Raw genomic sequence first — 112,854 nt, forward strand, 5'->3', positions numbered from 1 at the left:
GGTGCACGTCCCGGCGGGGGTGGGGGTCAGTGGATGATGCCCGTCCGCAGGGCGACGGCGACCATTCCGGCGCGGTCTCCGGTGCCGAGCTTGCGGGCGATGCGGGCGAGGTGGGACTTGACGGTCAGGGCGGAGAGGCCCATCGAGACGCCGATGGCCTTGTTGGACTGGCCTTCGGCGACCAGGCGGAGCACCTCCACCTCACGTCCGGACAGTTCGCGGTAGCGGCCCGGGTGGCTCGGGGATCCGGGCGGCCGGCGGTGCATACGGGCCGCGTTGGCGCCGATGGGGGCGACGCCGGGGCGGCCGGGGTGGCCGATGTTGGTTCGGGTGCCGGTGACGACGTATCCCTTCACGCCGCCCGCGAGGGCGTTGCGAACGGCACCGATGTCGTCGGCGGCGGAGAGGGCGAGACCGTTCGGCCAGCCTGCGGCACGGGTCTCGGAGAGCAGGGTCAGCCCGGAACCGTCGGGCAGGTGGACGTCGGCAATGCAGATGTCGCGCGGGTTGCCGACGCGGGGACGTGCCTCCGCGATGGACGACGCCTCGATGACGTCACGTACTCCGAGGGCCCACAGATGGCGGGTGACGGTGGAACGGACGCGCGGGTCGGCCACGACGACCATGGCCGTCGGCTTGTTCGGGCGGTAGGCGACCAGGCTTGCGGGCTGCTCAAGGAGAACGGACACCAGGCCTCCTGGGGGGAGTGGCGGGACGGGGCCGGCTCGGGGGGTGAAGCCGGGGCGAACCGTGCTTGAAGGGTCATTGACCTCTTCGGCAGCAGACCCGTCCTCCTTTAGAGGAAGATCACGATTTGGTGAGTAACAATTCGGGCAAATAGGACGCGCGATCGATTGTACGAAAAGAGAGTCGGCGTGTGTGCGAAATGGGTGACGCGGTGTTACGAAACCTGCGGCCCGCGCCGCTGCGGCAGCGTCACCACCGCCGCGTCCGTCGGGTCCGACGGCGGCAGCCCCGCGATCTGGCAGAGCAGATCACCCCAGGCCATCAGGTGCGACGCCGCGTCCGGCACGCCGCCGCGCCCCTCGCGCGGCGTCCACGAGGCCCGGATCTCGATCTGCGTCGCCGGACGGCGCGCGGAGAGCGCACCGAAGTAGTGCGATCCGGCGCGTGTCACCGTCCCTCCGGCTTCCCCGTACGACAATCCGCGCGCGTCCAGCGCTCCGGTCAGCCAGGACCAGCACACCTCCGGCAGCAGTGGATCGGCGGCCATCTCCGGCTCCAGCTCCGCCCGCACCAGCGTCACCAGCCGGAAGGCGCCCTTCCAGGCGTCGTGGCCCGCCGGATCGTGCAGCAGGACGAGCCGGCCGTCCGCGAGATCGTCCTCGCCGTCGACCACCGCCGCCTCCAAGGCGTACGCGTGCGGCGCCAGGCGCTGCGGCGGCCGCGTGGTCTCCACCTCCAGCTCCGGCCGCAGCCGGGCGGAGCGCAGCGCGTCGACCGCCGACCGGAACGCGGGCGGGACGGGAGGACCCTCCGCACCGCCCTCGCCGTCAGCGCCATCGGAATGATCGGAAAACTGTCCCTGAGCCGGAGCCATGCCGGGAAGAGTAGGCGGAACGCGGGCCTCGCGCGGGGACAGACACCCGTGCGGCGCCGGGCTCCTTCGCCATGCGTGCGAAGATTTGGTGCGTGAGTGCCAACACCAGCCCCACGGGCCAGCAGACCACGACCGCCGCCAGCAACGACGCCACCCGCGATTCGGCGTTCCTCAAGGCCTGCCGGCGCGAATCCGTGCCGCACACGCCGGTCTGGTTCATGCGGCAGGCGGGGCGCTCGCTGCCCGAGTACCTGAAGGTCCGCGAGGGCATCGCGATGCTCGACTCCTGCATGATGCCGGAGCTGGTCACCGAGATCACGCTCCAGCCGGTACGCCGCCACAAGGTCGACGCCGCGATCTACTTCAGCGACATCGTGGTGCCGCTCAAGGCCATCGGCATCGACCTCGACATCAAGCCCGGCGTCGGCCCCGTCATCGCCGAGCCGATCCGCACCCGCGCCGACCTGGCCCGGCTGCGCGACCTGACCCCCGAGGACGTCCCGTACGTCACCGAGGCCATCGGCATGCTCACCGCCGAGCTCGGCGCCACCCCGCTCATCGGCTTCGCCGGCGCCCCGTTCACGCTGGCCAGCTACCTCGTCGAAGGCGGCCCCTCCCGCAACCACGAGCGCACCAAGGCCATGATGTACGGCGACCCGCAGCTCTGGGCCGACCTCGTGGACCGGCTCGCGGAGATCACCGGCGCCTTCCTCAAGGTCCAGATCGAGGCCGGTGCCTCCGCCGTCCAGCTCTTCGACTCCTGGGTCGGCGCGCTGGCCCCCGCCGACTACCGCCGCGCGGTGCTCCCGGCCTCCGCGAAGGTCTTCGACGCCGTCGCCCCGTACGGCGTGCCCCGCATCCACTTCGGCGTCGGCACCGGCGAGCTGCTCGGGCTGATGGGCGAGGCCGGTGCGGACGTCGTCGGCGTCGACTGGCGCGTCCCGCTGGACGAGGCCGCCCGCCGGGTCGGCCCCGGCAAGGCGCTCCAGGGCAACCTGGACCCGGCCGTGCTCTTCGCGCCGACCCCGGCGGTCGAGGCCAAGACCCGCGAGGTGCTGGACCAGGCCGCCGGTCTGGAGGGCCACATCTTCAACCTGGGCCACGGCGTGATGCCGTCGATGGACCCGGGCGCGCTCACCCGGCTCGTGGAGTACGTCCACGAGCAGACCGCGCGCTGACTTCCGGGCGCCCGGGGCGCGAGAAGCCGGTTCAGCTTCCCGCGCCCCGCACCGCCGCGACCGTCTTGCGGGCCGCCACCAGCACCGGGTCCCACACCGGTGAGAACGGCGGTGCGTAGCCGAGGTCCAGCGCGGTCATCTGCTCCACCGTCATCCCGGCAGTCAGCGCCACCGCCGCCACGTCCACGCGCTTCGCCGAACCCTCACGGCCGACGATCTGCACGCCGAGCAGCCGGCCCGTACGCAGCTCCGCGATCATCTTCACCGTCATCGGCTTCGCACCCGGGTAGTAGCCCGCCCGCTGCGTCGACTCGATGGTCGCCGTGACATAGCGCAGCCCGACCGCCCGCGCGTCCTTCTCCCTCAGCCCGGTCCTGGCGATCTCCAGATCGCAGACCTTGCTCACCGCCGTACCGACCACACCCGGGAACGTGCCGTAGCCGCCGCCGACGTTGGAACCGATGACCTGGCCGTGCTTGTTGGCGTGCGTGCCGAGCGCGACGTGGCGGGAGCGGCCCGCCACCAGGTCCAGGACCTCCACGCAGTCGCCGCCCGCCCAGATGTTCTCGTGGCCCACCGCCCGCATCGCCAGGTCGGTCAGGATCCCGCCGTGCGCGCCCACCACGAGACCCGCCTCCCGGGCCAGCTCCGCCTCCGGTTCGACACCGATGCCGAGGACGACCACGTCCGCCGGATAGGTCCGCTCCTCGGTCGCCACCTCGCTGACGCGTCCGTCCGGGCCCGTGAGGATCTCGGTGACCGAGGCGCCGTTGACCGTGGTGATGCCGAGCCCGTCCATCGCCTCGTGGACGAGCTCGCCCATGTCCGGGTCGAGCGTCGCCATCGGCTGCCTGCCGCGGTTGAGGACGGTCACCTCGAAGCCGCGCTTCAGCATCGCCTCGGCCATCTCGACGCCGATGTAGCCCGCGCCGACCACGACCGCCCGCCGCCTCCGGCCGGAGTCCAGCGCGTCCAGCGAGTCCAGCAGCGCCTGCCCGTCGCCCAGGGTCTGCACCCCGTGCACACCCGGCGCGTCGATGCCGGGCAGCTCCGGGCGGACCGGACGGGCCCCGGTGGCGATCACCAGCTTGTCGAACCCCGTCCAGTACGCGTCCCCGCTCTCCCGGTCCACCGCCCGCACCCGCTGCCCGGCCACGTCGATCTCGGTGGCCTCGGTGCGCATCCGCAGATCGATGTCCCGCTCGCGGTGCTCCTCGGGCGTACGGGCGATGAGGTCGTCCCGGTGCTCGACGTCCCCGCTCACCCAGTACGGGATGCCGCACGCGGAGTACGAGGTGAACGCTCCGCGCTCGAACGCGACGATCTCCAGCTCGTCCGGCTTCTTGAGCCTGCGGGCCTGCGACGCGGCGGACATGCCCGCCGCGTCGCCGCCGATGACCACGAGTCGCTCCGCTGCCATTCCGGGTCCCTTTCGCCGTGTCAGGGAGCCCAGGCTACGGCGCCGGGGCCTCAGGGTGCCGGTGTGGTCTCCGGCTCCGGCTTCGCCGCCTCCGGGACCGTACGGCCGGTCCGCCGGGCGCGCAGCACCCGCCACACCAGGAGCAGCAGCGCGGCCGTCACCAGGAACGGCGCCGACGCGCCGATCGCCACCGCGATCCACCGGAACATCGTCACGAACGCGTCCCAGCCGCCGCCCAGCGCGTCCAGGAACCCCGGGTCGTCGTCCTTCCCGCCCTGGCGCGGCGCGTCCGGCTCGCTCAGGTCCAGCGTGATCGTCGCCAGCGTGGTGCGGTCCTTCAGGCTGGACTGCTGGGCCAGCAGCGACTCCAGATCGGCCTGACGGCTGCTCAGCTCGCCTTCGAGCGTGACGACATCGGTGATCCTCTCCGCCTGGTCCATCAGCTCCCGGACCCGCTTCACGCTGGCGCGCTGCGTGGCGATCCGGCTCTCCACGTCGACGACCTGGTCGGTGACGTCCTTCGCGTTCGAGGAGCGGGAGAGCAGCTTTCCGGCGCCGGCGAGCTTGCCGAGCACCTCCTGGTAGCTGTCCTGCGGCACCCGCAGCACGAGGTGCGAGAACTCGTGCTCGTCGTCGACCCGCTCGGTGGTCTCGGTCGCCACCAGGCCGCCGCTCGCCTCCACCGTGCTCCGCGCGGCGGCGGCCGCCTTCGGCGCGCTCTTCACCTCCACGGAGAGCTCGGCGGTCCGGATGACATACGTGCCCGCGGCTCCCGGCTTCGGCGCCTTCTGCTGCCGCTCGCCGCTCTTCGCCGCCTCCGGAGCCGCGGAGGCCGCCGCGTCGCCCGGCGCGTACTGCTCGCCCACGACCCCCTTCCCCGCGCTCGCCCTCAGGTCGCTCGACCCGCCGCTCTCGTCGGACGCGCCCTCGCCGGCGGCCCCGCAGCCGCCGACGAGCAGCACCGCGCCGAGAGCGCCGGCTGCCAGAGCGGCACGGGGACGGGAGCGGCGGTGGCGGAAGCGGTGGTCGATATCGCTGTTCATAACAGGTCCCCCCAGGACGCGTGTTGATACTGCCGGTTCGACGTGGGACCTCCCGGACCGGTTTCCGGCCGCGGGTTTCGAAGTGGTCACGGTCAGAAGCCGGCGGGCGTTTGAGAGAGTGGACCCATGCAGCGTTCACATCAGGATGCGGACCCGCCCGCGCGCCATGTCGTCGTCATCGGCGGCGGCATCGCCGGACTGGCCGCCGCCCACCGCCTGGTCGCCACCGGCCTGCGGGTCACGCTCCTGGAGGCGACGGACCGGCTCGGCGGCAAGCTCATGACCGGCGAGGTCGCGGGCGTCCAGGTCGACCTCGGCGCCGAGTCGATGCTGGCCCGCCGTCCCGAGGCGGTCGAGCTGGCCGGTGCGGTCGGCCTCTCCGGCCGCCTCCAGCCGCCCGCCACCGCCACCGCCTCCCTCTGGACCCGCGACGCGCTGCGCCCGATGCCCAAGGGCCACGTCATGGGCGTCCCCGGCGACCCGGCCGCTCTCGACGGCGTGCTCACGCCGGAAGGCCTGACCCGGATCGCCGAGGAGCGCGACCTGACCCCGACGCCCGTCGGCGACGACGTGGCGGTCGGCGCGTACGTGGCCGACCGGCTCGGCCGCGAGGTCGTGGACCGGCTGGTGGAGCCGCTCCTCGGCGGCGTCTACGCGGGCGACGCCTACCGGATCTCGATGCGCGCCGCCGTACCGCAGCTCTTCGAAGCGGTGAAGGAGGGCGGCCCGCTGCTGGAGGCCGTCCGCCGCATCCAGGAGCGCGCGGCGGCCCGGCAGCAGACCGGGCCGGTCTTCCAAGGCATCGCGGGCGGCATCGGCACCTTGCCGGACGCCGTGGCCGAAGCCGTACGGGCCGCAGGCGGCCAGATCCTCACGGAGACCCCGGTCCTCGGCCTGACCCGTACGGACACCGGCTGGTCGGTCCGCACCGACGCCGGCGTGATCACCGCCGACGCCGTCGTCCTGGCCGCTCCGGCCTGGTCCGCCTCCGCGCTGCTCGCCGCCGAGTCGCCGGCCGCCTCCGCCGAGCTGGCCGGTGTCGAGTACGCCTCGATGGCACTGGTCACGATGGCCTTCCGCCGTACCGACATCGCGGCGTACGAGGCCCTGCGCGGCCGCTCCGGCTTCCTCGTACCGCCGGTCGACGGCCGCACCATCAAGGCCTCCACCTTCTCCAGCAACAAATGGCAGTGGGTCGCCGACGCCGCTCCCGACCTCTTCGTGCTCCGCACCTCGGTCGGCCGGTACGGCGAGGAGGACCACCTGCACCGCGAGGACGGCGAACTCGTCGCCGTATCCCTGCGCGACCTCCGGGCGGCCACCGGACTCACCGCGCGCCCGGTCGACAGCGAGGTCACCCGCTGGATCGGCGGCCTGCCGCAGTACCCGGTCGGCCACCACACCCGCGTCGCCCGCATCCGCGACGAGGTGGCGAAGCTGCCGGCGTTGCGGGTCTGCGGCGCGGTCTACGACGGCGTCGGCATCCCGGCCTGCATCGCGAGCGCACAGCGCGCGGCCGACGAGATCGCCGGAGAGATCATGAAGGAGATCATCGCCACGCCGACCCTGGTTCAGGGCAGCGGGAGCGAGGCGGGACAATAGCCGTATGAGTGCTCCTGAGACTGTGACATCCAGCAAGAGTCCGAACGCCGGAAAGAAGGCCAAGGACCTCAACGAGGTCATCCGCTACACCCTCTGGTCGGTCTTCAAACTCCGCGACGTGCTCCCGCTGGACCGCGCGGGATACGCCGACGAGGTCCAGGAGCTGTTCGACCAGCTCGCGGCCAAGGACGTCACCGTGCGCGGCACCTACGACCTCTCCGGTCTCCGCGCCGACGCGGACCTCATGATCTGGTGGCACGCGGAGACCGCGGACCAGCTCCAGGACGCGTACAACCTCTTCCGCCGCACCAAGCTCGGCCGCGCTCTGGAACCGGTCTGGTCGAACATGGCCCTGCACCGGCCCGCCGAGTTCAACAAGTCGCACATCCCGGCGTTCCTCGCCGACGAGACCCCGCGCGACTACATCAGCGTCTATCCCTTCGTACGGTCCTACGACTGGTACCTGCTGCCCGACGAGGACCGTCGCCGCATGCTCGCGGACCACGGCAAGATGGCCCGCGGCTACCCGGACGTCCGCGCCAACACCGTCGCCTCGTTCTCGCTCGGCGACTACGAGTGGATCCTCGCCTTCGAGGCGGACGAGCTGTACCGCATCGTCGACCTGATGCGCCACCTGCGCGCCTCCGAGGCACGGCTCCACGTGCGCGAGGAGATCCCGTTCTACACGGGCCGCAGGAAGGACATCGCAGACCTGGTGGCCGGGCTCGCATAGCCAGCGAGTTCCCGCACCACCCCAACCCGGAAGATCAGAAGACGGGCACCGGGCACCGACCGTGCCGCCCGCCGTTCCAGCGACACCGGGTTCGGCTCGAGGGCCCTGCCGGAGTGCGCTCCGGCAGGGCCCTTCCGCTCTCCTGGTCCAGTTTTTTTAGTCCAGCGAGACCGCGTTCGGCTCCGCGCGCGGCGCGCACTCCGCGTCGCCCGCCGGCACCGCGCCCGTCAGCAGATAACGCCGCATGTGCTCGTCCACGCAGGCGTTCCCGGCCCCGCCGACGCCATGCGTCCCCGCGTCCCGCTCGGTCACCAGCACCGCGCCGCGCAGCCGCCGCTGAAGCTCCAGCGCTCCCTTGTACGGCGTCGCCGCGTCGCGCTCCGCCGCCAGGATCAGCACCGGCGGCAGCTCGCCCCACGCGGTGGAGACGTCCAGCGGCCGCTGCCGAGGCGCGGGCCAGAAGGCGCACGGCAGGTTGGTGAAGGCGTTGTTCCAGGTCTGGAACGGCGCGACGGTGGCGAGGTCGGTGTGGTCGCGGTCCCAGACCTCCCACTCCTCGGGCCACGGCGCGTCGTTGCACTCGACGGCGGTGTAGACGGCGCGCTCGTTCTCGTCGTCCTTCGCGGTGATCGCGCGCGGCGACATCTGGGTGACCAGCGGTTCCGGGTTGCCTCGGACGTACTCGGAGAGCGCGGTGGCCCGCATCGCCCAGTAGTCGTCGTAGTACCCGGCCTGGAGGAACGCCGCCTGGAACTGCCCCGGCCCCACCTTCCCGCCCGCCGGTTCGCTAGCCAGCGCGGTGCGCACCTCGTCGTAACGACGCTGTACGGCCTCCGGCGTGGTGCCGAGCCCGTAGACGTCGTCGTGCCTGGCGACCCAGCGCCGGAAGTCCAGCCAGCGCGACTCGAAGGCCAGTGACTGGTCGAGGTTGGAGCGGTACCAGATCTTCTCCGGGTCCGGATCGACCGCCGAATCGAAGACCATACGGCGTACGCGTGAAGGAAAGAGGGTCGCGTACAGGGAACCGATGTACGTGCCGTACGAGGCGCCCATGAAGGTCAGCCGTTCGTCACCGAGAGCGGCCCGCAGCACCTCCAGGTCGCGCGCGTTGTTGAGCGAGGTGTAGTGGCCCAGCGCCTCGCCCGCGTTCTTCTCGCACCCGCGCGCGTACGCCCGCGCCTGCGCGACGCGCTTCTCCTTGTACGCGGTGGTGGGGTCGGCCGGGGAGTCGGTGGGGCTCTGTGCGAAGGCCGCCGGGTCCTGGCAGGAGAGCGGGGCGGAGGCGCCGACGCCACGCGGTGCGTAGCCGACCATGTCGTACGCCTCGGCGACCTCCTCCCACTCGGACATCTCGCCCATCAGCGGAAAGGTGATGCTGGAGGCGCCGGGCCCGCCCGGGTTGTAGACGAACGAGCCCTGCCGGCCGGCCGCCGGGCCGGTGGCCGTCGTGCGGCTGACGGTGAGCGCGATGGTGCGGCCGTCCGGGCGGGCGTAGTCCAGCGGGACTCGTACGGTGCCGCACTTCAGGTACTCCGGCAGCATCTCCTCCTCCGGACACGCCTTGAAGGAGATCCCGGCCGCCGCCGCGCGGGCCGCCGCCACCGCCGTACCGCGCTCCTCGGCGGAGGGAGGCCCTGGGCCGTCCGAGGCGGTGGCGGGAGCGGCGGTCAGCGCGGACAGCACCAGGGAGCCGATCGTTGCGTACAGCGGTACTGCTCTCACGGCGGGGCCTCTCTGCGGATGCGGAGAGGGGATGGTGAGGGGCGAGGTGGCCGAAGTCCAGGACCGGGCCGGCGTGTTGCGGGAAACGACCCGGTTGCGCCGGCCGTGTGACGGTAAGTCAGGAGCTGCTGCCGCAGCTGGAGCCGCCCGAACTCCCGCCGCAGCTGGAACCGCCGGAGCTGCCGCCGCAACTCGATCCCGAGCCGCCGCAGCCGGATCCGCCGCCACAGCCCGAGCCGCCGCTGGATCCGCCGCAACTCCCGTGACCCGGGCCCGCGTCGGCGCACCACACCGTCGTCGCGGCGAAGCCCGAGGCCGCTGCCGTACTGCCGGCGTACGCCGACGACCGGGACCGCCGGGTCTGCGCGTGCAGCCGGGCCGCCGCGAGCAGTTGGGCCTGGAGCACCGGGTCCGGCAGCGCGCGCAGGCCCTGGGTGGCGACGAGCTGAGGCGCCGTCACCTGGTAGGCGTGGGCGGCCCGGAACGCCTGGGCGGCCTGGTGGCCGGGCCGGGTGATCCGGTGGGCGGCGGCCGAGGCCACCACGAGTCCGCTGATCCCGCCGAGCGCGATCGCGGGCAGCATCTTGAAGACGAACGGGAACGGCATGTCGAACTGCGATTCCAGCGCCATGTACTGGAGGACCGTGGCCAGGACGGAGAGCGGCAGCGCCACGAAGCAGCTGATCCCCTGGACGAGCCCCCACCGCCGCACGGAACGGCTCGCGGCAGGCGGCACCAGCAGCCCGCGTGCCGCCAGCCCGTCTCCGATCTCCTGCACCGCCGGATGGCGCATGACCGCTTCCCGTACCGCGTGCAGCGCACCGCTCGGAGCGGCGAAAAGCTCCTGCAGCACGGCCCGTTCCACCGGGTCGTCCGCCTGCGGACGCTGTACGGAGATGATGCCGGGCCCGCCGATGAGCACGCGCCCGTCCGCGTACAGCGCGGTCAGCGCGGTGTCCACGACCCTGGCCGGACCGCCGCCGAGGAACGCCGCCTCGTAGAGGTCGTGGACGGCGGGCGAAGGGCCGGCCGACGGGCGGCGGGACCGGGAGGCGGTCACCTTCGCGACGAGGAGCACGGTGGAGACGGCGACCGCGAGGGTCATCAGCAGCGCGAGCGTGTTCATGGCGGTCACGTCCCTCACTTCCCTACGAGGACGGCACGCGCCGCCCGGACGAGGCGAGTGGCCCGGCCGGTCGGCCGCAGCCCCGAGCGGTCCTCCCACCAGTGCGTCAGCCGCCGCTGTGCCACCGGGTCGGCGAGGCCGCCCGAGATCAGGATCCGCTCCACGAAGTCCAGGGCGTCGCGCCGGTATCCGCCGCTCATGGGATGCGACCTGGCGTACGCGACGAAGGCGGCGCGGTAACCGTCACCGAGGATCTCCGGCAGCTCGGGCGCCACCTTGGCGACGACATCGGCGCGCTTGGCGGCCAGCGCCCGGCCCTGCACGCGCATCCGCCGGTGGTCGAAGCCCTCGGGCGCCGGAGTGCCGGCGACGAGCGCGGAGAGCAGTGCGGTCTGCGCGACGGCGGTACGGTCGCGGGATCCGGGAGGTACGGGGACGGCGGGAGCGGTCGTGGTCGTCCGGGGCCGTCGTGTGTCGCCGGCCTTCCGCAGCGTGGACCGGATCGTCTCCAGCTCGGCCGCCAGCTCCGCGCCGGGCGGGAAGGCGTCGTCGCGCTCCAGCAGCACGCCCGGCGGGTCGACCCGGGAGCGCAGTTCGGCCAGCACGTCCAGGACCGGAGCGGTCACCGGATGGGCGTGCGTGTCGTGCCAGACGCCGTCCTTCTCGATCCCGCCGGCCACATGCACGTACGCGATGGCCTCGACCGGCAGCTCGTCCAGCGCCTTCGCCGGGTCCTCGCCGAGGTTCACGTGGTTGGTGTGCAGGTTGGCCACGTCGATCAGCAGCCGCACTCCGGTCCGCTCGACCAGCTCGGCCAGGAACTGTCCCTCGGTCAGCTCCTCGTCCGGCCAGGAGATCAGCGCCGCGATGTTCTCCAGAGCCAGCGGCACGGGCAGCGAGTCCTGCGCGATCCGCACGTTCTCGCAGAGCACCTGCAGCGCGTCCCAGGTGCGCGGCACCGGCAGCAGGTGGCCCGCCTCCAGCCGCGGAGAGGCGGTCAGCGGCCCTCCGGCCCGTACGAACGCGATGTGCTCGGTCACCAGCGGCGTACCGAGCAGCTCGGCGCGCGCCGCGAGCCCCGCGAGCCGCTCGGCGTCCGGGCGGTCCGCGCCGCCCAGGCCGAGCGAGACGCCGTGCGGTACGACGGTCACGCCCCGCTCCCTCAGCCGCACCAGGGAGTCCGGTAGGTGGTCGGCGCAGAGATTCTCCGCCACCGCCTCGACCCAGTCGATCCCCGTGAGCGCCTCCACCTCGGCCGCGATCTCCGGCCGCCAGCCGATCCCGATACCCAGCTTCATGGTGTCCCCCTCCTCCGCTCTGTCCCGGGGTGATGGCCCAGGCGAGCGGCGTCGAACCCGAAGAGAGGGACGTTCAGAGGATGATTTGAGGTTCCGGCCCCAGGAAGCGCTTCACGGCATCGGCGGCATCGTCGGTGGCACCGGGCGTGAGGTGAACGACTGGTCGCCGGTCGGCGTCACCGGCACCGGAGCCAGCGGCACCTGTCCGCCCTGCGGCATCGGCGGGCCCGACGGGCTGGCCGTGGAACCGCCGGCCGCCTCACGCGCCAGGGCGTCGAAGTCGACGAAGCCGGTGGCCTCCAGCATGGTGATGTGGTCCAGCACGGTCTGGTTCGCGTCACTGGCGAGCTGCCGGATCAAGGTGTTGCGGGTGGTGTGCCGGACCTGGCCTATCAGCCCGAAGACCTTGCCGTGCGCGGCCCGCAGGATGTTGGCGAACTTCCGCTCGTACTCGTCGCCGCTCGCCGCCGTCAGCTCCCGCAGCCACTCCTGCTGCTGCTCGGTCGGCTGGTTCGGCAGCTCCACACCGAGCTTGGCGGCCACGTCCCGGGCCCGCCGGTCGAGATCGGTGTGGCCGACGACCAGATGGTCCCCGGCGGCCTTGGTCGCCTCGCTCGGCGCGCGCTCGATCGCCTGCTGTCCGGCGGGCAGCTCCCACAGCCCGGCGAGGCGCACCTTGACCAGGAAGTCCCGGTCGGTCGCGGAGAGCGGGCCCCACTGGGTGGCGACGCTGGAGGCGTTCAGGTTCGCCTCGCCGGTGCCCGAACGGTCCGCGTAGGACCAGACGGGGAAGGCGAGCGCGCCCACTGTGGCGACCAGTGCCGCGATGATGAGGGCCGTTCCGTTGATGCGTCGCAACAAGGTGTCTCCCGGGACGAGGCGTGACAGCGTCGATCAGGCGTCGGACCACCGCCAACCGACTCGCGGTGCAGGCTACTTGGTGGTAACGCCGGTGGGTCGGTATCGGGAGATACGTCGGTGGGCGCGGAAACATTCAGCCGCGGGCGGCCCGTTTCCGGCCGTGCCGGGTGCCGAGCTGGTCGGCCAGGTCGGCCAGGCCGTCGGCGTACAGGTCGAACCGGTCCGAGGCGGTGGGCGGGTCGCCGACGGGCCGGGCGACATAGGCGGTACGCAGCCCGATCCGCTGCGCCCCGCGCAGGTCCCAGGCGTGGGCGGCGACCATCAGCAGCCGCTCCGGCGGCAGCCCGGAGACGGTGACGGCCAGCCGGTAGACCTCCGGGTCGGGCTTGTAGGCCCGGGCGTCCTCGGCGGAGAGGGCCTGGTGCCAGCGGAGTCCGGCGTGGGCGTTGATCCCTAGCAGTGCGGTCCGGCTCGCGTTGGAGAGACCGAGGAGCGGAAAGTGCTCGGCGAGCCGGGCGAGACCGGCCACGCTGTCGGGCCACGGCGGAAGCCGGCGGGCCGACCGGGCCAGCGCCGCCACGGCCGCCGGGTCCTCGACTCCGGCCGCCTCGGCGACGAGCGCGGCGGCCTCCCGGTCGAGCGCGTCACTGGCGAGGTAGGGCCGCTCCCCGTCGAGGACGCGGCGCTGCTCGCGCTCGATGTGCCGCTGCCACAGCAGCAGGAGCGGCTCGGTGCCGGCCTCCTCGAGCGACGGGCCGAGCCGGCGGATCCCGGCGCGGAGCCCGGCGGGTTCGTCGACGAGCGTGCCGAGGACGTCGAAGACGAGAGCGTCGATCTCCACTGCTGCCATGGCCGGGGTCTCCTGCTCTCAGAGGTGGTGGGCGCTCACCGGCGGGTGCGTACGCCCGGGAGCGGGCAGAACCGCAGCCCGCCTTCCGCCACGACCGTAGGCCCGGGAGCGATCTCGGTGAACCCCGCGTCGCGCACCACCGGCAGGCCGCCGGCCGTCAGCTCACGCCACCGCTCCGGCGTCGCGGTGGCCACGGAGAGCGGGAAGCCGGCCTCGCGCCACGCCTTGCGCTCGGTGTCGGACAGCTCCCACCAGGCGAGCTGGGCGCCGTGGCCGACCTGGGCCATCGTCTTGCCCGCCGACATCTCCAGCTCCGGGTTGAGCCAGAGCACCGGGGCCTTTGGATCGGGAGCGGTGGGCGGCTCGGGGTCGTCCAGGTCGGTGCCGGAGACCTGGAGCTTGGCCAGCTCCTTGGGCCAGCCGTCGAGCGGGATCGGCGGGTACACCCGTACCTCCGCGTTGCCGCCGGTCACCGTGATCCCGGGCAGCGCGGCCGCCTTGCGCCACTCCGCGCCGCGCGCCCGGCGCACCACCTTGCGGATCCGCGCGTCCTCCCAGTCCCGCATCGCCCCGGCCCACTCGCCCTCGCCGGTGGACCGCTCGTCGGCCAGGATCGTGAGCACCGCGCGGGCGGCGGTGCGCAGGGCGTCCATCCGGACGGGCGGATCGGTCTTCTCCAGGTGCACCACGAGCGGGAGCACGTACTGCGGGGCCTCGTCCCGGTCGGTGGGACCGTGGTGGAAGGGGCTCGGGGAGACGGGGCTCTGGGAGGTGTCGTCGCTGCTCACCGTGCCAGTCTGCCAGGCGGCGAGTGTCACCTCCTTGGCTTGACGGGCCGGCCCGGGTGAGGATGCTCGGCATGAAGAGCGATCTCTTTTCCAGCGAGTACCTGGCCCAGCCGGCCACCGCCCCCGGCATGACCCTGCAGAGCTCCAAGTCGATCAAGTACGCCGTCAACGGGGAGATGCACGCCCGACAGGGCTCGATGATCGCCTTCCGCGGCAACCTCCAGTTCGAGCGCAAAGGCCAGGGCATCGGCGGCATGCTCAAGCGCGCGGTCACCGGCGAGGGCCTCGCACTGATGGCCGTACGCGGTCAGGGCGAGGCGTGGTTCGCGCACGAGGCCGCCAACTGTTTCATCGTGGAGATGGACCAGGGCGACCAGCTCACCATCAACGGCCGCAACGTCCTCTGTTTCGACGCCACCCTCTCGTACGAGATCAAGACGGTGAAGGGCGCCGGGATGGTCGGCGGCGGCCTCTTCAACAGCGTCTTCTCCGGCTACGGCAAGATCGGCCTGATGTGCGAGGGCACGCCGATCGTGATCCCGGTGACGGCCGCCCAGCCGGTGTACGTGGACACGGACGCGGTCGTCGGCTGGAGCCAGCAGCTCACGACCACCCTGCACCGCTCCCAGAGCGTCGGCTCGATGGTGCGCGGCGGCTCGGGCGAGGCCGTGCAGCTGATGCTCCAGGGCGAGGGCTTCGTCATCGTGCGGCCCAGCGAGGCCAGGCCCGAGAAGACGGCCAACTGACAGCCCGGTTACGTACGCTCATGGCCATGGACGACGCCGCGTACTGCGAAACTCCCGCACCTCCGACCACGGAACCGGAAGCGGGCCCGCCGTTCGCGGAGTGCGTGCTCTGCCGCGAACCGACCGAGCACCCGGAGTCCACCAAGGGCGCCACGCTCTGCCCGGTCTGCACCTGGCAGGAGGCGGGGCGCTCGGCCTGCTCGGGCTAGTGGTGTCCCGGCGCCGGAAGCCGCCGGCGTCGGGGCGCCGCCGCGGCACCACCTCTCCATGGTCCGGGCGAGGCCGATCCCGCCCGGACCGTCGTATCCGGCCAGGACAGCACCGGATAGCGCCAAGTCCCGGCAACCTGGGTGTGCTGCTGGCCCCGACCGCTATCGGGCAAGGGCTCCTGGACATCGTGACTCAGCTGGTCACCGGCGTCTCCGACTCCAGCCGATGAGTGCCCCTCGCCGCACTCCGGCCCGCCGTGTCGCCACCCGGCCGCGTCGGAGGCAACCGTCGCGCAAGCGGCAGCAACGGCACCCGGCGGCAGTCCTGGTCCCTGCCGTCCTCGTCCTGTGGGTCATCGGCCGGCTGCTCGACCGGGTCGCCGCGAACCGGTGGGTCGTGGTCGTCGCTCTTGTTCTCGCTCTGGCAGGCGGTGTCCTGTGGTACCGCCACCGTGCCGTCCAGCTCAGCCGGGAGCGGGAGAGCGCGCGGGCCCTGCGCTATCCGGTGGAGCAGCCGGACCTTCTGCACCACCGCGCGTTCGAGCACGCCGTACGCGACCTGATGTTCCGGGACGGCTGCACCGACGCCGTCCAGGTCGGCGGCGCCGGGGACCACGGGGCCGACGTCAAGGCCACCGACCCGTACGGGCGTCGCTGGGTCATCCAGTGCAAGCACCGCAAGGCCGGTCCCGCCGGAGCCCCGGTGGGAACCCCGGATCTGCATGTACTCAACGGCACCGGTCGGCCCGTGCACCGCGGTGACGTCGTCGTCCTGGTCACCGACGGGTGGTTCTCCCGGCCCGCTCCGGAGTTCGCGCGGACCCAGCGGCTCCACCTGGTCGACCGCGCCACGCTGACCGCCTGGGCCGGTGGCGGCCGACTTCTCCGGGAACTTCTGCGGGCCGTGCCGCCGCCGCGCAGCCCCGGTCCGCCGTCCTGAACCGGCGGCCGTCCAAGTCCCGCGTCCGGCGCGCCACTTCGAGGCTCCGGCCCCACCTCACTCCGGCCAGCTCGACCCCTTGATGGCCTCCACGAAGTCGCCGCGTTCGAAGCCCGGCACGTAGTGCGCCAGCACATCTGCCTTGACGTTGCCGAACGTCGTCTCCGGGCGGTCCTTGACGCCCTCGGTGAACGCGGTGAGGATCCCGTTCTTGAAGTCCGGGCGCGGATGGGCCGCGACCACGGCCGCGCGCCGCTCGTCGGTGACGGCGTCGTAGCCGATGCCGAGGACGTCCAGCTCCACGCCACGGGTCACGGTCGGCCGGATCGCCGGTGATGCCGTGCGCGGTCAGGAAGCGGCGGGCCTCGTCCGCGCCGTCGCTCTCGAAGCGCTGGTCCGTACGGCGGAACCTCTCGGTCAGGCCCAGGTCGTGGAACATCGCGCCCACGTAGAGGAGTTCGGAGTCGAAGTCCAGGCCCTGTTCCCGGCCGCGCAGCGCTCCGAAGAGGAAGACCCGCCGGGAGTGGTCGAACACCAGCGGCGTGGCGGCCTCGCGCACCAGCTCGGTCGCCTCGCGCGCCAGTGCGCTGTCCGGGATCGTCACGCCCGCGATCGTCTCGCTCATGATGTGTGTCCTTCCACGGAGGCGGAGTCCTTCATCAGCTCCGACACCTTCACGAACCGGTAGCCCCGCTTCCGCAGCTCCGGAACGATTCTGCCGATCGCCTCCGCGGTGACCGGCGCCGCGCTGCGCGTGCAGTGCAGCACCACCAGCGATCCGGGCCGCACTCCGTCCAGCACCTGCGCGGCCACCGCGCCCGCGTCCGTCGCGAACGCGTCGCCGCTCACCACGTCCCACTGCACCGCCGTCACGTTCGCCGGGGTCAGCGCTTGGAGGGCCGCGTCGTCGTAGCAGCCGCCGGGGAAGCGGAAGTACGGCACCACGTTCCGTACACCGGCCTGGCGGAACGCCGAGAAGGCGCGCTCCACGTCGTCGGCCATGGCCTCCTTCGCGACCACCGGCAGGCCGTAGCAGTCGCGCGTGAAGGCGTGGTGGCTGTACGAGTGGTTGGCGACCTCGAACAGGTCGTCCGTGCCGATTCCCTGCGCCTGCGCCGGGTACTCCTCCGCCCAGCGTCCGGTCATGAACACGGTCGACGGCACCTTCAGCCGCCGCAGCAGCGCGATCAGCTCCGGGTTGTCGAAGCGCTCACCCGCCTTCGCCCGGGGCCCCTGATCGGCCGTCATGTCCGCGTCGAAGGTGAGCGCCACGACCTTCTCGGCGGCCCCGCCCGTGGCCGACCGTCGCTCGAAGACCGGCGTGCGTCCGGCCGGGCCCGGGGCCATCGTGGGCGGCTTCTTCGGTGGCGGGGACGGGGAAGGCGAAGGGGAAGCGGGAGCCGTGGCGGTCGGTGTGGGGGAGGCCGTGGGTGCGGAGGCGGTGGGTGCGGAGGTGGCGCCTCCGCACCCGGCCAGCGCACCGCCGAGCACCAGTCCCGCGACCGTCACAGCCGTCATCGTCCGTTTCCGTGCAGTAGTGATCACTCACGGAAAGTATCTGAAATTATGCTTATACGGGTTATAGCGGCACTCCGGTGCGGCGCCGACGGCGTGACCCTTACCGCCGGGGCCCCATCACCGCCAAGGCCCCGTCACCGCGAACGTCGTCCCCGGCGTGTAGCAGTTCACGTACATCGTCGAACAGTCCGGCGAGAACGTGACGCCCGCGAACTCGCCCCACTCCGGCTCCTCCGGCGTCCCGATGTTCTGCCGCCCGCGCGCCATCGTGTAGACCTCGCCCCGCCGCGTCACCCCGAGCACATGCTGCGCGCCGCCGCCGTCCTCGCAGACCATCAGCCCGCCGTCGGCCGCCAGGCAGATGTTGTCCGGGGACTCGCCGGGGAGCTGGATGTCGGTGTCCGGGCCGAAGACCACGACCAGGGTGAGCCGGCGCTTCTTGGGCTCGTACCGCCAGACCTGGCCGTAGTGGTCACCCGCCGAGCCCTCGTTGCTGCGGGCGAAGCTGGAGACGAAGTAGACGGACGAGCCGCCCCAGTAACAGCCCTCCAGCTTCTGCGCGTGCGTGATGCCCTTGCGGCCGAAGTCCTGGAGCCGGATCGGCGTCCCGGCCGCCAGCGGATCCGGTACGGGCACCCATTCGACCCGGTCGAAGCTCGCCCCGGTCTCCTGGACCACGGAGAGGTCCGGCAGCCCCGGCACCCGCATCGCCTCCAGTGCCCCGCCCGCCCGCAGCGAGCCGGTGCCGCCGAGCGGCTTCTCGGGAAGGAAGCGGTAGAAGAGGCCGAACGGCCTGTCGAACGCGTCCTCCGTCTCGTACACGATCCCGGTCTTCGGGTCGACCGCGATCGCCTCGTGCTGGAAGCGGCCCATCGCGGTCAGCGGGACGGCCCCGGTGCGGCGCGGGTCGGCGCCGTCCACCTCGAAGATGAAGCCGTGGTCCTTGGTGTACCCGTTGGTCCCGGCCTTGTCCTCGGTCTCCTCGCAGGTCAGCCAGGTGCGCCAAGGCGTCGGCCCGCCCGCGCAGTTCACCGCCGTACCGGCGATGGCGACCCGTTCGCCAAGCACCTTGTTCCGGCCGTCCAGCTCCAGGGACGTACAGCCGCCTTTGGCCGCCGGGTCGTAGGTCAGGCCGTCGACGGTCGGGACGCCGATCTTCGCCGTGTGGCGGTTCTCGTGGTTGCGGACCAGGTGGACGCGGCCGTGGCGGCCGGCGAGGGCGGTCATGCCGTCGTGGTTGCTCGGCACCTCGCCCTCGCCGGAGCGCAGCGGGTCGCCCTCCCGGGACAGCACCCGGTAGCGGAAACCTTTCGGCAGGTCGAGCAGGCCGTCCGGGTCGGGGACGAGAGGGCCGTAACCGTCGTGGCCGCGGGCGGCTGCCGTGCCCGCGAAGAGTTCGGAGAAGGCCCCGGTGAAGGCGATCGCGGCCGCTGCGCCGCTGCCGGCCAGGACCTGTCGTCGTGTCGTGGTGTTCCGGGGTGCGGTCGCTGCGGTCGCTGTGTTCCGGGTTTCGGATGACATGAGGCAACTCCCTGTTGGCGGACAGGTGACGTGACCCGCATGTGTGTAGCACGCACGGAGGCGCGGGGGAACCATGCGCGCCCCCGCGCCTCCTGCCGCTGCTGGGACGGCCCGCCGAGCGGGCCGCCGAAGCGCCGGCCGGTGCGCGTGGGCTCCGGCCGACCGCTCGGCTGGTGCTCGTATGCTCCGGCCGGCCGCGCGGCAGGTCAGGCCAGCGAGGCCGACAGTGTGATCGTCGTACCCGACAGCGCCTGGCTGACCGGGCAGTTCACCTTGGCGTCCTCGGCCGCCTTCACGAAGCCCGCCTCGTCGAGACCCGGGACCTCGCCCTGGACGGTGATGTGGATGCCGGTGATGCCGGTGCCGGGCTGGAAGGTCACCTCGGCCTTCGTCTCCAGCTTGGTGGGCGGGGTGCCGGCCCCGGCGAGACCGTGCGAGAGCGCCATGGAGAAGCAGCTGGAGTGCGCGGCCGCGATGAGCTCCTCGGGGCTCGTCTTGCCGTTCGGCTGCTCCGAGCGGGCCGGCCAGGAGACGTCGTACTCACCGATGCCGGAGGAGTCGAACGCGACGACCCCTTTGCCCTCGATCAGGTTGCCTTCCCAGACCGTGTGCGCCTGACGCGTGGTAGCCATGCTGGATCCTTTCGAACGGTGTGCGCGGTTGTACGGGAGCCGTACGCGGTTGTACGCGAACGGAGTTACGGGTACGCCGCCGAACGGGCACCCGGTGTCACCCCCGAACCTACTGCGCCACCAGGCCCTTCGCGTCACGTGCCAGTGCCGTCAGCCGCGAGATCGCCCGGAAGTATTTCTTCCGGTACCCGCCGTTCAGCATCTCGTCGCTGAACAACCGGTCGAACGGCAGCCCGGAGGCCAGCACCGGCACCTCGCGGTCGTACAGCCGGTCGGCCAGCACCACCAGCCGCAGCGCCGTCGACTGGTCCGGCACCGCGCTCACTCCGGTCAGGCAGACCGCACCGAGCTCGTCGGTCAGCGCTCCGTACCGGCTCGGGTGCACCTTCGCCAGGTGCTCCAGCAGACTCGGGAAGTCGTCCAGCGACGCGCCCGCCGTGGCGTACGCGGCGCGGGTCACCTGCTCGTCGCTGTACGGCGGCGGGGCCTCGGGCAGTCCGCGGTGCCGGTAGTCCTCACCGTCGATGCGCAGCGGCCGGAAGTGCGCGGACAGGCCCTGGATCTCGCGCAGGAAGTCGGCGGCGGCGAACCGGCCCTCGCCGAGCTTGCCCGGCAGCGTGTTCGAGGTCGCGGCCAGCGCCACGCCGTGCTCCACCAGTCGGCTGAGCAGTGAGGAGACCAGCACGGTGTCGCCCGGGTCGTCCAGCTCGAACTCGTCGATGCAGAGCAGCCGGTGTCCGCTCAGCGTCCGCACGGTCTGCTGGAAACCCAGCGCGCCGACCAGGTTCGTCAGCTCCACGAACGTACCGAACGCCTTCAGCGATGACTCGGCGGGCGTGGCGTGCCAGAGGGAGGCGAGCAGGTGGGTCTTGCCGACGCCGTACCCGCCGTCGAGATACACCCCGCGCGGCCCGGTCGGCGCGGCCGGCTTCTTGCTCCCGAACCACTTGCGGCGCCCGGACCCCGTCGCGTGCGACCCGCCGAGCCCGGCGGCGAAGCCGGACAGCACGGTCACGGCCTCGCTCTGGCCGGGCTGGTTCGGGTCGGGTACGTAGGTGTCGAAGCGCACCGAATCGAAGCGCGGCGGCGGCACCATCTCCGCGACCAGACGGTCGGCGGGGACGTGCGGCTCGCGGGCGCACAGGGACAGCGGGGCCGTTTCGGCAAGGGGGCTCTGCCCCGGAAACGCGGTGGAGGACGACACAACTCTCCACCCTAAGGCCCGTGCCAGACTGCAACCCATGCGAAGCCTGTTCCCTGTGACGGACCTGACAACGAGCACCTCGGGAGACGAGGTCCCGTCCGGGCCGCTCACCGACCGCGAGGACCGCGAACCCGGTCGCGATGGCCGCGCCGACCGCGAGTGGAGCCTCGACGAGCTGGCCGAGGCGTACGCGTACCCCGCCGACCTCCCCGCCGGGACCTCCTGGCTGCGTGCCAACATGGTCTCCACGCTCGACGGCGCCGCTCAGCACGACGGCCGCTCGCAGCCCATCTCCTGCGCCGCCGACATGCGGATCTTCGGCACGCTGAGGGCCCTGGCCGATGTGGTGATCGCCGGAGCCGAGACCGTACGTCTGGAGGGGTACCGTCCGGCCCGCGCCCGGGAGGCGTTCGCGGCGCGGCGGGCGGCGGCCGGGCAGGGGCCCGCGCCGGCCATCGCGGTGGTGAGCGGTTCGCTGGACCTGGACTTCGCGCTGCCGCTGTTCACCGAGCCGCTGGTCCCGACCCTCGTGGTGACCGGCGCCGGCGCTCCCGCCGACCGGATCGCCGCGGCCCGGAAGGCGGGCGCGGAGGTGGTGATCGCCGGCGAGGGCACCCGGGTGGACCCGGCGCGGGCGGTGCGCGAGCTGGCGGAGCGGGGGCTGCGGCGGCAGCTGACGGAGGGCGGGCCGCGGCTGCTCGGCCAGTTCGTGGCGGCGGGTGCGCTGGACGAGCTCTGCCTGACGCTCTCGCCGATGCTCACGGCCGGCGACGCGCAGCGGATCGCCGGAGGTCCCGGGGTCGCCGTGCCGGAACGTTTCGCCTTGGCATCGTTGCTGGAGGAGGACGGATTCCTCTTCGGTCGCTACCGACGGTAAGGAGCCTGGTGGCCGGCGTAGGCGCGCGGGGTCACCGGTGCGGGGACACTTAGCGGAATTACCAGTTCCGGTTAGCTTCGGCTGGGCACACTTACCTCTGCAGTCCCCGTGGGACCACGGGGAAGGATGGTTTCAGCAAACGACCGCCGACGGCCGAGCCGGCTGTCGGCGAGACGCAGAAGCGGAAGGGCGCCTGTCGTGTTCACAAGCGTTTTGATGATCGAGAAGCCGCTCACTCCCGAGGACGTGGACTTCGTCACCACCCTCCACGGCGAGGAGCGGATCTCGTTCGTCGTTCTGTTGCAGCCGCGCGGCGACCAGGCCGATGTCCTGCTGCGCGCGATCGACGACGTGGCGATGGGGGAGCTCAAGGACGCCGTCCGCGAGGGTGAGGAACCGGAGGGCAAGGAGGCCCGCGAGCCCGCCGAGATCGGCCTGGAGTACTCGCTACGGGCGCTGCGCGAGGCCGGCGCCGACGCGGTCGGACAGGTGATCGAGGACCACCCGCTGGACAAGCTGAAGACCGTGGTCGAGGACGCGGGCGCCGACGAGGTCATCGTCCTGACCGCACCGCACTACGTGGAGGAGTTCTTCCACCGCGACTGGGCCTCCCGCGCCCGGCACAAGGTCGGCGTCCCGGTGCTCAAGCTCTTCGCGCACAGCGAATAGGCTGAAGCGCGCGGCCGTCCGGAGGGCAACCCGGAACCGCGTAGAACTCTCTCACCAACGGAGGAACAGATGGCACCCGGCATTCCCGCCGCCATGGAACGACCGCACTTCATCGGCATCGGCGGCGCCGGAATGTCGGGCATCGCGAAGATCCTCGCCCAGCGCGGCGCGAAGGTGGCGGGCAGCGACGCCAAGGAGTCCGCCACCGCCGAGTCGCTGCGGGCGCTGGGCGTGACCGTGCACATCGGGCACGCGGCCGGGCACCTGGCCGACGACGCCTCCTGCGTGGTCGTCTCCAGCGCCATCCGCGCCGACAACCCGGAGCTGCTCCGGGCGAACGAGCTGGCCGTCCCGGTGGTCCACCGCTCCGACGCACTGGCCTCCCTGATGAACGGCCTGCGCGCCATCGCGGTCGCCGGTACGCACGGCAAGACGACCACCACCTCCATGCTGGCCGTCGCCCTCTCCTCGCTGAGCCTGGCCCCTTCGTACGCCATCGGCGGCGACCTGGAGGGCCCCGGCACCAACGCCACGCACGGCGAAGGCGACATCTTCGTCGCGGAGGCGGACGAGAGCGACCGCAGCTTCCAGAAGTACGACCCCGAGGTCGCGATCGTCCTCAACGTGGAGCTGGACCACCACGCGAACTACGCCTCGATGGACGAGATCTACGACTCCTTCGAGACGTTCGTCGGCAAGGTCGTCCCCGGCGGCACGCTGGTCATCTCCGCCGACCAGCCCGGCGCGGTCGAGCTGACCCGCCGGGTCCGCGACCTCGCCGACCTCAAGGTCGTCACCTACGGCTCCGCCGAGGACGCCGACGTACGCGTCCACAAGGTCACTCCGCGCGGCCTGACCAGCGAGGTCACCGTCCTCCTGAACGGCAGGTTCCTCACCTTCACCGTCTCCGTGCCGGGCAGCCACTACGCCCACAACGCGGTCGCCGCCCTCGCCGCCGGCGTCGCCCTCGGCATCCCGGCGCACAACCTCGCCTCCGCGCTCGGCAGCTACACCGGCGTGAAGCGCCGCCTCCAGCTCAAGGGCGAGGCGGCGGGCGTGCAGGTCATCGACTCGTACGCGCACCACCCGACCGAGATGACCGCCGACCTGGAGGCCATGCGCGGCGCCGCCGCCGACGCCCGCATCCTGGTCGTCTTCCAGCCGCACCTGTTCTCCCGTACGCAGGAGCTGGGCACGGAGATGGGCCAGGCCCTCGCGCTGGCCGACGCCTCCGTGGTCCTGGACATCTACCCGGCCCGCGAGGACCCGATCCCGGGCGTCACCAGCGCTCTGATCATCGACGCGGCGAAGGCGGCGGGCGCGGAGGTCACCGCCGTCCACGACCAGGCGGACGTCCCCGCCGCCGTCGCGGGAATGGCCAAGCCCGGTGATCTCGTTCTCACCATGGGAGCGGGCGATGTCACCGACCTCGGCCCGCGCATCCTGGACCACCTGTCGAGCGCCCGGTAGCCGACCGGCCACCGAGCGGGCGACGATTCTGCCGAGCTGAGGAGCGAGCCGTGCCGTACGACGTCGAGAAGCCGGACGAGCAGTGGCGGGCGGAGCTGAGCCCTGCCGAATACCAGGTGCTGCGCCAGGCCGGCACCGAACCCGCCTTCCGTGGTGAGTACACCGACACCAGGACGGCGGGCGTCTACTCCTGCCGGGCCTGCGGCGCGGAGCTGTTCCGCTCCGACACCAAGTTCGAGTCGCACTGCGGCTGGCCGTCCTTCTACGACCCTAAGGACACGGACGCGGTCGAGCTGATCGAGGACCGCGCCCATGGCATGGTCCGCACCGAGGTCCGCTGCGCCCGCTGCGGCTCGCACCTGGGCCACGTCTTCGAGGGCGAGGGCTACCCGACCCCGACGGACCAGCGCTACTGCATCAACTCGATCTCGCTGACGCTGGCGCCGGACGAGAGCTGAGCCGGACGCCGGCAGAGCGCCTGATGCCCGCACGGGAAGATCCGTGCGGGCATCTTCCGCGTACGCCTCCCGGCGCCGCTCCGGCCGTCCGCCGAAGCGCCGGTGTCACCGGCGTCCGCGCAGCCGTCCGAACAGGCTGCGGGCCTGGGCGCGCTTGCGTGGGTCGGCCGCGGCGCGCCGGGCCGACTCGATGGTCCGCCGGCCTTGAGGGCTGCGGGTGAACTGGGTGAGGCGAGCGATCAGGCGGGACATGGTTCCTCCTTGAGTGGCCTGTCCCTCGCCTACCCCGCAAACGCCCGACCGCACGCCCACGGTGACGGCGCGTTCACCGAGGAGCGCCTCACTCCTGGCGGGGATCCTCGGCCGCCTCGGAGCGCAGCAGCGGGTGGATGACGCCGGGGAAGACGGTCGCCTGCACGACCTCCTCGGCCGACCCGCCCTGTACGACGGTCTCCGCGACGCCCCAGGGCCGCCCGGCCAGGTGGACGGTCAGCGTGTACGAGGAGGAGCAGCCGGTGCACTCGTAGCGGTCGGCCCAGGTCTCGACCTCGGTGGTGGAGCCGGGGTAGCGCTTCACATGACGGTGGCGGGCGTGGCAGTGGCCGCAGGTCTCGCCGGGCTCGCAGGTCCCGCCGCACGGACAGGGCACGTCGAAGGAGTCGGCGGGCGTCCAGCGCTGCACGAGGACGGCGTCGCGGGTGGCGCCCATGTCCTTCATGGCCTTGAGGTTGCGGGCGGCGACGTTGTACGACTCGCCGGTGGCGGCCATCCGGTCGCGGATGACGTCCTTGCGTCCACGGTTGGTCGTCATGTCGGCCTCTCCTCCTGGGGTTCACGCAGCCCGCCAGGAGGCCCATGAGTCAAAATCAGTACCTCCAATACGTTACCCGCCCGGCATCGGCGGTCCGAACGGCCGGGCCCCGCGCCCGAAATTCGCGGGCCCTTCGGCCCGGGCACCGGCAGGATGCCTCCGTGAACCCTGTTCTGCACGGTCTCGCCGCCAACCCGTCGCTGCCGTCCGAGGCGGTCGACCGGCTGATCGCGCTCGCGGACGCCGACCTCGCCGACATCCTCGCCTGCCGTGCGGATCTCGGCCGGGACCGAGCGGTCGCGCTGGTGGCCCGCGTCGGAGACAGCGCGGTGCGGCTCGCGTACGAGGGCCAGCTGAGCGCCGCCGACATCGATCCCGCAACGCACCCGCAGGCCGCCCTGGCCCTGCTCGACCGACGAGCCGGCCGCCCGGAGTGGGCGCGCCTCTTCGCAGCGGATCCGGACGGGGAGCGGAGGGCGAGGCTGGCCGCCTGCCCCGGGCTTCCGCCCGATGTGGTGGAGCGGCTCGCCGCGGACCCGGACGTCCACGTGGTCGCCGAGCTGGCGTGGTGGGCCACTCCGGAAGTGGCCGCCAGGCTCGCCGGGCACCCCCACGCCGAGGTCCGACGTGCGGTGGCGGCGAACGAGGCGACGCCTGCGGGCACGCTCGCGGCGCTGATCACCGGCGAAGGGCTGCCTCCCGCGCTCCACTGCCTGGTCTGCGACCGCGAGGACATTCCGTTCACGCACGGTCCGCAGTGCCCGAGGCTCGACTGCGATCTGCTCCCGGGCGCCTCGTGCGACGGCTCCCACGAGTCCGTCACCCACGACATGGAGCTGGCGGCCCTTCGGAACCCGGCCACGCCGACCGAGGCCGCCGTGCACCTCGCCGAACACTCCTCCTCACTGCTGCGCCGGGCCCTGGCAGCCCGTCCGGACCTGCCGCCGGCGGTGTGCCGACGGCTCGCCGCGGACCCTGTTCCCGGTGTACGGGCCGACCTCGCCGCGAACCCCGCGATCGACGACGACCTGATCCGCGTACTGGCCCATGACTGCGACCCCGACGTGCGCCGCGGCCTCGCGTACAACCCCCGCGTTCCCCTGGATGTGCTCACGCACCTGGCCGGCACGACGAGGACCGGCGAAACCCTGCCGCCGAGGATCGTCACCGCCTCCGCCACCGAGACCGAGGAACTGGCCCGGTCGCCCCACCCGGCCGTACGGATGCTCGTGGCCCGGCGGCGCGACCTTCCGGCCGGTGTACGCGACGCGTTGGCGGCCGACCCCGATGCGAAAGTGGTCAAGTCCATCGCACCGCACCCGGGCCTCTCCGCAGCACGCTTGCGCTCCATGGCCGACCGGCACGGCATCCGCGTCCTCGCCAAGGTCGCCGCCAACCCGGACGCGCCGCCGGAGCTGCTGGAGGAACTGGCCCTGCACGATCCGCCGACGCAGAAGGCACTCCGCGAGATCGCCCGGCACCGCCGTGCGACGGCTCCAGCGTTGCTCGCCTGCCTGGAGAACCGACGAGCGAGGTCCGTCGCGGCTCGGCACCCTGCCCTCCCGCCACCGGTCATCGCGGGCCTGCTCGACGACTCCGACCCGCAGGTGGCAGAAGCGGCAGCCGCCAATCCGTCGTTGCCGCCGCACGTGATGCTGGAGCTGGTGCCGCGGAGGCACGTGCTCGGTTGAGGACGGGCTCGGCCGGGGGGCGCCTGGGCCTGCGCCAGGAGCAGGGTGCCATCGAGGACGCCGACTTTCCGCACGTCCTCGCCCAGGTGCGCGCCGCCGTCCCCGAAGCCGACCTGCCCGCCGTCATCGGAGCCGCCTTCGGGCTGCGCCTTGACGACCGCTGACCGGTGGGGTCAGCCGACCCCACCTGCTGCGCCTCTCGTCTCCTCCGTCAGAGCACCGCACCCCCGGCCAAGGTGCCTCACTGAAATTGCGTATCCGAACTCGCTTGTCTCGTACGGCCGTTAGCCTGTCCGGCGACCCTGCGGTCCGTCCCTCCGGACCACTGAGCGCCATTCACCATCCCAGCGAACGAAGGCACTCCATTGCTCCTGAGACGAAGAGCGACCTCCAAGATCGCCCTGGGCGTCGCCGCGTTACTCGTCCCCACACTCCTCGGCACCACAGCCGCAGCCACGGCTGCGCCCGCGGCCGGTCCCGGTTCGTCGGTGGCCGCCCCGGCCACCTCCTCCTTGACCTGGAAGGGCTGTGGCGGTGACATCCCCGCCACCGTCGAGTGCGCGACCCTCAAGGTGCCCCTCGACCACCGCGAGCCGGGCGGCAAGAAGATCGATGTGTCGCTGTCGCGGATCAAGGCCGCCGACCCGGCCGAGCGCCGCGGTGTCCTGCTCTTCAACCCGGGCGGCCCCAGCGGTTCCGGGCTCTTCTATCCCCTGGCGCTCAGCGGTCTTCTGCCGCAGTCCGTGAAGGACCGGTACGACCTGATCGGTTTCGACCCGCGCGGGGTCGGCGCCAGCAGTCCGCTCGCCTGTGGCACGACCACCGCCGACGAACGGCTGACGTACCGGCCCTACAAGGAAGCGACGTTCGCCAAGGACGTCGCCTGGGCGCGCGACATCGCGGACCGGTGCCGGGACCGCAACGAGGAAACGCTCCGGCACATCACCACCCGCAACACGGCGCGCGACATGGACACCATCCGCGCGGCCCTCGGGGAACGGAGAATCTCCTACTTCGGCCTGTCGTACGGGACCTATCTCGGTTCTGTGTACACCCAGTTGTTCCCCCAGCGGGTCGACCGGTTCGTCCTGGACAGCGCGGTCGACCCGAAGCGGGTCTGGAGGAGCATGGGGCAGTCCTGGGCGGAACAGGCCGAGACCGCGTTCGACCGGTGGACGGACTGGACCGCTCGTCATGCGGCACGGTACGGACTCGGTGACACGCCCGCCGAGGTCGAGAGGCTGTTCTGGGACATCGTGGCGCGCGCCGACCGGGAGCCCCTCGATCTCGGCGGGACCAGGTTCGACGGTGCCGAGGTCCGCGAGTACATCCGCTGGGAGATCATTCACCCGTCCGTCGCCGCCAGGACCCTGGGGCTGCTGCGGGACGCCGCCGCGGGCAAGCCCGTCCCGGCCTTCCCGACCTTCGTGCCGACCGACAACGAGCTGGCGAGTTACCTCGCGATCGTGTGCGGTGACACCCGCTGGCCCACCGCGCCGGCCGTCTACCGAGCCGACTCCCGGCGCGACAGCGTCCGCTACCCCCTGTACGGCGACTCCGTCTCGAACATCTTCCCGTGCGCCTACTGGGACCGTCCGATCGAAGCGGCCACCACGATCGACAACAAGGTCCCCGCGCTCATCGTCCAGAACGAATGGGACCCGCAGACCCCTCTGGCCACCGCACTCGGCCTGCGCCGGGCGCTGAAGGGCTCCCGGCTCGTCACCGTGGACGAGGGCCAGGGCCACGGCGTGTACGCGCTCGGCATCAGCGCATGCGCCGACGATGTCGCCACGCGGTATCTGACCACCGGCCGGCTTCCGGCCCGGGACGTCACCTGCGCGGCCGACCCGCTCTCCGCGGCCGACTCCCGTTCCACCTCGCCGAGCCCCGCCACGGCACCGGCCCGCCTCCCCTTCTCCGGCCGCTGAGCCCCGGCAGACGTATCTCCTGGTAGAAGCAACCGAAGATCTTGTCGCGGGGCTGTCCGGCCGAAGCCGGACAGCCCCGTCTTCGTCAGCCGACCGCCCGCGACCTCATGGAACTTCAGCAGAGGGCCACACGCTGTCACCCGGGGGAGTGGCTCGCGAGCGTAACGCCTTGTCAGGACACCTGTGTCGGCTGCCTTCCTGACACGATCGGTGCCGATTCCTGTCCGGGCGGATCACGCGAACCTGTCGGTTGTGGGCAGCTCGCCGAAACGGGGTCCGCGCCGCTGCCTTCGTCAGGGAAGCACGTTCGCACAGCCATCCGAAAGGCGACCATGACGTCATCGAGCACCTCTGTACCGGCCAACACCACTGGCCCCGGCGGCACCACCCTCGTCTACGGCAAGGACGCCGGGGCACAGTCCGGCCACACCCTGCGGGTCTACGCCGATCTACGCTGCCCTTTCTGCAAGCGCCTGGAGCGAGGTCTCGGCCCGGTCATGGAGAAGCTGGCCGAGGAGGGCCGCGTCACCCTCGAGTACCAGTTCGCCACGTTCATCGACGACGGAACCGGTGGCACCGGGTCGCTGTGCGCACTGAGTGCCGTGGGAGCGGCGTCCGACGTGGGAGCGGCGACTGCCCAGCGCTACATCCGCTCCTTGTTCGCCTCCCAACCCGCCGAGGACGACGATGCCTTCGCCGACACCGGCGTCCTGCTGCGCCTGGCCGAGGAGGTCGACGGACTGCGCGGTCCCGACTTCGACCGCAAGGTGACCGAGGGCTTCTACATCCCCTGGGCCCGCCGTGTCTCGACGGCCTTCGAGACCAGTGGTGTCACCGGCACACCCACCGTGCTCCTCGACGGCCGACCCGTCACCGTCATCAACCCCATGGGCTACGCGGTGACCCCCGAGGCGTTCCTCGCCGAGCTGGACCTGGACTGACGCATCTGCCGGGTTCCGTACTCGGCCTGCCCGCGTTTGCCGGATCCTTCCGTAGGACAGGACTGTCCTGCGCAACGTGTGCGACGTCCGGCTGCAGCCATACCCAGGGCGGATATGGGTCAGTGAGCCGCTGCTTCGTGCCGCTCCGGTGCCTTGCTGGTTCACCAGTCCACCCTTGGAAGGATCCCCGTATGAGAAACAGAACGCGCATATGGTTCAGCGCGGCTCTGGCGATGCTGATGACGTCGTTCGCGTTACCGCCGGCGGTCGCGCAGGCGGCGGCCTCCGGAAGCCGTTGTTCCGGCGGTTACGTGGCCCTGACCTTCGACGACGGTCCGACGGACCTCACGGCCGAGTATCTGAAGGCGCTGCGGGATGCCGGACGCGTCAGGGCGACGTTCCTCGTGACCGGCACACTGGCCGACGGGCAGCGCGCCGGGACACGGCGGATCGTCGCCGAGGGCCATCAGGTCGGCAACCACTCCTACACCCACGCCAATCTCGTGGAGCTCGACGCGACCAGCGCATTCGCTGAGCTACGCGACACCAGCCGCGTCGTCCGAACCCAGACGGGGCGTGCGCCCACGCTGTTCCGGCCGCCCTTCGGGAGCACCGACGCACGGACCCGCCGGGATGCGGCCCGACTGGGGATGATCGAGGTGATCTGGACGGCCGACACCGTCGACTGGAGCGGTATTCCCACCGAAACGATCGTGGCGAACGCGCTCACTGTGAAGCCGGGCGGCATCATCTTGATGCACGACGGTCTGCAGACGACTCTCGCGGCCATCCCGAAGATCATCCAAGGGCTCGCCGGGCGGGGCTTGTGCGCGGGTCGGATCGTGTACTCACCCACACCGGTCCAGGCGTGGCCGGGCCTGACCTTCCATGCCAAGGCAGCGCCCTGGCGTTGACGTGCCCGATCGGGGGCGGTGCCGCGCACAGCGCCCGCCCTCGCCGGCGCCCAAGGGCGGTGGTGGGGGGCGGCGGGTGACCGCCGTGCCCTCCACGAGCCGCCCGGGGGCGCGGGATGCTGATCGTGGACGCGCCGGCGGACCGCTGGGCGGTCATCGACCGTGAGCCGCCGCCGGGCAGGACGGTCCGCGCGGAGCCGGACCTGCCGCACTGACCGCCGGCGCGCCCGGCGGCGGTGCGGTCAGTGGTCGGAGTAGCTGAAGTCGCCCATGGTCCAGGCGCTGACGTCCTCGATCGCCACGCGGTACATCCCGCCCGTCTCCGGGATCCCCACCGAGCCCTGGAGGATGCGCGCCACATGGAAGTGCAGATGCGTGGGCCGCCCCTCCTCGCGCGAGGTGGCGGTGAAGGCGGCGGAGAACTCGCCCAGCTGGGCCGAGTCCGCCAGGACCTCCGACACCCGCTGTCGCCAGACGGCCTCGGGGGCCAGCCGGCCGGTGATGACGGCACCCCCGGCGACGACGGTCAGTGACATCTGGTTGCTGCTTCCGGACTCCACGAGGGCGGCCACATCGACGAGCAACGCGTCAGGCTTCGACATGAAACCCGATTCTAGTCGGCGGCTTCGGCCGCCGGCCCTGCGGTGCGGTCGGTTTCGCGGTGCGGGGGTCGCACCGGTGCGTCCATGCGTCGGTGATGTCCAGCACAGCAGCGGTTCAGGTGGTGCACGCCTCTTCGAGGGTCGGGTAGATCCGCAGGTACTTGTCGACGCCGGCGAGGTCGAACACCCGGGCCACCTTGGAGGAAGGCGCGAGGATCCGTAGGTCGGCGCGCTGATGGACGGCGAGGACCATCCTCAGGAAGGACGAGTCGGCGAAGGTGATGCCGCTGGCGTCGAGGATTACCAGGCCGTGCACGGCGATCACCGTCTCGATCTCCGCGAGCAGCGGCGTCACGTTGTCCATGTCGAACTCTCCGAGCGGAGAGAGCACCGGCAACGGACCAGAGCTGTCAGATAGCGGCTCACGGGTCGTCATGAGGAGGAGTATCTCAAGCCTTCACAGGCCCCGGACAGCGGCCTCGGCATAAGAGCTTCCAGACGGGCGGTTTCTTCCACGGCGCGCCGACACGGTCCTGCGTGTGTCCACCCGACCATCCAGGACGGTCTCTCCGCCGCCTGACCCTGCCGGAGCAGGAGCCGCCTGCTCACCCACACCGGAGGGAAGTCTGAAAGTATGCGTGCCAGGTACGCACAGACGGCGCGGACCGGACAGAAACGGATCGCGTTGCAGGCGACCGGGGGAACCGAGGAGTGCCGGGTGACGTCCGAGTCGGCCGAGGAGAGGCACATGTGAGCGACATCGACGTCATGCGGGGCAGTGCCTCGTACGAGATGGTTTCGGGCGAGATCGCCCGGGTCCGTGACTTCGTGCGGGAGTTCCTCACGAGTGCGCAGACCGTTCGCGGCTGGGCCGTCTCCGCACGGGCGATGGACGTAGCGCAGCTGGTGGTCAGCGAGCTGGCCACGAACGTCTGCAAGTACGCACCGGGGCCGTGCCGGGTGGACCTGGAAACGGACGGCGCCACGCTGAGCATCGTGATGTGGGACTCCGGCGCGGTCCTCCCGGTGGCCTCAGCCGCCGACCCCACACGCATCGGCCAGCACGGCCTGGAACTCGTCCTCATGGTCTGCCGGAGCTTCGAGGTGCGCCGCGAAACCGTGGGTAAGAGCCTCCGCGCGCGGATAGCCCTCTCCGACAGCCGGGACGACGCTTCCTTCAGCCGGACCGCCGGGTAGTCCCTCCGCCGCCTTCCTCGCGGCCCGGGGCATTCAGCTGGATTCGGTGGCGGTCAGGACGAGGATGGCCTGGTCGTCATCGATGCCGTGGCCACCGGTGAAGGCGTGCACGGCGTGCGTGACGGCGTCGATCAGGTGTTGGGCGGCGGGTCTGGCCGGTGCCTCCGCCACGGCGTCGGCGAGGCGTTGGTCGCCGAAGAGTTCGTTGTCGTGGCGGCGGGCTTCGGTGATGCCGTCGGTGTAGAGCACCAGGCTCTCGTTCGGGCGCAGACGCAGGTTGCGTGCGGTGAGGTGGGTCTGGGGCCCGATGCCCAGCAGGACGCCGGGCGCGTCGACCGCTCGGACGGTGCCATGGTCGTCCAGGTGGAGAGGGAGGGTGTGGCCGGCGCGGACGAGTTCGACGTCGAGGCCGTGCTCGGTAGGGGTGAGCCGGCCGTAGACGAGGGTGACGAATCCGGTGCCGTGTCCGGCGGGCCGGTTGCACAGGGCCTGGTTGACAGCTTCGACGACCTCTTGGGGACCGGGCACGAGGGGGGCGACGGCGCGGGCGGTGTGGCGTACCAGGGCGGTGGTGGTGGCGGCGATGGCGCCGCGGCCGCAGACGTCGCCGAGCAGGAACGCCCATCGGCCGTCGGGCAGGGGGAAGACGTCGTAGAAGTCGCCGCCGATGTCGAGTCCCTCGCCGGCGGGATGGTAGTAGGTGGCCACCTCGGCCCCGGGCACGCAGGGCAGTTCGGGCAGGAGGAGCCCTGCCTGCAGATCGCGGGCGAGGACGGCGCGGTGGGTGTACTGGCGGGCGTTGCGCGCGGCCAGGGCGGCGCGTCCGGTGAGCTCCCGGGCCAGGGCGACGGTGTGTCCGTCGAAGGTGTACCCGCCGGTGGACAGGAGCGTCACGGCGCCGAAGGCTCTGTCCCGGTCGAGCAGGGGGATGCACAGATAGCCGGTGACGCCCAGATCGTGCCAGGGGCCGGGGCCGGTAGGGGTCCGCCGGGCCACTTCGGTCACGCCGGAGGCCAGGACGCGCGCGACGGCGTCGTCGGCGCCGTCGTAGACAGGGATGTGGGCGGCGAGCAGATCCTGCTGCCACCGAGTGGGGGCGGCGGTGGCCACCCGGCGTACCCGTCCGCCCTCGATGACATCGACCGCGCACAGCGGTGCCAGGCGCGGGCTGCAAGCTTCGGCCAGGCGGTTGAGAGTCTGGGCGACGTCCAGGTCGGTACTCAGGAGGGTGCTGGCGTTCAGGAGGAAGGCCAGGTCGTCGCGGGCCGTCTTCTCGCGAGCCTCGGCCGCCTGGTACGCCTGTTCGGCCTGGTGGCGTTCGATGGCCAGGGCGGCGGTGCCGGCGAAGACCCGGGCGAGTGCGAGGTCGGCCTCCTGCGCGATGCGCGGGACGCGGTGATACATCGCGAAGGTGCCCAGCAGCGAACCGTCGCGGGCCAGGATCGGGGTGGACCAGCAGGCGGCCACACCGGCCTTGTCGGCCAGGTCGCGAAAGTCGTCCCAGAACGGGTCGGTGGCGATATCGGTGACGATCACCGGCCGGCGGCGGTGAGCGGCGGTGCCGCAGGAGCCGACGCCCTCGCCTGTGGCGATACCGTCGATGGCCTGGTTGTAGAAGTCGGGCAGGCTCGGTGCGGCGCCGTGGCGCAGGTGCCGGCCGTCGGCGTCGGCGAGCAGTACCGACACCAGCACTTCCTCAGGAGTGAGATCCTCGATCGCCCGCGCCATGCCTTCGAGCACCTCGGAGAGAGGGGCCTGGCGGGCGATCTGCTCCAGCAGGGCCCGGTGCTCGGCTGTCAGCCGCTGCGCCTGTTTGACCTGGGTGGTCTCCAACCCGATCATCCGCACGCCCATGACGTTGCCGCCGGTGTCCAGACGGGGCTCGTAGGTGAAGTCGAAGAACCCCTCGCGGGCATCCGCTCCCTCGCCCAGCATCACGCGGACGTCCCGGCCGGTGTAGGCCTCACCTGTGCGGTAGACACGGTCCAGCAGAGCGATGAAGCCCTGCTCGACCAGTTCCGGCATGAGCCGTCCCAGCGGCACGCCGGTACGGGTGCGCTCGATTCCGCCGATCGCCGTGAAGAACGCCGGGTTCGCCGCCTCCAGCAGGTGAGCCGGCCCGGCCATGGAGGCGAACAGGACCATCGACTGCCCGAACAGCGACCGCAGATCGTCGTCCACGCCGCTGGATGCGGCGTTACGTGCCGGCGGTACCGCGGGTGCCTGGGCAGGCGGGTGCGCCCGCTGGTCCGGTGCGCCCGTCATCTGCCGTGCTCCGTGCCGGTCCGTGCCGCGCTGTCGGCGCCGGACGCAACGGCTCCGGGAACATGCCTGTGGGCGTTCAGGGCCTCCTCGGCGTCGGTGTGCAGACAGAAGACCTGGTTCAGCCCGGTCAGTTCGAACAGGCGGTTGAGATTGTCGGTCACGGAAGCCAGGCACAGAACCCCGTCCTGCGCGGACATCTGGTGATAAAGCTTCAGCAGGGCGCTGATGCCGGTGGAGTCGCAATAGGTCAGGTGGGCGCAGTCGACCACCACGGCCCCTGTCTCCCCGCCTGTGCCCAGTTCTTCCTCGCCGGCCTCGTACAGCTGCACCACGCTGTGGAAGTCGAGATCCCCGCGCAGAGTGAACACCACTCCTCGTGTGTCCCGCCTGACGTCTACCGCGAACACTTCGGTTTCCTCCACATGGTTCTCAGTGACGCCCATGATATGGGCCGGTCTTCGCCGGTCGGGACGGTGTGGTCCTCAGTGGTGTGTGGTCAGGTCGGTCAGTCCGGAGATGCTCAGGACGGGGGCCAGGAGCGGGCCGGCGATGAGTTCGAGGCGGTCGGCGTGCGGGAACAGGACGCTCAGGCCGGCGCTGTCGAGGTACTCGACGTCGCTCAGGTCCAGGACGAGGCGGCCGGGTGCGTCGTCGAGCGCGGCGGCCAGGCTCTGGGTGTTGCTCATGTCGATCTCACCGACCGCGGTCAGCACGGTCGTGCCATCCGGCCGCCGACTGGCCGTGAGGGTCAGGGGCGTAGTCATCAGGCGATCCTCGCGTGCATGTCGACGGTGGTCCCGGCCGGTCCTTGGGTGACGGTGACCTGCTGCATCAGGGCACGCATCAGTCCCATACCGCGGCCGCGGTGGGCGTTGCGTTCGGGCTGGGGAACTTTCCACCGGCCGGTGTCGGCGATGGTCAGGTGCAGGTTGTCGACGAAGGCCTCGGCCCGGAAGTAGACGGTGTCGCCGGGGGCGTCGCGGTGTCCGTGCTCGATGGCGTTGGCACAGGCCTCGCCCGCTGCCACCAGGACGTTCTGCGCGGTGCCCGGCGGCAGGTCGCACTGGTCGAGCCAGCCGCGCAGAGCTTTCCGGACGGGAGCGAGCTGGCCTGATTCCGCTGGGAAGGACATCTCCAGCGGAGCCGGGTGACGGTAGAGCAGCAGGGCGACGTCGTCGTCGTAGCCGCCGTCGGGAGCCAGACGGGACATCACGGCGCTGGCGAGATCGTCGACCGCGGTGTCCCGGCCGTCCTGAAGGGCCTCGCCGGCCCGGTCGATGCCCGCGCTGAGCGGACGGCGTCGGCGTTCGACCAGTCCGTCGGTGTACAGCAGCAAGGTGGAACGGGCGGAGATGGTGCAGCTGCCCTCGGGCCGCGACCTGCCTGGCCGTACGGCCAGGGGCAGGGAACGTCCGTCTTCGAGAAGCTTGGTGGTGCCGTCGGGCCGGACGAGGATGCCGGGGGGATGTCCCGCGCTGGAGTAGGTGAGTTGCCCGGTTCGGGTGTCGAGAACTCCGCAGAACACGGTGGTGCACATCGCGCCGGGGACACCGGCGGCGAACTGGTCCAGGGCCATGAGCGCCTGGGCGGGGCCGGCATCCTGCAGCAGCAGGGCGCGGCAGGCACTGCGCAGCTGCCCCATGACGGAGGCGGCCTCCAGGCCGCGGCCGACGCAGTCCCCGACGACGATGCCGATGCGACCGTCGGGCAGGGCGACGGTGTCGTACCAGTCGCCGCCGACCTCCAGAGGACGGGTGGCGGGCTCGTAGCGTACGGCGAAGCCGTCCGGGAGCCGGGACGGGCCGAGGATGGCTCGCTGCAGCGCGATGGCGGTCTCGCGCTGCTGGTCGATCTGGTGGGCGCGGGCCAGGCCCTGGGCCAGGTGGCCGGCCAGCAGGGACAGCAGGAGCTGGTCCTCGCCGGTGAAGGGACGCGGCTCGCCCAGGGCGATCCACAAGGCCAGGGTGCCTTGCGGGTGTTCCAGGACGACGGTGGCCTCGCCCTGGCCCGGAACGGCGGTGAGCGCGGGCTGTTCACGCAGGCCGGTGAGCATCCGGCGGCGTTCGACGGGCAGGTCCTGCCAGACGAGGCCGGTGTCGGTGCAGGTGAGGGCGGGCTCGTCACCGGGACCGAAGACCACGGCCGTCACCTGTTCGGCACGCCACAGCTTCTTCAGTTCCTCGAGAGAGCCATCGAGGGCCTCGGCCAGGCTGGGGGCCTGGGACAGACGCGTGCTCAGAGCGGCCAGGGCGGTTTCGCGCTGGATGGCGTAGTGCTCGGCGCTCACGTCGCGGAAGGTTCCGACGATCACCGTGCGGCCGGTGTCGGGGTCCTGGACCTGGTTGAACGTGGCCGTCACCCACAGGCGATGTCCGTCGCGGTGGGTGACGGGAATGGTGTAGCTACCGCGTTCCTGGCCGGTCAGCGTGGTGAATGCCTCGGCAACCTGGCGGTGGGCGTCGGGGTCGGTGGCGGCATCCGGCCACCACGGGTGTACCGGCTGGTACGGCAGGTCTTCGGGGCCGTACCCGAGGATGCCGGTGAAGGAGGTGTTGATCTCGATGACCGCGCCGTCCTCGTCACAGACGAAGAACGCCTCCTGCAGTGAGTCGATCAGAGCGGTGCGCCACCGGGCGTGGTGGTTGCGCAGCCGGGCCAGTTTCACGTTGGCCTCGACGCGGGCCAGGAGTTCGGCGGCGGCGAACGGTTTGACGAGGTAGTCGTCCGCGCCCGCCTGCAGACCCTCGATGGACGCCTCCTGCCCGGCACGGGCGGACAGCAGCACCACCGGCACCGAGGCGGTACGCGAGTCGGCGCGCAGCGCTCGCACCAGGGACAGGCCGTTCAGGCGGGGCATCATGACGTCGCTGACCACGAGATCGGGGGCGTCCGCGCGAATGGCTTCGAGGGCCTGCTGTCCGTCGTCGACCGCGTGGACCTGGTATCCGGCGCCGCGCAGCAGCCGACCGAGGTACTCGCGCATGTCGGCGTTGTCGTCGGCGATCAGTACCCGCGCCTGAGCCGACAGGCGGGCCGCAGGCGCCTCGCCGGCAGCCTGCGGCACTCGGTGCGGTTCGCCGACCGCCACACCGGTCTGCCCGCTCGGCAGCCAGCGCAGGGCCTCCTGGACGAAGGGGTCGGCGGTGCCGGGAGAGGTGTCGTCGCCGGCTTCGGTGCGGACGGCGTCGGCGGGCAGGTGGGCAGAGCCGAAAGGCAGACGGATGGTGAAGCTGGTGCCCTCGCCCTCGGCGGAGACGGCCGTGATGACACCGCCGTGCAGGCCGACCAGTTCCTTCACCAGCGCCAGGCCGATGCCGCTGCCCTCGTTGGAGCGGGAGCGGGCGTTCTCGATACGGTGGAACCGCTCGAACAGCCGGGGCATCTCCTCGGCTGCCACACCGATCCCGGTGTCCGTGATCCGCACCACGGCCTCGTCGTCCTGGACGCCCACGCCGACCCGGATCGAGCCGTCGAAGGTGAACTTCAGCGCGTTGCTGAGAAGGTTGAGGACCACCTTCTCCCACATGCCGCGATCGATGTACACCGGCTCAGGCAGCGGTTCGCACTCGACACGGAAGTCCAGGCCGGCGTTCTCGACGGCGGAACGGAACACACTGGCCAGCGCGCCGGTGACCGTGGCCAGGTCGACCGGCTCGTAGCTCGCCTGCATCCGACCCGCCTCGATGCGGGAGAAGTCCAGCAGCGTGTTGACCAGCTTGCCCAGCCGCAGACCGTTGCGGTGTACGGCCTCCAGCTCCTCGCGCACGCGCGGCTCCGCGTCGGCGAGCTGCTCCCGCAGCTCCTGGACCGGCCCCATGATCAAGGTCAGAGGGGTGCGGAACTCGTGGCTGATGTTGGAGAAGAACGTCGTCTTGGCCCGGTCCAGCTCAGCGAGCTCCTCGGCACGGCGCTGCTGTGCCTGATAGCTGCGGGCGCTGGCGACCCCGGCGGCCATGTGTCCGGCGACCAGCTCCAAGAAGCCCTGGTAGTCCTCGTCCAGGGCACGGAAACGGTTCAGACCCGCCACCATGAATCCGTACGGCGCTCCACCCTGCTGCAGCAGGGGCACGACCAGTGCCTGGGCCGGTGCCTTCTCCCAGGCACCGGTGGGCAGGTCCGTGAACGGCTCGCCGTCCAGAGGCACCAGCACGGACTCGCCCCGAGCCGGGGTGTCGGCGGGCCAGCACGCGGCGGAGTCCGCGGGAAGGATGTCCGCCGCGGCCGGATGAGCGGCCGCAAGGCCGGTCACCGAGGCGCGACGGGCACTGCCGTCGTCCTGGAACAGATAGGTCAGGGTGAAGGGCAGATCGTGCGGGTTACGGCTCAGCTGCTCTCCGGCGAAGTCGAGCATCTCCTGCTCGGTGCGGATGACGCTGGGGTCGGAGCCCAGGTCGCGCAGGGTCGCCATCCGGCGATCGCCGATGACCCGCTTGGTGTCCTCGCTGACCACGCACAGCATGCCGACGACAGCGCCGCCGTCATCGCGCAGGGGACTGTAGGAGAAGGTGTGGTAGCTCTCCTCGGTGTAGCCGGAGCGCTCCACGAACAGCAGCAGACCCTCGTCCCAGGTGGCCTCACCGCTGTTCAGGACGGTGTCGATCCGAGGGGCGATGTCGTCCCAGATCTCCGACCACACCGTGGCGGAGGGCCGGCCCAGCGCCCAGGGGTACTTCTGGCCGAGGGTGTCGCGCCGGTAGGCCTCGTTGCAGAAGAACGTCAGCTCCGGTCCCCACGCCATCCACATGGCGAACTTCGACGACAACAGAATGCTCACGGCCGTCCGCAGACTCTGCGGCCAGTCCTGCGGCTCTCCCAGCGGCGTCGCCGACCAGTCCACCCGGGCCAGTTCCCGGCCGATGTTCCGGTCGGCCGTGAACACCTCGTCCATGGCAGCCGAGGGAATGGTGAGCTCACCGTCCTCCGAGCGCGTCACAGCAGACACCCCTTCACTTGCCTCAACCTCTTCATGCGAAGTACCGCCCGAGGCCGCTCCACAGCGCCGCCGACCGGCAAACACCCCAACCTTCTACCCCGCGGGGAACACCCGGCGCTCTCCCACCGCCCGAAGATTCGCCGGCGCATTACGTAGGATAAGACAACCGCGTCCGGTGCGGATGCCACGGCAGGCAGCACCTGGCGGAGGCCCGCACGGCGGCGGCGCGGTTCGCAGAGTGGAACGTACGCACGTACGATTCGCGTGCGGCCGAGATCGACGGTCCGGGTCAGCCCCGCCGCACACGCCCCGCGATCCGCCGTCCCAGGCGGCCCAGTGCGCGTGACCGGTTCCAGTCGCGGAAGGCGTTCGCCCGGCCGCTGCTGCCTGTGCGGCCCACCGTCTCCTCCACCTCCGCCACGGCCTCCGCCGTCATCCCGCGTACCGCCGGGCGCAGTACCTCTTCCAGGAGAGCGGTGGCCGTGGTCGCCCAGGTGGTGCCCGCGTGCGGGTGGGCGGTCCAGTTGGTGAAGCAGTCGGCCGCGTAGGCGGGGTGGGTGCGCAGTCGCGCGCGGGTCGGCTCGGCGCGGGCCGCGTGGTCGTAGGCGGCGATCAGGTCGGCGTCGTCGCTCCGGACGAAGGCGTACAGCTCCGCGCCCGGCCGGTCCGGGGCCAGCAGGCGTTCGACCAGAGCGGCGAACGCCCTTTCCTGGACCGCCGGTTCGAGCGGTGCGGCGCGGTCGCGCAGTGTGCGGACCTGCTCCGTCCACCCGGGCTCCGGTGCGCCCGAGCGCAGGTCGCGGCAGAGTTCGAGGAGCTGGAGCGCGGCCCGCTCCCGGCCGCCGGTCTCCTGCGGGAAGGCCCGCAGCAGGTCGTGCGCCAGCGCGGTCGCGTCCTCCGTGTCCGCCGGGGCGCCGAGCGCCGCGTCCACCAGGCGGGCCCACGTCCCGGCCGCCCGGTGCGCGTCCGAGGTCGCCGCCTCCAGGAGCAGCCGGGCCTCCTCGACCGTCGGCGCCCGGTCCTCCCAGACCAGGCCCACCGCCGTACGCAGCACCAACGGCTCGGCGAACGGCGAGAGGCCGGCCGCCCGCAGCACCCGGTGCCAGATCGCCGCACGGTCCCGGCCGAGCGTCGTCATCGCCCTCGGCGCCTCCGCGCACATCCGCAGGTGCGGCAGCGCCTGCGTCCCGGTGAACGGCAGCGCCACCCGCTCCAGGAACCGGGTCACCGCCGCCGGGTCGTCGGGCGCGATCCGGTCCAGCGCGCCGAGCAACGCCGTCCGTACGTCGAACTGCTCGTCCAGCAGCTCCAGAAGGGCCGGAGCGAAGGCAGGTGTTCCTTCGGAACCGTCCGCCTCCGTCAGGCTCGTCCGGGCCAGCCGGTCGACGACCTCCGGCAGCACCTGTGTACCGTCCACGTCCAACAGCCGTGCGACGCGCAGCAGTTGTACGGCGCGTGCCACCGGCCTCGCTCCGCCCGCACCGCTCTCCAGCTCCGCCAGGATCTCCGGGCCGAGCACGTCCGCGATCGCCTCGCCGTCCGGGCCAGTGAACGCGTCCCGGCGTGGCAGCTCCAGCGAACCGTTGCCGCCCCGCACCGCCTCCGTCACCAGCATCGCGGCGAGCGGTGTCGTGACCGAGGCCGGGCACCGGCCGTCCAAGGCACCGAACAGCCGTCCCACCGCGTCGAATTCGGAGCCCGTACGGTCATCGATCCCCGGCGACGTCAGCGCCTCCACCAGCTGGCCGATCCGCTTCGCGTCCAGCGCGTAGGGCCGCTCCGCCGCCCAACCGGCCGCCGCCGCACGCTCATCGGGACCCAGAGACACTCCGGCGCACAGTGCGATCACGGCCAACGGGCCGGCGGCGAACGGGTCTCCGGGCAGCTCGCGCGCCTCCTGGAACAGCTCCGGCGCCCGGCTCCGCCACACCCGGGCCGCCGTGCGCGCCCACGCGTCCGGCGTGGCGTCCACCGGCGGCCGGTCCGCGCACACATGGACCCGCAGCCCGGCCTCCCGCGCCGCCGCCGCGTCCTCGGGCGGCGCGCCCACCACCCGCAGCGGCGAACTCCCCGGCCGCCGCGTGTACGTGGTGAACGTCAGCCGCTCCACGCTCTCCTTCGGCAGCGTCACCGCCGCCAGCCCCAGCCAGCGCGCAACGTCCGCGCTCTGCCGCTCCACCAGCACCACCGGCCCGCCGGATGCCGGAGCCTCCTCCTCGCCGGCTCGGCGCAGATCGGCGAGGACGGCCGCCAGCCACGGGCCGCGCGACACGGCGAAGTCGTCGAGCCCTTCCCGTACCGGCGCGGGACCCGGCGGCACCATGGAGAGCGGGTCGGGCTGCGCGCCGCCGACCGGTGTCGTGGCGGCCCAATGCGGCGACCGCCACGCCTCCACCGGCAGCCGGTCGCCCGGCAGCGGGACGCCCGGAGGCAGGTGCACCGCGTGCGTGTGGAACCGGACCGGTGCCGTGCCGTCGCCGCGCGCCGGAGCCGTACGGCCGACCACGCGGCTGCCGTCGGACAGCACCGCGTACGTGAACGCCTGCGGGAGCGAGCGGAGTTCGGGGTCCGTGGGCCGGTGCGAGGTGCCGTCGGGGAGCGTGTATCCGACCAGCGGTTCCAGCTCGGCGAGCAGCGCCGCCGACACTCCCGACCCGACGGCCGTGAACCGGCCCGCCGTCTCCTCGTCCCCCGGCGCGGCGGATATGTGGTGCACCTGTGCAAGGCTCAATTGTCGGCCCTCTTCGTCCTGCCGCCCGGGTCCCCGCTCCACCCACACGCGACCGGGTCGGGGGAGGAGTCCACGGCCGCGGTGGCGACGTTATCAAGGACGGAGGCGGTGTCCCTACGCTGCGTCAGGTGCCGGCCTCAGGGTCGATCCGCGACGTGCGGGAGGCCGTTGTGTAGAAGACTGTGCGGGGTGCGCCGGACCGGGCGCTCCGGAAGGGGGAAGCGATGCGGCATGTGCCGAATCTGCCGATGTACGACAAGGACGCGACCACCAGACTGCTCTGCTCGTCGGTCCATCTGGACGACGCGTTCGCCCGGTACGCGCACCAGGAGCTCTCCGGCGACCGCCTCACCGCGATGGGCCTGCCGCTCGGCGTGAACCTGCTGGCGCTCGCCCGCCACGCGCACCGCGCGACCGCACGGACGGACCTGCGCGACCGCAGGCTGGCCTGGCTCTGCGCGGTGTGGTGGCTCGCCGTGCTCACCGTGATCGGCGGCCTGGTGGCCGGCGCACCCGGCCTGGCGGAAGCGGCCGTCGCCGTCCTGCTGCTCGTCCTCGGGTGCACCTGGTGGCTGGTGCACCGGGCCGAGACCCAGGCGCGCACCGACGCCCTCGAAGCGCGTTACAACACCGCGCGCCCGCAGGATCTCGCGCCCGAGGTCGCCGACGAGGTCGAAGCGCGGCTGCGCGGGCTGCGGCGGCCGAACATGGTGCCGTACACCCAGAGCGCCGAGCGGCACAATCCCTTCGTCGGCAGCGGCGACAAGATCAAGGAGACGGTCTGGCAGCCGATCGACATCAGCCGCCCCGCCGACGCGCCCGGCGGCGGCAAGGCGACCTTGGTCCCCTTCGACGCCGTCGACCTCCACACTTACCTGGCAAGGGAGTTGGGCAACCTCGCCGGTCTCGAAGGACTCCGGGCGCAGAACCGCCTCTACGTGCTCGGCCGCCAAGTCGTCTACCTCGGCGACGACGTGCTGCCCGACCGGCTGCGGCCACCCAACAGCGAGATCCCGCCGCCGTTCGTCAAGGCCGGGCTGCTCAAGCCCGGCGCGGGCATGCGGACCTACCTCAGCCTGGAGCGGGTCGGCGAAGGCGGCCGGGTCATCGTCTCCATGCACCTGCGCGCCCGGCTCCAGCACCCCAGCCTCTCCTGGGAGGTCGCGGCCTACTGCATCCCTCCGTTGCACGCCCGCTACTACGGCGCCGACTACATCCCACGCGGCGGATGGGAACGCTGGTGGAGCCTGGTCCGGTTCGCCACCTCGCACACCTGGTCCGGCCTGACCGGCGCACCGGGACGGATCGGGCGCCGCAACGCCGAGCGCAAGCGGCGCGCCCGCGAACTGGAGAAGGCGCGCAAGGAGATCACCAAGAAGCACGCGCTGTACGACTACGGCACCACCGACAGCCTGCGCGAACGGGTCGCCTCCTGGGATCAGTTGGGCCACTCCGAGCGCACCGACTCGCAGGACTTCCTGCACCGGCTCCAGCAGGGCGTGCTCATCGCCACCGAGCGGTTCCTGAAGGCGCACAACGTGGACACCAGTTCCTTCGACCAGGCCCAGCAGGTCATCAACACCCAGACGTACAACATCTCCGGCGACATCACCGGACCCGCCAACATCGGCAACAACGGACAGATCTCCGCCGCCTACGGCCAGGGCTCTCAGGCCCCGGCGGCCACGGGCCCCACCCCCTGAGCCCGCACCCACCGATCACCAGGAGAGGCATGAGCACGTACAACTTCCACGGCGACATCTCCGGCCCGAGCAACTTCGGCGACCACGGAAAGATCGAGGTCACCTACGGCACGCCTCCGGCCGAGGCGCTGAAGCTGGCCGCCGACCTCGTCCAGCTCGTCCGCCAGGAGGCGGCGCGGCCGGAGCTCGCCGCTCAGGCGGAGATCGTGCGCGGCGAGCTGGTCCGGGCCGGCGAGGAGGGCCGGCCCGCCGACCAGGGCCGGATCCGGCAGGCGCTGGAGACGCTGACGGTCGGACTCGCGGCGGGCAGTGGCGGGATCGCGCTGGCGCAGGAGATCGGGCGGCTGGTCGGACTCTGAGCGGTGGTGGGCTCGCCTCGGTAGCCTGCGCACATGATCAGCTCAGCCGCGTGTTCCGGTGATGCCCACGCTCCCGCCGACGCCGAGGTGGCCGTCGCCGCGGCGCGGGCCGGCGCTCTCGTCGTCCGTTCTCTGTACGGCCGGCGGCTCGACCGCGTCGACAAAGGCGCCGGAGACTTCGCCACCGCCGCCGATGTGGAGGCCGAGCAGGCGATCCTCGGCGTCCTCCAGGCCGCCCGTCCCGGTGACGCGGTGCTGGGTGAGGAGGGCGGACAGCAGGGCGCCGGCCCTGACGGGGCCGTACGCCAGTGGCTCGTCGACCCGCTGTGCGGCACGCTCAACTACGCCGTCGGCAACCTGCTGGTGGCCGTCAACGTGGCGCTGCGCGACGGTGCGGCGGCGGTGGCCGACCCGTTCGGCGGCGAGGTCTTCTTCACCGACGGCGAGAGCGCCCTCGTACGGCGGGACGGAACCGACGACGTCCCGCTGACACCGACCTCCGCCACCCGGCTGGTGGACGTCAACCTGGATCCGCCGTTCCCGAGCGCGCCGGCGTTCCGGGCCGTGGACCTGCTGGCCCACTCCGGCTTCGCCGAACACTTCCGGCCGCGCGTCGTCTCCACCACGCTGGCCCTCGCCTGGGTCGCGGCCGGGAAGCGCGCCGCGTACGTCACCGACGGCGGTGACCTCTCCGGGAGCGTGCACTTCGCCGCCGGTATCGCGCTGTGCCGGGCGGCGGGGTGCGTGGTCACCGGGATCGACGGCGCTCCGGTCGGCGAGGGCCACGGGCTGGTGGCCGCCGCCGACGCGGAGACGCACGGGCTGCTGATGTCGATGGTCCGCGCCGGATGAAGTCCGGTCGCTCCGTGGCTACTTGGCGTGCACCGCCGCCTGCGCGCCGCCGAGATCCAGCCGCAGGCCCGCGCGGAGCGGAACCGTCTGGCCCGGTGCGATCTCCTGCGAGGTGCCGTCGGAGCGCGTCCCGGTCCAGCTCGTCGACGACCGGTTCGCCAGCCCGAACTTGCCCGGCCTGCTCGGATGTTCGGTCAGCTCGGCCACGAGCGTGGCATCGCTGTAGTCGTGGCGTGAGGGCTCCGGCGCCAGGTGGTGTTCGTGCACCCGCGCGGCCCGGCCCAGCCGGACGTGGCGCTCGGAGCGTGGCAGCGGCGTGAGGATGGTCAGGCGGGGCGGCAGGATCAGAGCGCTGCCGCAGGACCAGCACGTACCCGCCGTGGTCGCGGCGGGCTGCGTCATGTTCTGGCGGCCGCAGTCGGCGCAGTTGACGACGGCGTCCAGGACCGACCGCAGCGCGTCCCGCCACTGCGACTCACGTACCCGCGCGGTGGGTTGGTGGAGGCCCACGGTGAAGTTGTGCGTGAACAGGTCCTGGAGCGCCAAAGGCGCCACCGCCCAGGTCTGCAGGACGGTGGACTGCTCCACCGGATCGGGAGCGTTCGCCGGGTCGGCCGGATCGAAGACGAACAGCGGCTGCTTCCCGTACAGCCGCTTCTCCGCCGCCTCGTCCAGGCAGTGGATCTCCAACTCCCGCTTGCCCTTCAGTGGATGATGGTTCATCAGGAGCATGAAGAGCAGCACGGAGAGCGAGTGCAGATCCGTCTGCGTGCCGGGCCTCGCTCCGGCGTCGCCGCGCACCAGCTCCGGCGCCATGAACTCCATGGTTCCCGAGATGCCGGTGCTGTCGCCCTCGACCACGGCGTTGTCGTTGTCGCAGACCAGGACGTCACCACTGGCCGGGTCGAAGAAGATGTTGCCCCAGGAGATGTCCCGGTAGGCGATCCCGCGCGAGTGGAGCGCCTGGTAGGCCTCCACCGTGTAGAGCGCGGCGGTCAGCAGGGCGCGCGGCGTGGTGTGCAGCCTGCGGCGGAAGAGGTCGGGCAGCCCCTTGAACCGGTCCGGCCGCAGGTCCATCAGATAGCCGAACGCGCCGGTGCCCGACGGCACGTACGCCGTCGGCCACAGGAAGCGGTCGTCGTCGAAGTCCCGGGCCACCAACTCCCGTACGATCGCGTCCTGCTCGGGCGTCGCACAGGACGGGTAGTACCACTTCAGGGCGCGGTCGCCGGACGCGGTCGCCACCCGGTACACCTCCCCCTGGCCACCGGCGCCGAGCATGTCGATGACGCGGACGGACTCGCCGTCGTCAGCGGTGAGGAGCGTTCCTCCGTCGAGCATGCCGGTCATGCATCACTCCGTGGTTCGTCTGCCGCGGGACCGTGGTCCGCCGCGTCGGGTTCGGGCCGCCGGGCGGCGACCAGGGTCGTGTCGTCGCCGGAGTAGCGGGCCGCCTCGGCCAGCCACCCGGGCAGGGCGTCGCGTACGTCGTCGGGGCCGCCGGCCTTCGCGAGCCGCTGGTCGAGACCGGTCATGAACTGCGCGAACCCCTCGTCGGAGGCGAAGCTCTTGGAGAGGCCGTCGGTGGACAGGGCCACCAGCCGCGGAGTGCGCTCCCGCGCGGCGACCGGCGCCCAGTGCACCCGGATCATCTTCCAGGCGTGCCGGCTGCAGAGCGACTCCGTCTCGTCGCCGAGATCCGCCTCCACCGGGGCCAGCGGCAGCGCGACCGCCCCGTCGGCCCCGATCACCGTCAGCTCTCCGTCGCCGAGCTGCCAGGCCGCGAACACCTGCGGCGTGAGCACCGCACCGACCAGCGTCGCCCCGTACAGCAGCAGCTTCTGGCCCTTGTGCGGCGGCTCGGCGGCCGGGTTCGCCGTCTCCGGATGGCGGTCCCAGTGGGAGAGCACGCTCTCCTGCCAGGCGGCCACCAGCTGCCGCGGCAGCTCGTTGCGCGCGTAGTTCATCAGCCAGCTCAGGCTGTGCGTGCCGTCCGGGCCCTCGGAGCGCGCCAGTTCGGCGAACGTGCGGGCCTGAGCGGCGAACAGGTCGACCGCGCACCGCGCACCGATATGGCTGCGGGCGTGCGCCGCCGAGCCATGGCCGTCCGCCACCGCGAGGATCAGCGGATCGCCCGCGGAGCCGGATCCTTCGGTGACGTACCAGTCCTGGTTGATCTGCTTGTTGACTCCCCGCACGCTGTGTTCGAGCGTCTCCCACAGCGGGCGCTCAGGTGCGCTCACCAGACGTCGTCATCGTCGTCGTCCAACTGCGGTGGTGCGTAAGGCGGTTGCTTCAGTGTGGTGTCGGAAGGCGCTGCCACCGGCTGCGAGGCGGCCTTGACCGCGGCCGTCGAGGCCCAGCGGATCGCCGCCGCCAGCTGCTTCGGGCTGTTGGCGTCCAGCGGCTGCAACTCCGGGTTGCCCAGGAACTCCTGGAGCACACCGCGGTCCGCGTCCGCACCGATCGCGATGGCCACCCGCACCGCCTTCTTGCCCCACGGCGTGGCGTCCAGCGCCCGCAGGCCCGTCTTCCAGTCGTCCGTCGGCACGCCGTCGGAGACCAGCGCCAGCACCGGCTTCAGCGCCCGCTGCGGCATCGGCGGAGTCTGGAACTCCCGGGAGACCACCTCCAGCGCCTCGCCCAGGTTGGTCATGCCGTCGACCTGGACGTCCTGCCAGGTGAAGTCGTCCACCGGCACCGGGTCCTTGTGGTGCCAGCGCGCCTCCGTGGAGAACGTCACCGTACGCAACAGGAGTTGGGCCGCCGGGTTGTCGTGGGCCACCGACCGCATCTCCGGAATCGCCTCCCGGATCGCATAGTTGAGCTGTCCGATCTTCTCGCCCTGCATGGAGTAGGAGCAGTCCAGCAGCCAGATGAAGTGGACCGGCCGGTTCGCCATGGGACCGCCGGGAATGTCACTCACTCGAAGCCCTCCTTGTCATGGTGTGTGATCCGTCGTGCTGTTGCGGGGGAAACGGGGCCGTCACTCGCCCAGCCATCCGGTCACCTGCTCGCGCAGGAACTCCAGCCCCCAGGCCAGCAGCCCGCCGAGGACCAGGACGGAGGCGATGACGAACAGCGTGAGGAGCAGCCGACGTCCTCGCGTGACGTTCGGTGTGACGACCGGCATGGGCGTGGACCGTCCCTCTCTTCTCGGACGTGAACGACCTTAACGACCACGTCAGGCTCCGTCAGCGGGTTGAACGATCTTGTACGGGAGCATCGCGCGGGCCTGGCACGGACGCGGCAGGCGGGCCGGCCGCAGGGTCCTCCGAGAGCAGCTTGCCGACCCGCAGGCCTGTACGGGCCAGTATCCACAACACCGGTTCCGCCGACCGCCGTTGCTCGCTCACCAGCGGGCCCGTCCCGGTGGCCGCGTAGGCGCTGAGCGCCCAGTACCGCCGGGTCCGGAAGCGGTGGCCCAAATCCCGTACCAACGGGTCCAGACCGATCGTGGCCAGCCACGGGCCGACACCCGTGTCGGGGACCCGCAGGTGTTCGATCCGGTCCAGCACGTCCCGCTTGGTGACCACCACCGCCAGCGGCAGCCGGCCGCGCCGACGCCTTCCGGCCAGCGCCGACAGCTCGCCCGTGAACGTCTGGTACGTCTGCCAGGGGCCCGGCTCCGCCGGTCCGGCCTCACGCGCCAGTTCCTCATCGGCGGCCGGCAGAGACCGGCGCACCTGAGGATCGGCCAGGACGTCGACGACCAGGACCACGCCGTCCGCGTGGGCCAGATACTCCTGGCGGCGCGTGGAGTCCACGTCGTAGAAGGACTCGCCCATCGGGTCGTAGAGGTACAGCAGCCGGTGTCTGCGGCGGTGGCTGATCCGCAGCATCAGGGCCCGGGGCTGGCCGCCCTGGGTCTTGCGCACCCAACCACCGTGCTTGAGCTGCCCGTCGAGGTCCACCACATCCCGCCGGTCGTCGTCCGTCGCGAACTCGACCTTCAGCGGACTGTGCCCGGTGCTCGCGTGCAGTCCGGTGACGGCGGCTGCCATCAGCATCGTCTTGCCGGACGAGGTCCCGCCGATCACCGGCACGTGCACGATCCTCAGACGCCCGATCCCGGCCGGGAGCGACCGGTCGCAGTGCGGGCACTCGACGGCGAGCCGGTCGCGTCCGGCCAGCGAGACGGCGGTGATCCGGCGGCCGCACGAGCAGAGGTGCCACAGCGCGCCGAACCGGCCCGGCCGCAGCTCCCGATGGGCCGCACCGCACCCAGGGCAGCGGTGCACGGCGAGCGGGAAGGCCCGGTAGCAGCCCGGATACGGGCACTTCATCCGGACCCGCCGCACCAGCGCCACGCTCCGGTCCGCACCGCGCAACGCGCCGACCCCGGCCACCGCCACCAGCCACACCAGGCCCACCAGCAGCCACATCACCAGGTGCACCAGCACCATCACCGCCGAGGCGAGCAGCGCCCCGGTGATCGCGCCGAGCGCGGTGCCCGTGGCTAGGAGGCGGACGACGAAGCGGGCGATCCAGTGGTCGAAGCGGTAGCCGGTGGACGGCTGCTGCCCGGTGAACATGCGCCGGGCGGTGACCGCCATCCACCGGCCCAGCAGCCGGTGCCGTACGGCCGAGGCGGCGGCCCGGGTGGAGGTGGAGGTGTCCACCCACATCAGCTGCGACCAGTACGCGCGCTGCGCGGGCTCGGAGCCGACGGACGGGATCCGGCGGTCGGGCGTGCCGGGCGTCCGGGGACGGAGCGCCTGCGTGGAGGCGCCGAGCGCCAGAGCGAGGAACTCCCAGAACGCGCGGAACAGGCAGACCGCTGCCCAGACGGCGATCGTCAGCCAGACGACGGCGGTGATCAGCCAGCCCATCAGGCGCCTCCGTCCCGGGAGCCCCGGCGGCGGGGAGCCGCCTTGCCCGTCCGGCCCTCCCTCCCGCCGAACCGCAGCCCCAGCCGGCCCAGCGCTCCCGGCCGGTTCCAGGCGCGGAAGTCCTCCGCATGCCGTGCGCCCCGCTGGGACAGGGCCGCTTCGACGGCGGCCAGATCCTCGGCGCTCAGCGCCCGAGCCGCCGGCCGCAGCACTCCGTCCAGCAGCGCACCCCGCACCTCGCTCCAGGCGCCGCCCGCCTGCGGGTGCCGGTTCCAGTCGACGAAGCGGGCCGCGAAGTAGTGCGGGTCGCACTGGAGTTGGTCCCGTACGGAGTCCTCCTGCGCGGCCCGTTCGTAGGCCGCGCAGAGGTCCGCGTCGCCGCTGCGGATCAGGTCGTCCAGCTCGCGGCCCGCGCCGGGGCCGGTCAGCAGCCGGCGCGCGAGCCTGCCGCCGACGTGTTCCAGGACCGGCGGGTTCACCGGGTCGGCGGTGCTCCGCAGGCCGAGGATCCGGTCCACCCAGCCCGGCGGCGCACCGCCCGCCCGCAGGTCCCTGGCGAACTCCAGCAGCAGCAGCGCCGCCCGGTCGTGGGGCCGCAGCTCCTTGGCGAAGGCGGCGAGGAGTTCGTGCGCCAGCTCGTCCGCCTGCGGGTCTCCGGGCGGGCCGTTGAACGCGGCCGTGACGAGGAAGGGCCAGGTCTCCGCCGCGCGGTGCACGTCGGGCCCGGTCTCGGCCAGGACGTACCGGGCCTCCTGCGGCGTCGGCGCGGTGGAACCCCACACCAGGCGGAAGGCGATGCGCAGGAGCGGCGGATGCGCGAAGACGGAGACCCGCGCCGCCTCCAGCACGGCCCGGAGCTCACCGTTCCGGTCGCCGCCGCCGGACCGGCCACGGGCCTTCCAGCCGCACATCCGCAGATACGGCAGCGCCTCCACGCTCTCCAGAGCCACCGGCGCACGCTCCAGCAGGACGGTGACGGAGGCAGGACCGGCCGCCGCCGCCGTGTCGAGCTCCCGCAACAAGGCGGTGTGCAGGTCGGGCCGGTCCGTCAGGGTCTCGTGGAGCTCACCTCCGTACGCGGACGGATCGGCCAGCAGCGCGGACGCCAGCCGGTGGGCGAGCGGCGGAACGAGGTCGGCGCACTCCACCGCGAGGAGACCGGCCACCCGCAGCAGCCGCAGCGGACGCGCGAAGCCGTCCGACGCGTCCGCGATCCCGGCCCGCAGCTCCGGACCCAGCTCCGCCGCCAGCTGCCGGGCCACCGCGTCGGTGAGGGCTCCGCGCTCCGGCGGACGTACCGGCTCGGGCGAGCGGACGGCGGCCGTGAGCAGACGGGCGGCGAGCGGCGCGGCCGTCTCCGGCCGCAGACCCGCGCCGACCCGGGCGAACAGGTCGGCCAGAGCGGCGGTCTCGGCCACCGGTACCGCCTCCCGCCGGCTTGCCGCCAGCGTCTGTACGAGCCCGTCCAGCTCGCGTTCCTCCAGCTCGGCCGGGTGTTCGCACGCCCACCGGGCCGCCGCCGTGCGGTGCGGCGACGGCAGGTCGATCCCGGCGCACAGCGCGAGCGCCGATACGGGTCCCGCCGTGAACGGTTCGCCAGGCAGCCGGTGCGCGTGCGGGAAGAGTTCGACGGCACCGGCCGACCAGATCCGCGCGGCGGCCACCGCCCACGGGCTCGGCTCCGGCCCGTCGGCGGCGGGCGGGACGGTGCAGTCGTGGACCCGGTAGCGGCGCCCGGAACCGGCCAGTCCGTGCGCGTCGTCCGGCAGAACGCCGATGATCCGCTGCCCGGCGAGGTGCGGGCGCCGGGTGTAGGTGGTGAACGTCAGCCGGTGGGCGGCCGGCCGGGGCAGCACCGTGCTCGCCAGGACCACCCAGCGGGCCACATCGGCGCTGTCCGGCTCCACGAGGACGATCTGCGGGGCCGTGTCGTCCTCGGCCTGACGCTGGAGATCGGTGAACACGGCGGCCAGCCACGGCTCCCGGGACGCGGCGAAGGCGATCAGACCGTCCCGGTCCAGCCCGCTGGAGGGCGGCAGCGCGGCCAACGCCGCCGGTGCGCCTTCCGCAGGCGTGGCCGTGGCCCACACGGGCGACTCCCAGGCGCTGACGGGCAGGGCTCCGTCCGGCAGCTGCCGGCCCGGCGCCAGGTGCACGGCATGCGCGTGGAAGTTGCCCCAGCGGCCGCTGTAGTCGGCGCCCGTGTAGACCGTACGGGCCAGCAGCCGGCTGCCGTCGGACAGCTCGCTGTAGCTGAACGACCGGGGAAAAGCTTCGAGTTCGGCCGCCGAGGGACGCGAAGGCGCGTTCCGTGGCGGCTCGTAGCCGATGAGCTGCTCGGCCTCCCGGAGCACCGACTGCGGCAGCCCCGGCGTGAGCGCCGTGAAGCGGAAGCCCGAGCCGTCCGGACCGGGCGGCGCCGAGGTGTAGTGCAGCTGTCCCAGGCTCATGCGTCGGCCTTCCCCGTACGGTCCCGGCTCTCCCGTTGGCTCTTGCGCACCGGGATCAGGCCGCGCCGGCCCAGCAGCCAGAGCAGCGGATCCTCCACGCGGACCGGCTGCGGGCCCGACTTCGGTGCGTCGGCCGGTGCGTCGGCGGGTGGCGGTGCGCCGAGGGCCGAGAGGCCGAAGTACGACAGCTCGGCGAAGTCGTTCTCCAGCTGACGGCAGAGCACTCCGGAATCCCAGTCGCTCAGCAGAGACCTCAACTCCTCGTGTACGGCGAGCCGGTCGTCGTCATCGTGTTCGCCGCCCAAGTGGCCGGCGTTGCGCAGCAGCGGCGAGTGCGAGCCGAGCAGCGGCCGCAGCGCGTCCGTCTTCGTCACGGCGACGGCCATCGGCGTGGTGACCCGGCCTCGCGACACGCTCCGTCCGTGGGAGCGGAGTTGAGCGGCGAGGTCGGAGGCGATCTGCTGCGGCGACGTCTCGACCGCGGGCAGCGGCGGCCCGTCCGCCGACGCGCTGCGGTCGCGCACCGAACCCATCTGGAGCGGATCGACGAGCAGGATGATCCCGTCGGCGGCCGCCAGGTACTGCGTGTAACGGGCCATCGCCTCCGCGCTCTTGAGGTCCTCGCCCGCCGCGTCGAAGAAGACCAGCGTGGTGTGCCTGCTGCCCTTCGCGTACCGGCCACGGCGCGGCACGCTCAGCCGGTAGAGCAGCGGATCGTTGAAGCCCATCGCCGCCGGACGCGTCGTGTCCGGCAGCCGCAGCCGCTCGTACAGATCCTCCTCCATCTCCCGGTCCCGGCGCTGTGTCTCGGCCCCCATCGCCGGCAACGAGATGGTGAACTCCCGGCCGACCCGGCCGCGCAGTTCGTTGACGAGCACCGACACGTAGGTGCTCTTGCCGGACGCCTTGGCGCCGACCAGCGCGATGATGCGGCTGTCCTGGTCGCAGTACTCACTGGGGAAGTCGTTGTGGCAGCCGCGGCAGACCCGTACCGCCGTCGCCACTCCGCACTTGGGGCACGGCTGGCGGGCGGAGGTGCCGCGCAGGGTCGCCAGCGTGCGCGGCGCGAAGAAGACCGGGCCGCGCAGCCGCCGCGACGGCGGCAGGCTCGGACCCATGAAGTCCGCCCATACGTCGTCCGGTTCGGCATCGCACGGAGTGCCGCCGCGCACTCCGGTGGCCATCATCAGACAGCGGTAGGGCAGACGCGCGGCGGGTGCGCGGTCGAAGCAGTAGGGGCAGATGACGGTCGTCATGTCAGCGCACCACCAGGTTCGTCGGAGAGGGTTCGTCGAGGCGTACGTCGGCGGCCCCTTCGCCGAGGAGGAAACCGCGCAGGACGTAAGGAGGTCGGAGGCCCGGCGGTACGGGCAGCTCGACCGGGTCGCCGGGGCGCAGCGTGCCGCCGTCGAGCCGGAGCAGGGTCGTCCCGTCGGTGGGTGTGCGCGGCCGGATCGGGTCACGGCCCTTGCCGGTACGGCCGACGAGCACGAACTCCGGCAGATCCGCCGGGACTTCACCCGGACACGAGAGGCTGACCCGCAGCAGCGCGGGCCCTCGGCGCAGCGCCCGGCGAGGACCGGGGACGATGCGGTAGCTGACGGCGATGTCCGCCGGGCCCCGGGTCGCGCCGCCCGGCGGAGGAACGACCACCGCGTCCGGCGTCCGAGGCGCGGCGGAGAGGGTGAGCGAGTACGCGGACGGCGCCACGTCCACGTACAGCCCCTCCCGGACATACGTGCTGCGGGTCACCCGGTGCACGGTGCTCCGGCCGTCCTGCTCCACCGTGGCCGCCACCTCGCCCGCCTCCGCCGGCCAGTCGAACGTCACCCGCGCCCGGCCTCCGGCCACCCGCTCCACCCGCGCTCCGGCCACCGGCGGCGGACACTCCACGACCAGCCCCGGACCCGCCACCGCGCGCAGGCCGAGCACGGCCAGAGCGGACACCCGCGTGACCGAGCCCGGAGGCGGCACCAGACCGCCGTCCGCCGCGGGCTCCCAGTCCAGCGGCGCCGGCCAGGGCCGCGCCGGGTCGTAGGTCAGCTCTTCGCCTGGTTCCGGCGGGTCGGCGGGCCAGGAGACCAGGCGTACGTCCGCGTCCCGGCCACCGCTCCAGGCGAACCGCACGGACCCCTGTACGGCCGTCGCGTCGAGCCGCTCCACGGGCGCGGGCCAAGGATCGACGGAGACGTGATGCTCCGCGCCCGCCGACTCGACGACGGTCCCGTCCGGCGACCGGTATCGGCAGTGGACCCGCACCACATACGCGCCGACGTCCAGCCCGGTCGCCGTCAGCCCACTCGTACGCACCTCGACCCCGTCCACCGGCCCGTCCGGCCCCTCCAGCCGGACCCGGACGTCCAGCGCACCCGACGGCTCCATCCACGCGGCGTCGATCCGGCCCCGGCCGCTGGTGGAGCGCAGCCCGGACACGTCCGGCGCGACGAGCAGCACGTCCGAGACCTCGGGCGGTCCGTCGATCCTGCCGTCCCGCAGCGGGAAAGCGGCATAGCGGACCTCCTGGCCGAACGGCGGATGCCGGTCCACCCAGCCGCCCGCCGGCGAGGCGTCCGCGATCTCGGTGATCCCGGTCGGACCGCCCGGCACCCGGGTCAGCCGCAGGACCCGCCGGTCGGCCGACGCGTCGGTGGCCGGGTGCGCGGGGGAGAGGGACACGGTCTCGGGGGCCGGGCGGACCCCCAGTACGTCACCGGGGCCCGCGCTTCCGTCGTCCGCCGGGCGCACCCGCACGAGGCCGAGCACGGCGCGCGGACAGTCGGCGGCCAACCGGGCGGCCGTGAGGAAACCGGCCTGGGCCGCGCGGGCGTCACCGGACCGCTCGGCCTCCCGCGCCGCGTCGAGCGCCCGGTCCGCCTCCTTCACCCGTGACGCGATGTCCGCCAGCCGACCGCGCAGCAGCGTGTCACCGCCGCCGTCCACCGGCAGCCGGGCCGCAAGACGCGCGGCCCGCCGCACCTTGCCGCTGCTCCAGGCGTCCTCCAACCCTTCGGCCGCACCGCGCTGTCGGCCGTCCAGCCGGTGGCGGCCGGCCGCCGCGCGGACGAGGACGCGCGCCTCCTGCGGGCAGATCCCGAGGCCGACGGCGGTCGCGGGCTCGGAGCCCTGCGGATGGGCCTGGAGGAGTTCGGTGAGCTGGTAGAGGAGGACGCGGCGCAGTGCGGCGGGGTCCTGGAGCTGGACGGCCTCCAGCTGAGCGAGGAGCGGCCCGTACGCTCCACCGCGTACGCCGCTCAGCTCACGGATCCGACCCGCCCCGAGGTGCTGCCAGCGACGCGGCGCGCGCTCCTCGAAGACCCCGTCGAGCACCCGCAGCGCCCGCCCGCGCTCGGCGAGAGCGTCGCCGATGTGCCGTAAGCCCAGGGCCTGTTGCCGGTCGGCCAGCGCCCGGTACTCCGGGACGAGCGGCGAGAGCGGCAGCCCGCGCAGAGCACGCCGCTGCCCGAGGTTGTGCCCGAACTCCAGCCCCACCGTGCGCCCCCGTGCTCACCGCTCATGCTCCCGCCACGACCCATCCCAGCAGATCCGGGCGCTGAGCGGTGCCGTTTCCCGTATCTGGAGGCGGGACGGGAAGCGGCGACGGGACGGCAGCCCGATGGCCGCCGTCCCGCCGAGGTGATCGCCGCCGTTACGTCAGCGGCTCCACCCACACATTCCGGTACTTGATCTTGCTGCCGTGGTCCTGGAGCTTGATCGCCCCGGCCGTGGCCGCCTCGGCCGCTCCGCCGCCGGTCGGGCCGTCGACCGCCACGTCGTCGTGGACGGTGACGCCGTTCCAGACGACGCTGATGCGGGCGTCCTCGGTCTTGGTGCCGGAGGAGTCGAAGCGGGCCGCACGGAAGGTGATGTCGTACGTCTGCCAGGTCTCCGGCGCGGTGGCCGCGTTCACGTCCGGCGCCCTCCTCGTGTAGATCGCGCCGGCCTCGTTGTCGGCGAGCGTGTCGTCACCGTACGAGTCCAGGATCTGCACCTCGTACCGCTCCTGGAGGTAGACCCCGCTGTTGGCGCGGTCCTGGCCGGTCACGTCCGGCGGGAGGTTCGGCAGCCAGAACTCCACATGGACGCGGAAGTCCTCGAAACCCTGCTTCGTGCGGAGATCACCGTCCTTGACCTCCATCTCCCCACCGCTCACCGGCCATTGAGGTGTCCGGCCGTCCGGATGCTGCCAGGCCGCCTGCGTCGTGCCGTCGAAGAGCGGGATCCGGGCGCCCTTCGGATGGACGGCGATCATGTCGAGGTTCACATGGCCGGTGTCGCCGCTGTCGTAGGAGTACGTGATGGTGTTGCGGCCCTGGTCCAGCTCCAGTTGCTCGTTCTTCGTCGCCCAGGTCTTCCAGTCGGTGGTGGACGCGAGGCTCGTCCGGCGGACCTTCGTGCCGTTGACGTGGAGGCTGATCGTCTTGGTGCCGGGGGCCGGGTTGGGTCCGTTGGAGTAGCGCAGCCCGACGTCGTACGTCCCCGCCTTCTCCGCCGTCACGTCGAAGGTGACCGCCGCGCCCTGGTTGCCGAAGTTGTCGACGAAGCCGCCGCCGGAGTAGCCCGCGTGCTCGGTGTCGACGCCCGTTCCGCCGGTGAGGGCCGCCTCCTCCGCCTCGTACAGCGTGGGCGGAGGCTGGTCGCCGGGAAGGGAGTTGAGCGTGTACCAGGCCTCCGTGGACCACAGCTCCGTGCCGCTCTCGGAGGAGAAGGGGCGCGGCGAGCGGATGTGGACGACGCGGTTCGCCTTGAGGCCCGGGAGGGCGAGCGTGACCTTCTTGCGGTCCTCGGAGAGCGTCGCCGAGCCGACCTGGAGGGTCTCCTCGTCGATCTTGGGACCGCCGTAGGCCGGAGTGGGCGCGTACGTCCACTGCTCGGCCTGGTAGCTCTCGGCGAGCTTCGCCGCGGTCTCCTCCGAGAGCGGCTCGGTGTACTCCAGCTCGAACCCGCCCGGCTTCGCCCGCATCGCCAGGATGTCGAACGCCTTGTCACCGCTGGGCGAGAGCTTCTGCAGGCCGTAGTTGAGCTTGCCTTCCTGGCCCCAGTTGCCGCCGGCGCCGAGCCCGCCGGCGTAGATCGCGCCGTCCGGGCCCATGCTGATCCGGTTGACGCCGGCCTCCAGGCCCTGAGTGAAGCGGAAGACCGCGCCCTGGTACTCGCCGTCGACCTTCTCCAGGTAGGCGCGCTGGATACCGCCGTACGTCACGTCCCCGAACAGCATCTGTCCGGCGAACCGGCCCTCGGTCAACTGCAGAGGCGTGGAAGGAGAGTTGGCTATCTCGTTCTGCGGCAGCCACAGCACCGGCTTGGTGACCGGCTTCGTGTCGAAGGGACCGGACGGGTTGGTGTAGTGGTTGAAGAAGCGGTCCTGCTTCACGTGGACGAGCTTCGACGAAGGCAGCCAGCCGCCCTGGTTGTCCAGGACGAACAGGTCGTCCTCCGGACCCCAGCCGATGCCGTTGGGCGTCCGCAGACCACCGGCGATGTAGTCGACCTTGCCGGTCTCCTTGTTCACCTTGATGGTCGTGCCGCGGTTCTCCGCCGGCTGCGGGTCGGTCGTCGCGCCGCCGTAGTCGATCGCCACGGAGAGGTTGAGATAGAAGTGGCCGTCCCGGTGGAGCAGGCCGAAGGCGAACTCGTGGAAGTTGCCGCCGTACGGCCAGGTGGCCACGGTCCGCCGCTCGTCGGTGACGTCGTCGCCGTCGGTGTCGGACAGCTCGGTCAGCTCGTGCTTCTGCGAGACGTAGAGCTTTCCGTCGACGGCCTTGATGCCCATGGGCTCCTTGAGCCCCTCGGCCACCTTCTTCGCCTCCACCTGGTCCGGGCCGCTCTCGCCCTGGACGCCGTCGAGGAGGTAGACCTCACCGGTCTCGTTGTCCGTGCCGCCCCAGGTCGTCACCGCGAGCCGTCCGTCCGGCAGCCAGTCCATCGCGGAGACCTGCGGCTCGAAGCCCGCCGGCCGCAGATCGGTGAGCGCGTAGTCCGGGTGGACACCGTTCAGCGGCAGTCCGTCACCGGGAGAGTCGAGCGCGCCTTCGCACTCCTTGCGGCCCGGCGCCGTCACCCGTACGACGTCGGCGTCGGTGGACAGCACGGAGTTCGGTACGACGGCGAACCCGCCGGCACCCGGCGGCTGCCAGGCCAGCGTGACCTGCTGGCCGCCGGTGCGGTCGAAGTGGTCGATACGCAAGGAGTGGTGGCCGGCGGTGAGCTCGACCGTGCCGTCCTTCGGCTCGGCACCGTGCAACCCGTCGTGATCGATGACCAGTTGGTCGTCGATCAGCAGCCGTGACCCGTCGTCGCTGGTGAGGCGGAACGCGTACGAACCGTCCTCGGGCACGTCGATGTTGCCGGTCACCTGCGAGACGAAGTGATCGTTGAAGCCGAAGTCGCCGGTCGCGTCCCAGTCGATCTGCGGCATCAACTTGTCGACGTTGGGCGTCTGTCCCGCCTTGATGTCGCACAACTTGTCGAGCGGAACCTGTACATCGAAGACGCGCAGCGTCACTCCCGGTTCCTGCGGCGGGAGTTCGTTCGGCGCGGCCGGTGCGGCGGTGGCCGGGATGGCGGAGAGGGCGCCGATGAGGAACGAGGAGACCAGCAGGCCGGTCAGATGCCTGCGGAACGGTCGGCGCCTGAGGACGGGTCGTCTGCGGGAGCGGTGGAACGGCCGTGGATGCATTCTTCCTCCTGGCCCCTCGCAGCGAGGGGCACGTCGCGGCGGTGGGTGGGGCCACCCGGCGCCCGGGGGTGAACGGTTCGGCTCGTGCGGGTCAAGCTGCGTGACTCCGGCGTGACTCCGGCGGGTCGCGACCGAAACAGTAGGAGGCTTCTGCTGACGCCGTCCATACTTCGTCACCACTGTGTTCAAAGTTCGCCGGTCTTCGTGCAAAGGTCTGAACGTGGTGGGGCCTGAGTGTTTCTGTCGGTTCGTCAGTCCGGTCTCCGTACTACGGTGGCCGCCATGAACGAGGTGAGGCTCTCGGCCGGTGTGATCGCCTACGAGGACAGTGGCGGCGACGGTCCGGTGGTGGTCCTGCTGCACGGTGTCGCCATGAACGGTTCGCTCTGGCGCCATGTCGTCGCCGGGCTCGGGGACGGGGTGCGGTGCGTCGTGCCGACCCTGCCGCTCGGCGGACACCGCAGGCCGATGGAGCCCGACGCCGATCTGACGGTGCTCGGCGTCGCCCGGCTGGTCGCGGAGTTCCTGGAGGCGCTCGGCCTGGACGACGTGACCCTGGTGATGAACGACTGGGGCGGGGCTCAGGCCCTCGTCGCCGACGGCCGGGCCGACCGGATCGGCCGCCTCGTCATCACGTCCTGCGAGGCCTTCGACAACTACCCGCCCGGCCTGCCCGGCCGGAACCTCGCCACCCTCGCCAGGCTGCCCGGCGGGCTGGAGTTCGCCTTCACGCTGCTCCGGCTGAAGGCCGCGCGCCGGTCGCCGCTGACCTGGGGCTGGATGAGCAAGCGGCCCGTGCCGGACGCCGTGATGGACGGCTGGTTCCGGCCGCTGAGGGCCTCCAAGGAGATCCGCCGCGATCTGCGGACGTATGTGCTCGGAGTGCCGGACCGCGCCGAGCTGCTGCGGTGGGCCGAGGAGTTGCGTACGTTCGACCGTCCCTCGCTCGTCATCTGGGCCACCGAGGACCGGGTCATGCCGCTCGACCACGGACGGCGGCTCGCCGAGCTGCTCCCGCAGGGTCGGCTGGTGGAGGTCGCGGACAGCTACACGCTCCTGCCGGAGGACCGGCCGGACGCTCTCGTCGAACACATCACGGCGTTCCTGGCGGAGACGGCGGCCTGACGTCGTACGACAGGAGAGCAGGACCAGCGGTCACCCCGCAATCCAAGGTGCGCGGGCGGCAGCGGTCGGTGAAGCGTTGCCCAGGCGTGAAGATCTCCTGCGACCGTGCTTAAGAAATCCTCGATGGACCCGGGACCCCGCCATACGGCAGCCTTCTGGGTGACGGCCGGGGACGGCGCGTGGAACCCCACGGGCGTGTTCCGTCCCGTCCCGCCGTGGTCCCGCCCCCACCATGGGGACGGGACGACCCCGAAGACCACCCCGGGCCGCAGGGCTCCTCCGACAGGCCCCAAGGCCCGGGGTATCCACCACCCGCGTACCACGTGCAGGGAGCCGCAGCCGTGAAGGCACTCGTCAAGCAGAAGGCCGAACCGGGACTGTGGCTGATGGACGTGCCGGAGCCGGAGTACGGCCCCGGAGACGTCCTGATCAAGGTCCTGCGTACCGGTATCTGCGGCACCGACCTGCACATCCGCGCCTACGACGGCTGGGCCCAGCAGGCGGTCACCACGCCGCTGGTCCTCGGCCACGAGTTCGTCGGCGAGGTCGCGGCGATCGGCTCCGACGTCGCCGACATCGCGGAAGGCGACCTGGTCAGCGGCGAGGGCCACCTCGTCTGCGGCAAGTGCCGCAACTGTCTCGCCGGCCGCCGCCACCTCTGCCGCTCCACCATCGGCCTCGGCGTCGGCCGGGACGGCGCGTTCGCGGAGTACGTGGTCCTGCCTGCCGCCAACGTCTGGGTGCACCGGGTCCCGGTCGACCTCGACATCGCGGCGATCTTCGACCCGTTCGGCAACGCCGTGCACACCGCGCTCTCCTTCCCGCTGGTCGGCGAGGACGTCCTGATCACCGGCGCCGGACCGATCGGCATCATGGCCGCCGCCGTCGCCCGGCATGCCGGCGCCCGCAACGTCGTGATCACCGACGTCAGCGAGGCCCGTCTCGCGCTGGCCCGCAAGGTCGGCGTCAGCCTGGCCCTGAACGTCGCGGAGAGCACCATCGCCGACGGACAGCGCGAGCTCGGCCTGCGCGAGGGCTTCGACATCGGCCTGGAGATGTCCGGCCGTCCCGAGGCGATGCGCGACATGGTCGCGAACATGACGCACGGCGGCCGCATCGCGATGCTCGGCCTGCCCGCCGAGGAGTTCGCCGTCGACTGGTCCCGGATCGTCACCTCGATGATCACGATCAAGGGGATCTACGGCCGCGAGATGTTCGAGACCTGGTACGCCATGTCCGTCCTGCTGGAGGGCGGCCTCGACCTCGCGCCCGTGATCACCGGCCGGTACGGCTTCCGCGACTTCGAAGCGGCCTTCGACGACGCGGCGAGCGGCCTCGGCGGCAAGGTCATCCTCGACTGGACCGCCTGACCGTCGAGCCTCCTCCCGGTCCCTGAGCATCTCGAACCTCTTCTCGCATCCCTGTTAAGGAATCCAGCATGTTCGAATCCGTACGCGACGATCTGCGCACCACCCTCGACGAGATCCGCGCCGCCGGGCTGCACAAGCCCGAGCGCGTGATCGGCACCCCGCAGTCCGCGACCGTGGCCGTCACCTCCGGCGGCCGCGCCGGTGAGGTGCTGAACTTCTGCGCCAACAACTACCTGGGCCTCGCCGACCACCCGGAGGTCATCGCCGCCGCGCACGAGGCGCTGGACCGCTGGGGCTACGGGCTCGCCTCGGTCCGCTTCATCTGCGGAACCCAGGAGGTCCACAAGGAGCTGGAGCAGCGGCTCTCGGCCTTCCTCGGCCAGGAGGACACGATCCTCTACTCCTCCTGCTTCGACGCCAACGGCGGCGTCTTCGAGACCATCCTCGGCCCGGAGGACGCGGTCATCTCCGACGCGCTCAACCACGCCTCGATCATCGACGGCATCCGCCTGTCCAAGGCCCAGCGCTACCGCTACGCCAACCGCGACCTGGCCGACCTGGAGAAGCAGCTCAAGGAGGCGTCCGGCGCCCGCCGCCGGCTGATCGTCACCGACGGCGTCTTCTCCATGGACGGATACGTGGCCCCGCTCCAGGAGATCTGCGACCTGGCCGACCGCTACGACGCGATGGTCATGGTCGACGACTCGCACGCCGTCGGCTTCGTCGGCCCCGGCGGCCGCGGCACGCCGGAGCTGCACGGCGTCATGGACCGGGTCGACATCATCACCGGCACGCTCGGCAAGGCGCTCGGCGGCGCCTCCGGCGGTTACGTCGCGGCGCGCGCCGAGATCGTCGCGCTGCTGCGCCAGCGCTCGCGCCCGTACCTCTTCTCCAACTCCCTCGCGCCGGTCATCGCCGCCGCGTCCCTCAAGGTCATCGACCTGCTGGAGTCCGCCGGCGACCTGCGCGACCAGCTCAACGCCAACACCGCGCTCTTCCGCACCCGGATGACCGAGGAGGGCTTCGACATCCTGCCCGGCGACCACGCCATCGCGCCGGTCATGATCGGGGACGCGGCGAAGGCGGGCCGGATGGCGGAGCTGCTGCTCGAGCGCGGTGTGTACGTGATCGGGTTCTCGTACCCGGTCGTGCCGCAGGGCGCCGCGCGCATCCGCGTCCAGCTCTCGGCCGCGCACTCCACCGCCGACGTCAACCGCGCCGTGGACGCGTTCGTGGACGCGCGGGCGGCCCTGGAGGCGGAGGCTGCCTGACCTGTCGGCCGGGTCGGCGGCTCCGCCGCGACCTGGGACAATGGGCACATGATCGATGCGCGGCGGCTGCGAATCCTCCGTGCGGTGGCCGACCACCGCACGGTGACCGCGGCCGCCGCCGCGTTGTACCTGACGCCCTCCGCCGTCTCCCAGCAGCTCGCCGCCCTGGAGCAGGAGACCGGCCACCGCCTCGTCGAACGCGGCGCGCGCGGCACCCGGCTCACCGCCGCCGGCGAGATCCTGCTCAGCCACGCCAACGTGGTCCTGGCCCAGCTGGAGCGGGCGGAGGCGGAGCTGGCGGCGTACGGCGCGGGCGTCGCCGGTACGGTCACGGTCGCCGCGTTCGCCACCGGCATCGGCTTCGTCCTCGCCCCGGCCCTCACCGAGCTGGCCCGCACCGCGCCCGGCATCCGGGTCAAGGTCCAGGACGCGGAGGGCGACGCGAGCGTGCCGATGGTGCTGGACCGGCAGGTGGATGTGGCGGTGGCGGTGGAGTACCGAGGCGCGCCGGCCGAGGACGACCGCCGCCTCACCCGGGTCCCGCTCTACTCGGAACCGTTCGACGCGGTGCTCCCGGTGGACCACCGCCTCGCCGGCCAGGACCAGGTGGCGGTCGCCGACCTCGCGAAGGACCCGTGGATCGGGCCGTACCCGGGCAACCCGTGCCATGAGGTGGTGGTCCTGGCCTGCGAGTTCGCCGGCTTCGAGCCGCGCCTGGAGCACTCGTCGGACGACTTCCGGGCGGTGGTGGCGCTGGCCGGCGCGGACGCGGGGGTGGCGCTGGTGCCGAGGTCGGCGCTGCGCGGAGTGGAGCTGACGGGTGTGGTCGTCCGCCCGGTGGAGGGCAGCGCCCCGACCCGCCGCGTCTTCGCGGCCGTACGCCAGGGAGCCGAGGGCCATCCGCTGATCCGGCCGGTGCTGGACGCGATGGAGGCGGTGGCGGTACGGGAGGCGGGGCTGGCGCGGGCGTGATCGGAGCTCCGGGCCGACCGGCGGGGCTGCGAGCGGTGCTCATGGACGCGAGCGCCGCTCAGGGGGCGTGAGCGGTGCTCAGGGGCGTGAGCGGTGCTCAAGGGCGCGAGCGGTGCTCAAGGGCGCGAGCGGCGCTCGCGCCCCTGAGCACCGCTCTTCCGGTCAGTCGATCCGGCCCGTCCGCCGGATCCTCCCGCCCCACCACCGCCCGGCCGGCGGCGCCATCCCCGCCCGCTCCGGGTCGTACAGGATCTGCCAGCCCACCAGCGCCACCAGGATCCCGATCGTGGCCCACGCCGGCAGCCGTACGCCCAACGGGGCCAGCGCCACCGCAACCACCACGCACGGCAGCCCCCACCCCAGGACCCACACCCGGTCGGCCCGCTCCGCCAGCGGCAGCGCCGCGACCAGCCCCGCCGCGAAGTATCCCGCCATCGCCCCGCACAGCAGCCAGTGCTGCCCCTTCGGCAGTACGTCGTCGAAGTGCGCGATCGCCGAGCCGAGGGCCGTGGCCAGGGCGACCAGGAAACCCGTCATCACGGCGTGCAGCAGCATCGCCAGCCGGGGAGCGAGCGCGCCTTCGCGCAGGTGCGGGATGCCGTTGGTGCCGTACAGGAGGCTCAGCGCGCAGACCCCGGCCAGCAGGCAGAACGCGCCGAGCCCGGTGGCGGCCAGCGGCAGGTCCCAGTCGTCGCGTTCGGAGGCGGCGTCGATGATCTGGATGACGCCTTCGCCCAGCACGATGATCACGTACAGCCCGAGCCGCTCGCCCATGTGCGCGGTGTCGATGCGTGACTCGCTGAGCCGGGGCGGCGCGGGCGCGGCGGCGTGCGGCGGGCCGGGCGGCGGCCGGTCGCCACGGCGGGCGGCGACCCGTTCGGCGGCCCGGCGGAGGGTGCGGCCGCGTGTGGAGACCAGCAGGGTCACGAGGTCGACGGCGATGCCGAGCGCCCAGAGCCAGTAGCGCCACGGCGGCGGGACGAAGAGCGAGACGAGCCACGGCAGCGCTCCCGCCCCGAACTGCGCCAGCGGCCAGTCCACGACGACGCTGCCCCGCTGCCAGACGCGGCCCGCCTGCCAGCGCAGGGCGACATAGGCGACGACGAAGGTGACGGCGTGGTGGGTGAGGACCGCGTGGACGGAGGCGGCCATCACGGCCATGCCGAGCATCGCGATCAGCAGCGTACGGACGCGGGTCGCGGAGGCGGCGATGTCCCCGTAGACGGCGAACCCGGCCCACACCGTCCAGAAGGCGAGGTAGAGGACTCCGTACAGGGCGAGGTCCGCCAGGTGCGGCCCGTCGTGCAGGAGGTGGGCCAGCTGCCCGGCCCCGGCGACGACCACCAGGTCGAAGAACAGCTCGTTCCACCCGGCGTGCCGCGCGGCGGGGGCGGCGCTCTCCGTGGACTCCATGACCTCATGGTCGGCAACGGGCGCCCGGACGCGCCTGAAAGTGTGGGCCGAATGGCGACGGCTCAGTCCGTCGGCTGCAGCAGGTCCCAGCGGTTGCCGTACAGGTCCTCGAAGACGGCGACCGAGCCGTACGTCTCGTGCCGGGGCTCCTCCAGGAAGCGCACGCCCGCCACGCTCATCCGCGCATGGTCGCCTGCGAAGTCCTCGGTATGCAGGAAGAAGCCGACCCGCCCACCGGTCTGCGTCCCCACGCTCGCCTCCTGAGCCCCGTCCTTCGCCCGGGCCAGCAGCAGACCCGTACCGGACGCCGTCCCGCGCGGGCGCACCACCACCCAGCGGGAGCCGTCGCCGCGATCGGTGTCCTCCACCAGCTCGAAGCCGAGGGCGTCGCGGTAGAAGGCGATGGCCTCGTCGTAGTCGCGGACGACCAGCGTGACCAGGGCGATGTGGGACATGGGCCTCTCCAGGAGTCCGGCGACACGGTTATACGTAACACTAACGCTTCCGGCCCCTGCCCCCGCACAATGCCCCGCATGGACTCCCTGGACATCCTGGACGCCACGACTCCCGCCGGCCTCGCCGACACCGTCGACCGGGCCCGGAGCCTCGCGCCAACCGGCCGGCGGCGCATCCTCGGCATCGCCGGGCCGCCCGGGGCCGGGAAGTCCACGCTGGCGCGGCGGCTGGTCGAAGGGCTGGACGGGCGTGCCGTCCTCGTGCCCATGGACGGCTTCCACCTCGCCGGCGCCGAGCTGGAGCGGCTCGGCCGGGCCGACCGGAAGGGCGCGCCCGACACCTTCGACGCGGCCGGGTACGTGGCCCTCCTGCGGCGCCTGCGCGAGCCGGACCCCGACCACGCGGTGTACGCCCCCGTCTTCGACCGGGCCCTGGAGGAGCCGGTCGCCGGGGCCCTGGCCGTACCGCCGGACGTGCCGCTCGTCATCACCGAAGGCAACTACCTGCTGCTCGACGAGGGGCCGTGGGCGCCGGTGCGCGGGCTGCTGGACGAGGCCTGGTTCCTGGACCTCGATCCGGAGGTCCGGGTGCGGCGGCTCGTGGAGCGCCATGTGCGGTACGGGAAGCCTCCGGCGTACGCCCGGGCGTGGGTGGAGAGCTCCGACGAGGCGAACGCCCGGCTGGTGGAGACCGGCCGGGCCCGCGCGGACCTGGCGGTACGGCTCCCGTCGTAGCCCCACCCCGCAACCGGTTCGCATACGCCCTCCACCACGGGCAGGATGCAGGAAGTCGTGCACCGACCGCCCGCGTTGACGTTCCGCCGCCAGGAGGCCCCGATGTCCAGCCCGAACCAGCCCGCGTCGCCCCCCGTGCCCTTCACCGCCGAGGTCTACCGGGCCCGGATGGCGAAGGCGGCCGACTCCGCCGCCGAGGCCGGGCTGGCCGGAGTGATCGTCGCGCCCGGGCCCGACCTCGTCCATCTCACCGGCTACCAGCCCGTCTCCACCGAACGCCTCACCCTCCTCGTCCTGCGGGCCGGCGAGGAGCCGGTCCTGGTCGTCCCGACGCTGGAGGCGCCCGACGCGGCGGCCGCCGCCGGAGCGCCCGCTCTCGCTCTGCGGGACTGGACCGATGGCGTGGACCCGTACGCCGTGGCCTCTCCGCTGCTCGTGAAGCAGGGCCGCTTCGGCGTCAGCGACAACGCCTGGGCCCTGCACCTCCTCGGCCTCCAGCGGGCGCTGCCCGACACCACGTACACCGCCCTCACCGAGGCGCTCCCGATGCTCCGGGCCGTGAAGGACGACGCCGAGCTGGAGCGCCTGGCGGCGGCGGGAGCGGCGGCGGACGCCACGTACGAGGAGATCCTGAAGGTGCGGTTCTCCGGCCGCCGCGAGAGTGACGTGGCCGCCGATCTCGCCGCGCTCCTGACGCACTTCGGCCACTCGCAGGTCGACTTCACCGTCGTCGGCTCCGGGCCCAACGGCGCCAACCCGCACCACGAGGCGGGGACACGCACCATCGAGCGCGGCGACATGGTGGTCCTGGACTTCGGCGGCCTCAAGCACGGTTACGGCTCCGACACCTCCCGTACGGTCCATGTCGGTGAGCCCTCCGTCGAGGAGCAGCGGGTCCACGACATCGTCCGCGAGGCCCAGCAGGCCGGCTGTGCCGCCGTCCGGCCCGGCGTCGCCTGCCAGGAGATCGACCGGGCCGCCCGCGCGGTGATCACCGGGTTCGGCTACGGCGAGCGGTTCATCCACCGTACGGGCCACGGCATCGGCGTCACCACGCACGAACCGCCGTACATGATCGAGGGCGAGGAGCAGCCGCTCGTTCCCGGCATGTGCTTCTCCGTCGAGCCGGGCATCTACCTGCCAGGCCGTTTCGGAGTCCGTATCGAGGACATCGTGACCGTCACCGAGGGCGGCGGCCGCCGCCTCAACGCCACCGACCGTGCGCTGGCGATCGTCGACTAGCCGACCCGGCCGAGGAGTTCAGTCGTCGGCCAGCACCACGCACGACTCCGGCGCCAGCCGCAGCACTCCGTCCGCGCCCGGCGCCTCCACCGGCTCCCAGGCCGCCAGCACCCGTCCGCCGGACCGGCGGTGACGCCCGCGACCCAGCGGGATCGCCGCCGGTCCGTCCGACAGGTTGACCACGACCCGGACATCGCCTCTGCGGTACGCGATCCAGCGGGCGTCCTCGTCGTACGCGACCTTCACCGAGGCGAGATCGGGATCGTGGAGGTCGGGCAACGACCGCCGCAGCGCGATGAGTTCGCGGTACCAAGCGAGCATCCTGGCGTGCGGTTCGCGCTTCGGCTCGTCCCAGTCCAGACAGGAGCGGTCGCGGGTCGCAGGGTCCTGCGGGTCGGGGATCTCTTCCTCGGCCCAGCCGTGCGCACCGAACTCCCGCCGCCTGCCGTTGCGTACGGCCTCCGCCAGCTCCGGGTCCGTGTGGTCGGTGAAGAACTGCCACGGAGTCCGCGCTCCCCACTCCTCGCCCATGAACAGCATCGGCGTGAACGGCCCGGTCAGCACCAGGGTCGCCGCGCACGCCTGGAGGCCGGGGGAGAGGGAGGCGGCGAGACGGTCGCCGAGGGCCCGGTTGCCGATCTGGTCGTGGGTCTGCGCGTAGCCGACGAAGCGGTGGGCCGGAGAGCGGGAGACGTCGACCGGGCGGCCGTGGACGCGGCCCCGGAAGCTGGAGTACGTCCCGTTGTGGAAGAACGCCGACGTCACCGTCTTGGCCAGGGCGGCGAGCGGGGCCCGGGCGAAGTCGGCGTAGTAGCCCTGCGATTCGCCGGTGAGCGCGGTGTGCAGGGCGTGGTGGAAGTCGTCGTTCCACTGGGCGTGCAGCCCGAGGCCGCCCGCCGGACGCGGCGTCGTCGTACGCGGGTCGCAGAGGTCGGACTCGGCGATCAGGCCCAGCGGCCGGTCCAGCTCCTCCGCCAGCGCGTCGACCGCCGTCGACAGCTCCTCCAGGAAGGTGAGCGCCCGCGTGTCGGCCAGCGCGTGCACCGCGTCCAGCCGCAGCCCGTCCAGCCGGTAGTCCCGCAGCCAGGCCAGCGCACTGCCCAGCAGGAACGCCCGCACCTCGTCCGAGCCCGGCGCGTCCAGGTTGACCGCCGCGCCCCACGGCGTGTGGTGCGTGTCGGTGAAGTACGGGCCGAAGGCGGGCAGGTAGTTGCCGGAGGGACCCAGGTGGTTGTGGACCACGTCCAGGACCACCCCGAGCCCCAGCTCATGCGCCGTGTCGACAAAGCGCTTAAGTCCCTCGGGCCCCCCGTACGGCTCGTGCACCGCCCAGAGCGACACCCCCTCGTACCCCCACCCGTTCGTGCCCGGGAACGGACAGACCGGCATCAGCGACACATGGGTGACCCCCAGCTCCGCCAGATGGCCCAGCCGCTCCGCCGCCGCGTCGAACGTGCCCTGAGGCGTGTACGTCCCCACGTGCAGCTCGTACAGCACCGCACGGTTCAGCCGCCGCCCCGTCCACCCGTCGCGCCAGGCGTACGCCTCCTGGTCGACCACCGCGCTCGGCCCGTCCGGCCCGTCCGGCTGGCGCCGCGAGCGCGGATCCGGCAGCAGCGGCCCGTCGTCCACCCGGAACCCGTAACGCGTCCCGTCCGCCGCCTCCGCCTCGGCGCTACACCACCCCTCCCGCAGCGGATCGCGCTCCATCGGGTACCGGACCTCCGCCGCCTCCAGCACGACCGTGTCCGCCTCGGGGGCCCACACCTCGAACCGCATCCACCACTCCTCGTCCGTAACGTCCGCCACGTGCGTAACAGGCCGTCAGGCCGCCCGGCCGTTCGGAAGGCGGTACCGCGCCCGGGCTCACCACCATCCAGGACCGCCCGCCTCTGGAACCGGCCGGTTACCGGCCATTAAGGTCTGGTCCTGATCATTGCCCGGTCGGCTCCCCGCTCATACAGGTTCCGTTCATCCGTACGGCTCATGGAGGCCGCGATGCCCGTACCGCAGTTCCCGCCCGGCTTCCTCTGGGGAGCCTCCGCCTCCGCCTTCCAGACCGAAGGCGCGGTGGACGCCGACGGCAAGGGCCCGTCGGGCTGGGACGCGTTCGCCGCGCAGCCCGGCCGGATCAAGGACGGCACCGACACCACCCGGGGCACCGGCTTCCACGCCCGCTACCGCGAGGACGTGGCCCTGCTCGCCGGGCTCGGCGCCGACGCCTTCCGGTTCTCCATCAGCTGGCCGCGCGTGGTGCCCGGCGGCAGCGGAGCCGTCAACGCCGACGGGCTCGACTTCTACGACCGGCTCGTCGACGAGCTCTGCGCCCACGGCATCACCCCCGCCCCGACCCTCTACCACTGGGACACCCCGCTCCCGCTGGAGGAGGCCGGCGGCTGGCTCGACCGGGACACCGCGTACCGCTTCGCGGAGTACGCCGGAATCGTCGCCGAGCGGCTCGCGGACCGGGTCCCGATGTGGATCACCATCAACGAACCCGCCGAGGTCACGATGCTCGGCTACGCGCTCGGCGAGCACGCGCCCGGCCGCACGCTCCTCTTCGACGCCCTGCCCGCCGCCCACCACCAGCTCCTCGCCCACGGCCTCGCGGTCCGGGCCCTGCGCGCGGCGGGCGCCGACAACATCGGCATCGCCCTCTCCCACGCCCCGGTGTGGACGGCCGGCGACTCGGACGAGGACCGCGCGAGCGCCGAGCTGTACGACACGCTCACCAACTGGCTCTTCGCCGACCCCGTCCTCACCGGCCGCTACCCGGACGAGGCCATCGCCGCCCTGATGCCGGGGCCGGTCGCCGACGACCTCAAGGTGATCTCGACGCCACTCGACTGGTACGGCGTCAACTACTACAACCCCACCCTCGTCGGCGCGCCCCGGCCGGAAGCCCTGGAGACCTTCTCCGGCTTCACGATGCCCGCCGAACTCCCTTTCGGGATACGCGAGATCGAGGGATACGAGAAGACGGGCTTCGGCTGGCCCGTGGTCCCCGAGGGCCTCACCGAGATCCTCACCCTCCTCCACCGCCGCTACGGCGACCGCCTCCCGCCGCTCCACATCACCGAGAACGGCTGCGCCCTGGACGAGCCGCTCGCCGACGACCGCCGCATCGCCTACCTGGAGAGCCACCTGACCGCTCTGCGCGCGGCGATGGACGCCGGCGTCGACGTACGCGGCTACTTCACCTGGTCGCTCACCGACAACGTGGAGTGGACGGAAGGCGCCTCGCAGCGGTTCGGCCTGGTCCACATCGACTACGAGACCCTCACCCGTACGCCGAAGGCCTCGTACGCCTGGTACCGCGAGCTGATCCGCGCACAGAAGCAGCGGAAGCCGCAGATCCGGGCAGCGGAAAGGGCTTACGCGCAGCCCTCCGAATGATCAATACTCCCGCCATGGTCGCTTCATGGTGGTCCCGGGCCCGGCTGGGGATCTTCGTTCACTGGACACCCGCCTCCGTCCCCGGCTGGGCCCCGCCCTACGTCTCCCCGGGCGAACTCCCGGCGGCGGGCCGGCGTGCGCCGCTCGGCTGGACCTCGTACGCGGAGTGGTACGAGAACTCCCTCCGCTTCCCCGGCTCCCCGGCCGCCGCCCACCACCGCGCCACCTACGGCAGCCGTCCCTACACCGACTTCGGCCGCGACTTCGAGGACGGGCTCGCCACCTGGGACCCGGCCGCCTGGGCCCGCTCCTTCCGCGAGGCGGGCGCCGGTTACGCGGTGCTGGTCACCAAGCACCACGACGGCTTCTGCCTCTGGCCCTCCGAGACGCACAACCCGCACCGCACCGGCTGGCACACCGCCCGGGACGTGGTCGGCGAGTTCGCCGAAGCCGTACGGGCCGAAGGCCTGCGCTTCGGCGTCTACTACTCCGGCGGGCTCGACTGGACCTTCGACGACCGGCCCATCGGCACCGCCGCCGACATGTTCTCCGCCGTTCCGCGCGGAAGCTATCCGGCCTACGCCGACGCGCAGCTGAGAGAGCTGATCCGCCGCTACCGGCCCGACATCCTCTGGAACGACATCGCCTGGCCGGCCTCCGCCACCGAGATCCGCTCGCTCACCGACTTCTACCGCTTCACCGTCCCGCACGGCGTCGTCAACGACCGCCTGCTCCCGTACGCACCGCACTGGCGAGGACTGTCGCTTCCGGGCGCCAAGTCCCTCTACAACCGGTGGGACCGGCGCACGGTGGCGCAAGGCGAGGGCTTCGTGCCGCGCACTCCGCCGGACTTCGACTTCCGTACGCCGGAGTACGCCCGGTACACCGGCTCCGACCCGTACGAGATCACCCGCGGCATCGACCACAGCTTCGGCTACAACCGCAACTCCGGACCGGACGCCTTCATCGACCGCCGTACGCTGACCTCACTGGTCCGCGACACGGCGGCCGACGGCGGAAACCTGCTGCTCAACGTGGGTCCGCGCGGCGAGGACGCGACGATCCCCGCCGAGCAGCGACTCCGTCTCGACTGGCTCGCCGAGGAGACGGCGAGCGGCGAACTCAGCTCGGACCGGACACCAGGTCGATGCGCTCCTGAGTGACGGGATGACCGGCGCGGGCGAACGCGGCGGCCATCGGCGCGTTCGCGCGGTCCGTCGCGCCCGCGATGGACTCGGCGCCGTGTTCGACCAGGAAGCGGGTGCACTCCACCAGCAGGTCGTAGCCGTACCCGTGCCCGCGCGCCTCGGGGACGACCCCGATGAAGCCGATGCACGGCCCGGACGGGTTGTGCGCCGGCACATGGATGCCCGCCACCTCGCCGTCCGGCGTGTAGGCCAGCTGCCACCACTCGCGCGGCGAAGGACACCAGTGGAAGAAGTCCAACTCCTCCTGCGCCGCCGCCTCCAGCCCGCCCGGCCCTTCGATCGCCCGCCGGGCATGGGCGTCCAGCGTGACGGAGTGGACCCGGCGCAGTACGTCGAGGATCACGGCGTCGTCCGGCTCGGACCGGAAGGTGAGCCGGCCCGGCCGCTCGGGCAGCGGGCAGTCGGCCGTCCACGTATAGCGGTAGCGCTCGACGAGGACCTCCATCCCGGCCGCCCGCGCGGCGCCGATCCGCGCCTCGGCGGCGGCCTGGACCTCGGGCTGCTCCCGCCAGCCCGGCGGCACCAGGAGGGAGTATTCGCTACGGAAGGGGGCCCGGCGCAGGAGTTCGGCGGCGGCCTCCTCCTCGCCGGGTGCGAAGTCGAACCAGTCGAGCGCGATGGGCGCGGTGTCGGCGGGGGCGCCCCACCAGGCGGCCCTGGCCACCACGGTGTTGTCGCGCAGCGCGACCCAGGTCCAGTCGGGGCGGTACTCGCCGCCGTCCGCCACGGTGGCGTAACGGTGGCCGAAAGCGCCACGGCCGACGAGTGCGTTGTCGTGAAGCGAGTGGAAAAGATCGGCGTCGCTCGAAGTGAGCGCGCGAATGACCGGATCGGTCATGGAAAGGTCCTCCGGGGACGAAATTCCCGGGCTCCCGGTCGAACATCAGATGCCGGACGTCAGGCGTCAGGCGTCAGACGTCAGGCGTTCGGACGGAGTCCGACACCGTCCGGTGGACGAGGCGGGAGCGCGGGGGGCGAGAAACTGCGGATGCCGGTGCTGCCGGTGGTGGTGTCACGCACGGTCCCACCCCTTTCCATGGCGTCGACGGCCTGGGCCGATGTCGGTGCCGACCCTAACCGGGGCCCGGACGGCACGTCCACCGGTTTACGCGACGGCCCATCACCGACGCCTCCGCCGAGCCCCGGTGCAGGTCAGGACAGCCGGGAAGGAGGGCCCTTCTGGACACTCCGGCCCCCTCGGCCCGACAATCGACGATGTGACGTCGTCCCCCGAGTTCCACACGTATCCCGCGCGGCTGTCGGACGCCCAGCGCGACCGTGTCCTCGGCGTGCTCAGAGAAGGTGCCGCACAGGGCAAGCTCTCGCACGACACCTTCATGCGGCGGATGGAGCTAGCCCTCGTCGCCCGCCGCCCCGAGGAGCTGGCGGCCCTCACCTCGGACCTCGACACCGGCAGAGGCTTCTCGCAGGGCCTCGTCCGGGCGGTCGGCGGAATATCCGCCTTTCCGGGACGCCTGCGCCGGGCCTGGCAGACCGAGCGGCTCCCGAAGCTGCTGCTGCCCGCACCGAGCCCGTATCCGCTGCTCATCGGCCGCGACCCGGGCAACGGGCTGCGGCTCAACCACGAGACGGTCTCCCGGCTGCACGCCGAACTCACCGTGCAGCACGGCCGCTGGGTCCTGCGCGACCTCGGCTCCACCAACGGCACCTGCGTCAACGGCCAGCGGCTCGTCGGCGCGATCCCGGTGCGCGACGGCGACCAGGTGAGCTTCGGCCGGATGAGCTTCCGCCTCACCGCGCCGTCACCGCGCCCGCCCGCCTGACCGTAACCCTTGACCTCCTGCGTTCCGTCACCGTCACCCGAACGGGTGTACGTCGACTGCGGTGCGGCCCCGGCGGTGGTCCGCTGAGAGGCAGGCGCGTCGACAGGCGACGCCACGACCGCAGGGGGCGACGAGGGATGGAGGCCGACCGCTCCGAGGCCCTGCCCACCGCCCGCCGTCCGCACCGGCTCGCGGGCGGACAGCCGGGACTGCTGGAGCCGGGTGCCTCGACGGATCCGTACCGCCTGCGGCTGTACCGGATCCTCCGCACCGACTTCCCGCTCGGTTACGACCCGGGCCTCGGCGCCTGGCTGCTGAGCCGGTACGCGGACGTGGCCCTGGCCCTCACCGACCCGCGCTTCACCGGCTACCCGCACGACGGCGCGCCGCGCGGCCCGGTCCCGGCGCCGCTCGGGCTCTGCCGGGGCAGCCTGGTCTGTACGCCGCTGCCGGATGGCGGAACGGCCCCGGAAGGCGGCTCCGCCGTCGAGCGCACCGCGTACGTCCTGGCCCGCCGGATAGCCGGGCGCGACCGTGCGGACCTGGTCGCCGAGTTCTGCCGCTGGCTGCCCGCCGGAGCCGACGCCGTGGCGGCCGGGCGCTCCTATCCGGACCTGCACGCCCGGCCCCGGCCCGGCGGTGGAGCGGCCGACTGCGCCCGGCACACCGGGCTCCGGGAGCGGGCCCTCGCCTCGTTCCTGGCGAACATGCTGGACGACCCCGATCTGCTGGCCGCCGCAGCGGGGTCCGAGGCCGGGGCCGGGATGCTCGTCAGCCGGGCCTGGGCCGAGACGCTGCGCCGTGACCCGCCCGTCCAGATCGTGCTGCGCCGCACCCGCACCGAGGTGCGCGTCAGCGGCGGCACGCTGCCCGGCGGTGCGCCCGTCGCCTGTCTGATCGGCGCGGCGGGCCGCGACCCGGCCCGGTTCGCGGCACCCGACCGGTTCGATCCGCTGCGCGCCGACGCCGACCCGCTGCTCACCGGCCCGGCCGGCTGCCCCGCCGCCCTCCTCGGCCGCCTGGAGGCCGAACACGGCCTGCGCGCCCTGCTGACGGCGATGCCCGGCATCCGCTGGGCCGAAGGCTTCCGCCCCACGTCGACCGGCGTGCTCACCCGGGGCCCGCGCACCCTGCTCGTACGCCCGTCCTGACCGGTTTCCCGCGACCGGGCGTCACCCCCGCACCCGCCGCAACAGCACCACCGGCCGCTCCCCGAACAACTCGCCCGCCGCCACCGCACCACCCGCGAACTCGCGCCCGGCCGCACGATCCAGCACATCCCGCCACGGCCCCGCATCCGGCAGCTCCACCACCGTGTCCCGCCAGCCACCGTCCTCCGCCAGCCGCAGCGACAGCCGGGTCACCGCCACCGCCACCTCGCCGGACCGGCTGAACGCCACCACGTGGCCGGCCGCCGCACCCCGCGCCTTGAGCGGTACGTACGTCCCCGACTCGCCGAACACCTCCGGCAGCTCCCGCCGCAGCCGCAGCGCCGCCGCCGTCACCACCTGCTTCTCCTCCTCCGGGCCCTCCGGCCGCCGGAACGGACTCCGGTTGTCCGGGTCGACCAGGGCCAGGTACTCGCTCTCCGTGCCCTGGTACAGGTCCGGCACGCCCGGCATCGTCAGCTGCACCAGCGCCGCTCCGAGCACCTGGGCCCGGACGTGCGGAGCCAGCGACTCCGCGAACGCGGTCACCAGCCTGCGGGCCGTACCGGAACCGCTGCCCGGCCCGGCCGCCACGAAGTCCGTCACCGCCCGCTCGTAGGCCTCGTCCGGCTCCGTCCAGCTGGTGAAGAGTCCGGCCTCGCGCACCGCCTTCAGCAGCGCCGGCTCCAGTCGCGCGCCCAGCTCATCGGCCGGGAGCGGCGCGCAGCCGTACGAGGACTGCCAGGCCTGCCAGGCCAGCTGCGGGTCCGGTGCCGCGACCGGTGTCACCTCGGTCAGCTCGGCCACCAGCTCCGCCCACCGCTCCGGACACTGCGACAGCACCGAGATCCGGGCCCGCACGTCGGCGCTCCGCTTGGTGTCGTGCGTGCTCAGGACCGTCCCGGTGGCGGGCCAGTCCCGCGCGATCCGGGCGGCGAAGGCATGGAACGCGTCCACCGTCACCGCCGGCTGACCCGGGTCACCGCCGACCTCCGTCGCCGAGACCAGCGGCACGTACCGGTAGAACGCGGTGTCCTCCACCGACTTGGCGTGCAGCGCGGACGCGGTCTGCGCGAACCGGGCGCAGAAGGAAGCCTGTTCCCCTCCGTCGCCGAGCCGCCCGAGTGCCAGATCCCGTACGACGTCCACGGCGGCGGCCTCCTCCGGCACGGAGAACACCGCCTTCGCGTCCCGTACGGCGTCGTCCGGAAGCGTCTCCTCCGCGATCCGGGTCGGCTCCACGCCCGCCGTGACGTACGGCCGGTAGACCGGCACGCGTACCAGCAGCTCTCGGATCGCCGTCCGCAGCGCCCACGGCGCGTGGTCGCGCAGGGCCGGGTCGGCGGCGCAGATGGAGGTGGCGAGCCGGGTCAGCCAGGCCGTCTCGGAGGCCAGTTCGTGCGTGGCCACCCGGTACGCGGCCCGGCGGACGGTCGCCTTCCAGTAGCCGCCGCGGTCGCCGGGCGGGCCCGCGAACTCCCGGTAGTGGCCGAGCAGCTCCGCCGCGCCCGCCGGGTCCGTGAACAGGCCGTCGATCCGGTGCAGCGCGTCGTACCCGGTCGTCCCGGCGACCGCCCAGCCGGCCGGCAGCGGCTCGTCGCCGGTGAGGATCTTCTCCACCACCGTCCACCGGCCGCCGGTGGCCTCGTCCAGCTGTCGCAGATACGCGGCCGGGTCGGCGAGGCCGTCCGGATGGTCGATCCGCAGGCCGTCCAGGACGCCGTCGCGGAGGAGTTCGAGGACCTTGGCGTGGGTGGCGTCGAAGACCTCGGGGTGTTCGACGCGGACGCCGATCAGCTCGGAAACGGTGAAGAAGCGGCGGTAGTTCAGCTCGGTACGGGCCAGCCGCCACCAGGCGAGCCGGTAGTGCTGGGCGTCGAGGAGTTCCGGAAGCGGAAGCTCCGCCGTGCCTGACCGCAGCGGGAACTCCTGCTCGCCGTAGCGCAGCACCTCCGCGTCGGCGTCCACGGTGAACGCGTCCAGCTCGCCGCCGAGCGGACCGGCCAGGACCGGCAGCAGCACCTTGTCGCCGCCCGCCGCCCAGTCGATGTCGAACCAGCGGGCGTACGGCGACACACGGCCCTCGCGCAGCACCTCCCAGAGCTGCCGGTTGTGGCGCGGCACGGCGGCCATGTGGTTGGGCACGATGTCGAGGACGAGCCCGAGCCCGTGCTCCCGGGCCGTGGCGGCGAGGCTCCGCAGCCCCTCCTCACCGCCGAGCTCCTCCCGTACGCGGCTGTGGTCGACCACGTCGTAGCCGTGCGTGGAGCCGGGGACCGCCTCCAGGACGGGCGAGAGGTGCAGATGGGAGACGCCGAGCGCGGCCAGGTACGGCACCGCCTTCTCGGCCGCCGGGAACGGGAAGTCGGGCTGGAGCTGAAGCCGGTACGTGGCGGTGGGCGTCATGCCCTTCTACGTACCCCGCCCGGGGCGACCTGTGTCACCCCGGGCGGGACGCTCACCCTTGCCGCCCTGTCACGCGGGGCGCTTCAGCACGGTGAGGCTGCGTCCGATCAGCGTCACCTGTTCGCCCTCGGTCACCTTCGGCCCCGACCCGGGGGGCACCCCTGCGGGGAGTGCGGTGTCCACGACGACCTGCCACTGCTCGCCGTGGTCCACCGGAACCGCGAACTCCAGCGTCTCGGCGCTCGCGTTGAACATCAGCAGGAACGAATCGTCGGCGATCCGCTCACCGCGCGGCCCCGGCTCCGAGATCGCCTGACCGTTGAGGAACACGGTCATGGCCTTGGCGTGGGCCGCCTGCCAGTCCTGCTGGGTCATCTCCTCACCCTCGGGAGTGAACCAGGCGATGTCGGAGAGCTCGTCGTGCGTGCCCTCCACCGGCCGCCCGTGGAAGAAGCGGCGGCGCCGGAAGACCGGATGGTCGCGGCGGAGCCACACCATGGACCGGGTGAACTCCAGCAGGTTGCGCCGGAACTCGTCGTCCGGCGCCTCCGGATCGGGCCAGTGGATCCAGGCCAGCTCGTTGTCCTGGCAGTAGGCGTTGTTGTTGCCCTTCTGCGTACGGGCGAACTCGTCGCCGTGGCTCAGCATCGGCACGCCCTGCGACAGCATCAGCGTGGCGATGAAGTTCCGCATCTGCCGGCCCCGCAGCTCCAGGACCTCCGGATCGTCCGTCTCACCCTCGGCACCGCAGTTCCAGGACCGGTTGTGGCTCTCGCCGTCCCGGTTGCCCTCGCCGTTGGCGTCGTTCCGCTTGTCGTTGTACGACACCATGTCGTGCAGCGTGAAGCCGTCGTGGCAGGTGGTGAAGTTGATCGAGGCGAGCGGGCGGCGCCCGTCGTCCTGGTAGAGGTCGGAGGAGCCCGTCAGCCGTCCGGCGAACTCCGCCAGCGTGCGCGGCTCGCCGCGCCACAGGTCGCGGACCGTGTCGCGGTACTTGCCGTTCCACTCGGTCCACAGCGGCGGGAAGTTGCCCACCTGGTAGCCGCCTTCGCCGACGTCCCACGGCTCGGCGATCAGCTTCACCTGGCTGACCACGGGGTCCTGCTGGACCAGGTCGAAGAACGAGGAGAGCCGGTCCACCTCGTGGAACTGGCGGGCCAGGGTCGCCGCCAGGTCGAAGCGGAAGCCGTCCACATGCATCTCGGTCACCCAGTACCGCAGTGAGTCCATGATCATCTGGAGGACGTGCGGTGACCGCATGAGCAGCGAGTTCCCGGTGCCCGTGGTGTCCATGTAGTAGCGCTGATCGTCGGTCAGGCGATAGTAGGAGGCGTTGTCGAGCCCGCGGAAGGAGAGCGTGGGCCCGAGGTGGTTGCCTTCGGCGGTGTGGTTGTAGACGACGTCGAGGATGACCTCGATGCCGGCCTGGTGCAGCGCCTTCACCGCCTGCTTGAACTCCAGTACCTGCTCGCCCCGGTCGCCCCAGGAGGCGTAGGTGTTGTGCGGGGCGAAGAAGCCGATGGTGTTGTAGCCCCAGTAGTTGGCGAGCCCCATGTCGGCCAGGCGGTGGTCCTGGACGAACTGGTGGACGGGCATCAGCTCGATCGCGGTGACGCCCAGTTCGGTGAGGTGGGCGATGACCTCCGGATGCGCGAGCCCCGCGTACGTACCGCGCAGCTCGGGCGGGAGGCCCGGATGGAGCATCGTCAGGCCCTTGACGTGGGCCTCGTAGATCACGGTGCGGTGGTAGTCCGTACGGGGACGGCGGTCGTCGCCCCAGTCGAAGTACGGATTCACCACCACCGAGCTCATGGTGTGCGGGGCCGAGTCGAGGTCGTTGCGCGCGTCGGGCTTCCCGAACGGGTAGCCGTACACCGCCTCGCCCCACTCGATCTTCCCGGAGACCGCACGCGCGTACGGGTCCAGGAGCAGCTTCGCGGAGTTGCACCGCTGCCCGTGCTGAGGTTCGTAGGGCCCGTGCGCCCGGAAGCCGTACCGCTGACCCGGCATGATGCCGGGCAGGTACGCGTGGCGCACGAAGGCGTCGGTCTCGCGGAGCTCCACCGCCGTTTCTGAACCGTCGTCGTGCAACAGGCACAACTCGATCCGGTGGGCGGCCTCGGAGAAGACCGCGAAATTGGTGCCGGCGCCGTCATAGGTGGCGCCGAGGGGATAAGCGTGTCCCGGCCAGACCTGCATAGATGAGACTCTTCCACTTCTGATCCGGGTGCGGTGGCTTTCCTCGGCCCATTACTCCTCGAATCTTCCCCGAAAACGGGGCCCGTACCTAGTACGTCACGCGGTGCGGCCGGGTCCCGTCGCCCGGCTCCGGCCACACCGGTCAACTTCGGACACCACCGTGCCGCCCCGGACGCGATTGCGGACGCGCCCGGCCGGCGGGCGTCCGGAACGCGGCCTTCGCGGGGGTGCCTAATCACTATGAATCCGCTCACTCCACCCGATCTTGCCGCAAGGAACGGGCCGCCCGGACAGGGGAGTTGAGAAACCGGGCGGGCCATCGGGCTGCACCGGCTCCCGCTCCCGGAGTACCCTTCCTTGATCGTTGGGTGGGGGAGTGGAAGGCGGTACGCGGGTGAGCTCGGGAGGGTTCGAGCTACCCCCAGGTGACGCAGGTCACGAGGGGGAATCGACCGATGCGCCACCCGGGGCGGTGTCCCTTGCGCAGCCCATGGAGATCGGTGCCGAGCTGGACTGGGGCGCCGAGGCCTGGAGCGAGGTACGGACCCGCGCGCAGCGGGCCGGGCGCGCCTATATCTGGCTGAATCTGGTCGAACAGCGGTTGCGTGCGGTCGTCGCCGCGGTGCTCCGGCCGATCTACGAGCCGGTGCACGGCGAGGACTGGGTGGTGGCCGCGGCCGGACCGGCCGGGCAGGAGTGGGTGCAGCGGGCCGTCGCCGTACGCGAGGTGTCGCGCCGCAAGGGCTATCTGCTGGACCCGGCCGACGACAACGTCCTGAGCTTCCTCACGCTCCCGCAGCTGCGGGAGCTGATGGTGCAGCACTGGCCGTGCTTCGAGCCGTACTTCGACGACCGGCGGGACGTCGAGCTGGCCCTGGACGAGCTGGAGGTGGCCCGTAACGTCGTCTCCCGCAACCGTGCGCTGAACGAGGCGGTGCTCGCCCAGGCGGAGCGGGCCTCGGCCCGCCTCCTGGACATCCTCGGCAGCGGGGCCTCCGTGCCCTCCGCCGACCGGCTGCCGGTGGACGCGGTGGAGGAGCTGGTCGGCGACCGGTACGCGGACGTGGTCTCCGTCCACCCGGACCGGGTGCGGCTCCAGCGCCAGCTGCCGGCCGAGGACCTGTTCGGCGGAGCCCGCCGGCTGGACGCGATCGGCATAGGGCTCAACCTGCTCGTCCAGAACTTCTCCGGCCGCAGGCTGATCCGGCTCGCCGAGTCCGGATGCCGGGTGCGACTGCTCTTCATCAACCCGGCCAGCAGCGCGGTGAAGCGCCGGGAGCGGGAACTGGGCCTGAAGAAGGGCGAGCTGAGCCGCTCGGTGGAGATGAACATCCTCCACATGCGCCGGGTCCGCTCCAAGCTCCGCGACCCGGGCGCCTTCGAGATCCAGGTCTTCGACGAGACCCCGCGCTTCACCGCGTACCTGGTGGACGGTGACGGGGCGGACGCGGTGGGCGTCGTCCAGCCGTATCTGCGGCGGGCCCGGGGCATGGAGGCGCCGGTGCTGGTGCTGCGCGGCGGCGGGCGGCGGACGGTGGTGCGGGCGGGGCAGGACAGCGAGGGCGGCCTCTTCGAGACGTACCGGGAGGAGTTCGAGTCGGTCTGGACGGACTCGCGCCCGGTGTCGTAGGGCCCGCGCCACCCGTTCCCGCTGTTGTCAGTGGTGCGTGCGAAGGTGGTCATCACTCGGGGGAGAGCACCACGGGGGAGCACCACGAAGGAGGTATCGGGATGAGCTGGCATCAGGGACCGCTGGTCGGCTTCGACCTGGAGACAACGGGGACCGACGTCGAGACCGACCGGATCGTCACCGCCGCGCTGGTCCGGCTGGATCCGGACGGCACGGTGGCCGAGCAGCGGACCTGGCTGCTCGACCCGGGAGTGGCGATACCCGAACAGGCCTCCGCGATCCACGGCATCGGCACCGACCACGCCCGCAAGCACGGCGCACGGGCAGCCACGGCCGTCGAGGAGATCGCTCACGCGGTCGCCGAGGTGCTGCGCTCCGGTGTGCCGCTGGTGGTGATGAACGCGCGCTACGACCTCTCGCTCCTGGACCGCGAATGCGGGCGGTACGGACTGGAGTCGGTCGAGCAGCGGATCGGCGGCGTGCCGTCGCCCGTCATCGACCCTCTGGTGGTCGACAAGCACGTCGACAAGTACCGGAAAGGGAAGCGAGCCCTCCACGCGCTGTGCGACCACTACGGGGTGGTGCTAGACGACGCGCATGACGCGCGGGCCGACGCGGTGGCCGCCGTGCGCGTCGTGCGACGCATGGGCGAGAAGTACCGGTCCGTCGGAGTGATGGCCCTGGAGGACCTGCATGGCCTTCAGGTGCGCGCGGCGGCCGAGCAGTCGCTGTCCCTGCAGGCGTATCTGCGGCGCACCGCCGATCCGGCGGCGGTCGTCGAGCCGGCCTGGCCGCTCATTCCGCGGATGCGTTGACCGGGCCGGTCGGCGCTCTCGGCGGGAGAGCCTGCACGTCGAAGAGCTGAGCGCTGGGACGGCGTCCGGTGTCTCCGTTGCAAGGAGAGCACCGTTCGTTTTCCGTCATCCCTCCTCCAAGCCGGGACGCCTATCCACCCGTTTGGTGGTTTATGGGCCTCGCCGGAGCGTCACTCGCCGGCCACTCCTGTTACAGGGGGCTTGTGTGGGTGTGCTGCTCTGTCCCGCGGCTCGGTCACCGGCCTCAACGCCACCGTGAACTACGGTGCCGACGGCATCGTCTCCGGTCTGATCCAGACCAACGTCTGCGCCGAGCCCGGCGACAGCGGCGGCGCGCTCTTCTCCGGAAGCACCGCGCTCGGCCTCACCTCCGGCGGCAGCGGCAACTGCTCCTCCGGCGGCACCACGTTCTACCAGCCCGTCACCGAGGCGCTGAGCGCCTACGGTGTGGGCATCATCTGATTCCGGCACCGACCAGGGTCTTGCGCCATGGGCCCTGAGCACTGTCCTCGCCCGGTCCCGCCGGCGGGGACAGTGTTCGTTGCCGGGCGAATCGGCCTCGAACCACCCGCTCAGAACGGGTACCAGCGGACCTCCGGATCATCCTCGCGCAGCGAGGCCACCCTGCGGCGGAACTCGATCAGTGCCTTCGGGTTGGCCGGGGCGTGCTGGGCGACCCAGGCGCAGCTGGCCGTTTCGCGGGCGCCGCGCAGGGTCGCGCAGCCGGCCCACTCGCGTACGTCCCAGCCGTACGCGGAGGTGAAGGCGTCGTAGGACGCGGCGGGCAGGCCGTAGCGGTCGCGGGAGAGGGCCAGGACGACCAGGTCGTGTTCGCGCAGATCCGTGGAGAAGGTCTCCAGGTCGACCAGGACCGGGCCTTCGGGGCCGATGTGGACGTTGCGGGGGAGGGCGTCGCCGTGGATCGGGCCCGGCGGGAGGTGCGGGGTCAGCGCGGCGGCCGCGGACGCGAAGCCGTCGCGGCGGGCGCGGAGGTAGTCGGCGTCGGCCGGGTCGATCGTGTCGCCCGCCAGCGTCAGCCAGCGCTCGACGCCGCCGAGCAGTTCGCGGCGCGGGAGCGTGAAGACCGCCGGGGCCGGGAGCGCGTGCACCCGGGAGAGCAGGGGCGCCAGGTCGCGCGGTTCCGTGGGGCGTACGGGGTCGGGCAGGCGGTGCCAGACCGTCACCGGGTGGCCTTCCACCAGGCGCATCCCGTGCTCGGCGGCCCGTACCGCCGGAACGTCCGACGCGGCGAGCCACTCGGCGACGGCCACCTCCCGCTCCGCCCGGGCCGCCAGCTCCGGGTGGCCGGTGGCGTCCCGGCCCACCTTCACCACCAGGCCGTCGGCCGCGAAGACCGCGTTCTCGCCCAGCGCCAGCAGCTCCGCCGCGCCGGAGAAACCGGCGGCCGTCAGCACCTCACGCGCACGCATCTCGTCCATGGGTGCGATTTTCGCATCCGCGCAGGCCACCTTGACGAACCGACGGCCCGTCAGCACGATGGCCTGGACCACCAAGGCGGCCAGAAGGGTAGTAAACCTCCCTAAGTGCTGGAGAAGGATCATTCGTGACATTAGCGACCGATGGGAAGGCGTCCGGGGCGAGGCGTGCGCGTCCCGGGCCCGGTGCGGCGGCCCGGGACCGGGCCGCCTGGTTCCTCGTACTCCCGGCCCTCCTCCCCATCCTGATCCTCAGCGTCGGACCCCTCCTCTACGGCATCGCGCTCGCCTTCACCGACGCCCAGTCCGGCCGCACCCGCTCCACCCAGTGGATCGGCACCCTCAACTTCCAGGACCTCCTGCACGACACCCTCTTCTGGGACTCGTTCCGCATCGGCCTCATCTGGGCGTTCGGCGTCACCGTCCCGCAGTTCCTCCTGGCCCTCGGCCTCGCCCTGCTCCTCAACCAGAAGCTCCGGCTGCGCTGGCTGGCGCGGGCGCTGGCGATCATCCCGTGGGCCATGCCCGAAGTCGTCGTCGGCATCATGTGGCGCCTGGTCTACAACCCCGACGCCGGCATCCTCAACGAGACCCTCCGCGACCTCGGCCTCGGCGACGGCCGGGACTGGCTCACCGGCCTCGCCACCGCGCTGCCCGCCGTGATCCTCGTCGGCATCTGGGCCGGCATGCCGCAGACCACCGTCGCCCTGCTCGCCGGACTCCAGAACACGCCGCACGAACTCCACGAGGCGGCGGCCCTGGACGGAGCGGGTGCCTGGCGCCGGTTCCGTACCGTCACCTGGCCCGCGATCAAACCCATCGCGCTCGCCATCAGCGCGCTCAATCTGATCTGGAACTTCAACTCCTTTGCCCTCGTCTACGTCCTCACCAGCGGCGGGCCCGGCGGCCGGACCCGGCTGCCGATGCTCTTCGCGTACGAGGAGGCATTCCGCTACGGACAGTTCGGCTACGCCGCCGCCATGGGCTGCGTGATGGTCGCGGTGATCTCCGTGATCCTCGCCTGCTACCTCGTCGGCCGGATCAGCGGAGGAGGCGAGGAGCGATGAGCGCTCTCCGTGGAGGCGGTACGCCATGAGTCTCCCGACCAGCAGGGCCGCGCGCGCCGGGCAGTACCTCGCGCTCCTGGCGTACCTCGTGTTCCTGGCCTTCCCGTTCCTCTGGCTGCTCTCCACCGCCTTCAAGCCCGCCCGCGAACTCGGCTCCCTGCACCCCACCTGGATCCCCGACAACCCGACCCTCGGCAACTTCCGCCAGGCCTTCGACGAGCAGCCGCTGCTTCAGGCCGCGGCCAACTCGCTGATCGCCGCCGTCTCCGCCGCCCTGATCGCCGTCGTCATCGCGACCCCGATGGCCTATGTGATGGCCCGCCACCGCGGCCGGCTCGCCACCGCCGCGACCGGATGGGTCGTGGTCAGCCAGGCGTTCCCGTTCGTGCTGGTGATCATTCCGCTCTTCCTGGTGCTGAAGAACCTGCATCTGATCAACACCCTGTGGGGGCTGATCCTGGTGTACGTCGTCTGGTCGCTGCCCTTCGCGCTCTGGATGCTCGCCGGGTACGTGCGCGCTGTTCCGGCCGAGTTGGAGGAGGCCGCCGCAGTGGACGGGGCCGGCCGACTACGGACTCTCGTCTCGGTCGTCGCCCCGCTGCTCGCTCCCGGGATCGTCGCCACCGGCCTCTTCGCGTTCATCACCGCATGGAACGAGTTCTTCTTCGCGCTCGTTCTCCTCAAGACCCCGGAGAAGCAGACCTTGCCGGTCGTCCTCACCCACTTCCTCGGCGCGGAGGGCGTGGCCGACCTCGGGCCGCTCGCCGCCGCCGCGTTCCTCGCCACGCTGCCCTCGCTCGTCCTCTTCGCCCTCATCCAGCGGCGGATCACCGGCGGGATGACGGCCGGGGCGGTGAGGGGCTGATGCGCGCCCCGGCCCGGCGGGCCGCGGCGGCCGCCACCGCCTTCGTCCTGCTGCTCACCGGCTGCTCGGCCGCCGACGACGGCCGGGACGCCGACGGCACCATCCGGCTCAGGTTCCAGTCGCTGGCCTGGCAGAAGGAGTCCGTCGACGCCAACAAGCAGCTGGTGAAGGAGTGGAACGCCGCCCACCCCGACGTACAGGTGGACTATGTCCAAGGCAGCTGGGACAACGTCCACGACCAGCTGCTCACCTCCTTCGAAGGCGGCGAGGCGCCGGACATCATCCACGACGCCTCCGACGACCTCGCCGACTTCGCGTACGGCGGCTACCTCGCCGACCTCCGGTCCCTCCTCCCCGACCGGCTGAAGGCCGACATCCCCGAGCGGTCCTGGCGCACCACCACGTTCGGCAACGGCGTCTACGGAGTCCCGTTCCTCCAGGAGCCCCGGGTCCTGATCGCCAACACGAAGCTGCTGAAAGCCTCGGGCGCCCGCATCCCGACGCCAAAACGGCCCTGGAGCTGGACGGAGTTCCGGCAGGTGACGAAGGAGCTGACCGGCAAAGGACGTTACGGGATCGCCTGGCCGCTCAAGGAACCCGTCTCCGTCACCCTCAACCTGGGCCTCTCAGGCGGCGGGCAGCTCTTCCACCGCGAACCGGACGGCAAGGCCGAGCTGCGGTTCGAGGAAGGCGACCAGGTGGTGGCCGGCACCATTCACGACCAGGTCAACACCGACCGCAGCGCGGCCCGTACGGCGCTCGGCATGGGCGGCTCGGACGCGCTGCCCGGCTTCTTCGGCGGCCGGTACGCCATGCTGCCGCTCGGCTTCGCCTACCGCCAGCAGGTCGTCGAGCAAGCTCCGGAAGGCTTCGCGTGGACGGTCCTGCCCGCACCGGCCGGCGCCGGCGGACTGGCCCAAGGAGTGAGCCCGCAGACCCTCTCCGTCGCCGAGGACAGCCCGCACAAGGAGGAGGCCGTCGCCTTCATCGACTTCCTGCTGCGGCCGCCGAACATGGTCCGCCTGGCCCGGGGCGACTGGATGCTCCCCACCGGCACCACCGCCCTCGCCCACCCCTCCCTGCACACCACCGAGAACGGCTGGTCCACCGGCACGGCGCTCGCGCAGCACCTGCGCCCGGCGCCCGCACAGACCGTACGCGGCTACCCGGAGTGGAAGGACAAGGTGGCGACGCCCGCGCTCCAGGAGTACTACAGCGGCGCGATCGACATGGATGAGCTGCGAAAACGACTGGTCGACGACGGAAACCGGGTCCTGGCCCGCTATCAGCGCTGAAGAAGGCGGCAGAAATATCTAGACGAGACGTTTCGTCTTGTCTATGGTGAAGCGCATGACCGAATCACCGCGCGCCCATATCGCCATGTTCTCCATCGCCGCCCACGGACATGTGAACCCGAGCCTCGAAGTGATCCGCGAGCTCGTCGGCCGTGGGCACCGGGTCAGTTACGCCATCCCGGCCTCGTTCGCCGAGAAGGTCGCGGCCACCGGCGCCGAGCCGGTGATCTACACCTCGACCCTGCCGACCGACGACGACCCCGAGGCCTGGGGCACCGAGCTGATCGACAACCTGGAACCCTTCCTCGACGACGCCGTACAGGCGCTCCCGCAGTTGATCGCCGCCTTCGACGGCGACGAGCCCGACCTCGTCCTGCACGACATCACCTCCTATCCCGCCCGTGTCCTCGCCCACCGCTGGAACGTTCCCGCCGTCTCGCTCTGGCCCAATCTGGTGCCGTGGGAGGGGTACGAGAAGGAGATCGGCGAGCCGATGACGGCCGAGCTGAAGCAGACCGAGCGCGGCAAGGCGTACTACGCCCGCTTCGCGAGCTGGCTCGCCGACAACGGCCTCGGTGATGTCTCCAGCGACGACTTCGTGGCCCGCCCGCGCCGCGGCCTCGTCCTGATCCCGGAGGCGCTCCAGCCCAACGCGGACCGGGTCGACCGCGAGATGTACACCTTCGTCGGCGCTTGCCAGGGCGAGCGGGCCGACCAGGGGGAGTGGGAGCGGCCGGCCGGAGTGGAGAAGGTGCTCCTGGTCTCGCTCGGCTCCTCGTTCACCAAGCAGCCCGCCTTCTACCGGGAGTGCGTGGCCGCCTTCGGTGACCTGCCCGGCTGGCACGTGGTGCTCCAGATCGGCGCGCACGTCGACCCGGCCGAGCTCGGTGACGTACCGGCGAACGTCGAAGTGCGTGCGTGGGTGCCGCAGTTGGCGGTGCTGAAGCAGGCGGACGCCTTCATCACCCATGCCGGAGCCGGCGGCAGCCAGGAGGGGCTCGCCACGGGGACGCCGATGGTGGCCGTGCCGCAGGCCGTCGACCAGTTCGGCAACGCCGACATGCTCCAGGCGCTCGGGGTGGCCCGGCACGTCCCGATGGAGGAGGCCGACGCGGCGACGCTGCGCGAGGCCGTGCTCGCCCTGGTCGGCGACCCGGAGGTGGCGGAGCGGTCGGCGCGGCTGCGCGAGCAGATGGCGCAGGAGGGTGGCACGCTCCGGGCGGCCGACGTGATCGAGGCCGAACTGGCTGTCTGAGCGGAGCCGAGCCGGCTGTCCGAGTGGAGCTGAGCTGCCGCTCCGGGCGGAGCCGAACTGCCGCTCCGGGCGGAGCTGGACCGCCGCTCCGAGTAGGCCCGAACCGTCCCTCTGAGCGGATCGGTTGGACTGATATCCGGACGTTGTCCGCCCCGCCCGCGCCACCGCAGAGCGCCGTGGTGCGGGGCGGGGCGTTCGTCTGTGCGATGCCGGTGGTCGTTGCATCTGCACGCACCACCCGAGTGACTCCACATATCCGGCGCGGGACTTCACCCCTCTCGCGCACTTCTTCACGCACGTTCACATGTCTTCACGCATACCCGTGAGCAGTTGGCGGCGTCCGCGTCGGCGTGCAGAGACGCGGTGCACGGCGGCGTACAGAGCTCGGAAACGCCCTTGAGCTGGTGGTTTGCTGGGTCCAGGCCCTTGTCGCGGATCCTCGACCCGCCTTTGTTGCCCGCGTGTTGACGGCCACTGACCGTTGTGACCCGTCCTGGCCGATTTCTTGTTACGAAACCTTGTTGAGTAAGTCACAGCTGCAAGGGGGTCTTGATCTGTGCTCGTCAATCGGTCAGGGTTTCGAGCCAACCCCCGGAGATCTTCCGGCCGGAGGTCAATCCCCCCACAGAGATTGACGAGGAGACCCCTCTTCATGGCCAAGCACCAGCGCACCATCACTCGCCGGACCAAGCTGACCGCCGCGATCACCGCCGTGGCAGCCGCCGCCGGAGTCACCCTGTTCGGAACCTCGTTCGCCGGAGCAGCGCCGGCCCCCATGGGCACGGTCTACGGCGCTGACGCCGAGACCGCCGTCTCCGGCAGCTACATCGTCATGCTGGGCGAGAAGGCGGACAAGTCGAAGCTCGCCAAGGAGTACGGCGGCAAGCTCCAGCGCAACTACTCCTCCAGCATCAACGGTTTCTCCGCCAGCGGCCTTTCGGAGACCGAGGCCAAGCGCCTCGCCGCCGACCCGTCGGTCGCCAAGGTGGTGCAGAACAAGAAGTTCAGCATCAACGCCACCCAGGAGAACCCGCCGTCGTGGGGTCTGGACCGCGTCGACCAGGCCGAGACCGCCGGCGACAACGCGTACAACTACCCCGACGCCGCCGGTGAGGGCGTCACCGCGTACGTCATCGACACCGGTGTCCGCGTCACCCACGAGGACTTCGAAGGCCGCGCCACCTCCGGCTTCGACGCCGTGGACAACGACGACGACGCCGACGACGGCAACGGGCACGGCACCCACGTGGCGGGCACCATCGCCGGGGCCGCGCACGGCGTCGCCAAGAAGGCCAAGATCGTCGGCGTCCGCGTCCTGGACGACAACGGCTCGGGCACCACCGAGCAGGTCATCGCCGGAATCGACTGGGTCGCCGCCAACGCGTCCGGCCCGTCCGTCGCCAACATGAGCCTGGGCGGCGGCGCCGACCCGGCCCTCGACGAGGCCGTCCAGAAGGCCATCGCCGCCGGGATCACCTTCGGTGTGGCCGCGGGCAACGAGTCCAGCGACGCCGGCCAGGGCTCGCCCTCCCGCGTCCCCGAGGCGATCACCGTCGCTTCGTCCACGGAGGCCGACGAGCAGTCCTCGTTCTCCAACTTCGGCTCCGTCGTGGACATCTACGCCCCGGGCTCGGACATCACGTCGACCTGGAACGACAGCGACACCGGCACCAACACCATCTCCGGTACGTCCATGGCCACCCCGCACGTCGTCGGCGCGGCCGCCGTCTACCTCGCCGGCAACCCGGACGCCACTCCGGAGGCGGTCGCCACGGCGCTGACCGAGGGAGCCACCCCGGACGCCATCTCCAACGCGACGGAGGGTACGGCGAACAAGCTCCTCAAGATCGTCGAGTAGGACCCACGGCCCGGACGGTGGCGCCCCACCGTCACCGTCCGGGCATCGTCGCGCACAGCAGCCGCCGCGCTCTCCCCCACGGGGCGCGGCGGCTGCGCGTCGGAGGAAGGATCGCTCTAGGGTGTGGGGCCATGACGACGACGTACGCGGCTCTGCTGCGCGGGATTAATGTGAGCGGCCACAAGAGGGTCCCGATGGCGGAACTGCGCACCCTGCTCGGCGAACTGGGCCACACCGGCATCGCCACCTATCTGCAGAGCGGCAACGCCGTCTTCCGCAGCGCGGATGAGGACGAGAGCGCACTCGCCGCCGCGCTGGAGCAGGCCATCCAGCAGCGGTTCGGGTTCTCCGTCGACTGCGTCGTCCGCAGTGGCGGCTATCTCGCCGCCGTCGCCGACGCCTGCCCGTTCCCCGCCGCCGAGCTGGAGGGCAGGCAGCTTCACGTCACCTACTTCGACCGGGCCGTGGACGCCGGACACCTCGCCGCGCTCGACGCGCAGGCCTACCTGCCGGAGGCCTGCCACCTCGGTGACCGCTGCCTCTACCTGTACGCTCCCGACGGCCTCGGCCGCTCCAAGCTGGCCGAAGCACTGGCGCGTCCCCAGCTCACCAAGGGCCTCACCGCCACCACCCGTAACTGGAACACCGTGGCGAAACTCGTGGAGATGACCCGTGTCTGAGCCGTCGCCCGCCGTGGCCGCAGCCATCGAAGGCGAGCTGCGCCTGCTGGACCCGCTGGTACGCGCCTCCGCGGATCTCCTCGTCTCCCTGCTGCACCCGGAGTTCCGCGAGATCGGCACCAGCGGACGCCTCTGGAACCGCGAGTCGATCATCGCGGCCCTCACCGCCGACGACGCCCCGCGCCCCGGCCCGCTGACCGCCTCCCGGATGCAGGGCGTGGAGCTCTGCTCGGACCTGGTCCACCTCACCTTCGACACGGAGTCCAAAGGGCGGCTCTCCCACCGCAGCTCCCTGTGGCGGCTGACCGGGTCCGGGTGGCGGCTCTACTTCCACCAGGCGACCCCGTTCGGTGCGGAGCCGCCGGCCGACGGCTCCGCACCGAACGGGGAGTGAACGCGGGTCAGCCGGCCCGGCAGAAGGTGTCCTTCTTCGGCAGCTCGCCGTCGACGAGGTACCGCGTGGTGGTGTTCAGCGCACACGGGTTCTCGCCGAGCACGTAGACGCCGTGCCCGCTGTCGTCGACGGAGAGCAGCCGGGACCGGTCCGCGAACTTCTTGCGCAGCTCCTTGGCGCCCGCGTACGGGGTCGGCACGTCGCGCACGTTCTGGACGAGGAGGATGTCGCGCGGCCCGTCGTCGTCGACCGGGACCGGCGGCTCGGCCGGAGCGTACGGCCAGAAGGCGCAGGGGCTGATGTTGGAGGCGGCGGCGCCGAACAGCGGGTAGCGCTTGCGGTTCTCGGCGACGGCCTTCCGGTAGACGCCGACCTTCTCGGGCCAGTCGATGTCGTTGCAGGTGACGGCGAGGAAGACGGACAGGGAGTTGTCCAGCCCGGCCGGGGTCTCGGCGACCCCCTCCTCCGGCGGTGCGGCGGCCCGGACGGACGCCGCGTCACCGCTCTTCAGCGCCTGCCACTGCTGGGCCAGTTGCGGGTAGCGCACCTCCTTGTACAGGAACGCGAAGGTGAGCTGCCGGAAGTGGACGCCGTTGACGCCGCCCACCGGAGCCCCGTCGAGGCGTGCGGCCAGGTCGAGGTAGGTCCGCCGCACCTGTGCCGGGGTGCGGCCCAGTCCGTAGCTCTCGTGCCGGGCCGCCGCCCAGCGCGCGAAGTCCGGGAACGTCTGCTCCATCCCCAAGGCGTAGCGGCGCATTCCTTCCGGGTCGAGGTGGGTGTCGCCGATGACGCTGTCGAGGACCATCCGGTCGGAGCGCTCGGGGAACATCGACGCGTAGGCGGCGCCCAGCGCGGTGCCGTAGGAGTAGCCGAGGAAGCTGGTCCGCTCCTCGCCGAGCGCCTCCCGGATCCGGTCCAGGTCGCGGGCGACGTTCGCCGTGGTCACATGGCGCAGCAGCCCGTCGGTGTCCTTGCTCTCGCACTGCTCGGCCACCTGCTTGACGATCTTCGCCTGGGCGGTGACCGCCGCGTCGTCGACGGCGTACGGCGGTACGTTGGTGAAGTACGGTCCGTCCAGGGTCAGTCCGCACGTCACCGGAGCCGAGCGCCCGATGCCGCGGGTGTCCATCCCGATCAGGTCGTAGGTGTCCAGGACGCTCGCGGGCAGCCCCATGGAGACCAGGAACGCGGGCTGCGACAGCCCCGATCCGCCCGGCCCGCCCGGGTTGAGCATCAGGGTGCCGCGCCGCCGCTCCGGCTTGGTGCTCGCGAGCCGGGAGATCATCAGGTCGATCTCGGCCCGGTCCGGGTCGGTGTAGTCCACCGGTACGGAGACGGTCGCACACTCCAGCACGGTAGGCGCGGCCTCGGCCACCACATCCTCGGGACACTCGCCCCACTCCGGCGATGCGGCCGGTGTCCCGGGTGAGGCGGCCGGTGTCCCTTCGGCGGCGGCCGGTCCGGTGGCGAGCGATCCGCCGAGGCCGAGCCCCAGGGCCACCGCCAGGGCCGCGCTCCGCCGGATACCACGTCGTCGTGTCATGTCCGTTTCTCCCAGGCGCTGTCGGTACGGTCACCGCCATCGCACTCCGTGCCCTTGGGGCATGGTCAAGACCATCTCGTTCGTTCGGCCACCGAAGCCACCGAATGGCCGGGGATCGACCCGGCCGGCCGGGGCAGAGGAGAGAAGGAGGCCGGACCCGCCGGGGCGGCCGGGCCGGGCGGCGGTGTGCCGACGGCGGCAGAACACGGGGCGCCTGGGAGGGAACGGCCGTGGCATGGAGTACGAGTCAGGTGGCGGAACTCGCCGGCACGACGCTCAAGACCGTGCGGCATTACCACAAGCTGGGCCTGCTGGAGGAGCCGGAGCGCTCGCCGAACGGTTACAAGAGGTACGGAGTGAAGCATCTGGTGCGCGTGATGGGCATCCGCCGGCTGACCGACCTCGGCGTCGCGCTCTGCGACATCCCCTCGGTGGAGGCGGCCGACGGAAGGTCCGAGCAGATTCTCCGCTCGCTCGACGATGAGCTGGCGCGGAACATCGAACGGCAGCAGCGGAAGCGCCGGGAGATCGCGGCCGTGCTGGACGACGGGGCCTCGCTGGCGCTGCCACCGGAGTTCGGAGCCGCCGCCGCCGATCTGCCGCAGGCCCAGCAGTCCCTCCTGGTGGCGTACGCGAGCATCCTCACGCCGGAGGCCATGGCGATCGTCCGCAAGGAGTTCGCCGCTCCCCGCGATGACGTCGCCAAAGCGTTCGAGCGGCTGTCCGCCGACGCGCCCGAGGAGGAGCGTGACCGGCTCGCGCACCACATGGCGGCCGAGGCCCGCCGCCAGCAGGAGGCGCACCCCGTCATCAAGGATCTGGACGCCGCGTCCCGCCGCGACGGAACCATCGCCCGGTCCGTCGTCGCGCAGGCGCTGGCCGAGTTCTGCAACCGGGCCCAGCTCGATGTCCTGCGCCGGATACACGCCCTGCTCGCACAGGAGGAGAGCGGGCGGACCGAGCGGGTCGGGGCCGCCGTCGCCTGACCTCACGAGGCGGTTGCGGCGCGGAGCCAGGAGAAGTGCTGCGGGGGCCGGGGTCCCCACCATCGGAGATACAAGTTAGCCTTGCCTTCGTTTGGCTGGAGGTGGGTGTCCGGAAATCGCTCCTCCGCTGTCCGTGATGCGCTGAGGAGCAGGTGAAGTGGGGGCTGACACAGCCGGGCGGAGCGTCATACGCCGCGCTGTCGCGGGACAGCGCCGGGACGTGGCCGTCGGATCGGTCCTCGGTGCCTGCCATCAGACCGGCGAAGCGCTCGTCCCCGTACTCATCGGTCTCATCGTCGACCGGGTCGTGGTCCGGCCCGACGGCGGAGCGCTCGCGCTCTGGCTGGTCGTCCTCGCCGTCGTCTACGCGATGCTCTCGTACGGCTTCCGCTTCGGCGCCCGGGCCGGTGAGCGCGCCGCCGAGCAGGCCGCGCACCAGCTGCGCCTGGATGTCGTACGCCGCGTCCTCGCCCCGCACGGCGGCGCCGAGGCCGGACGGCCGCCCGGCGCGCTGGTCAACGTGGCCACCGAGGACGCCCGGCGGGTCGGGGCCCTCAACATGGCCCTCACGCTCGGCATCGCGGCGGTCGTCGGCGTCGTCGCGGGAGCGGTCCTCCTCCTCCGCGCCTCCGTCCCGCTCGGCCTCCTCGTCCTGATCGGCGCGCCGGTCCTCATGGCGCTCGGCCACTACCTCGCCCGACCGCTGGAACACCGCAGCCAGGCCGAGCAGGAACGCGCCGCCCACGCTTCCGGAGTCGCCGCCGACCTGGTCGCCGGGGTCCGCGTCCTCAAGGGCCTCCGGGCCGAGAGCGCCGCCGCCGCCCGGTACCGCTCCACCAGCCAGGCCTCCCGCGAGGCCAACGTGCGCGCCGCCCGCGCGGCCGCACTCCAGACCGGCCTGATGCTCACCCTCACCGGCGCCTTCATCGCGCTGGTCGCCCTCGTCGGCGGCCGCCTGGTGCTCAGCGGCTCCATCGGCCTCGGCGCCCTCGTCTCCGCCGTCGGCCTCGCACTCTTCCTGCCAGGACCGATCGCCGTCCTGGCCTGGGTCGGCGCCGAACTCGCCAAGGCCCGCGCCTCCGCCGCCCGCATCGCGGATGTGCTGGCCGCGCCCGGCGAGACCACCGGCGGCACCACGGAGCCGGTCGTACCCAGTACCGGAGAGCTGCGGCTGTACGGTCTCGGCCACGCCGGGCTCGACGGCATCGACCTCACCGTCCGGCCCGGCGAGCACCTCGGCATCGTCGTCACCGACACCGCCGACGCCGCCACCCTGCTGCACTGCCTGGCCCGCCGCTGCGACCCGGACCGAGGACGCATCGAGCTCGACGGCACACCCGTCACCGAACTCGCGCCCGCCGCCCTGCGCTTCGCGCTGCTGGTGGCCGAGCACGACGCCCAGCTCTTCGACGGCAGCCTCCTCGACAACGTCACGGCCGCCGCTCCCGCCGGAGCCGACCCGCAGCCGGCCATGGACGCCGCCGCCGTCGACGAGGTCGCCGCCACCCTGCCCGGCGGCACCTCCGGCCGGATCGGCGAGCGCGGCAGCTCCCTCTCCGGCGGCCAGCGCCAGCGCGTCGCACTGGCCCGCGCGCTCGCCGCCGACCGCTCCGTCCTCGTCGTCCACGACCCGACCACCGCCGTCGACGCCGCCACCGAGGCCCGCATCGCCACCGGTATCCGCCGCGCCCGCACCGGCCGCACCACGGTCCTGGTCACCAGCAGCCCGGCGCTCCTCGCCGCCACCGACCGGGTCGTCCTCATCGACGGCGGCACCATCACCGCCGAGGCCCCGCACGAGGACCTCGTACGCGACCATCCCGTCTACCGCACGGCGGTGCTCACATGACCCCCACCGATAGGGCGGACGACAGCGCCGAGCTGCTCCCCATCGCCACCGGCGCCCGCACCCGCGCCGCGCTGCGCACGCTGATCCGACCGGACCGCGGCCGCGCGATCCTGGGCCTCGGCGTGCTGGTCGGCGCCACCGCCGTAGGGCTCCTGGTCCAGCCGCTGCTGGGCCGCATCGTCGACATCGTCGCCGACGGCCGCCCCGCCGACGCCCTCACCCTGCCCGTCGTCCTCCTGCTCGTGGTCGCCGTCGTCCAGGGCCTCACCACCACCTTCGGCCTGACCCAGATCGCCCGGCTCGGCGAGACCGTCCTCGCCCGGCTCCGCGAACAGTTCATCGAGCGCGCCCTCCAGCTCCCCGCCGACCGCCTGGAGCGCGCCGGGGCCGGCGACCTGACGGCCCGGGTCACCGGAGACGTCGCCCGGGTCGCGGAGGCCGTCCGCTCGGCCCTGCCCGAGATGGCCCGCTCGGTCCTCGCGATCGTGCTGACCCTCGGCGCGATGGCGCTGCTGGACGTACGGTTCCTCCTCGCCGCGCTCCTCGCCGTACCGGTCCAGGCGCTCACGGCACGTTGGTACGTACGCCGCGCCGTCACCGTCTACGCCGACCAGCGGGTCGCCAACGGCGCTCAGCAGCAACAGCTCCTGGAGACCATCGGCGGAGCGGTGACCGTGCGCGGCCACCGGCTGGAGGAGCAGCACACCGAGAAGAGCGCGGCCCGCTCGCGCAAGGCCGTCGAGCTGACCATGCGCAGCGTCCACCTCGTGCTCGGCTTCTACGCGCGGCTGCACATCGCGGAGTACATCGGCCTGGCCGCCGTGCTGGTCACCGGGTTCTTCCTGGTCCGCGACGGCTCCGTCTCTATCGGTACGGCGACGGCCGCCGCCCTCTACTTCCACAGCCTCTTCGGGCCCGTCAACGCGGCCCTCGTACTCCTCGACGAGGCCCAGTCGGCGGCGGCCGGGCTGGCGCGACTGGTCGGCGTGACCGACCTGAAGGCGAGCGCGGTGCGGTTGCCGCACCAGCGGCCGGAACGCACGGCGGCCGTCACCGTCGACGCCGTGAGCCACGCGTACGGCCCCGGCCGCACCGTCCTCCACGAGGTCTCCCTCACCCTCCGCGCAGGCGAACACGTGGCGCTCGTCGGCACGAGCGGCGCCGGGAAATCCACCCTGGCCCGCATCGTGGCGGGTGTCCAGCAGCCGACCGGCGGCACGGTCTCCGTAGCGGAGGGAAAGACAGCCCCCTCCGTCGTCCTGGTCACCCAGGAGGTCCACGTCTTCACCGGGACCCTCGCCGAGGACCTCCGCCTGGCCCGTCCCGACGCCACCGACGCCGACCTCCGTACCGCTCTCGCCACCGTGCACGCGCTGGAGTGGGCCGAGGCGCTGCCCGACGGGCTCGCCACCGTCGTAGGCGAAGGCGGCCACCGCCTGGATCCCGCCCGCGCCCAGCAACTCGCCCTCGCCCGGCTCGTCCTGGCCGATCCGCCGGTCGCCGTGCTCGACGAGGCGACCGCCGAGGCGGGCAGCTCCGGCGCCCGGACGCTGGAGCGCTCCGCCGAGGCGGCCCTCGCCGGCCGCACCGCCCTGGTCGTCGCCCACCGCCTCACCCAGGCCGTCGCCGCCGACCGGATCGTGGTGCTGGAGGCCGGCCGGGTCGTCGAGAGCGGCACGCACGACGAACTGCGCACCGCCGACGGCCCGTACGCCACCCTCTGGCACGCCTGGTCCGGCAGCCGCGCCGCACCCCGCCTCTGACCTCCACGCCGCCCCCGGCGCACCCACCTTCCCGAAGGAAACCGCCATGTCCCGCATGTTCCAGCGCACCCGGCTGACCGCCGTGGCCGCGTCCGCCCTGCTGCTGTTCGGAGCCGCCGCCTGCGGGTCCGGCGAGAGCGACGACAAGGCCGCGCCGTCCGGCGACAGCGCGCCGAAGGGAGCCTTCCCGGTCACCCTCGACCATAAGTACGGCACCACCACCGTCAAGAACGACCCGCAGCGCATCGTCACCGTCGGCCTCTCCGACCAGGACGCGGTCCTCGCCCTCGGCAAGGTGCCGGTCGGCACGACCGAGTGGTTCGGCGAGTTCAAGGGCGCCGTCGGCCCGTGGGCCGAGAAGGCGCTCGGCGACAAGGCGCGGCCCACCGTCCTGCACGACGACGGCACCGGTCCTCAGGTCGAGAAGATCGCCTCGCTCCGGCCCGATCTGATCCTCGCCCTGTACTCGGGCCTCACCAAGGACCAGTACCGCACGCTCTCCAAGATCGCGCCGGTCGTCGCCCAGCCGAAGGACGGCGTGGACTGGGGCATCTCCTGGCAGGACCAGACCATGCAGGTCGGCAAGGCGCTCGGCAAGAGCGACGAGGCCAAGGCGCTGGTCGCCAAGACCGAGAAGCACATCGCCGACGCCGCGGCCGCGCACCCGGAGTTCAAGGGCAGGACCGCGGTCATGGCGACGCCGTACGAGGGCATGTACGTCTACGGCCCGCAGGACAACCGTTCGCGCGTGCTGACCGGCCTCGGCTTCCAGCTCCCGGCCGGCCTCGACAAGGTCGTCGGTGAGGCGTTCGGCGCCAACATCAGCAAGGAGCGCACCGACCTCCTCGACACGGACGCCGTCGCCTGGATCGTCACCGACCCGGCCAAGGACGCCGAGAAGCTCCACGCCGACCCGCTGTACGGCAAGCTCGACGCGGTCAAGGAGGGCCGCGAGGTCATGATCAAGGAGAGCAGCCACTTCGGCAGCGCCATCTCCTTCGTGACCCCGCTGAGCATCCCGTACACCGTCGACCGCCTCGTCCCGATGCTGTCGGCCGCCGTCGACGGCAAGACGGACACGAAGGTCGTCCACCCCGCGTCCTGACGCCTCCTCCGGTCCGTCCCGCCGCGCCCCGGCGGGACGGACCCCTTGATCCCTGCTGAACCACCCGTGAGGAACCGGACCGTGGAGCCAGCCCCGTGACCCGCCCCGCCCGATGGCGCCCCGCCCTGCCCGCGGTCTCTCTCGCCGCCGTGCTGGTGGTGCTCTGCCTGCTCTCGCTCGGTCTCGGCGCCCTGCAGATCCCGCCCGGTGACGTCCTCAAGGCGCTTCTCGGCCGGCCGACCGGACCCCGGATTGAGGACGTGGTCTGGTCGGTGCGCGTCCCGCGTACGGCCCTGGGCCTGGCCGCCGGTGCGGCGCTCGGGCTCTCCGGCTGTGTGATGCAGGCGCTGACCCGCAACCCGCTGGCCGACCCGGGCATCCTCGGCGTGAGCGCCGGAGCCGCGTTCGCCATCGTGCTCGCCGCCGGAGTCGCCGGGATCGGCTCGCTGCTCGGCTACATCTGGTTCGCGTTCGCCGGAGCGATGGCGGCGAGCATCGTCGTCTATCTGCTGGGACGGATGGGGCGTTCGGGGTCCACGCCGGTGAAGCTGGCCCTCGCCGGTGTCGCCGTCACCGCCGTACTGTCCTCACTGACCAGCGCCATCGTCCTCACCGACCCGGCCGCGCTGGACCGGTTCCGCTTCTGGTCGGCCGGCTCGCTCGCCAACCAGGACGCCTCCACCGTGCTGCGCATCCTGCCCTTCCTCGGCCTCGGCGCCCTCCTCGCCGTGGCGAGCGCACCCGCTCTCAACAGCCTCGCGCTCGGCGACGACGTGGCCGCCTCGCTCGGCCGGAAGCTCGGCCTCGTACGCCTCCAAGGCGTCGTCGCCGTCACGCTGCTCACGGGTGCGGCGGTCGCGGTGATCGGCCCGGTCGTCTTCATCGGCCTGGTCGTCCCGCACGTCGCGCGGGTGCTCGCGCAGTGGGCCGGACTCGGCCCGGACCACCGCTGGCTGCTGCCGCTCTCGGCCGCGCTGGCCGCCGGGCTGCTGCTCGGCGCGGACATCCTCGGCCGGGTGATCGCGCGGCCGGTGGAGGTCCAGGCCGGGATCATCGTCGCCTTCATCGGCGGCCCCTTCTTCATCGCTCTGGTCCGCCGACGCCGGCTCGCGGAGGTATGACCGTGACCACCGATTCCCTCCGCACGGAGAAGACCGCCGCCCGTCCCTTCCGCCTGGCCTTCCCGCCGGTCTCCGGCACCCTGCGCCCGCGCCAGCTCGCCGTCTGCGCGGGGCTCATCGTCGCCGTGTTCGTGGCGCTGTGCTGGAACGTCTCCATCGGGGAGTACGGCATCCCGCTCACCGACGTCGCCCGCGCGCTGACCGGCTCCGGCGACCCCGGCACTCTCCTCGTCGTCCAGGAGCTGCGGCTGCCGCGTGCCATGACCGGGCTCCTCGCAGGGCTCGCGTTCGGCATGTCCGGCGCGCTGTTCCAGACGATGACCCGCAACCCGCTCGCCAGCCCCGACATGATCGGCCTCACCCAGGGTGCCGGCACCGCCGTGGTCGCGGGCATCGTCCTCGGCTGGGACTTCGGCCTCGGCATTCAGGCTCTCGGCCTGCTCGGCGCCCTCGCCAGCGCGCTCCTCGTCTACGGGCTCGCCTGGCGGCGCGGCACCACCGGCTACCGCATCATCCTCGTCGGCATCGGCGTCTCCTGGATCTGCCTGAGCATCACCGACTTCCTGCTCGCCCGCGGCGGCCGCTTCCAGGCACAGGCGGCGCTCGGCTGGCTCGTCGGCAACCTCAACGGCCGCGACTGGCAGCAGGCCGCACCGCTCGCCGCCTCGCTCGTCGTCCTGGTGCCGGCGGCCCTGCTGATCGGCCGGCTGATGCGTACGCTGCAACTCGGTGACGACGTCGCCAAGGGTCTCGGCACCCGCGTCCAGGCCGTCCGCCTCACCGTCCTGCTCACCGGTGTGGGCCTGGTCGCCTTCGCCACGGCGGCCGCCGGACCCGTGGCGTTCGTGGCGCTCGCCGCTCCGCAGATCGCGCAGCGGCTCTGCCGTACGGCCTGGCCGCCGCCGCTCGCCGGCGGACTCACCGGCGCCGCCGTCGTCCTCGCGTCCGACGTCCTGGCACGCGAACTGATCCCCGGCACCGAACTGCCGGTCGGGATCGTCACCGGAGTGCTCGGCGCTCCGGTGCTGCTCTGGCTGCTCATCCGCGTCAACCGCGCGGGCTCAGGAGGCTGACCGATGTCCACCGCCGAACCCGACCTGAGGGCCGAGGACCTGCACCTCGGCTACGACGACCGTGCCGTCGTGACCGGCCTGGACCTGGCCGTGCCGCCGGGCCGGATCACCGCCATCGTCGGCGCCAACGCCTGTGGCAAGTCGACCCTGTTGCGCGCGCTGGCCCGGCTGCTGGCGCCGCGTGCGGGAGCGGTCAGCCTGGACGGCCGGGCCCTGCACGCCATCCCCACACGGGAGTTGGCCCAGCAGCTCGGGATCCTGCCGCAGTCGCCGATCGCGCCCGAGGGCCTCACCGTCATCGACCTGGTCAACCGGGGCCGCTCGCCGCACCAGACGTGGTGGCGGCAGTGGACCAAGGCGGATGAGCAGGCGGTGCACGACGCGCTGGCCGCCACCGGCACCACCGACCTGGCCGACCGCGCGGTGGACGAACTCTCCGGCGGCCAGCGCCAGCGCGCCTGGATCGCCATGGCCGTCGCCCAGGGCACTCCGGTCCTCCTCCTGGACGAGCCGACGACGTACCTCGATCTCGCCCACCAGATCGACGTCCTGGACCTCGTCGTGGACCTCAACCGCCGCGAGGGACGCACGATCGTCATGGTCCTGCACGACCTCAACCAGGCCTGCCGGTACGCCGATCACGTCATCGCGATGAAGAAGGGCGGCATCGTCGCCGAAGGCGCGCCGGCCGACGTCATCACCGCCGAGACCGTCGAGAACGTCTTCGGCCTGCGCTGCCAGGTCACCACGGACCCGGTGAGCCGGACCCCGCTGGTGATCCCGGTCGGCCGCCACCACGTTCCGGAGCCGGACGAACCCGGGAAGAGCCTCGCCTGACAGTCGCCGCCACGGAGAATGGCCCACCGAACCGGACCGCGATTGGCCCGGGAGTCCACGCCAATCGCCGCCTAGGCTCGCCAGCATGAGCACATCGCACCGCACGACCGTCGACTTCTCCTTCGATCCGGCCTGCCCGTTCGCCTGGATCGCCTCCCGCTGGATGCTGGAGGTGGAGGAACGGCGCGCCATCGACCTCCGCTTCCGCCCGATGAGCCTGTACCTGCACAACCAAGGCAACGAACTGGACGCCTGGTACCGCGAGTTGGTCGACAAGTCGATCGGCCCGGTCCGCGTCGCCGTCGCCGCGGCCGCCGACCACGGCGACGGCATCCTGCGCGACCTCTACACCGCGCTCGGCACCCGCATCCATCAGCGCAAGGAGGAGGACTTCGACGCGGTCATCGCCGCCTCGCTGGCCGAACTGGGGCTTCCCGCCGCCTTGGCGGAGGCCGCGCACTCCACGGCGTACGACGGCGAGGTGGCCCGCAGCCATGACGCGGGCAAGGATCCGGAGCAGGACGCGTACGTGGGCACGCCGACGATCCACGTCGACGGCACGGTCTGGTTCGGCCCGGTCCTGAACGCGATCCCGCGCGGCGAGGAGGCGGCCGAACTCTTCGACAGCTTCCGGGTGCTCGCGGGCCACCAGGGCTTCTTCGAGCTCAAGCGGGCCCGGTCGGGCGGCCTGTCCTTCGCGTAGCGGCCCTCACGCCGACAGCGACGCCGCTCCCACCAGCACCCGCGCCTCGTCGTACCGCTCCAGCAGCAGCCGCGCCAACTCCGGTGCCGGGCCGAGCACGTCGGCCAGTACGTCCGCGCCGGCAGCCTCGGCGCCGGTCGCGATGCGGTCCGGGAGGCGGCCGGGAGCGATGACGTACGGCGCCACCGCCACCCGCTCCACACCCTCGGCCCGCAGAGCCCGCACCGCGTCCTCGGTACGGGGCAGGGATGCGGAGGCGAACGCAGGCCGCACGGCGCACCAACCGGTGTGCCGCAGCTCCCGCGCGATGTCAGCGATCACTGCGATCGCCTCCGGGTCCGATGATCCCGCCGAGGTCAGGACGAGCCCGGTCCGGTGGAGGTCGCCGGAGCGGACGCCGGCCTCCCGCAGCCGCCGGTCCAGCGTGGCGTTGAGCAGCGGCGACGGGCCGAGGACGTCGGCCTGGCGGATGTGCAGGCGAGGCAGGCGGGCGCGGGCCTCGCGCAGGACCGACGGGATGTCGGTCTTGGCGTGGAACGCCCGCGTCAGGAGGAGCGGCAGCGCGATGACCTCGCCGGCCCCTTCCGCGGCCAGGCGCTCCAGCACCCGGGGTACGGAAGGGGCGTTGAACTCCAGGAACGCCGTCTCCACACGCAGCCCCGGCCGCCGCTCCCGTACCCGCTCGGTGAGGGCGTGGACGGTCGCGGCATGCCGCGGGTCGCGGCTGCCGTGGGCAATGACGAGGAGGACGGGGTGGGACATGGCGTGACTCAGTTCTTGACGAGGAGGCCTCGGCTGCGCAGCACCCACCGCTCCAGCGGACTGAAGATCAGCAGGTCGATCGCGATGCCGACGAACAGGATGAGCAGGATCGAGAGGAAGACCCCGGGCATGTCGAAGTTGCTGCGGCCGTTCTCCAGCAACTGCCCGAGCCCCAGACCCAGTTCAGGCGAGGAGGCGATGATCTCGGCGGCCATCAGCGAGCGCCAGGAGAACGCCCAGCCCTGCTTGAGCCCTGCCAGATAGCCGGGCAGCGCGGCCGGCAGCACGATGTGCCAGGTGCCCCGGATGCCGGTGGCACCGAGCGTACGGCCCGCCCGCAGGAACAGCGGCGGCACCTGATCGACGCCCGAGACCAGCCCGTTGGCGATCGACGGCACCGCGCCGAGCAGGATCACCGCGTACATCATGCTGTCGTTCAGCCCGAGCCAGATGACCGCCGGGGCCACCCACGCGACCGACGGCAGCGACTGGAGGCCGGACAGGATCGGCCCGATCGCGGCCCGGATCAGCCTCACCCGGGCGACCAGCAGCCCGAGCGGCGTACCGATGGCCACCGCGAGGAGGAATCCGAGCAGACCGCGCGAGACGCTGGTCCAGACGACTTCCAGGAGCGTGCCCTTGAGCCACATGTCCGTGGCGCTGTCCCAGACCGCGGACGGCGGCGGCAGCTTGTAGACCTCGGTGACCTCGGCGCGGACCAGCAGCTCCCAGACGATGAGGACCAGGGCCACCGCCACGACGGGCGGCAGCACCTTGCTCTTCAGGACCTCGCGGACCGGCGTGCGGCGGATCTGCACCGCGTCCAGGGCGTCGAGACCGGCCTCCAGGCCGGCCAGATCGTCCGGCTTCGCGTCGACGGGTCCGGCCGCCGCGTCCGGCCGTTTCCGGTCGGACGTGATGTCAGTGCTGGCCATGTCGGCGGATCTCCCCACGCAGTTCTTCGGTGATCTCGACGGACAGCTCCGCCACGGCGGTGTCCTCGATACGGCGCGGCTGCTCGATGTCGACCGTCCACTCCCGGGCGATCCGGCCCGGCCGGGACGAGAGCAGCACGACGCGCTGCGCGAGCCGTACGGCCTCGCGCACGTTGTGCGTGACGAAGAGGACCGAGGCGTTCGTCTCGCGCCAGATCCGGGTCAGCTCGTCGTGCAGCACATCGCGGGTGATGGCGTCGAGCGCCGCGAACGGCTCGTCCATCAGCAGCAGTTGGCTGTCCTGCGCGAGCGCGCGGGCCATCGCGACCCGCTGCCGCATACCGCCGGACAGCTCGTGCACCCGCTTGCCGTACGCGCCGCCGAGACGGACGAGTTCGAGCAGCCGCTCGGCCTCGGTGCGGCGCTCCGACTTCGGGACCCCGCGCAGCCGCAGGGCCAGTTCGATGTTCTTGCCCGCGGTCAGCCACGGGAAGAGGGCGTGCTCCTGGAACATCAGGGCCGGCCGCCCGCCGGGGGTCTCGATGGACCCCGCGGACGGGCGGTCGAGTCCGGCCACCAGATTGAGCAGCGTCGACTTTCCGCACCCGGAGGCTCCCAGGAGGGTGACGAACTCACCCGGAGCGACATCGAGGGTGATGTCGTCCAGGACGAGCTGCTGCCCCGTGGGTCCGGAGAAGGACTTCGAGACGTGCGCGAGACGGGCGGCGTGCTCGACCGTCGTACGGTCCTCGGCCTTGGTGAGGGTGGTGGTCGCCATGGTCGTCACCTCCTGGGAATCCTGGATCCGGTTGCGGATGGGCGGGTTACTTGACGCCGAGACCGGCGTCGGAGACCTCGGTCTGGCCCTCAGCCTTGAGGATCTTGTTCAGCGGGCCCAGGTCGTAGATGCCCTCCAGCTTCGGGTTCTCCAGCAGACCGGCCTTCACCGAGAACTCCGACTGGGTCTTGAGCGTGGTGGCCAGCGGGTCGTTGGTGAACTCGACGGACTCCCACGCCGGGTCGAGGATCTCCTTCGGCAGCGCCTTGCCGCTCAGCTTCTCCAGCGCCTTGTTGGCGGAGGCCTTGGCCTCCTCCGGGTTGGCGTTGATCCACTTGTTGGTGGAGACCGAACCCTTGATCACGGCCTCGACCACGTCCGGGTGCTGGTCCAGGAACTTCTGCGACACGATGATGTGCGTGATCACGAACTTCTTGTCCGGCCACAGGTCCTTCTCCTCCAGGAGCACCTTCGCACCCTCGGAGACCAGCTTGGACGCGGTCGGCTCCGGGACCCACGCGCCGTCCAGCGAACCGGACTTGTAGGCGTCGGGCGTCACCTTGTTGTCCGAGCGGACCACGGAGACGTCGCCCTTCCCGCTCTGCGGGTCGACCTTCCAGCCCTTCTCGGAGATCCAGTTGAGGAAGGCCACGTCCTGCGTGTTGCCGATCTGCGGGGTCGCGATCCGCTTGCCCTTGAGGTCGTCCAGCGTCTTGATCTTCTTCGGGTTGACGACCAGCTTCACGCCGCCGGAGGCCGAACCCGCCACGATCCGCAGGCCCTTGCCCTGGGACTTGACGTAGGCGTTGATGGCGGGGGAGGGGCCGATGAAGCCGATGTCGATCGATCCGGCGTTCAGCGCCTCGATCTCGGAGGGGCCGGCGTTGAAGGTCGTGGACTCGACCTCGGTGCCGCCCAGCTCCTTCTGGATGGTGCCTTCCTGGATACCGACCAGGGCGGTGGCGTGGGTGAGGTTCGGGAAGTAGCCGATCTTCACGGTGTCCGCGGAGAGCTTCTTCTCACCGCTGGAGACGTTCGCCTTCTTCGCGTCGTCGTCCTGGGCGTCGGAGCCGTAACCGCAGGCGGTGGCGGCCAGGGCGAGCAGCGGCAGGGCCGCGACAGCGGCTATGGAGCGGCGAACGGTGGAACGGGGGGCAAGCACGGGAGGCTTTCCTCTCGTTGGCCCGGTACTCGCGTCCCGCTGAGGTTCAGGGAGGCGCGGCCGGGAGATCGGCAGGTCTTCGGCGGTACGGATGCGGGGGGTTCAGGGCGCGCGAGCGGTGCGCGTACGTCATCACGCACATCGCCCCACGCCTCCCTGGCCGCTGCCGAGGGCACCGCTGCCCACGCGGCCGCCCTCCTTCGCGAAGGTGGAGAAGAAGTCACCGGTCATCAGAAGTCCCACTCCGCGTCGTCGTCGGCGGCCTGTGCGACGGCTTCGGCCACCGCGGCGAACGCGGCGCCCGCCATGCCGGCGCTCAGCGTCGTCCCGTCCGCCGGGTCGATCAACAGGAACGAGCCGGTACGGCGGGAGTCCTCGTACGCGTCGAGCGCGAGCGGCTCGGCGGTGCGCACGACGACCCGGCCGATGTCGTTGGCGACCAGCTGCCCGGGCGCCGGGTGCTGGGAGAGGTCGTCCAGGGTCAGCCGGGACGGGATGTCCTTGACGATCGCCTTGACCGTACGGGTGGTGTGCTTCAGCAGCACCCGCTGGCCCACCGAGAGCGGCTGGTCGGCCACGTGGCAGACGGTCGCCTCGACGTCCCTCGTGACCGGAGGCGCGTCGTCGGCGGGAGCGATCAGGTCGCCGCGCGAGATGTCGATGTCGTCGGCCAGCCGGAGCGTCACCGACTGCGGCGCCCACGCGATGTCGACGCTCTCACCGAGAGCGTCGATACCGGTGATCGTGGTGGTGCGCCCCGAGGGGAGTACGGAGACGGCCTCGCCGACCCGGAAGACCCCGGCCGCGATCTGACCGGCGTAGCCACGGTAGTCCGGGAGCTCGGCGGTCTGCGGGCGGATCACGTACTGCACCGGGAAGCGCGCGTGGCAGGCGGTGAGGTCATGGCTGACCGGCACCGTCTCCAGGTGCTCCAGGACGGTCGGCCCGCCGTACCAGTCCATGTGCGCGGACGGCTCCACCACGTTGTCCCCGGCCAGCGCCGAGATCGGGATCGCGGTGATCTCCGGGACGCCGAGCGACGCGGCGTACGCGGTGAACTCCTCGGCTATGGCCGCGAATACGGGCTCCGCGTAGTCGACCAGGTCCATCTTGTTGACGGCCAGCACCACGTGCGGGACGCGCAGCAGCGCGGCGACGGCGGCGTGCCGGCGGGTCTGCTCGACGACCCCGTTGCGGGCGTCGACCAGGACCACGGCCAGCTCGGCGGTGGAGGCGCCGGTCACCATGTTGCGGGTGTACTGCACATGGCCCGGAGTGTCGGCGAGGATGAACCGGCGACGGGCGGTGGCGAAGTAGCGGTAGGCGACATCGATGGTGATGCCCTGTTCGCGCTCGGCCCGCAGCCCGTCGGTCAGCAGCGCCAGGTCCGGCGCCTCCTGGCCGCGGCTCAGCGACACCTGCTCGACGGCCTCCAGCTGGTCGGTGAGGATCGACTTGGAGTCGTGCAGCAGACGTCCCACGAGGGTGGACTTGCCGTCGTCGACGGACCCGGCGGTGGCGAAGCGCAGCAGGGTGGTGGTGCTCAACTGCGCACCCGATTCGAGGTGTGTGGTCATCTTAGAAATACCCCTCGCGCTTGCGGTCTTCCATCGCGGCCTCGGACATCTTGTCGTCGGCGCGGGTCGCGCCCCGCTCGGTGAGCCGGGAGGCGGCGATCTCGGTGATCACGGCGTCCAGCGAGGTGGCGTCGGAGTCGACGGCACCGGTGCAGGACATGTCGCCGACCGTGCGGTAGCGCACCAGCCGGGTCTCGGTGGCCTCGTGCTCCTTGGGACCGCCCCAGTGACCGGCCGTCAGCCACATGCCGTTGCGGTTGAAGACCTCGCGCTCATGGGCGAAGTAGATCTCCGGCAGCTCGATGGATTCGCGCTCGATGTACTGCCAGACGTCCAGCTCGGTCCAGTTGGAGATCGGGAAGACCCGGACGTGCTCACCGGGTGCGTGCCGGCCGTTGTACAGCTGCCACAGCTCGGGCCGCTGGCGGCGCGGGTCCCACTGCGAGAACTCGTCGCGCAGCGAGAAGACCCGCTCCTTGGCGCGCGCCTTCTCCTCGTCGCGCCGCCCGCCGCCGAACACCGCGTCGAAGCGGTACTGCTGGATCGCCTCGGTCAGCGGGACGGTCTGGAGCGGGTTGCGGGTGCCGTCGGGACGCTCGCGGAGCTTTCCGGCGTCGATGTACTCCTGCACGGAGGCGACATGGAGCCGCAGCCCGTGCTTCTTCACCGCACGGTCGCGGTACTCCAGGACCTCCGGGAAGTTGTGCCCGGTGTCCACGTGCAGCAGCGTGAACGGCACCGGCGCGGGCGCGAACGCCTTGAGCGCCAGGTGCAGCATCACGATGGAGTCCTTGCCGCCGGAGAACAGGATCACCGGCCGCTCGAACTCACCCGCCACCTCACGGAAGATGTGGACCGCCTCGGACTCCAGCGAGTCCAGGTGGCTGAGCGCGTACGGGTTCGCGGTGTCCCCGGACACGGTGGTGGTGACGGCACTCACGCCAGGCCCCTCTCGGTGAGCAGCGCGTGGAGCGCCGCCGCTGACTCCTGCACGGTCTGCTGGTGCGACTCGATCCGCAGGTCGGGCGATTCGGGCGCCTCGTAGGGGTCGTCGACCCCGGTGAGACCGCTGATCTCGCCGGCCGCCTGCTTGGCGTAGAGGCCCTTCACATCCCGTACGGAGCACACCTCGACGGGCGTCGCGACGTGCACCTCCAGGTAGGTGGTGGACTCGGCGGCGTGCCGCTTGCGGACCGCCTCGCGGCTGTCGGCGAACGGGGCGATGACGGGGACGAGTACCTTCACGCCGTTGGCGGCGAGGAGTTCGGCGACGAAGCCGATGCGGGCCACGTTGGTGTGCCGGTCCTCGCGGGAGAAGCCGAGCCCGGCGGAGAGGAACTCCCGGATCTCGTCGCCGTCGAGCACCTCCACCTTGTGGCCCTCGGTCCGCAGCCGGCCCGCCAGCTCGTACGCGATGGTGGTCTTGCCCGCGCTCGGCAGACCGGTGAGCCAGATCGTGGCTCCCGTCTCCGTCACGCTCATCGAACTCTCCTGATCAGTCGTCATCAGCCGTGCAGCCCGCATTCGGTCTTGCCGCGTCCGGCCCAGCGGCCGGCCCGTGCGTCCTCGCCCTCCAGCACCCGGCGGGTGCAGGGCGCGCAGCCGACAGAGGCGTAACCGTCCATCAGCAGCGGGTTGGTGAGCACTCCGTGCTCCGACACGTAGGCGTCCACGTCGTCCTGGGTCCAGCGGGCGATGGGGGAGACCTTCACCTTGCGGCGCTTGGCGTCCCAGCCGACGACCGGCGTGTCGGCCCGGGTCGGCGACTCGTCGCGGCGCAGCCCCGTCGCCCATGCGGCGTACGCGGTCAGGCCGTCCTCCAGCGGCTTGACCTTGCGCAGCGCGCAGCACAGGTCCGGGTCGCGGTCGTGCAGCTTCTCGCCGTACTCCGCGTCCTGCTCGGCCACGCTCTGCCGCGGCGTGATCGTGATGACGTTGACGTCCATCACCGCGTCCACCGCGTCCCGCGTGCCGATGGTCTCCGGGAAGTGGTAGCCGGTGTCCAGGAAGACCACGTCCACGCCCGGCAGCACCCGCGAGGCCAGGTGCGCGACCACGGCGTCCTCCATGGAGGAGGTGACGCAGAAGCGCGGCCCGAAGGTGTCGGTGGCCCACTTCAGGATCTCGGTGGCGGAGGCGTCCTCCAGCTCCCGGCCGGCCTGCTCGGCCAGCTCCCGCAGTTCGCGGTCGGTGAGCTCTCCGCTGATCAGAGTGTCCGTCATATCCGGTTCCCTTCACCGTCGTTGCGCTGCACGCCCCGGGTCAGCAGACCCAGGAACTTCAGCTGGAACGCACGGTTGCAGGAGGCACATTCCCAGGCGCCGTGACCGGTCTCGTTGGGACGCAGGTCCTCGTCGCCGCAGTACGGGCAGTGGAACGGCGCGGCTCGCTCGCTCATGACAGCGACTCCGCACTGGCGCGCGCCGCCCAGGTCGCGAAGCGCTCGCCGTCCTCGCGCTCCTCCTGGAACTTGCCGAGCACGCGCTCCACGTAGTCCGGCAGTTCGGCCGAAGTGACCTTCAGACCACGGACCTTGCGGCCGAACCCGGCCTCCAGGCCGAGCGCGCCACCGAGGTGCACCTGGTAGCCCTCGACCTGCTTGCCGTCGCCGTCCAGCATCAACTGGCCCTTGAGACCGATGTCCGCGACCTGGATGCGGGCGCAGGCGTTCGGGCAGCCGTTGATGTTGATGGTGATCGGGTGGTCGAACTCCGGGATGCGGCGCTCCAGTTCGTCGATGAGCGAGGCGCCGCGCGCCTTCGTCTCGACGATCGCCAGCTTGCAGAACTCGATGCCGGTGCAGGCCATCGTGCCGCGCCGGAACGGGGACGGCGTGACCTTGAGGTCGAGCGCCTCCAGCCCGGCGACCAGGGACTCCACCTGGTCCTCGGCCACGTCCAGCACGATCATCTTCTGCTCGGCGGTGGTCCGCACCCGGCCGGAGCCGTGCGCCTCGGCCACCTGGGCGATCTTGGTGAGCGTGGTCCCGTCGACCCGGCCCACCCGCGCGGCGAAGCCGACGTAGAAGCGGCCGTCCTTCTGCCGGTGCACACCGAGGTGGTCGCGCCAGGTCTGCGCGGGCTGCTCGGGCGCGGGACCGTCGACCAGCTTGCGCTGGAGGTAGTCGTCCTCCAGGACCTGGCGGAACTTCTCCGCGCCCCAGTCCGCGACCAGGAACTTCAGCCGGGCGCGGGTGCGCAGCCGCCGGTAGCCGTAGTCGCGGAAGATCCCGATGACCCCGCCGTACACGTCGGCCACCTCGTCCAGCGGCACCCAGGCACCGAGCCGTACGCCGAGCTTGGGGTTGGTGGAGAGGCCGCCGCCGACCCAGAGGTCGAAGCCGGGACCGTGCTCGGGGTGGTCCACGCCGACGAAGGCGATGTCGTTGATCTCGTGCGCCACGTCCAGGTGCGGGGAGCCGGAGACGGCGGACTTGAACTTGCGCGGCAGGTTGGAGAAGTCCGGGTTGCCGATGAAGCGGCGCTGGATCTCGTCGATCGCGGGCGTGCCGTCGATGATCTCGTTCTCGGCGATGCCCGCCACCGGAGAGCCGAGGATGACGCGGGGCGTGTCACCGCAGGCCTCGGTGGTGGAGAGGCTCACCTCTTCGAGCCGCCGCCAGATCTCCGGCACGTCCTCGATCCGGATCCAGTGGTACTGCACGTTCTGCCGGTCGGTGAGGTCGGCGGTACCGCGCGCGAACTCCTGCGAGATCTCACCGATCACCCGCAGCTGCCGCGTGGTCAGCCGGCCGCCGTCGATCCGGACGCGCAGCATGAAGAACTTGTCGTCCAGCTCCTCCGGCTCCAGCACGGCCGTCTTGCCGCCGTCGATGCCGGGCTTGCGCTGGGTGTACAGCCCCCACCAACGCATGCGTCCGCGCAGGTCGTTGGGGTCGATGGAGTCGAAGCCACGCTTGGAGTAGATCGTCTCAATACGTGTCCGTACGTTGAGACCGTCATCGTCCTTCTTGAACTGCTCGTTCCCGTTGAGGGGGGTGTGGTGGCCCACGGCCCACTGACCCTCGCCACGGTGGCGTCCGGCCTTGCGGCGGGGCGTGGTGGTCGCAGGCTGTTCCGGGGTAGCGGCCATGACAGGTACGTCCTTCGGGACTGCAGGAGGGCGGCTCTGAGCGGCACACTCGCGCGGAGGCGCGGCGGTGCGCGGGGCGGTGCCAGAGGTAAGGGTGCGGCGGGGTGCTGGGACTCTCAGCGCGCCGGACAGATGGCGCTGGACATGCGGCAGAGGTCGACGTGGCGCCGACTCACCAAGGCAATTCCAGTTCCAGACATGACGGAAGCGTGTCACGCGGATCTCGGGCCAGTCCACCACTATCCACGATGTGGACGACATGGTCCCGAAGGGTGAGACGGTGTGGTGCTGGTCACAGACGGCATCGGCGGCAATGGGGACAAATTGCCTCCGGATGGGGCCGGAAACGGTCCGGCGGCGGGATCAGGCGCCGTACGCTCCCGGCCACGGCCCAGGGGTCGCCACATCCGGCTCCACCTCGGTCTCCGTGGCGAAGAGCCGGAAGCCCCGGCGCAGATAGTTGTCCATCGCGTACGGGCCGTCCTTCGAGCAGGTGTGCAGCCAGACCCGCTCCGTCGCCGGCCGCTCCGGCCAGCGTTCCGCCAGATCCCAGGCGCGCGCCGCTCCGTACGAGAGCAGATGGCCGCCGATCCGCCGCCCGCGGAAGGCCGGGATCAGCCCGAAGTACAGGATCTCGACGACACCGCCGTCCTGCGCGTCCAGCTGGACGTATCCGGCCGGCGTCCCGTTCACGTACGCCACCCAGGTCTCGGACCCGGGCCGCTCCAGCTCCTCGCGCCACTGCTCGTACGTCATCACCAGCCGGTCGGTCCACCGGATGTCGCCGCCCACGGCGGAGTAGAGGAAGCGGTTGAACTCCGGCAGCGGCACTTCGGACCGCACGATCCGCAGATCGCCGTCCGGTACGGCGGCGGGCCGCAGATCGGCCGGCGAGGTCTGCTCCAGCGACCAGGTGGTGACCTCGGTGGTCAGCCCGGTGGCCGTTCCGGTGGCCTCGGCGGTCGGTACGGCGTGCTGCGCGGGGTTGCTCATGGCGGCCAGAAAACCATGCCGCCGCCGGCCGGCGCACAGCGGGCCCGGTCAGCCCGGTCCTGCGCCCCGTCGCGCGCCCGTCACCACCGGCGCCTTCGAGTGCGGCAGCAGGTCGCCCGGGTGCTCCGGGTGGACCACCTCCACCTCCACGCCGTCCCCGAAGCGGTACGGGCGGTGGGCCAGCACCTCCGCCAGATGACGCCGGAGCCGCGAGATCTCGGCCCGTACCGTCACCGTCCGGG

99 protein-coding genes and 3 pseudogenes (1 of these 102 cut by a window edge) are annotated in these 112,854 nt (G+C 72.0%); 48 read left to right on the forward strand and 54 right to left on the reverse strand.

Annotation, left to right across the window (positions count from 1 at the left end):
* Positions 1-26: 26 nt before the first annotated feature.
* Positions 27-689, reverse strand: coding sequence for a response regulator transcription factor (locus tag ABZ267_RS19590; protein ID WP_356755402.1), 663 nt, complete (start codon positions 687-689; stop codon positions 27-29).
* 212 nt (positions 690-901) lie between these two features.
* Positions 902-1,561, reverse strand: coding sequence for a DUF3000 domain-containing protein (locus ABZ267_RS19595; protein ID WP_356755404.1), 660 nt, complete (start codon positions 1,559-1,561; stop codon positions 902-904).
* Positions 1,562-1,653: 92 nt separating this feature from the next.
* On the opposite strand from ABZ267_RS19595, the gene hemE reads away from it, so the two are divergent.
* The gene (hemE, locus tag ABZ267_RS19600) at positions 1,654-2,739 is read left to right on the forward strand and encodes a uroporphyrinogen decarboxylase (protein ID WP_356755405.1); all 1,086 of its coding nucleotides are present in this window, start codon (positions 1,654-1,656) and stop codon (positions 2,737-2,739) included.
* A gap of 31 nt (positions 2,740-2,770) precedes the next feature.
* Here the strand turns inward: hemE and ABZ267_RS19605 are convergent, their stop codons facing one another.
* Positions 2,771-4,159 (reverse strand): FAD-dependent oxidoreductase, encoded by a 1,389-nt coding sequence (locus ABZ267_RS19605; protein WP_356755407.1) that lies wholly within the window; start codon positions 4,157-4,159, stop codon positions 2,771-2,773.
* A gap of 50 nt (positions 4,160-4,209) precedes the next feature.
* Positions 4,210-5,202, reverse strand: a complete 993-nt coding sequence (locus ABZ267_RS19610) for a DUF4349 domain-containing protein (protein WP_356755409.1) — start codon at positions 5,200-5,202, stop codon at positions 4,210-4,212.
* A 126-nt stretch (positions 5,203-5,328) separates the two neighbouring features.
* On the opposite strand from ABZ267_RS19610, the gene hemG reads away from it, so the two are divergent.
* Positions 5,329-6,804: a protoporphyrinogen oxidase gene (gene hemG, locus ABZ267_RS19615; protein ID WP_356755411.1), complete on the forward strand. Its 1,476-nt coding sequence runs from the start codon at positions 5,329-5,331 to the stop codon at positions 6,802-6,804.
* A gap of 4 nt (positions 6,805-6,808) precedes the next feature.
* Positions 6,809-7,537, forward strand: coding sequence for a hydrogen peroxide-dependent heme synthase (gene hemQ / locus ABZ267_RS19620; protein ID WP_356755413.1), 729 nt, complete (start codon positions 6,809-6,811; stop codon positions 7,535-7,537).
* 156 nt (positions 7,538-7,693) lie between these two features.
* Here the strand turns inward: hemQ and ABZ267_RS19625 are convergent, their stop codons facing one another.
* The 6 genes from ABZ267_RS19625 to ABZ267_RS19650 all read right to left on the reverse strand — a co-directional run bounded on the left by ABZ267_RS19625 (position 7,694) and on the right by ABZ267_RS19650 (position 14,182).
* Complete coding sequence (locus ABZ267_RS19625; RefSeq protein ID WP_356755415.1) at positions 7,694-9,259, reverse strand: alpha/beta hydrolase; 1,566 nt, start codon at positions 9,257-9,259, stop codon at positions 7,694-7,696.
* Positions 9,260-9,377: 118 nt separating this feature from the next.
* On the reverse strand, positions 9,378-10,385 hold the full coding sequence (locus ABZ267_RS19630; protein WP_356755450.1) for a TIGR04222 domain-containing membrane protein: 1,008 nt from the start codon (positions 10,383-10,385) through the stop codon (positions 9,378-9,380).
* A gap of 14 nt (positions 10,386-10,399) precedes the next feature.
* Positions 10,400-11,683, reverse strand: a complete 1,284-nt coding sequence (locus ABZ267_RS19635; protein WP_356755417.1) for a DUF692 domain-containing protein — start codon at positions 11,681-11,683, stop codon at positions 10,400-10,402.
* 111 nt (positions 11,684-11,794) lie between these two features.
* On the reverse strand, positions 11,795-12,541 hold the full coding sequence (locus tag ABZ267_RS19640; RefSeq protein WP_356755419.1) for a DUF4142 domain-containing protein: 747 nt from the start codon (positions 12,539-12,541) through the stop codon (positions 11,795-11,797).
* Positions 12,542-12,677: 136 nt separating this feature from the next.
* Positions 12,678-13,394, reverse strand: coding sequence for a haloacid dehalogenase type II (locus ABZ267_RS19645; protein WP_356755421.1), 717 nt, complete (start codon positions 13,392-13,394; stop codon positions 12,678-12,680).
* 35 nt (positions 13,395-13,429) lie between these two features.
* The gene (locus tag ABZ267_RS19650; RefSeq protein WP_356755423.1) at positions 13,430-14,182 is read right to left on the reverse strand and encodes a peptidyl-tRNA hydrolase; all 753 of its coding nucleotides are present in this window, start codon (positions 14,180-14,182) and stop codon (positions 13,430-13,432) included.
* A gap of 71 nt (positions 14,183-14,253) precedes the next feature.
* Between ABZ267_RS19650 and ABZ267_RS19655 the strand changes: the two genes are divergently transcribed.
* From ABZ267_RS19655 to ABZ267_RS19665, 3 genes are all read left to right on the forward strand, one after another.
* Positions 14,254-14,928, forward strand: a complete 675-nt coding sequence (locus ABZ267_RS19655) for an AIM24 family protein (RefSeq protein WP_356755425.1) — start codon at positions 14,254-14,256, stop codon at positions 14,926-14,928.
* Between the two features lie 26 nt (positions 14,929-14,954).
* A complete protein-coding gene (locus tag ABZ267_RS19660) occupies positions 14,955-15,137 on the forward strand; it encodes a hypothetical protein (RefSeq protein WP_356755427.1) in 183 nt (60 codons plus the stop codon).
* 226 nt (positions 15,138-15,363) lie between these two features.
* On the forward strand, positions 15,364-16,077 hold the full coding sequence (locus ABZ267_RS19665; protein WP_356755429.1) for a restriction endonuclease: 714 nt from the start codon (positions 15,364-15,366) through the stop codon (positions 16,075-16,077).
* A gap of 57 nt (positions 16,078-16,134) precedes the next feature.
* Here the strand turns inward: ABZ267_RS19665 and ABZ267_RS19670 are convergent.
* The 5 genes and pseudogenes from ABZ267_RS19670 to zapE form a co-directional block, all read right to left on the reverse strand.
* A pseudogene (locus ABZ267_RS19670) lies at positions 16,135-16,702 on the reverse strand (HD domain-containing protein).
* Positions 16,699-17,595: a polysaccharide deacetylase family protein gene (locus tag ABZ267_RS19675; RefSeq protein ID WP_356755430.1), complete on the reverse strand. Its 897-nt coding sequence runs from the start codon at positions 17,593-17,595 to the stop codon at positions 16,699-16,701. Before ABZ267_RS19675 ends, ABZ267_RS19670 begins: the two are co-directional and overlap by 4 nt.
* 117 nt (positions 17,596-17,712) lie before the next feature.
* Positions 17,713-19,116, reverse strand: a complete 1,404-nt coding sequence (locus tag ABZ267_RS19680; protein ID WP_356755432.1) for an alkaline phosphatase PhoX — start codon at positions 19,114-19,116, stop codon at positions 17,713-17,715.
* A 206-nt stretch (positions 19,117-19,322) separates the two neighbouring features.
* Positions 19,323-19,748, reverse strand: coding sequence for an OsmC family protein (locus ABZ267_RS19685; RefSeq protein WP_356755434.1), 426 nt, complete (start codon positions 19,746-19,748; stop codon positions 19,323-19,325).
* A 109-nt stretch (positions 19,749-19,857) separates the two neighbouring features.
* Positions 19,858-20,952, reverse strand: a complete 1,095-nt coding sequence (zapE, locus tag ABZ267_RS19690) for a cell division protein ZapE (RefSeq protein ID WP_356755436.1) — start codon at positions 20,950-20,952, stop codon at positions 19,858-19,860.
* A 37-nt stretch (positions 20,953-20,989) separates the two neighbouring features.
* On the opposite strand from zapE, the gene ABZ267_RS19695 reads away from it, so the two are divergent.
* From ABZ267_RS19695 to msrB, 4 genes are all read left to right on the forward strand, one after another.
* Positions 20,990-21,829, forward strand: a complete 840-nt coding sequence (locus ABZ267_RS19695) for a pyrimidine reductase family protein (protein ID WP_356755438.1) — start codon at positions 20,990-20,992, stop codon at positions 21,827-21,829.
* 216 nt (positions 21,830-22,045) lie between these two features.
* Positions 22,046-22,498 carry an indole-3-glycerol phosphate synthase gene (locus ABZ267_RS19700; RefSeq protein ID WP_356755451.1) on the forward strand — a complete coding sequence of 151 codons (453 nt, stop codon included), beginning with the start codon at positions 22,046-22,048 and terminating at the stop codon, positions 22,496-22,498.
* Positions 22,499-22,567: 69 nt separating this feature from the next.
* Positions 22,568-23,968 (forward strand): UDP-N-acetylmuramate--L-alanine ligase, encoded by a 1,401-nt coding sequence (gene murC, locus ABZ267_RS19705; RefSeq protein WP_356899717.1) that lies wholly within the window; start codon positions 22,568-22,570, stop codon positions 23,966-23,968.
* A gap of 50 nt (positions 23,969-24,018) precedes the next feature.
* Entirely contained in the window at positions 24,019-24,426 is a 408-nt protein-coding gene (gene msrB, locus ABZ267_RS19710; protein WP_356749659.1) for a peptide-methionine (R)-S-oxide reductase MsrB, read from the forward strand.
* Between the two features lie 105 nt (positions 24,427-24,531).
* Here the strand turns inward: msrB and ABZ267_RS19715 are convergent, their stop codons facing one another.
* Together ABZ267_RS19715 and ABZ267_RS19720 are read right to left on the reverse strand one after the other, a co-directional pair.
* Positions 24,532-24,678, reverse strand: coding sequence for a hypothetical protein (locus ABZ267_RS19715; protein WP_167344505.1), 147 nt, complete (start codon positions 24,676-24,678; stop codon positions 24,532-24,534).
* Between the two features lie 88 nt (positions 24,679-24,766).
* Entirely contained in the window at positions 24,767-25,237 is a 471-nt protein-coding gene (locus tag ABZ267_RS19720) for a hypothetical protein (RefSeq protein ID WP_356749657.1), read from the reverse strand.
* A gap of 161 nt (positions 25,238-25,398) precedes the next feature.
* Here ABZ267_RS19720 and ABZ267_RS19725 point away from each other — a divergent pair, with 161 nt between their 5' ends.
* From ABZ267_RS19725 to ABZ267_RS19750, 6 genes and pseudogenes are all read left to right on the forward strand, one after another.
* The gene (locus tag ABZ267_RS19725) at positions 25,399-26,928 is read left to right on the forward strand and encodes a hypothetical protein (RefSeq protein ID WP_356749655.1); all 1,530 of its coding nucleotides are present in this window, start codon (positions 25,399-25,401) and stop codon (positions 26,926-26,928) included.
* Complete coding sequence (locus tag ABZ267_RS19730; RefSeq protein WP_356749653.1) at positions 26,925-27,092, forward strand: hypothetical protein; 168 nt, start codon at positions 26,925-26,927, stop codon at positions 27,090-27,092. The genes ABZ267_RS19725 and ABZ267_RS19730 overlap by 4 nt, the downstream gene beginning before the upstream one ends.
* A gap of 201 nt (positions 27,093-27,293) precedes the next feature.
* A complete protein-coding gene (locus ABZ267_RS19735) occupies positions 27,294-28,859 on the forward strand; it encodes an alpha/beta hydrolase (RefSeq protein WP_356749651.1) in 1,566 nt (521 codons plus the stop codon).
* Between the two features lie 332 nt (positions 28,860-29,191).
* The gene (locus ABZ267_RS19740; RefSeq protein ID WP_356749649.1) at positions 29,192-29,800 is read left to right on the forward strand and encodes a thioredoxin domain-containing protein; all 609 of its coding nucleotides are present in this window, start codon (positions 29,192-29,194) and stop codon (positions 29,798-29,800) included.
* A gap of 191 nt (positions 29,801-29,991) precedes the next feature.
* The gene (locus ABZ267_RS19745) at positions 29,992-30,714 is read left to right on the forward strand and encodes a polysaccharide deacetylase family protein (protein ID WP_356749647.1); all 723 of its coding nucleotides are present in this window, start codon (positions 29,992-29,994) and stop codon (positions 30,712-30,714) included.
* A 107-nt stretch (positions 30,715-30,821) separates the two neighbouring features.
* Positions 30,822-30,929, forward strand: a pseudogene (locus tag ABZ267_RS19750) (ATP-binding protein); the annotation flags it as partial.
* Between the two features lie 27 nt (positions 30,930-30,956).
* On the opposite strand, the gene ABZ267_RS19755 reads toward ABZ267_RS19750, so the two are convergent.
* Together ABZ267_RS19755 and ABZ267_RS19760 are read right to left on the reverse strand one after the other, a co-directional pair.
* Positions 30,957-31,316, reverse strand: a complete 360-nt coding sequence (locus ABZ267_RS19755; RefSeq protein WP_356749645.1) for a hypothetical protein — start codon at positions 31,314-31,316, stop codon at positions 30,957-30,959.
* 115 nt (positions 31,317-31,431) lie between these two features.
* Positions 31,432-31,752: an STAS domain-containing protein gene (locus ABZ267_RS19760; RefSeq protein ID WP_356749643.1), complete on the reverse strand. Its 321-nt coding sequence runs from the start codon at positions 31,750-31,752 to the stop codon at positions 31,432-31,434.
* Positions 31,753-32,084: 332 nt separating this feature from the next.
* Here ABZ267_RS19760 and ABZ267_RS19765 point away from each other — a divergent pair, with 332 nt between their 5' ends.
* Positions 32,085-32,513 (forward strand): ATP-binding protein, encoded by a 429-nt coding sequence (locus ABZ267_RS19765; RefSeq protein ID WP_356749683.1) that lies wholly within the window; start codon positions 32,085-32,087, stop codon positions 32,511-32,513.
* Between the two features lie 33 nt (positions 32,514-32,546).
* Here the strand turns inward: ABZ267_RS19765 and ABZ267_RS19770 are convergent, their stop codons facing one another.
* The 5 genes from ABZ267_RS19770 to ABZ267_RS19790 form a co-directional block, all read right to left on the reverse strand.
* Positions 32,547-34,778 carry a GAF domain-containing SpoIIE family protein phosphatase gene (locus ABZ267_RS19770; protein ID WP_356749641.1) on the reverse strand — a complete coding sequence of 744 codons (2,232 nt, stop codon included), beginning with the start codon at positions 34,776-34,778 and terminating at the stop codon, positions 32,547-32,549.
* Positions 34,775-35,221, reverse strand: a complete 447-nt coding sequence (locus ABZ267_RS19775; RefSeq protein WP_356749639.1) for an STAS domain-containing protein — start codon at positions 35,219-35,221, stop codon at positions 34,775-34,777. The genes ABZ267_RS19770 and ABZ267_RS19775 overlap by 4 nt, the downstream gene beginning before the upstream one ends.
* A 39-nt stretch (positions 35,222-35,260) precedes the next feature.
* Positions 35,261-35,542, reverse strand: coding sequence for an STAS domain-containing protein (locus tag ABZ267_RS19780; protein WP_356749637.1), 282 nt, complete (start codon positions 35,540-35,542; stop codon positions 35,261-35,263).
* Complete coding sequence (locus ABZ267_RS19785) at positions 35,542-39,666, reverse strand: SpoIIE family protein phosphatase (protein ID WP_356749681.1); 4,125 nt, start codon at positions 39,664-39,666, stop codon at positions 35,542-35,544. The genes ABZ267_RS19780 and ABZ267_RS19785 overlap by 1 nt, the downstream gene beginning before the upstream one ends.
* A 334-nt stretch (positions 39,667-40,000) precedes the next feature.
* Complete coding sequence (locus ABZ267_RS19790; protein WP_356899718.1) at positions 40,001-42,427, reverse strand: GTPase-associated protein 1-related protein; 2,427 nt, start codon at positions 42,425-42,427, stop codon at positions 40,001-40,003.
* A 239-nt stretch (positions 42,428-42,666) separates the two neighbouring features.
* On the opposite strand from ABZ267_RS19790, the gene ABZ267_RS19795 reads away from it, so the two are divergent.
* From ABZ267_RS19795 to ABZ267_RS19805, 3 genes are read left to right on the forward strand one after another with little or no spacing between them, the layout of a single operon-like run.
* Positions 42,667-44,145 carry a hypothetical protein gene (locus tag ABZ267_RS19795; protein ID WP_356749633.1) on the forward strand — a complete coding sequence of 493 codons (1,479 nt, stop codon included), beginning with the start codon at positions 42,667-42,669 and terminating at the stop codon, positions 44,143-44,145.
* Positions 44,146-44,174: 29 nt separating this feature from the next.
* Positions 44,175-44,504, forward strand: coding sequence for a hypothetical protein (locus tag ABZ267_RS19800; protein WP_018514552.1), 330 nt, complete (start codon positions 44,175-44,177; stop codon positions 44,502-44,504).
* A 33-nt stretch (positions 44,505-44,537) separates the two neighbouring features.
* Positions 44,538-45,356: an inositol monophosphatase family protein gene (locus ABZ267_RS19805; protein ID WP_356749631.1), complete on the forward strand. Its 819-nt coding sequence runs from the start codon at positions 44,538-44,540 to the stop codon at positions 45,354-45,356.
* 18 nt (positions 45,357-45,374) lie between these two features.
* Here ABZ267_RS19805 and ABZ267_RS19810 read toward each other — a convergent pair whose 3' ends face one another.
* The 9 genes from ABZ267_RS19810 to ABZ267_RS19850 form a co-directional block, all read right to left on the reverse strand.
* Positions 45,375-46,706, reverse strand: a complete 1,332-nt coding sequence (locus ABZ267_RS19810) for a protein kinase (RefSeq protein ID WP_356749629.1) — start codon at positions 46,704-46,706, stop codon at positions 45,375-45,377.
* Positions 46,703-47,599, reverse strand: a complete 897-nt coding sequence (locus ABZ267_RS19815) for a protein phosphatase 2C domain-containing protein (RefSeq protein ID WP_356749627.1) — start codon at positions 47,597-47,599, stop codon at positions 46,703-46,705. Before ABZ267_RS19815 ends, ABZ267_RS19810 begins: the two co-directional genes overlap by 4 nt.
* Positions 47,596-48,258, reverse strand: coding sequence for a tellurium resistance protein (locus ABZ267_RS19820; protein WP_356749679.1), 663 nt, complete (start codon positions 48,256-48,258; stop codon positions 47,596-47,598). The genes ABZ267_RS19815 and ABZ267_RS19820 overlap by 4 nt, the downstream gene beginning before the upstream one ends.
* Before the next feature lie 84 nt (positions 48,259-48,342).
* Positions 48,343-48,489, reverse strand: coding sequence for a hypothetical protein (locus tag ABZ267_RS19825; protein ID WP_356749625.1), 147 nt, complete (start codon positions 48,487-48,489; stop codon positions 48,343-48,345).
* A 61-nt stretch (positions 48,490-48,550) separates the two neighbouring features.
* Entirely contained in the window at positions 48,551-50,188 is a 1,638-nt protein-coding gene (locus ABZ267_RS19830; RefSeq protein ID WP_356749623.1) for a hypothetical protein, read from the reverse strand.
* Complete coding sequence (locus tag ABZ267_RS19835) at positions 50,188-52,638, reverse strand: GTPase-associated protein 1-related protein (protein WP_356749621.1); 2,451 nt, start codon at positions 52,636-52,638, stop codon at positions 50,188-50,190. Before ABZ267_RS19835 ends, ABZ267_RS19830 begins: the two co-directional genes overlap by 1 nt.
* Complete coding sequence (locus ABZ267_RS19840) at positions 52,635-53,894, reverse strand: hypothetical protein (RefSeq protein WP_356749619.1); 1,260 nt, start codon at positions 53,892-53,894, stop codon at positions 52,635-52,637. Before ABZ267_RS19840 ends, ABZ267_RS19835 begins: the two co-directional genes overlap by 4 nt.
* Position 53,895: 1 nt before the next feature.
* The gene (locus ABZ267_RS19845) at positions 53,896-56,127 is read right to left on the reverse strand and encodes a hypothetical protein (protein ID WP_356749617.1); all 2,232 of its coding nucleotides are present in this window, start codon (positions 56,125-56,127) and stop codon (positions 53,896-53,898) included.
* Positions 56,128-56,284: 157 nt separating this feature from the next.
* A complete protein-coding gene (locus ABZ267_RS19850; RefSeq protein WP_356749615.1) occupies positions 56,285-59,314 on the reverse strand; it encodes a family 16 glycoside hydrolase in 3,030 nt (1,009 codons plus the stop codon).
* A gap of 282 nt (positions 59,315-59,596) precedes the next feature.
* Between ABZ267_RS19850 and ABZ267_RS19855 the strand changes: the two genes are divergently transcribed.
* The 4 genes from ABZ267_RS19855 (at position 59,597) to ABZ267_RS19870 (ending at position 64,052) form a co-directional block, all read left to right on the forward strand.
* Entirely contained in the window at positions 59,597-60,439 is an 843-nt protein-coding gene (locus ABZ267_RS19855; RefSeq protein WP_356749613.1) for an alpha/beta hydrolase, read from the forward strand.
* A gap of 341 nt (positions 60,440-60,780) precedes the next feature.
* Positions 60,781-61,809 (forward strand): L-threonine 3-dehydrogenase, encoded by a 1,029-nt coding sequence (gene tdh / locus ABZ267_RS19860; protein ID WP_356749611.1) that lies wholly within the window; start codon positions 60,781-60,783, stop codon positions 61,807-61,809.
* A 68-nt stretch (positions 61,810-61,877) separates the two neighbouring features.
* Positions 61,878-63,080 carry a glycine C-acetyltransferase gene (locus ABZ267_RS19865; RefSeq protein ID WP_356749609.1) on the forward strand — a complete coding sequence of 401 codons (1,203 nt, stop codon included), beginning with the start codon at positions 61,878-61,880 and terminating at the stop codon, positions 63,078-63,080.
* A 48-nt stretch (positions 63,081-63,128) separates the two neighbouring features.
* Positions 63,129-64,052 carry a LysR family transcriptional regulator gene (locus ABZ267_RS19870; protein ID WP_356749607.1) on the forward strand — a complete coding sequence of 308 codons (924 nt, stop codon included), beginning with the start codon at positions 63,129-63,131 and terminating at the stop codon, positions 64,050-64,052.
* Positions 64,053-64,214: 162 nt separating this feature from the next.
* Here ABZ267_RS19870 and ABZ267_RS19875 read toward each other — a convergent pair whose 3' ends face one another.
* On the reverse strand, positions 64,215-65,465 hold the full coding sequence (locus ABZ267_RS19875) for a low temperature requirement protein A (protein WP_356749606.1): 1,251 nt from the start codon (positions 65,463-65,465) through the stop codon (positions 64,215-64,217).
* Positions 65,466-65,527: 62 nt separating this feature from the next.
* Positions 65,528-65,920 carry a VOC family protein gene (locus tag ABZ267_RS19880; RefSeq protein WP_356749604.1) on the reverse strand — a complete coding sequence of 131 codons (393 nt, stop codon included), beginning with the start codon at positions 65,918-65,920 and terminating at the stop codon, positions 65,528-65,530.
* Positions 65,921-65,998: 78 nt separating this feature from the next.
* Between ABZ267_RS19880 and ABZ267_RS19885 the strand changes: the two genes are divergently transcribed.
* Together ABZ267_RS19885 and ABZ267_RS19890 are read left to right on the forward strand one after the other, a co-directional pair.
* Positions 65,999-66,655 carry a nucleoside/nucleotide kinase family protein gene (locus ABZ267_RS19885; RefSeq protein WP_356749602.1) on the forward strand — a complete coding sequence of 219 codons (657 nt, stop codon included), beginning with the start codon at positions 65,999-66,001 and terminating at the stop codon, positions 66,653-66,655.
* A 102-nt stretch (positions 66,656-66,757) separates the two neighbouring features.
* Positions 66,758-67,897, forward strand: a complete 1,140-nt coding sequence (locus tag ABZ267_RS19890; protein ID WP_356749600.1) for an aminopeptidase P family protein — start codon at positions 66,758-66,760, stop codon at positions 67,895-67,897.
* Positions 67,898-67,915: 18 nt separating this feature from the next.
* Here the strand turns inward: ABZ267_RS19890 and treZ are convergent, their stop codons facing one another.
* On the reverse strand, positions 67,916-69,676 hold the full coding sequence (gene treZ, locus ABZ267_RS19895) for a malto-oligosyltrehalose trehalohydrolase (protein WP_356749677.1): 1,761 nt from the start codon (positions 69,674-69,676) through the stop codon (positions 67,916-67,918).
* A 219-nt stretch (positions 69,677-69,895) separates the two neighbouring features.
* Here treZ and ABZ267_RS19900 point away from each other — a divergent pair, with 219 nt between their 5' ends.
* Positions 69,896-71,293, forward strand: a complete 1,398-nt coding sequence (locus ABZ267_RS19900; protein WP_356749598.1) for a GH1 family beta-glucosidase — start codon at positions 69,896-69,898, stop codon at positions 71,291-71,293.
* Between the two features lie 14 nt (positions 71,294-71,307).
* Complete coding sequence (locus ABZ267_RS19905; protein ID WP_356749596.1) at positions 71,308-72,456, forward strand: alpha-L-fucosidase; 1,149 nt, start codon at positions 71,308-71,310, stop codon at positions 72,454-72,456.
* Here the strand turns inward: ABZ267_RS19905 and ABZ267_RS19910 are convergent.
* Positions 72,416-73,339, reverse strand: a complete 924-nt coding sequence (locus ABZ267_RS19910; RefSeq protein ID WP_356749594.1) for a GNAT family N-acetyltransferase — start codon at positions 73,337-73,339, stop codon at positions 72,416-72,418. The genes ABZ267_RS19905 and ABZ267_RS19910 overlap by 41 nt on opposite strands.
* A gap of 379 nt (positions 73,340-73,718) precedes the next feature.
* On the opposite strand from ABZ267_RS19910, the gene ABZ267_RS19915 reads away from it, so the two are divergent.
* Complete coding sequence (locus ABZ267_RS19915; protein WP_356749592.1) at positions 73,719-74,285, forward strand: DUF1707 and FHA domain-containing protein; 567 nt, start codon at positions 73,719-73,721, stop codon at positions 74,283-74,285.
* Positions 74,286-74,422: 137 nt separating this feature from the next.
* Positions 74,423-75,436 (forward strand): cytochrome P450, encoded by a 1,014-nt coding sequence (locus ABZ267_RS19920; protein WP_356749590.1) that lies wholly within the window; start codon positions 74,423-74,425, stop codon positions 75,434-75,436.
* 21 nt (positions 75,437-75,457) lie between these two features.
* Here ABZ267_RS19920 and treY read toward each other — a convergent pair whose 3' ends face one another.
* Both treY and glgX read right to left on the reverse strand, forming a co-directional pair.
* Entirely contained in the window at positions 75,458-77,839 is a 2,382-nt protein-coding gene (gene treY, locus ABZ267_RS19925) for a malto-oligosyltrehalose synthase (protein ID WP_356749588.1), read from the reverse strand.
* A 69-nt stretch (positions 77,840-77,908) separates the two neighbouring features.
* Positions 77,909-80,038 (reverse strand): glycogen debranching protein GlgX, encoded by a 2,130-nt coding sequence (gene glgX, locus ABZ267_RS19930; RefSeq protein WP_356749587.1) that lies wholly within the window; start codon positions 80,036-80,038, stop codon positions 77,909-77,911.
* Between the two features lie 394 nt (positions 80,039-80,432).
* Here glgX and ABZ267_RS19935 point away from each other — a divergent pair, with 394 nt between their 5' ends.
* The 3 genes and pseudogenes from ABZ267_RS19935 to ABZ267_RS19945 all read left to right on the forward strand — a co-directional run.
* Positions 80,433-81,668, forward strand: coding sequence for an SAV2148 family HEPN domain-containing protein (locus ABZ267_RS19935; protein ID WP_356749585.1), 1,236 nt, complete (start codon positions 80,433-80,435; stop codon positions 81,666-81,668).
* Between the two features lie 101 nt (positions 81,669-81,769).
* The gene (locus ABZ267_RS19940; RefSeq protein WP_356749583.1) at positions 81,770-82,483 is read left to right on the forward strand and encodes a 3'-5' exonuclease; all 714 of its coding nucleotides are present in this window, start codon (positions 81,770-81,772) and stop codon (positions 82,481-82,483) included.
* A 228-nt stretch (positions 82,484-82,711) separates the two neighbouring features.
* Positions 82,712-82,945, forward strand: a pseudogene (locus ABZ267_RS19945) (trypsin-like serine protease); the annotation flags it as partial.
* A 110-nt stretch (positions 82,946-83,055) separates the two neighbouring features.
* Here ABZ267_RS19945 and ABZ267_RS19950 read toward each other — a convergent pair.
* Complete coding sequence (locus ABZ267_RS19950; protein WP_356749581.1) at positions 83,056-83,922, reverse strand: aminoglycoside phosphotransferase family protein; 867 nt, start codon at positions 83,920-83,922, stop codon at positions 83,056-83,058.
* Positions 83,923-84,047: 125 nt separating this feature from the next.
* On the opposite strand from ABZ267_RS19950, the gene ABZ267_RS19955 reads away from it, so the two are divergent.
* From ABZ267_RS19955 to ABZ267_RS19985, 7 genes are all read left to right on the forward strand, one after another.
* Positions 84,048-84,986, forward strand: coding sequence for a sugar ABC transporter permease (locus ABZ267_RS19955; RefSeq protein ID WP_356749579.1), 939 nt, complete (start codon positions 84,048-84,050; stop codon positions 84,984-84,986).
* A gap of 25 nt (positions 84,987-85,011) precedes the next feature.
* Positions 85,012-85,851 carry a carbohydrate ABC transporter permease gene (locus ABZ267_RS19960; protein WP_356749577.1) on the forward strand — a complete coding sequence of 280 codons (840 nt, stop codon included), beginning with the start codon at positions 85,012-85,014 and terminating at the stop codon, positions 85,849-85,851.
* A complete protein-coding gene (locus ABZ267_RS19965; RefSeq protein ID WP_356749575.1) occupies positions 85,851-87,146 on the forward strand; it encodes a sugar ABC transporter substrate-binding protein in 1,296 nt (431 codons plus the stop codon). Before ABZ267_RS19960 ends, ABZ267_RS19965 begins: the two co-directional genes overlap by 1 nt.
* Before the next feature lie 55 nt (positions 87,147-87,201).
* Positions 87,202-88,401, forward strand: a complete 1,200-nt coding sequence (mgt, locus tag ABZ267_RS19970; RefSeq protein WP_356749573.1) for a macrolide-inactivating glycosyltransferase — start codon at positions 87,202-87,204, stop codon at positions 88,399-88,401.
* A gap of 652 nt (positions 88,402-89,053) precedes the next feature.
* Positions 89,054-90,259, forward strand: a complete 1,206-nt coding sequence (locus tag ABZ267_RS19975) for a S8 family peptidase (RefSeq protein WP_356749571.1) — start codon at positions 89,054-89,056, stop codon at positions 90,257-90,259.
* 131 nt (positions 90,260-90,390) lie between these two features.
* Positions 90,391-90,939 (forward strand): DUF1697 domain-containing protein, encoded by a 549-nt coding sequence (locus tag ABZ267_RS19980; protein ID WP_356749569.1) that lies wholly within the window; start codon positions 90,391-90,393, stop codon positions 90,937-90,939.
* On the forward strand, positions 90,932-91,333 hold the full coding sequence (locus ABZ267_RS19985) for a nuclear transport factor 2 family protein (RefSeq protein WP_356749567.1): 402 nt from the start codon (positions 90,932-90,934) through the stop codon (positions 91,331-91,333). The genes ABZ267_RS19980 and ABZ267_RS19985 overlap by 8 nt, the downstream gene beginning before the upstream one ends.
* A gap of 7 nt (positions 91,334-91,340) precedes the next feature.
* Here the strand turns inward: ABZ267_RS19985 and ABZ267_RS19990 are convergent, their stop codons facing one another.
* On the reverse strand, positions 91,341-92,876 hold the full coding sequence (locus tag ABZ267_RS19990) for an alpha/beta hydrolase (RefSeq protein ID WP_356749565.1): 1,536 nt from the start codon (positions 92,874-92,876) through the stop codon (positions 91,341-91,343).
* A gap of 251 nt (positions 92,877-93,127) precedes the next feature.
* On the opposite strand from ABZ267_RS19990, the gene ABZ267_RS19995 reads away from it, so the two are divergent.
* The 8 genes from ABZ267_RS19995 to ABZ267_RS20030 all read left to right on the forward strand — a co-directional run bounded on the left by ABZ267_RS19995 (position 93,128) and on the right by ABZ267_RS20030 (position 102,313).
* Entirely contained in the window at positions 93,128-93,862 is a 735-nt protein-coding gene (locus tag ABZ267_RS19995; RefSeq protein ID WP_356749563.1) for a MerR family transcriptional regulator, read from the forward strand.
* A gap of 157 nt (positions 93,863-94,019) precedes the next feature.
* Complete coding sequence (locus ABZ267_RS20000; protein ID WP_356749561.1) at positions 94,020-95,711, forward strand: ABC transporter ATP-binding protein; 1,692 nt, start codon at positions 94,020-94,022, stop codon at positions 95,709-95,711.
* Positions 95,708-97,474 (forward strand): ABC transporter ATP-binding protein, encoded by a 1,767-nt coding sequence (locus ABZ267_RS20005; RefSeq protein WP_356749559.1) that lies wholly within the window; start codon positions 95,708-95,710, stop codon positions 97,472-97,474. Before ABZ267_RS20000 ends, ABZ267_RS20005 begins: the two co-directional genes overlap by 4 nt.
* 46 nt (positions 97,475-97,520) lie before the next feature.
* On the forward strand, positions 97,521-98,579 hold the full coding sequence (locus ABZ267_RS20010; protein WP_356749557.1) for an iron-siderophore ABC transporter substrate-binding protein: 1,059 nt from the start codon (positions 97,521-97,523) through the stop codon (positions 98,577-98,579).
* Between the two features lie 95 nt (positions 98,580-98,674).
* The gene (locus ABZ267_RS20015) at positions 98,675-99,700 is read left to right on the forward strand and encodes an iron chelate uptake ABC transporter family permease subunit (RefSeq protein ID WP_356749555.1); all 1,026 of its coding nucleotides are present in this window, start codon (positions 98,675-98,677) and stop codon (positions 99,698-99,700) included.
* Positions 99,697-100,773 (forward strand): iron chelate uptake ABC transporter family permease subunit, encoded by a 1,077-nt coding sequence (locus ABZ267_RS20020; RefSeq protein ID WP_356749553.1) that lies wholly within the window; start codon positions 99,697-99,699, stop codon positions 100,771-100,773. The genes ABZ267_RS20015 and ABZ267_RS20020 overlap by 4 nt, the downstream gene beginning before the upstream one ends.
* A 3-nt stretch (positions 100,774-100,776) precedes the next feature.
* Positions 100,777-101,610: an ABC transporter ATP-binding protein gene (locus ABZ267_RS20025; RefSeq protein WP_356749551.1), complete on the forward strand. Its 834-nt coding sequence runs from the start codon at positions 100,777-100,779 to the stop codon at positions 101,608-101,610.
* Between the two features lie 85 nt (positions 101,611-101,695).
* A complete protein-coding gene (locus ABZ267_RS20030; RefSeq protein ID WP_356749549.1) occupies positions 101,696-102,313 on the forward strand; it encodes a DsbA family protein in 618 nt (205 codons plus the stop codon).
* Between the two features lie 6 nt (positions 102,314-102,319).
* On the opposite strand, the gene ABZ267_RS20035 is transcribed toward ABZ267_RS20030, so the two are convergent.
* The 13 genes from ABZ267_RS20035 to ABZ267_RS20095 all read right to left on the reverse strand — a co-directional run.
* On the reverse strand, positions 102,320-103,075 hold the full coding sequence (locus ABZ267_RS20035; protein ID WP_356749547.1) for a sirohydrochlorin chelatase: 756 nt from the start codon (positions 103,073-103,075) through the stop codon (positions 102,320-102,322).
* Between the two features lie 8 nt (positions 103,076-103,083).
* Positions 103,084-104,010 (reverse strand): ABC transporter permease, encoded by a 927-nt coding sequence (locus ABZ267_RS20040; protein ID WP_356749545.1) that lies wholly within the window; start codon positions 104,008-104,010, stop codon positions 103,084-103,086.
* On the reverse strand, positions 103,997-104,788 hold the full coding sequence (locus ABZ267_RS20045) for an ABC transporter ATP-binding protein (RefSeq protein WP_356749543.1): 792 nt from the start codon (positions 104,786-104,788) through the stop codon (positions 103,997-103,999). The genes ABZ267_RS20040 and ABZ267_RS20045 overlap by 14 nt, the downstream gene beginning before the upstream one ends.
* A gap of 46 nt (positions 104,789-104,834) precedes the next feature.
* Complete coding sequence (locus tag ABZ267_RS20050; protein WP_356749541.1) at positions 104,835-105,950, reverse strand: aliphatic sulfonate ABC transporter substrate-binding protein; 1,116 nt, start codon at positions 105,948-105,950, stop codon at positions 104,835-104,837.
* A 230-nt stretch (positions 105,951-106,180) separates the two neighbouring features.
* Complete coding sequence (locus ABZ267_RS20055; protein ID WP_356749539.1) at positions 106,181-107,527, reverse strand: GTP-binding protein; 1,347 nt, start codon at positions 107,525-107,527, stop codon at positions 106,181-106,183.
* A 1-nt stretch (position 107,528) separates the two neighbouring features.
* The gene (cysD, locus tag ABZ267_RS20060; protein ID WP_356749537.1) at positions 107,529-108,467 is read right to left on the reverse strand and encodes a sulfate adenylyltransferase subunit CysD; all 939 of its coding nucleotides are present in this window, start codon (positions 108,465-108,467) and stop codon (positions 107,529-107,531) included.
* Positions 108,464-109,033 (reverse strand): adenylyl-sulfate kinase, encoded by a 570-nt coding sequence (gene cysC / locus ABZ267_RS20065; protein ID WP_076966733.1) that lies wholly within the window; start codon positions 109,031-109,033, stop codon positions 108,464-108,466. The genes cysD and cysC overlap by 4 nt, the downstream gene beginning before the upstream one ends.
* Complete coding sequence (locus ABZ267_RS20070) at positions 109,033-109,749, reverse strand: phosphoadenylyl-sulfate reductase (RefSeq protein ID WP_356749535.1); 717 nt, start codon at positions 109,747-109,749, stop codon at positions 109,033-109,035. Before ABZ267_RS20070 ends, cysC begins: the two co-directional genes overlap by 1 nt.
* Positions 109,746-109,925 carry a hypothetical protein gene (locus ABZ267_RS20075; protein WP_356749533.1) on the reverse strand — a complete coding sequence of 60 codons (180 nt, stop codon included), beginning with the start codon at positions 109,923-109,925 and terminating at the stop codon, positions 109,746-109,748. The genes ABZ267_RS20070 and ABZ267_RS20075 overlap by 4 nt, the downstream gene beginning before the upstream one ends.
* The gene (locus ABZ267_RS20080; protein ID WP_356749531.1) at positions 109,922-111,619 is read right to left on the reverse strand and encodes a nitrite/sulfite reductase; all 1,698 of its coding nucleotides are present in this window, start codon (positions 111,617-111,619) and stop codon (positions 109,922-109,924) included. Before ABZ267_RS20080 ends, ABZ267_RS20075 begins: the two co-directional genes overlap by 4 nt.
* A 116-nt stretch (positions 111,620-111,735) precedes the next feature.
* Positions 111,736-111,819 (reverse strand): putative leader peptide, encoded by an 84-nt coding sequence (locus ABZ267_RS20085; RefSeq protein ID WP_317824784.1) that lies wholly within the window; start codon positions 111,817-111,819, stop codon positions 111,736-111,738.
* 163 nt (positions 111,820-111,982) lie between these two features.
* The gene (locus tag ABZ267_RS20090; RefSeq protein ID WP_356749529.1) at positions 111,983-112,612 is read right to left on the reverse strand and encodes a GNAT family N-acetyltransferase; all 630 of its coding nucleotides are present in this window, start codon (positions 112,610-112,612) and stop codon (positions 111,983-111,985) included.
* 48 nt (positions 112,613-112,660) lie between these two features.
* A protein-coding gene (locus ABZ267_RS20095) for a GAF domain-containing protein (RefSeq protein WP_356749527.1) crosses the window boundary here: on the reverse strand, positions 112,661-112,854 show its end. The gene runs 1,099 nt beyond the window's last position; 194 of the gene's 1,293 nt are visible here — the last part of the coding sequence; its start codon lies beyond the right edge, outside the window; the stop codon is at positions 112,661-112,663.

This window comes from Streptomyces sp. NPDC006174 (assembly GCF_040614075.1).
GTDB lineage: Bacteria > Actinomycetota > Actinomycetes > Streptomycetales > Streptomycetaceae > Streptomyces.

Bases quoted from the DNA above. Each gene is read 5' to 3' on its own strand.
- ABZ267_RS19595 (WP_356755404.1), bottom strand. From the start codon at position 1,561: ATGGCTCCGGCTCAGGGACAGTTTTCCGATCATTCCGATGGCGCTGAC.
- ABZ267_RS19605 (WP_356755407.1), bottom strand. From the start codon at position 4,159: ATGGCAGCGGAGCGACTCGTGGTCATCGGCGGCGACGCGGCGGGCATG.
- ABZ267_RS19610 (WP_356755409.1), bottom strand. From the start codon at position 5,202: ATGAACAGCGATATCGACCACCGCTTCCGCCACCGCCGCTCCCGTCCC.
- hemG (WP_356755411.1), top strand. From the start codon at position 5,329: ATGCAGCGTTCACATCAGGATGCGGACCCGCCCGCGCGCCATGTCGTC.
- hemQ (WP_356755413.1), top strand. From the start codon at position 6,809: ATGAGTGCTCCTGAGACTGTGACATCCAGCAAGAGTCCGAACGCCGGA.
- ABZ267_RS19630 (WP_356755450.1), bottom strand. From the start codon at position 10,385: ATGAACACGCTCGCGCTGCTGATGACCCTCGCGGTCGCCGTCTCCACC.
- ABZ267_RS19635 (WP_356755417.1), bottom strand. From the start codon at position 11,683: ATGAAGCTGGGTATCGGGATCGGCTGGCGGCCGGAGATCGCGGCCGAG.
- ABZ267_RS19645 (WP_356755421.1), bottom strand. From the start codon at position 13,394: ATGGCAGCAGTGGAGATCGACGCTCTCGTCTTCGACGTCCTCGGCACG.
- ABZ267_RS19655 (WP_356755425.1), top strand. From the start codon at position 14,254: ATGAAGAGCGATCTCTTTTCCAGCGAGTACCTGGCCCAGCCGGCCACC.
- ABZ267_RS19660 (WP_356755427.1), top strand. From the start codon at position 14,955: ATGGACGACGCCGCGTACTGCGAAACTCCCGCACCTCCGACCACGGAA.
- ABZ267_RS19665 (WP_356755429.1), top strand. From the start codon at position 15,364: ATGAGTGCCCCTCGCCGCACTCCGGCCCGCCGTGTCGCCACCCGGCCG.
- ABZ267_RS19675 (WP_356755430.1), bottom strand. From the start codon at position 17,595: ATGACGGCTGTGACGGTCGCGGGACTGGTGCTCGGCGGTGCGCTGGCC.
- ABZ267_RS19680 (WP_356755432.1), bottom strand. From the start codon at position 19,116: ATGTCATCCGAAACCCGGAACACAGCGACCGCAGCGACCGCACCCCGG.
- ABZ267_RS19685 (WP_356755434.1), bottom strand. From the start codon at position 19,748: ATGGCTACCACGCGTCAGGCGCACACGGTCTGGGAAGGCAACCTGATC.
- ABZ267_RS19695 (WP_356755438.1), top strand. From the start codon at position 20,990: ATGCGAAGCCTGTTCCCTGTGACGGACCTGACAACGAGCACCTCGGGA.
- ABZ267_RS19700 (WP_356755451.1), top strand. From the start codon at position 22,046: ATGATCGAGAAGCCGCTCACTCCCGAGGACGTGGACTTCGTCACCACC.
- murC (WP_356899717.1), top strand. From the start codon at position 22,568: ATGGCACCCGGCATTCCCGCCGCCATGGAACGACCGCACTTCATCGGC.
- ABZ267_RS19715 (WP_167344505.1), bottom strand. From the start codon at position 24,678: ATGTCCCGCCTGATCGCTCGCCTCACCCAGTTCACCCGCAGCCCTCAA.
- ABZ267_RS19720 (WP_356749657.1), bottom strand. From the start codon at position 25,237: ATGACGACCAACCGTGGACGCAAGGACGTCATCCGCGACCGGATGGCC.
- ABZ267_RS19740 (WP_356749649.1), top strand. From the start codon at position 29,192: ATGACGTCATCGAGCACCTCTGTACCGGCCAACACCACTGGCCCCGGC.
- ABZ267_RS19745 (WP_356749647.1), top strand. From the start codon at position 29,992: ATGAGAAACAGAACGCGCATATGGTTCAGCGCGGCTCTGGCGATGCTG.
- ABZ267_RS19755 (WP_356749645.1), bottom strand. From the start codon at position 31,316: ATGTCGAAGCCTGACGCGTTGCTCGTCGATGTGGCCGCCCTCGTGGAG.
- ABZ267_RS19760 (WP_356749643.1), bottom strand. From the start codon at position 31,752: ATGACGACCCGTGAGCCGCTATCTGACAGCTCTGGTCCGTTGCCGGTG.
- ABZ267_RS19765 (WP_356749683.1), top strand. From the start codon at position 32,085: ATGCGGGGCAGTGCCTCGTACGAGATGGTTTCGGGCGAGATCGCCCGG.
- ABZ267_RS19770 (WP_356749641.1), bottom strand. From the start codon at position 34,778: ATGACGGGCGCACCGGACCAGCGGGCGCACCCGCCTGCCCAGGCACCC.
- ABZ267_RS19775 (WP_356749639.1), bottom strand. From the start codon at position 35,221: ATGGGCGTCACTGAGAACCATGTGGAGGAAACCGAAGTGTTCGCGGTA.
- ABZ267_RS19780 (WP_356749637.1), bottom strand. From the start codon at position 35,542: ATGACTACGCCCCTGACCCTCACGGCCAGTCGGCGGCCGGATGGCACG.
- ABZ267_RS19785 (WP_356749681.1), bottom strand. From the start codon at position 39,666: ATGGACGAGGTGTTCACGGCCGACCGGAACATCGGCCGGGAACTGGCC.
- ABZ267_RS19795 (WP_356749633.1), top strand. From the start codon at position 42,667: ATGCGGCATGTGCCGAATCTGCCGATGTACGACAAGGACGCGACCACC.
- ABZ267_RS19800 (WP_018514552.1), top strand. From the start codon at position 44,175: ATGAGCACGTACAACTTCCACGGCGACATCTCCGGCCCGAGCAACTTC.
- ABZ267_RS19805 (WP_356749631.1), top strand. From the start codon at position 44,538: ATGATCAGCTCAGCCGCGTGTTCCGGTGATGCCCACGCTCCCGCCGAC.
- ABZ267_RS19810 (WP_356749629.1), bottom strand. From the start codon at position 46,706: ATGACCGGCATGCTCGACGGAGGAACGCTCCTCACCGCTGACGACGGC.
- ABZ267_RS19820 (WP_356749679.1), bottom strand. From the start codon at position 48,258: ATGGCGAACCGGCCGGTCCACTTCATCTGGCTGCTGGACTGCTCCTAC.
- ABZ267_RS19825 (WP_356749625.1), bottom strand. From the start codon at position 48,489: ATGCCGGTCGTCACACCGAACGTCACGCGAGGACGTCGGCTGCTCCTC.
- ABZ267_RS19830 (WP_356749623.1), bottom strand. From the start codon at position 50,188: ATGGGCTGGCTGATCACCGCCGTCGTCTGGCTGACGATCGCCGTCTGG.
- ABZ267_RS19835 (WP_356749621.1), bottom strand. From the start codon at position 52,638: ATGAGCCTGGGACAGCTGCACTACACCTCGGCGCCGCCCGGTCCGGAC.
- ABZ267_RS19840 (WP_356749619.1), bottom strand. From the start codon at position 53,894: ATGACGACCGTCATCTGCCCCTACTGCTTCGACCGCGCACCCGCCGCG.
- ABZ267_RS19850 (WP_356749615.1), bottom strand. From the start codon at position 59,314: ATGCATCCACGGCCGTTCCACCGCTCCCGCAGACGACCCGTCCTCAGG.
- ABZ267_RS19855 (WP_356749613.1), top strand. From the start codon at position 59,597: ATGAACGAGGTGAGGCTCTCGGCCGGTGTGATCGCCTACGAGGACAGT.
- ABZ267_RS19865 (WP_356749609.1), top strand. From the start codon at position 61,878: ATGTTCGAATCCGTACGCGACGATCTGCGCACCACCCTCGACGAGATC.
- ABZ267_RS19870 (WP_356749607.1), top strand. From the start codon at position 63,129: ATGATCGATGCGCGGCGGCTGCGAATCCTCCGTGCGGTGGCCGACCAC.
- ABZ267_RS19875 (WP_356749606.1), bottom strand. From the start codon at position 65,465: ATGGAGTCCACGGAGAGCGCCGCCCCCGCCGCGCGGCACGCCGGGTGG.
- ABZ267_RS19880 (WP_356749604.1), bottom strand. From the start codon at position 65,920: ATGTCCCACATCGCCCTGGTCACGCTGGTCGTCCGCGACTACGACGAG.
- ABZ267_RS19885 (WP_356749602.1), top strand. From the start codon at position 65,999: ATGGACTCCCTGGACATCCTGGACGCCACGACTCCCGCCGGCCTCGCC.
- ABZ267_RS19890 (WP_356749600.1), top strand. From the start codon at position 66,758: ATGTCCAGCCCGAACCAGCCCGCGTCGCCCCCCGTGCCCTTCACCGCC.
- treZ (WP_356749677.1), bottom strand. From the start codon at position 69,676: ATGCGGTTCGAGGTGTGGGCCCCCGAGGCGGACACGGTCGTGCTGGAG.
- ABZ267_RS19900 (WP_356749598.1), top strand. From the start codon at position 69,896: ATGCCCGTACCGCAGTTCCCGCCCGGCTTCCTCTGGGGAGCCTCCGCC.
- ABZ267_RS19905 (WP_356749596.1), top strand. From the start codon at position 71,308: ATGGTCGCTTCATGGTGGTCCCGGGCCCGGCTGGGGATCTTCGTTCAC.
- ABZ267_RS19910 (WP_356749594.1), bottom strand. From the start codon at position 73,339: ATGACCGATCCGGTCATTCGCGCGCTCACTTCGAGCGACGCCGATCTT.
- ABZ267_RS19920 (WP_356749590.1), top strand. From the start codon at position 74,423: ATGGAGGCCGACCGCTCCGAGGCCCTGCCCACCGCCCGCCGTCCGCAC.
- treY (WP_356749588.1), bottom strand. From the start codon at position 77,839: ATGACGCCCACCGCCACGTACCGGCTTCAGCTCCAGCCCGACTTCCCG.
- glgX (WP_356749587.1), bottom strand. From the start codon at position 80,038: ATGCAGGTCTGGCCGGGACACGCTTATCCCCTCGGCGCCACCTATGAC.
- ABZ267_RS19940 (WP_356749583.1), top strand. From the start codon at position 81,770: ATGAGCTGGCATCAGGGACCGCTGGTCGGCTTCGACCTGGAGACAACG.
- ABZ267_RS19950 (WP_356749581.1), bottom strand. From the start codon at position 83,922: ATGGACGAGATGCGTGCGCGTGAGGTGCTGACGGCCGCCGGTTTCTCC.
- ABZ267_RS19960 (WP_356749577.1), top strand. From the start codon at position 85,012: ATGAGTCTCCCGACCAGCAGGGCCGCGCGCGCCGGGCAGTACCTCGCG.
- ABZ267_RS19965 (WP_356749575.1), top strand. From the start codon at position 85,851: ATGCGCGCCCCGGCCCGGCGGGCCGCGGCGGCCGCCACCGCCTTCGTC.
- mgt (WP_356749573.1), top strand. From the start codon at position 87,202: ATGACCGAATCACCGCGCGCCCATATCGCCATGTTCTCCATCGCCGCC.
- ABZ267_RS19975 (WP_356749571.1), top strand. From the start codon at position 89,054: ATGGCCAAGCACCAGCGCACCATCACTCGCCGGACCAAGCTGACCGCC.
- ABZ267_RS19980 (WP_356749569.1), top strand. From the start codon at position 90,391: ATGACGACGACGTACGCGGCTCTGCTGCGCGGGATTAATGTGAGCGGC.
- ABZ267_RS19990 (WP_356749565.1), bottom strand. From the start codon at position 92,876: ATGACACGACGACGTGGTATCCGGCGGAGCGCGGCCCTGGCGGTGGCC.
- ABZ267_RS20005 (WP_356749559.1), top strand. From the start codon at position 95,708: ATGACCCCCACCGATAGGGCGGACGACAGCGCCGAGCTGCTCCCCATC.
- ABZ267_RS20010 (WP_356749557.1), top strand. From the start codon at position 97,521: ATGTCCCGCATGTTCCAGCGCACCCGGCTGACCGCCGTGGCCGCGTCC.
- ABZ267_RS20020 (WP_356749553.1), top strand. From the start codon at position 99,697: ATGACCGTGACCACCGATTCCCTCCGCACGGAGAAGACCGCCGCCCGT.
- ABZ267_RS20025 (WP_356749551.1), top strand. From the start codon at position 100,777: ATGTCCACCGCCGAACCCGACCTGAGGGCCGAGGACCTGCACCTCGGC.
- ABZ267_RS20030 (WP_356749549.1), top strand. From the start codon at position 101,696: ATGAGCACATCGCACCGCACGACCGTCGACTTCTCCTTCGATCCGGCC.
- ABZ267_RS20035 (WP_356749547.1), bottom strand. From the start codon at position 103,075: ATGTCCCACCCCGTCCTCCTCGTCATTGCCCACGGCAGCCGCGACCCG.
- ABZ267_RS20040 (WP_356749545.1), bottom strand. From the start codon at position 104,010: ATGGCCAGCACTGACATCACGTCCGACCGGAAACGGCCGGACGCGGCG.
- ABZ267_RS20045 (WP_356749543.1), bottom strand. From the start codon at position 104,788: ATGGCGACCACCACCCTCACCAAGGCCGAGGACCGTACGACGGTCGAG.
- ABZ267_RS20055 (WP_356749539.1), bottom strand. From the start codon at position 107,527: ATGACCACACACCTCGAATCGGGTGCGCAGTTGAGCACCACCACCCTG.
- cysC (WP_076966733.1), bottom strand. From the start codon at position 109,033: ATGACGACTGATCAGGAGAGTTCGATGAGCGTGACGGAGACGGGAGCC.
- ABZ267_RS20070 (WP_356749535.1), bottom strand. From the start codon at position 109,749: ATGACGGACACTCTGATCAGCGGAGAGCTCACCGACCGCGAACTGCGG.
- ABZ267_RS20075 (WP_356749533.1), bottom strand. From the start codon at position 109,925: ATGAGCGAGCGAGCCGCGCCGTTCCACTGCCCGTACTGCGGCGACGAG.
- ABZ267_RS20080 (WP_356749531.1), bottom strand. From the start codon at position 111,619: ATGGCCGCTACCCCGGAACAGCCTGCGACCACCACGCCCCGCCGCAAG.
- ABZ267_RS20085 (WP_317824784.1), bottom strand. From the start codon at position 111,819: ATGTCTGGAACTGGAATTGCCTTGGTGAGTCGGCGCCACGTCGACCTC.
- ABZ267_RS20090 (WP_356749529.1), bottom strand. From the start codon at position 112,612: ATGAGCAACCCCGCGCAGCACGCCGTACCGACCGCCGAGGCCACCGGA.